General features: G+C 63.8%; 109 protein-coding genes and 1 other RNA gene (1 of these 110 cut by a window edge). 52 read left to right on the top strand and 58 right to left on the bottom strand.

The genetic code is table 11. The annotated features are described in order from the left end of the window. A protein-coding gene (locus tag DOM41_RS02720) for a Bug family tripartite tricarboxylate transporter substrate binding protein (protein ID WP_110685312.1) crosses the window boundary here: on the bottom strand, nucleotides 1-559 show its 5' portion. The gene continues 428 nt to the left of window position 1, outside the view; 559 of the gene's 987 nt are visible here — the first part of the coding sequence; it begins with the start codon at nucleotides 557-559; its stop codon lies off the left edge, out of view. Between the two features lie 297 nt (nucleotides 560-856). Between DOM41_RS02720 and DOM41_RS02715 the strand changes: the two genes are divergently transcribed. The 4 genes from DOM41_RS02715 to DOM41_RS02700 are packed head-to-tail and all read left to right on the top strand — an operon-like array spanning nucleotide 857 to nucleotide 4831. Further along, on the top strand, nucleotides 857-1528 hold the full coding sequence (locus DOM41_RS02715; RefSeq protein WP_342588140.1) for a response regulator transcription factor: 672 nt from the start codon (nucleotides 857-859) through the stop codon (nucleotides 1526-1528). Further along, nucleotides 1525-2919: a sensor histidine kinase gene (locus DOM41_RS02710; RefSeq protein ID WP_245391710.1), complete on the top strand. Its 1395-nt coding sequence runs from the start codon at nucleotides 1525-1527 to the stop codon at nucleotides 2917-2919. Before DOM41_RS02715 ends, DOM41_RS02710 begins: the two co-directional genes overlap by 4 nt. A gap of 41 nt (nucleotides 2920-2960) precedes the next feature. Beyond that, nucleotides 2961-4079, top strand: coding sequence for an ABC transporter substrate-binding protein (locus DOM41_RS02705; protein ID WP_245391709.1), 1119 nt, complete (start codon nucleotides 2961-2963; stop codon nucleotides 4077-4079). Then, a complete protein-coding gene (locus tag DOM41_RS02700; protein WP_110685311.1) occupies nucleotides 4076-4831 on the top strand; it encodes a TlyA family RNA methyltransferase in 756 nt (251 codons plus the stop codon). The genes DOM41_RS02705 and DOM41_RS02700 overlap by 4 nt, the downstream gene beginning before the upstream one ends. Before the next feature lie 81 nt (nucleotides 4832-4912). Here the strand turns inward: DOM41_RS02700 and DOM41_RS02695 are convergent, their stop codons facing one another. Both DOM41_RS02695 and mscK read right to left on the bottom strand, forming a co-directional pair. Next, nucleotides 4913-5173, bottom strand: a complete 261-nt coding sequence (locus DOM41_RS02695) for a DUF3072 domain-containing protein (protein ID WP_223160919.1) — start codon at nucleotides 5171-5173, stop codon at nucleotides 4913-4915. A gap of 155 nt (nucleotides 5174-5328) precedes the next feature. Beyond that, on the bottom strand, nucleotides 5329-8748 hold the full coding sequence (gene mscK, locus DOM41_RS02690) for a mechanosensitive channel MscK (RefSeq protein ID WP_425353268.1): 3420 nt from the start codon (nucleotides 8746-8748) through the stop codon (nucleotides 5329-5331). Nucleotides 8749-9161: 413 nt separating this feature from the next. Here mscK and DOM41_RS02685 point away from each other — a divergent pair, with 413 nt between their 5' ends. From DOM41_RS02685 to DOM41_RS02670, 4 genes are all read left to right on the top strand, one after another. Further along, nucleotides 9162-10088: a phospholipase A gene (locus tag DOM41_RS02685; RefSeq protein ID WP_110685308.1), complete on the top strand. Its 927-nt coding sequence runs from the start codon at nucleotides 9162-9164 to the stop codon at nucleotides 10086-10088. 90 nt (nucleotides 10089-10178) lie between these two features. After that, entirely contained in the window at nucleotides 10179-10538 is a 360-nt protein-coding gene (locus tag DOM41_RS02680; RefSeq protein WP_110685307.1) for an ElaB/YgaM/YqjD family protein, read from the top strand. Beyond that, a complete protein-coding gene (locus DOM41_RS02675) occupies nucleotides 10538-10918 on the top strand; it encodes a phage holin family protein (protein WP_110685306.1) in 381 nt (126 codons plus the stop codon). Before DOM41_RS02680 ends, DOM41_RS02675 begins: the two co-directional genes overlap by 1 nt. Continuing rightward, on the top strand, nucleotides 10911-11210 hold the full coding sequence (locus DOM41_RS02670) for a YqjK-like family protein (protein ID WP_110685305.1): 300 nt from the start codon (nucleotides 10911-10913) through the stop codon (nucleotides 11208-11210). The genes DOM41_RS02675 and DOM41_RS02670 overlap by 8 nt, the downstream gene beginning before the upstream one ends. Nucleotides 11211-11292: 82 nt before the next feature. Here the strand turns inward: DOM41_RS02670 and DOM41_RS02665 are convergent, their stop codons facing one another. Continuing rightward, nucleotides 11293-12474 (bottom strand): BaiN/RdsA family NAD(P)/FAD-dependent oxidoreductase, encoded by a 1182-nt coding sequence (locus tag DOM41_RS02665; protein WP_110685304.1) that lies wholly within the window; start codon nucleotides 12472-12474, stop codon nucleotides 11293-11295. Nucleotides 12475-12752: 278 nt separating this feature from the next. On the opposite strand from DOM41_RS02665, the gene DOM41_RS02660 reads away from it, so the two are divergent. The 4 genes from DOM41_RS02660 to DOM41_RS02645 all read left to right on the top strand — a co-directional run bounded on the left by DOM41_RS02660 (nucleotide 12753) and on the right by DOM41_RS02645 (nucleotide 17780). Further along, entirely contained in the window at nucleotides 12753-13925 is a 1173-nt protein-coding gene (locus DOM41_RS02660) for an efflux RND transporter periplasmic adaptor subunit (protein WP_110685352.1), read from the top strand. Continuing rightward, nucleotides 13925-17053: an efflux RND transporter permease subunit gene (locus DOM41_RS02655; RefSeq protein WP_110685303.1), complete on the top strand. Its 3129-nt coding sequence runs from the start codon at nucleotides 13925-13927 to the stop codon at nucleotides 17051-17053. The genes DOM41_RS02660 and DOM41_RS02655 overlap by 1 nt, the downstream gene beginning before the upstream one ends. Before the next feature lie 74 nt (nucleotides 17054-17127). Next, nucleotides 17128-17490, top strand: coding sequence for a glycine zipper domain-containing protein (locus DOM41_RS02650; RefSeq protein ID WP_110685302.1), 363 nt, complete (start codon nucleotides 17128-17130; stop codon nucleotides 17488-17490). A 53-nt stretch (nucleotides 17491-17543) separates the two neighbouring features. After that, nucleotides 17544-17780 (top strand): ElaB/YgaM/YqjD family protein, encoded by a 237-nt coding sequence (locus DOM41_RS02645; protein ID WP_110685301.1) that lies wholly within the window; start codon nucleotides 17544-17546, stop codon nucleotides 17778-17780. A 514-nt stretch (nucleotides 17781-18294) separates the two neighbouring features. On the opposite strand, the gene DOM41_RS02640 is transcribed toward DOM41_RS02645, so the two are convergent. After that, nucleotides 18295-18579: an FAD assembly factor SdhE gene (locus tag DOM41_RS02640; protein WP_110685300.1), complete on the bottom strand. Its 285-nt coding sequence runs from the start codon at nucleotides 18577-18579 to the stop codon at nucleotides 18295-18297. A gap of 281 nt (nucleotides 18580-18860) precedes the next feature. On the opposite strand from DOM41_RS02640, the gene DOM41_RS02635 reads away from it, so the two are divergent. From DOM41_RS02635 to lapB, 3 genes are all read left to right on the top strand, one after another. Further along, complete coding sequence (locus DOM41_RS02635; RefSeq protein ID WP_110685299.1) at nucleotides 18861-19157, top strand: integration host factor subunit beta; 297 nt, start codon at nucleotides 18861-18863, stop codon at nucleotides 19155-19157. A gap of 86 nt (nucleotides 19158-19243) precedes the next feature. Further along, the gene (locus DOM41_RS02630) at nucleotides 19244-19549 is read left to right on the top strand and encodes a LapA family protein (protein ID WP_110685298.1); all 306 of its coding nucleotides are present in this window, start codon (nucleotides 19244-19246) and stop codon (nucleotides 19547-19549) included. Nucleotide 19550: 1 nt separating this feature from the next. Beyond that, on the top strand, nucleotides 19551-20735 hold the full coding sequence (lapB, locus tag DOM41_RS02625; protein ID WP_110685297.1) for a lipopolysaccharide assembly protein LapB: 1185 nt from the start codon (nucleotides 19551-19553) through the stop codon (nucleotides 20733-20735). 4 nt (nucleotides 20736-20739) lie between these two features. Here the strand turns inward: lapB and pyrF are convergent, their stop codons facing one another. Further along, on the bottom strand, nucleotides 20740-21438 hold the full coding sequence (gene pyrF / locus DOM41_RS02620) for an orotidine-5'-phosphate decarboxylase (RefSeq protein ID WP_110685296.1): 699 nt from the start codon (nucleotides 21436-21438) through the stop codon (nucleotides 20740-20742). A gap of 177 nt (nucleotides 21439-21615) precedes the next feature. Here pyrF and DOM41_RS02615 point away from each other — a divergent pair, with 177 nt between their 5' ends. From DOM41_RS02615 to DOM41_RS02590, 6 genes are all read left to right on the top strand, one after another. Beyond that, nucleotides 21616-21876, top strand: a complete 261-nt coding sequence (locus DOM41_RS02615; RefSeq protein WP_110685295.1) for a ComEA family DNA-binding protein — start codon at nucleotides 21616-21618, stop codon at nucleotides 21874-21876. 112 nt (nucleotides 21877-21988) lie between these two features. Continuing rightward, nucleotides 21989-22489, top strand: coding sequence for an FxsA family protein (locus tag DOM41_RS02610; protein ID WP_110685294.1), 501 nt, complete (start codon nucleotides 21989-21991; stop codon nucleotides 22487-22489). Between the two features lie 208 nt (nucleotides 22490-22697). Further along, nucleotides 22698-22991 (top strand): co-chaperone GroES, encoded by a 294-nt coding sequence (locus DOM41_RS02605; RefSeq protein ID WP_110685293.1) that lies wholly within the window; start codon nucleotides 22698-22700, stop codon nucleotides 22989-22991. 60 nt (nucleotides 22992-23051) lie between these two features. Beyond that, a complete protein-coding gene (gene groL / locus DOM41_RS02600) occupies nucleotides 23052-24698 on the top strand; it encodes a chaperonin GroEL (protein WP_110685292.1) in 1647 nt (548 codons plus the stop codon). Nucleotides 24699-24826: 128 nt separating this feature from the next. Continuing rightward, a complete protein-coding gene (locus tag DOM41_RS02595) occupies nucleotides 24827-25555 on the top strand; it encodes an RNA methyltransferase (protein WP_110685291.1) in 729 nt (242 codons plus the stop codon). A gap of 117 nt (nucleotides 25556-25672) precedes the next feature. Continuing rightward, the gene (locus DOM41_RS02590) at nucleotides 25673-26065 is read left to right on the top strand and encodes a hypothetical protein (RefSeq protein ID WP_110685290.1); all 393 of its coding nucleotides are present in this window, start codon (nucleotides 25673-25675) and stop codon (nucleotides 26063-26065) included. A gap of 304 nt (nucleotides 26066-26369) precedes the next feature. On the opposite strand, the gene rpsA is transcribed toward DOM41_RS02590, so the two are convergent. The 7 genes from rpsA to DOM41_RS02555 form a co-directional block, all read right to left on the bottom strand. Further along, nucleotides 26370-28049: a 30S ribosomal protein S1 gene (gene rpsA / locus DOM41_RS02585; RefSeq protein WP_110685289.1), complete on the bottom strand. Its 1680-nt coding sequence runs from the start codon at nucleotides 28047-28049 to the stop codon at nucleotides 26370-26372. A gap of 210 nt (nucleotides 28050-28259) precedes the next feature. After that, on the bottom strand, nucleotides 28260-28940 hold the full coding sequence (gene cmk / locus DOM41_RS02580) for a (d)CMP kinase (protein WP_110685288.1): 681 nt from the start codon (nucleotides 28938-28940) through the stop codon (nucleotides 28260-28262). Beyond that, on the bottom strand, nucleotides 28937-31192 hold the full coding sequence (locus DOM41_RS02575) for a bifunctional prephenate dehydrogenase/3-phosphoshikimate 1-carboxyvinyltransferase (RefSeq protein ID WP_110685287.1): 2256 nt from the start codon (nucleotides 31190-31192) through the stop codon (nucleotides 28937-28939). Before DOM41_RS02575 ends, cmk begins: the two co-directional genes overlap by 4 nt. Before the next feature lies 1 nt (nucleotide 31193). Next, a complete protein-coding gene (pheA, locus tag DOM41_RS02570; protein WP_110685286.1) occupies nucleotides 31194-32291 on the bottom strand; it encodes a prephenate dehydratase in 1098 nt (365 codons plus the stop codon). Nucleotides 32292-32330: 39 nt separating this feature from the next. Continuing rightward, nucleotides 32331-33428: a 3-phosphoserine/phosphohydroxythreonine transaminase gene (gene serC / locus DOM41_RS02565; protein WP_110685285.1), complete on the bottom strand. Its 1098-nt coding sequence runs from the start codon at nucleotides 33426-33428 to the stop codon at nucleotides 32331-32333. Between the two features lie 57 nt (nucleotides 33429-33485). Further along, nucleotides 33486-36257 (bottom strand): DNA gyrase subunit A, encoded by a 2772-nt coding sequence (gyrA, locus tag DOM41_RS02560; RefSeq protein ID WP_110685284.1) that lies wholly within the window; start codon nucleotides 36255-36257, stop codon nucleotides 33486-33488. 172 nt (nucleotides 36258-36429) lie between these two features. Next, a complete protein-coding gene (locus tag DOM41_RS02555) occupies nucleotides 36430-36870 on the bottom strand; it encodes an acyl-CoA thioesterase (protein WP_110685283.1) in 441 nt (146 codons plus the stop codon). A gap of 160 nt (nucleotides 36871-37030) precedes the next feature. Between DOM41_RS02555 and DOM41_RS02550 the strand changes: the two genes are divergently transcribed. The 3 genes from DOM41_RS02550 (at nucleotide 37031) to DOM41_RS02540 (ending at nucleotide 40163) form a co-directional block, all read left to right on the top strand. Next, the gene (locus tag DOM41_RS02550) at nucleotides 37031-37957 is read left to right on the top strand and encodes a recombination-associated protein RdgC (protein ID WP_110685282.1); all 927 of its coding nucleotides are present in this window, start codon (nucleotides 37031-37033) and stop codon (nucleotides 37955-37957) included. Beyond that, complete coding sequence (locus DOM41_RS02545) at nucleotides 37954-39150, top strand: 1-acyl-sn-glycerol-3-phosphate acyltransferase (RefSeq protein WP_425353267.1); 1197 nt, start codon at nucleotides 37954-37956, stop codon at nucleotides 39148-39150. Before DOM41_RS02550 ends, DOM41_RS02545 begins: the two co-directional genes overlap by 4 nt. Before the next feature lie 290 nt (nucleotides 39151-39440). Further along, complete coding sequence (locus tag DOM41_RS02540) at nucleotides 39441-40163, top strand: RIO1 family regulatory kinase/ATPase domain-containing protein (protein ID WP_157956823.1); 723 nt, start codon at nucleotides 39441-39443, stop codon at nucleotides 40161-40163. An 18-nt stretch (nucleotides 40164-40181) separates the two neighbouring features. Here the strand turns inward: DOM41_RS02540 and DOM41_RS02535 are convergent, their stop codons facing one another. Further along, a complete protein-coding gene (locus DOM41_RS02535; protein ID WP_245391707.1) occupies nucleotides 40182-41633 on the bottom strand; it encodes a TrkH family potassium uptake protein in 1452 nt (483 codons plus the stop codon). A gap of 252 nt (nucleotides 41634-41885) precedes the next feature. Between DOM41_RS02535 and DOM41_RS02530 the strand changes: the two genes are divergently transcribed. Next, on the top strand, nucleotides 41886-42170 hold the full coding sequence (locus DOM41_RS02530; RefSeq protein WP_110685280.1) for a hypothetical protein: 285 nt from the start codon (nucleotides 41886-41888) through the stop codon (nucleotides 42168-42170). A 62-nt stretch (nucleotides 42171-42232) separates the two neighbouring features. Here DOM41_RS02530 and DOM41_RS02525 read toward each other — a convergent pair whose 3' ends face one another. Next, entirely contained in the window at nucleotides 42233-42733 is a 501-nt protein-coding gene (locus DOM41_RS02525; RefSeq protein WP_110685279.1) for a pilin, read from the bottom strand. Nucleotides 42734-43033: 300 nt separating this feature from the next. Between DOM41_RS02525 and pilB the strand changes: the two genes are divergently transcribed. The 5 genes from pilB to yacG all read left to right on the top strand — a co-directional run bounded on the left by pilB (nucleotide 43034) and on the right by yacG (nucleotide 47972). Continuing rightward, the gene (gene pilB / locus DOM41_RS02520; protein ID WP_110685278.1) at nucleotides 43034-44758 is read left to right on the top strand and encodes a type IV-A pilus assembly ATPase PilB; all 1725 of its coding nucleotides are present in this window, start codon (nucleotides 43034-43036) and stop codon (nucleotides 44756-44758) included. A 50-nt stretch (nucleotides 44759-44808) separates the two neighbouring features. Further along, nucleotides 44809-46035 (top strand): type II secretion system F family protein, encoded by a 1227-nt coding sequence (locus DOM41_RS02515; protein WP_110685277.1) that lies wholly within the window; start codon nucleotides 44809-44811, stop codon nucleotides 46033-46035. Between the two features lie 134 nt (nucleotides 46036-46169). Continuing rightward, nucleotides 46170-47024, top strand: coding sequence for a prepilin peptidase (locus DOM41_RS02510; RefSeq protein WP_245391706.1), 855 nt, complete (start codon nucleotides 46170-46172; stop codon nucleotides 47022-47024). Between the two features lie 31 nt (nucleotides 47025-47055). Further along, the gene (gene coaE, locus DOM41_RS02505) at nucleotides 47056-47733 is read left to right on the top strand and encodes a dephospho-CoA kinase (RefSeq protein WP_110685276.1); all 678 of its coding nucleotides are present in this window, start codon (nucleotides 47056-47058) and stop codon (nucleotides 47731-47733) included. Next, on the top strand, nucleotides 47730-47972 hold the full coding sequence (gene yacG, locus DOM41_RS02500) for a DNA gyrase inhibitor YacG (RefSeq protein WP_110685275.1): 243 nt from the start codon (nucleotides 47730-47732) through the stop codon (nucleotides 47970-47972). The genes coaE and yacG overlap by 4 nt, the downstream gene beginning before the upstream one ends. Before the next feature lie 149 nt (nucleotides 47973-48121). Here yacG and DOM41_RS02495 read toward each other — a convergent pair whose 3' ends face one another. From DOM41_RS02495 to DOM41_RS17725, 4 genes are all read right to left on the bottom strand, one after another. After that, on the bottom strand, nucleotides 48122-49075 hold the full coding sequence (locus tag DOM41_RS02495) for a Nudix family hydrolase (RefSeq protein WP_110685274.1): 954 nt from the start codon (nucleotides 49073-49075) through the stop codon (nucleotides 48122-48124). An 83-nt stretch (nucleotides 49076-49158) separates the two neighbouring features. Continuing rightward, the gene (argJ, locus tag DOM41_RS02490; RefSeq protein WP_110685273.1) at nucleotides 49159-50367 is read right to left on the bottom strand and encodes a bifunctional glutamate N-acetyltransferase/amino-acid acetyltransferase ArgJ; all 1209 of its coding nucleotides are present in this window, start codon (nucleotides 50365-50367) and stop codon (nucleotides 49159-49161) included. 24 nt (nucleotides 50368-50391) lie between these two features. Next, nucleotides 50392-53139, bottom strand: coding sequence for a preprotein translocase subunit SecA (gene secA, locus DOM41_RS02485; protein WP_110685272.1), 2748 nt, complete (start codon nucleotides 53137-53139; stop codon nucleotides 50392-50394). A 73-nt stretch (nucleotides 53140-53212) separates the two neighbouring features. Further along, nucleotides 53213-53554: a hypothetical protein gene (locus DOM41_RS17725; RefSeq protein ID WP_245391705.1), complete on the bottom strand. Its 342-nt coding sequence runs from the start codon at nucleotides 53552-53554 to the stop codon at nucleotides 53213-53215. 146 nt (nucleotides 53555-53700) lie between these two features. Between DOM41_RS17725 and DOM41_RS02475 the strand changes: the two genes are divergently transcribed. After that, the gene (locus tag DOM41_RS02475; protein ID WP_342588139.1) at nucleotides 53701-54087 is read left to right on the top strand and encodes a DUF721 domain-containing protein; all 387 of its coding nucleotides are present in this window, start codon (nucleotides 53701-53703) and stop codon (nucleotides 54085-54087) included. A gap of 127 nt (nucleotides 54088-54214) precedes the next feature. On the opposite strand, the gene lpxC is transcribed toward DOM41_RS02475, so the two are convergent. The 16 genes from lpxC to rsmI all read right to left on the bottom strand — a co-directional run bounded on the left by lpxC (nucleotide 54215) and on the right by rsmI (nucleotide 72312). Further along, nucleotides 54215-55126 (bottom strand): UDP-3-O-acyl-N-acetylglucosamine deacetylase, encoded by a 912-nt coding sequence (gene lpxC, locus DOM41_RS02470; protein WP_110685348.1) that lies wholly within the window; start codon nucleotides 55124-55126, stop codon nucleotides 54215-54217. A 115-nt stretch (nucleotides 55127-55241) separates the two neighbouring features. After that, nucleotides 55242-56411: a cell division protein FtsZ gene (ftsZ, locus tag DOM41_RS02465; RefSeq protein ID WP_110685270.1), complete on the bottom strand. Its 1170-nt coding sequence runs from the start codon at nucleotides 56409-56411 to the stop codon at nucleotides 55242-55244. A gap of 31 nt (nucleotides 56412-56442) precedes the next feature. Then, nucleotides 56443-57714 carry a cell division protein FtsA gene (gene ftsA / locus DOM41_RS02460; RefSeq protein ID WP_110685269.1) on the bottom strand — a complete coding sequence of 424 codons (1272 nt, stop codon included), beginning with the start codon at nucleotides 57712-57714 and terminating at the stop codon, nucleotides 56443-56445. Nucleotides 57715-58059: 345 nt separating this feature from the next. Beyond that, nucleotides 58060-58782 carry a cell division protein FtsQ/DivIB gene (locus DOM41_RS02455; RefSeq protein WP_110685268.1) on the bottom strand — a complete coding sequence of 241 codons (723 nt, stop codon included), beginning with the start codon at nucleotides 58780-58782 and terminating at the stop codon, nucleotides 58060-58062. A gap of 34 nt (nucleotides 58783-58816) precedes the next feature. Beyond that, entirely contained in the window at nucleotides 58817-60226 is a 1410-nt protein-coding gene (gene murC, locus DOM41_RS02450) for a UDP-N-acetylmuramate--L-alanine ligase (protein ID WP_110685347.1), read from the bottom strand. Between the two features lie 34 nt (nucleotides 60227-60260). Then, entirely contained in the window at nucleotides 60261-61346 is a 1086-nt protein-coding gene (gene murG / locus DOM41_RS02445) for an undecaprenyldiphospho-muramoylpentapeptide beta-N-acetylglucosaminyltransferase (RefSeq protein WP_110685267.1), read from the bottom strand. Beyond that, nucleotides 61343-62533 (bottom strand): putative lipid II flippase FtsW, encoded by a 1191-nt coding sequence (gene ftsW / locus DOM41_RS02440; protein ID WP_110685266.1) that lies wholly within the window; start codon nucleotides 62531-62533, stop codon nucleotides 61343-61345. The genes murG and ftsW overlap by 4 nt, the downstream gene beginning before the upstream one ends. Continuing rightward, a complete protein-coding gene (murD, locus tag DOM41_RS02435; RefSeq protein ID WP_110685265.1) occupies nucleotides 62527-63939 on the bottom strand; it encodes a UDP-N-acetylmuramoyl-L-alanine--D-glutamate ligase in 1413 nt (470 codons plus the stop codon). The genes ftsW and murD overlap by 7 nt, the downstream gene beginning before the upstream one ends. A 4-nt stretch (nucleotides 63940-63943) precedes the next feature. Continuing rightward, complete coding sequence (mraY, locus tag DOM41_RS02430) at nucleotides 63944-65026, bottom strand: phospho-N-acetylmuramoyl-pentapeptide-transferase (RefSeq protein WP_110685264.1); 1083 nt, start codon at nucleotides 65024-65026, stop codon at nucleotides 63944-63946. A 9-nt stretch (nucleotides 65027-65035) separates the two neighbouring features. Next, nucleotides 65036-66391: a UDP-N-acetylmuramoyl-tripeptide--D-alanyl-D-alanine ligase gene (locus DOM41_RS02425; protein WP_110685263.1), complete on the bottom strand. Its 1356-nt coding sequence runs from the start codon at nucleotides 66389-66391 to the stop codon at nucleotides 65036-65038. Next, complete coding sequence (locus DOM41_RS02420) at nucleotides 66388-67929, bottom strand: UDP-N-acetylmuramoyl-L-alanyl-D-glutamate--2,6-diaminopimelate ligase (RefSeq protein ID WP_110685262.1); 1542 nt, start codon at nucleotides 67927-67929, stop codon at nucleotides 66388-66390. The genes DOM41_RS02425 and DOM41_RS02420 overlap by 4 nt, the downstream gene beginning before the upstream one ends. Continuing rightward, the gene (locus DOM41_RS02415) at nucleotides 67926-69644 is read right to left on the bottom strand and encodes a peptidoglycan D,D-transpeptidase FtsI family protein (protein WP_110685261.1); all 1719 of its coding nucleotides are present in this window, start codon (nucleotides 69642-69644) and stop codon (nucleotides 67926-67928) included. The genes DOM41_RS02420 and DOM41_RS02415 overlap by 4 nt, the downstream gene beginning before the upstream one ends. Further along, nucleotides 69641-69970 (bottom strand): cell division protein FtsL, encoded by a 330-nt coding sequence (gene ftsL / locus DOM41_RS02410; RefSeq protein WP_110685260.1) that lies wholly within the window; start codon nucleotides 69968-69970, stop codon nucleotides 69641-69643. Before ftsL ends, DOM41_RS02415 begins: the two co-directional genes overlap by 4 nt. 8 nt (nucleotides 69971-69978) lie before the next feature. After that, nucleotides 69979-70959, bottom strand: coding sequence for a 16S rRNA (cytosine(1402)-N(4))-methyltransferase RsmH (gene rsmH / locus DOM41_RS02405; RefSeq protein WP_110685346.1), 981 nt, complete (start codon nucleotides 70957-70959; stop codon nucleotides 69979-69981). Nucleotides 70960-70989: 30 nt separating this feature from the next. Then, nucleotides 70990-71340: RNase P RNA component class A (gene rnpB, locus DOM41_RS02400), an RNA gene on the bottom strand. 105 nt (nucleotides 71341-71445) lie between these two features. Continuing rightward, nucleotides 71446-72312 carry a 16S rRNA (cytidine(1402)-2'-O)-methyltransferase gene (gene rsmI, locus DOM41_RS02395; protein ID WP_110685259.1) on the bottom strand — a complete coding sequence of 289 codons (867 nt, stop codon included), beginning with the start codon at nucleotides 72310-72312 and terminating at the stop codon, nucleotides 71446-71448. A gap of 192 nt (nucleotides 72313-72504) precedes the next feature. Here rsmI and DOM41_RS02390 point away from each other — a divergent pair, with 192 nt between their 5' ends. From DOM41_RS02390 to DOM41_RS02375, 4 genes are read left to right on the top strand one after another with little or no spacing between them, the layout of a single operon-like run. After that, nucleotides 72505-74412 (top strand): penicillin-binding protein activator, encoded by a 1908-nt coding sequence (locus tag DOM41_RS02390; RefSeq protein WP_110685258.1) that lies wholly within the window; start codon nucleotides 72505-72507, stop codon nucleotides 74410-74412. Next, nucleotides 74399-74764: a YraN family protein gene (locus DOM41_RS02385; protein ID WP_110685257.1), complete on the top strand. Its 366-nt coding sequence runs from the start codon at nucleotides 74399-74401 to the stop codon at nucleotides 74762-74764. Before DOM41_RS02390 ends, DOM41_RS02385 begins: the two co-directional genes overlap by 14 nt. 18 nt (nucleotides 74765-74782) lie before the next feature. Then, complete coding sequence (locus DOM41_RS02380; protein ID WP_110685256.1) at nucleotides 74783-75376, top strand: phosphoheptose isomerase; 594 nt, start codon at nucleotides 74783-74785, stop codon at nucleotides 75374-75376. Between the two features lie 5 nt (nucleotides 75377-75381). Further along, a complete protein-coding gene (locus tag DOM41_RS02375) occupies nucleotides 75382-75936 on the top strand; it encodes a BON domain-containing protein (protein ID WP_110685255.1) in 555 nt (184 codons plus the stop codon). An 89-nt stretch (nucleotides 75937-76025) separates the two neighbouring features. Here the strand turns inward: DOM41_RS02375 and DOM41_RS02370 are convergent, their stop codons facing one another. From DOM41_RS02370 to zapE, 5 genes are all read right to left on the bottom strand, one after another. Beyond that, nucleotides 76026-76514 carry a ClpXP protease specificity-enhancing factor gene (locus DOM41_RS02370; protein WP_110685254.1) on the bottom strand — a complete coding sequence of 163 codons (489 nt, stop codon included), beginning with the start codon at nucleotides 76512-76514 and terminating at the stop codon, nucleotides 76026-76028. A 36-nt stretch (nucleotides 76515-76550) separates the two neighbouring features. After that, complete coding sequence (gene sspA, locus DOM41_RS02365) at nucleotides 76551-77177, bottom strand: stringent starvation protein SspA (protein WP_110685253.1); 627 nt, start codon at nucleotides 77175-77177, stop codon at nucleotides 76551-76553. A 157-nt stretch (nucleotides 77178-77334) separates the two neighbouring features. Then, nucleotides 77335-77724 carry a 30S ribosomal protein S9 gene (gene rpsI, locus DOM41_RS02360; RefSeq protein ID WP_110668370.1) on the bottom strand — a complete coding sequence of 130 codons (390 nt, stop codon included), beginning with the start codon at nucleotides 77722-77724 and terminating at the stop codon, nucleotides 77335-77337. Between the two features lie 12 nt (nucleotides 77725-77736). After that, nucleotides 77737-78165 (bottom strand): 50S ribosomal protein L13, encoded by a 429-nt coding sequence (gene rplM / locus DOM41_RS02355; protein ID WP_110668369.1) that lies wholly within the window; start codon nucleotides 78163-78165, stop codon nucleotides 77737-77739. 257 nt (nucleotides 78166-78422) lie between these two features. Next, nucleotides 78423-79616: a cell division protein ZapE gene (gene zapE / locus DOM41_RS02350; protein ID WP_245391704.1), complete on the bottom strand. Its 1194-nt coding sequence runs from the start codon at nucleotides 79614-79616 to the stop codon at nucleotides 78423-78425. A 254-nt stretch (nucleotides 79617-79870) separates the two neighbouring features. Here zapE and DOM41_RS02345 point away from each other — a divergent pair, with 254 nt between their 5' ends. Then, nucleotides 79871-80317, top strand: coding sequence for a Z-ring associated ZapG family protein (locus tag DOM41_RS02345; protein ID WP_157956822.1), 447 nt, complete (start codon nucleotides 79871-79873; stop codon nucleotides 80315-80317). Between the two features lie 78 nt (nucleotides 80318-80395). On the opposite strand, the gene DOM41_RS02340 is transcribed toward DOM41_RS02345, so the two are convergent. Beyond that, complete coding sequence (locus tag DOM41_RS02340) at nucleotides 80396-81154, bottom strand: Nif3-like dinuclear metal center hexameric protein (protein WP_110685250.1); 759 nt, start codon at nucleotides 81152-81154, stop codon at nucleotides 80396-80398. A 348-nt stretch (nucleotides 81155-81502) separates the two neighbouring features. Here DOM41_RS02340 and DOM41_RS02335 point away from each other — a divergent pair, with 348 nt between their 5' ends. Continuing rightward, the gene (locus DOM41_RS02335) at nucleotides 81503-82756 is read left to right on the top strand and encodes a Do family serine endopeptidase (RefSeq protein WP_110685345.1); all 1254 of its coding nucleotides are present in this window, start codon (nucleotides 81503-81505) and stop codon (nucleotides 82754-82756) included. Between the two features lie 230 nt (nucleotides 82757-82986). Here DOM41_RS02335 and hisD read toward each other — a convergent pair whose 3' ends face one another. From hisD to DOM41_RS02290, 9 genes are all read right to left on the bottom strand, one after another. Further along, nucleotides 82987-84297, bottom strand: a complete 1311-nt coding sequence (gene hisD / locus DOM41_RS02330) for a histidinol dehydrogenase (protein WP_110685249.1) — start codon at nucleotides 84295-84297, stop codon at nucleotides 82987-82989. 109 nt (nucleotides 84298-84406) lie between these two features. After that, nucleotides 84407-85054, bottom strand: a complete 648-nt coding sequence (gene hisG / locus DOM41_RS02325) for an ATP phosphoribosyltransferase (protein ID WP_110685344.1) — start codon at nucleotides 85052-85054, stop codon at nucleotides 84407-84409. Nucleotides 85055-85121: 67 nt separating this feature from the next. After that, a complete protein-coding gene (gene murA / locus DOM41_RS02320) occupies nucleotides 85122-86384 on the bottom strand; it encodes a UDP-N-acetylglucosamine 1-carboxyvinyltransferase (protein WP_110685248.1) in 1263 nt (420 codons plus the stop codon). Between the two features lie 56 nt (nucleotides 86385-86440). Beyond that, entirely contained in the window at nucleotides 86441-86695 is a 255-nt protein-coding gene (locus DOM41_RS02315) for a BolA family protein (protein ID WP_110685247.1), read from the bottom strand. Between the two features lie 222 nt (nucleotides 86696-86917). Then, a complete protein-coding gene (locus DOM41_RS02310; RefSeq protein WP_110685246.1) occupies nucleotides 86918-87259 on the bottom strand; it encodes an STAS domain-containing protein in 342 nt (113 codons plus the stop codon). Further along, complete coding sequence (locus DOM41_RS02305; RefSeq protein ID WP_110685245.1) at nucleotides 87256-87927, bottom strand: MlaC/ttg2D family ABC transporter substrate-binding protein; 672 nt, start codon at nucleotides 87925-87927, stop codon at nucleotides 87256-87258. Before DOM41_RS02305 ends, DOM41_RS02310 begins: the two co-directional genes overlap by 4 nt. A gap of 19 nt (nucleotides 87928-87946) precedes the next feature. Further along, nucleotides 87947-88408, bottom strand: coding sequence for an outer membrane lipid asymmetry maintenance protein MlaD (gene mlaD / locus DOM41_RS02300; protein WP_110685244.1), 462 nt, complete (start codon nucleotides 88406-88408; stop codon nucleotides 87947-87949). Further along, nucleotides 88405-89187, bottom strand: a complete 783-nt coding sequence (mlaE, locus tag DOM41_RS02295; protein ID WP_110685243.1) for a lipid asymmetry maintenance ABC transporter permease subunit MlaE — start codon at nucleotides 89185-89187, stop codon at nucleotides 88405-88407. The genes mlaD and mlaE overlap by 4 nt, the downstream gene beginning before the upstream one ends. Next, nucleotides 89184-89999 carry an ABC transporter ATP-binding protein gene (locus tag DOM41_RS02290; protein ID WP_110685242.1) on the bottom strand — a complete coding sequence of 272 codons (816 nt, stop codon included), beginning with the start codon at nucleotides 89997-89999 and terminating at the stop codon, nucleotides 89184-89186. The genes mlaE and DOM41_RS02290 overlap by 4 nt, the downstream gene beginning before the upstream one ends. Before the next feature lie 227 nt (nucleotides 90000-90226). Between DOM41_RS02290 and DOM41_RS02285 the strand changes: the two genes are divergently transcribed. The 11 genes from DOM41_RS02285 to DOM41_RS02235 all read left to right on the top strand — a co-directional run bounded on the left by DOM41_RS02285 (nucleotide 90227) and on the right by DOM41_RS02235 (nucleotide 98758). Beyond that, a complete protein-coding gene (locus DOM41_RS02285) occupies nucleotides 90227-91201 on the top strand; it encodes a KpsF/GutQ family sugar-phosphate isomerase (protein WP_110685241.1) in 975 nt (324 codons plus the stop codon). Nucleotides 91202-91226: 25 nt separating this feature from the next. Beyond that, nucleotides 91227-91817 carry an LPS export ABC transporter periplasmic protein LptC gene (gene lptC / locus DOM41_RS02280; RefSeq protein ID WP_110685240.1) on the top strand — a complete coding sequence of 197 codons (591 nt, stop codon included), beginning with the start codon at nucleotides 91227-91229 and terminating at the stop codon, nucleotides 91815-91817. Between the two features lie 2 nt (nucleotides 91818-91819). Continuing rightward, complete coding sequence (gene lptA / locus DOM41_RS02275; RefSeq protein ID WP_110685239.1) at nucleotides 91820-92347, top strand: lipopolysaccharide transport periplasmic protein LptA; 528 nt, start codon at nucleotides 91820-91822, stop codon at nucleotides 92345-92347. Between the two features lie 31 nt (nucleotides 92348-92378). Beyond that, entirely contained in the window at nucleotides 92379-93104 is a 726-nt protein-coding gene (gene lptB, locus DOM41_RS02270) for an LPS export ABC transporter ATP-binding protein (RefSeq protein ID WP_110685238.1), read from the top strand. Nucleotides 93105-93373: 269 nt separating this feature from the next. Next, entirely contained in the window at nucleotides 93374-94789 is a 1416-nt protein-coding gene (locus DOM41_RS02265) for an RNA polymerase factor sigma-54 (RefSeq protein ID WP_110685237.1), read from the top strand. Between the two features lie 124 nt (nucleotides 94790-94913). Beyond that, nucleotides 94914-95222 carry a ribosome hibernation-promoting factor, HPF/YfiA family gene (hpf, locus tag DOM41_RS02260; RefSeq protein WP_110685236.1) on the top strand — a complete coding sequence of 103 codons (309 nt, stop codon included), beginning with the start codon at nucleotides 94914-94916 and terminating at the stop codon, nucleotides 95220-95222. A 9-nt stretch (nucleotides 95223-95231) separates the two neighbouring features. Next, complete coding sequence (gene ptsN / locus DOM41_RS02255) at nucleotides 95232-95711, top strand: PTS IIA-like nitrogen regulatory protein PtsN (protein ID WP_110685343.1); 480 nt, start codon at nucleotides 95232-95234, stop codon at nucleotides 95709-95711. 2 nt (nucleotides 95712-95713) lie between these two features. Next, nucleotides 95714-96625 (top strand): RNase adapter RapZ, encoded by a 912-nt coding sequence (rapZ, locus tag DOM41_RS02250; RefSeq protein WP_110685235.1) that lies wholly within the window; start codon nucleotides 95714-95716, stop codon nucleotides 96623-96625. Continuing rightward, nucleotides 96612-96881 carry an HPr family phosphocarrier protein gene (locus DOM41_RS02245; RefSeq protein ID WP_110685234.1) on the top strand — a complete coding sequence of 90 codons (270 nt, stop codon included), beginning with the start codon at nucleotides 96612-96614 and terminating at the stop codon, nucleotides 96879-96881. Before rapZ ends, DOM41_RS02245 begins: the two co-directional genes overlap by 14 nt. A gap of 98 nt (nucleotides 96882-96979) precedes the next feature. Beyond that, a complete protein-coding gene (gene mgtE / locus DOM41_RS02240) occupies nucleotides 96980-98335 on the top strand; it encodes a magnesium transporter (protein WP_110685233.1) in 1356 nt (451 codons plus the stop codon). 45 nt (nucleotides 98336-98380) lie between these two features. Continuing rightward, nucleotides 98381-98758 carry an acyl-CoA thioesterase gene (locus DOM41_RS02235; RefSeq protein ID WP_110685232.1) on the top strand — a complete coding sequence of 126 codons (378 nt, stop codon included), beginning with the start codon at nucleotides 98381-98383 and terminating at the stop codon, nucleotides 98756-98758. Between the two features lie 122 nt (nucleotides 98759-98880). Here the strand turns inward: DOM41_RS02235 and pmbA are convergent, their stop codons facing one another. Continuing rightward, nucleotides 98881-100221: a metalloprotease PmbA gene (gene pmbA, locus DOM41_RS02230; RefSeq protein WP_110685231.1), complete on the bottom strand. Its 1341-nt coding sequence runs from the start codon at nucleotides 100219-100221 to the stop codon at nucleotides 98881-98883. Nucleotides 100222-100335: 114 nt separating this feature from the next. On the opposite strand from pmbA, the gene yjgA reads away from it, so the two are divergent. Next, nucleotides 100336-100830, top strand: a complete 495-nt coding sequence (yjgA, locus tag DOM41_RS02225) for a ribosome biogenesis factor YjgA (protein WP_110685230.1) — start codon at nucleotides 100336-100338, stop codon at nucleotides 100828-100830. Nucleotides 100831-100929: 99 nt separating this feature from the next. Here yjgA and tldD read toward each other — a convergent pair whose 3' ends face one another. From tldD to DOM41_RS02190, 7 genes are all read right to left on the bottom strand, one after another. Continuing rightward, a complete protein-coding gene (gene tldD / locus DOM41_RS02220) occupies nucleotides 100930-102384 on the bottom strand; it encodes a metalloprotease TldD (protein ID WP_110685229.1) in 1455 nt (484 codons plus the stop codon). Nucleotides 102385-102447: 63 nt separating this feature from the next. Continuing rightward, nucleotides 102448-106368: a YhdP family phospholipid transporter gene (locus tag DOM41_RS02215; protein WP_110685228.1), complete on the bottom strand. Its 3921-nt coding sequence runs from the start codon at nucleotides 106366-106368 to the stop codon at nucleotides 102448-102450. Nucleotides 106369-106372: 4 nt separating this feature from the next. After that, the gene (gene rng / locus DOM41_RS02210) at nucleotides 106373-107836 is read right to left on the bottom strand and encodes a ribonuclease G (protein WP_110685227.1); all 1464 of its coding nucleotides are present in this window, start codon (nucleotides 107834-107836) and stop codon (nucleotides 106373-106375) included. Nucleotides 107837-107960: 124 nt separating this feature from the next. Then, nucleotides 107961-108548 (bottom strand): Maf family protein, encoded by a 588-nt coding sequence (locus tag DOM41_RS02205; protein WP_110685226.1) that lies wholly within the window; start codon nucleotides 108546-108548, stop codon nucleotides 107961-107963. Between the two features lie 30 nt (nucleotides 108549-108578). Continuing rightward, nucleotides 108579-109058, bottom strand: coding sequence for a rod shape-determining protein MreD (gene mreD, locus DOM41_RS02200; RefSeq protein ID WP_110685225.1), 480 nt, complete (start codon nucleotides 109056-109058; stop codon nucleotides 108579-108581). Further along, entirely contained in the window at nucleotides 109055-110032 is a 978-nt protein-coding gene (mreC, locus tag DOM41_RS02195; protein ID WP_280951202.1) for a rod shape-determining protein MreC, read from the bottom strand. Before mreC ends, mreD begins: the two co-directional genes overlap by 4 nt. A 53-nt stretch (nucleotides 110033-110085) precedes the next feature. Beyond that, on the bottom strand, nucleotides 110086-111123 hold the full coding sequence (locus tag DOM41_RS02190; protein ID WP_110668224.1) for a rod shape-determining protein: 1038 nt from the start codon (nucleotides 111121-111123) through the stop codon (nucleotides 110086-110088). A gap of 233 nt (nucleotides 111124-111356) precedes the next feature. Between DOM41_RS02190 and gatC the strand changes: the two genes are divergently transcribed. The 3 genes from gatC to gatB form a co-directional block, all read left to right on the top strand. Beyond that, on the top strand, nucleotides 111357-111647 hold the full coding sequence (gatC, locus tag DOM41_RS02185) for an Asp-tRNA(Asn)/Glu-tRNA(Gln) amidotransferase subunit GatC (protein WP_110685223.1): 291 nt from the start codon (nucleotides 111357-111359) through the stop codon (nucleotides 111645-111647). Between the two features lie 126 nt (nucleotides 111648-111773). Next, nucleotides 111774-113231, top strand: coding sequence for an Asp-tRNA(Asn)/Glu-tRNA(Gln) amidotransferase subunit GatA (gene gatA, locus DOM41_RS02180; RefSeq protein ID WP_110685222.1), 1458 nt, complete (start codon nucleotides 111774-111776; stop codon nucleotides 113229-113231). Then, on the top strand, nucleotides 113231-113878 hold a 648-nt coding region (gene gatB, locus DOM41_RS02175), incomplete at its 3' end, for an Asp-tRNA(Asn)/Glu-tRNA(Gln) amidotransferase subunit GatB (protein WP_425353266.1). The genes gatA and gatB, both read left to right, overlap by 1 nt.

The raw sequence follows: 113878 nt of genomic DNA, 5'->3' as shown, positions 1-113878 counted from the left end.
AAGGGATGCGCGGCAGGTTCTCGACCCCGGCTGCCTTGGCGGCGATCAGCACTTTCAGGTGATCCCAGCCGCCATTGGCGCTCCCTCCGGCAAACTTCACCGCTCGCGGGTCCTCTTTCATGGCATCCATCAGCTCGGTCAGCGTGTGGTAGGGCGACGCCTGCGAGACCGCGATGACGCCGTAGTCCGCACCGACCGCGCCGATCCAGTTGACCATGTCGGCGTCCATGCCCGGGAACTGCTGTTGCGCCAGTCGCGTGGTGGTCGCGGTCGATGCCGCCACCAGTAGCTGGTCATCGCCGGCGCGCTTGCTCACGGTATGCGCGAAAGCGACACCGCCGCCGGCCCCCGCCATGTTGATGGTCTGGACGCTCGCCGGTACCAGATCGAGCGCCTCGAGCACGTTACCCACGCTGCGGCAGGTGAAGTCCCAACCGCCGCCCGGGTCGGAGGGCGCGATGCACTCGACCTTGCCCGTCGGTTCGAAGGCAAACGCACTGGTCGCAGTCAGCGCGACAGCGGCCGTGGCGACCCAGCGTATGGATTTGGCTACAAACATGGTGATCTCCTCGCCCGTGAGCGGCGTTGTTATCGGCGCGGTAACCGGTCGGGTACCGTCGGCATCTCGAACCTTACAGTTTTGTAAGGTAGAACTTTGTTTCCCTCTGCGGAAATTAGGGCGGGGCTGAGACCCGGTCAACGGGCATCACGCAAATGCCGACTAAAGTTCAATGCGCCGATTGTCACTTCGTTTACAATTTCGCCACCGCCCAGCGTCCGCCCCCATCGACGGCCATACGTCCGTCGCTCATGACCCCGAGCCAAGCCGCTGGCCCCGACCGACTGGAGTTCGCCGATGCCCGTGACACTGCTGCTGGTCGAAGACGACCCGTTGCTGGCCGACACCCTGGCCGAGACGCTGACGACGTCGTCCCAGCAGGTCACCTGCCTCGACGACGGTGCGGCCGCCCTCGCGCAGCTCAGCGCCGGCCACGCTTACGACCTCGTGCTACTCGATCTGAACATTCCCACTCTCAGCGGTCTCGAGGTGCTGGCAGCGCTGCGCCGTCACGACCGCAGCACGCCGGTACTCATCTTGACGGCGCGCGGAGCGATCGAGGACCGCGTCACGGGTCTCGATCTCGGCGCTGACGACTATCTCGCCAAGCCCTTTGCACTCGATGAGCTGGAAGCCAGGGTTCGCGCTCTGCTCCGCCGCCGCGACGGTCGTGAGCAGGGTCCGCTGGTGCTGGGCCCGCTGCAGCTCGATCGCCAACACCAGCGATTCCAGCTCGGCGACGCCCCCCTCGCGCTACCGCCGCGGGAGCACCGCTTGCTCGCTTGCCTGCTGCAGCACGCCGGCGAGCCGGTAGAGAAAACGCGGTTGCTGGACGAGGCCTTCGTCGGCGAGCCTCTCGGCGACAACGCCATCGAGGTCTACGTGCATCGGCTTCGTCGGCGCCTCGCCGACACCGATATCGGGCTGCGCACGGTGCGCGGACTCGGGTATGTACTGGAGCTTTCTTGAGCCTCGCGCCCCCCATTCGCCTGTCGCACCTGAGCCTCTACCGTCGGCTGGCGATCTGGCTGCTACTGCCGCTGGCACTACTCGCGGCGATCATGCTGGTCGAGGCCTGGCTGACCTCTCGGCAGGCCGCCGATCGTGCCTACGATCGGCTGCTGGACGCCGCCTCGCTCTCCATCGCCGAGCAGGTCCGCTGGCAGCAGAGTGGGCTGTGGCTGAATCTGCCGGCTTCGGCACTGGAAATGCTCGCCACCGATGCCGAGGAGCGTGTCTTCTACGCGCTTTATGATGTCCACGGGCACTACGTCACCGGCAATAGACCGCTGCCGGCGCTGCCGGCCGGCGATGGCGAGCCCCGCATGAGCTACGCCGATGTCACCTCGGATGACATGGCGCTTCGGCTCGGGGTGCTGCGAGCCCGACTCGAGGGATGGGATCGAAGCGACCGCTTCGAGGTTCGCGTGGCGCAGACGCTCGAGGGTCGCGAGGCGCTGGCCAGTCAGCTGTTCCGTGCCAGCCTGGTCAACGTGCTGGTCATCGCGGGCCTGGCGATGATCATCGTGCTGCTGTCGGCGCGCATTGCCCTCGAACCGCTGACGCGCCTGCGGCGGGCGATTCGGGAGCGTGATCCGCGAACGCTCTCACCGCTGACGCTCGAGATGCCCCGCGAGCTGGCCGAGCTTCGCGAAGCACTCAACGAACTCCTGGCGCGCATGCGCCGCGTGCGGGCGAACCAGGAGCGCTTCATCGGCGACGCCTCTCACCAGCTACGCACCCCGCTGGCGGGACTCTCCGCCCGCGCGGAACTGGCGCTGCGTCAGTCCGACCCGGCACGCTGGCGTGAGGCGCTGGTGACGATGGACGACACCGCCAATCGCGCCTCTCGCCTCGCCGGTCAGTTGCTTTCGCTGACCCGGCTCAACAACCCTGAAGCGGCTCTCGACCGTGAACGGGTCGATTTGGTCGCTCTCGCCCGCGGTTGCGTGCGAAACACGTTTTCGCGCTTGCATCGTCGCGGCGTCGATCTCGGCATCGAGGCGGCGCCGCGCACCGTCGTCGTCGACGCGACGCCCTGGCAGCTGGAGGAGGCCCTCATCAATCTGGTCGACAACGCCTCGGTTTACGGCGCGACGCTGGTGACGGTACGCATCGAAACGGCGCCGCCTCGGCTGATCGTCGAAGATAACGGCCCCGGCATTCCCGAGTCGGAACGCCTGCTGGCGTTGCGCCCCTTTCATCGGGGCCAGGAAAGCGGAAGCGGCACCGGCCTCGGGCTCGCTATCGTCGACAGCGTCGCCCGCGCCCACGGAGCCCGCCTCACACTGCATGACGCCTACCCCGAGCACTCGGAGCGCCCCGGACTATGCATCGTCATCACCTTCTGCGACGCCTGATGCGCTGCGCGCCTCGGCAAGCTATCCCACGTCGTCTTACGATGCCGGTTGCCTCACTGCTCACCGTGTGGCTGCTTGCGCCCGTGCCGGCGCCAGCGGACACCCTGCATCTAGTGAACGACGCCGCCGACGCCCGCCCGCTGGTGATCTACGGCGTGCTGGACATGCCGCAGATGCGACCGCTGCTCGCGGATTTCCACCGCCGCAATCCGGATGTCGATATCGTCTACCACAACCTTCAGAGCATCGAGCTTCATGCCCGGGTAAGACAGCAGCACGCCAGGCCGGAGGCCGATGTGCTGATCTCGCCGGCGATGCCGTGGCAGTTTCAGCTCGCCAACGACGGGTTGTCCGCCCCCCTCGAGACGGCGATGGCCAGCGCCTGGCCCGCCTGGGCGCGCTGGCGTCAAGAGCTCTTCGGCGTCACCTTCGAACCCATCGTGATGGTCTATCGCCGCGACCTCGCCGCGCGCATGGCCCCGCCGCGTAGCCACGCCGAGCTCCTCGAGCGACTGGAGGAGATGCCCGAGCCGCTGCGTGGCCGCGTGGTCACCTACGACCCTCGACTCAGCGGCGCGGGCTATACCTACGCCGTCGAGGACGCCCGAATCTCGGCCCGCTACTGGGCGCTGGTGGAGGCGCTCGGGCGCAGCGAGGCGGCGCTGGAAACGACGACCTCCGCGATGCTGGAAGGATTGAGCGACGGACGCTACTGGATCGGCTACAACCTGATTGGCTCCTACGCGCAGTCCTACGTCAACGCGCATCCGGAACTCGAAATCGTGGTGCCCCGTGACTATGCGCTGGTGTTGCAGCGGATGGTGATGACCCTGCGCGACGCCCCGCACCCACGGACGGCCGAGCGCTTCGTCGACTACCTGCTCGGCGAGCCGGCCCAGCGCCTGATCGCGACCGAAACGTCCCTGGGCGCGGTGCATCCTGGCATCACCGGCCTGGGAACTGCCAATGCCCTGCGCGATACGCTAGGTGATGCAATCCGCCCGGTGCGCATCGGTCCCGGACTGCTGGCGCCTCTGGATACACTCAAGCGCCAGGCGCTGCTCGAGCAGTGGCGACAGGCCTTCGACAACCATCCGCCAGAGCCATCCGCCTCACTCACCTCGACTCTCGAACCGACTCAGGAGCCTGCCTCGCCTTGAAACGTCTTGATCAACTTGTCACCGCCCACGTCCGTTCGCGCACCCGCGCGCAGCGGCTGATTCGCGACGGCTACGTGAGCCTTCGTGTCCATGAGGGCGAGCGCTGGCGCGTCGCGACCAAACCGGGCGAGAAGCTCCCGGAGAGCACGGAAGTCGCAATCGTCGACTCTCCCGAGGAGCGCTACGTCTCGCGTGCCGGGCTCAAGCTGGAAGCGCTGCTCGAGGCCCGGCAGCGTCGACTCGACGGTCTCACGGTGCTGGATATCGGTCAGTCCACCGGTGGCTTCACCGACTGCGCCCTGCGTTACGGAGCACGCCACGTGATCGGCATTGAGGTCGGCCATGGTCAGCTGGTGGAGACGCTGCGTGACGATCCCCGGGTGAGCTGCCTAGAGGGAACCAACGCACGGGACCTGCCGCACGCGCGGATCGCCGAGCTGGCCCCCGAAGGGATCGATGCGGTCGTCATGGACGTCTCGTTCATCTCGCAGACATTGATACTGCCCGGGATCGCCGAGGTATTGCGCCACGGCGGCGAACTCTATTCGCTGGTGAAGCCGCAGTTCGAGGTAGGTCCGGGAAAAGTGGACGACCGCGGCATCGTTCGCGACGCGGCCCTCTTTGACCAGGTACGCCAGACGCTAGAAAGCCAATGCAACGGGCTGGGACTTACCGTCGGGGGCTGGCAGGAGAGCCCAATTCAGGGCGGCGACGGCAATCGCGAGTTCCTGCTTCACGCCGTCAAGCGCTGAACGCCCGGCATCCCATGAAAAAAGCCCACCGATCTCGGTGGGCTAGAGGGCTGGGACTCGGCATCCGGCGAGCCGCGCGATTCAATGATCCTCGCCGCGCCCGGTCTTCTGTTGGAGCTCGTCGATCTGCTGAGAGGCCTGGGCCTTGGTGATGTTCTCGTCGAAGTCGACGCCCGCCTCTTCACACAGCGTCTTGAGATACGAGTGCTGAGCCCCGGTCATGCTCTCCTCGCCGGTGACCCAGTCTTCCGGATCCTTTTCGACGTTGCCGGTCGGCGAACCACTGCTCGGCGGCTGATTGTCTGCGGACTGCGGGTCGTTACCATCTTTGCTGTCGCTCATGTCATCTCCTTGCGTCATCGCTCGGCTGAGCGAAGAGTACGGCGTCAATCGATACTGTATGAAAATATAGTTGTCATATCGAAAAACGCCACCCCATCGCGATCGATCGACGGCGTCACGCCACGCCGTGCGAGCGCTTATCCGGCAAGCGCGATTTAGCGGCCGCCGTCACCTCCACCCTCGCCCCCGCCATCACCTACGCCATCACCGGCCGTGGGAGCATCCAGGTTGCCGTCGTCGCCGCTGCGCGCCGTTCGCGGCCCCGGCGCGGGCTGGGTCGCTTCCTCCGTCGCGCCAAGCTCTCGCGCCGCCGTCTGGCGCTGCACCCAGGCCGACTGACCTTCATCATTGTGTAGCCAGACATCCATCTGGTTGAACGCGACGCGGACACCGTGCTCCTTGAAGAGCTGGTCGAGTCGGCGATTGATCTCATCGCTGGCGTAGAGGCGGTCGAGCAGGTCGTTGACGAAGATTCGCAGCTCGAAGTTGAACGCCGTCGGCCCATAGCTGATACAGAACACCTGTGGCTCCGGATCGCGCAGCACTCGGCGATTGTCGTCGGCAACCTGGCGCAGCAGGCGATGGACTTCGTCGAGATCGGAGCCATGGGCGACTCCGTAGGTCAGCACCACGCGAGTGACGTTGTCGGAAAGCGACCAGTTGATGAGCTGATCGGTGACGAACGTCTTGTTGGGGATGATGATCTCCTTGCGATCGAAATCGGTGACCGTGGTCGCGCGAATCCGAATCCGGCTCACCGACCCGTGAAGCTGGCCGAGGGTAATGGTGTCTCCGATCCGCATGGGCCGCTCGAACAGAATGATCAGACCCGAGATGAAGTTGGCGAAGATCTCCTGCAGCCCGAAACCCAACCCGACGCCGAGCGCGGCGACAAGCCACTGCAGCTTGTCCCAGGAGACCCCGAGCGTCCCCAGCGAGGCAACCACCCCCGTGCCGACGATGGTGTAGGAGAGCAACGACGAGATCGCATAGGCGCTGCCCTGCTTGAGCGATAGCCGCGAGAGCACCATGACTTCCAGAAGCCCCGGTAGATTGCGCGCCATTATCATCGTCAGCGCCACGGTCACCAGGGCGATCAGAACGTCGGCGACGGTGATCGGATTCAGGGTCAGTGCATCGCCCTGCCCATGCTGAATTTCCCAGACAGTGACGCCGTCGAGATAGGTGAAGACCGCGAGCAGATCCGACCAGATCAGATAGAAGACGAACGTGAACGCGATGAACAGAATCAGTTTGGAGAGTCGCAACGACTGCTGGTTGATCTGTTCCATATCCAGCGGCGGCTCCTCGACGACCTCGAGGCCGCCCTCGGCGCCTTCCTGGATCTGCGCGCGACGTCGCGCCACCGCCCGGCGATAGGCAAGACGCCGCTGTGCCACCGCCAGGCCGCGCACCACGGTCGCCTCGACCAGGATCCAGAGCCCGAAGACATAGACCGAGGTCACGAAGCGACCGATCAGCTTGAGCGTTGCATATTCATAGCCGAGAGCGACGAGGCCGGCGAGGATCAGGGGCACCAGCGCCAGCGCCAGACCGAGCAGCAGTCGGAAGAGCTTGAGGCCGAAATAGGGGACGTGGGCAAGGATCAGCCGTACCAGTACCCAGCTCATCGCCAGAAGGCCACTCAGCAGCAGTAGCAGCGACACCGGGCGGTTGGAGAGATCGGCCTGACTCCCCGGCGAGGTCCCGCTGATCAGAATGATCGGGATCAACGTAATGCCCAGCCAGAACACCAGCCGACGCAGCTGGCCGACGTAGCCGCTCGACCAGTGAAAATGCCGAGTCGCGACGCCGTCGGCGACCAGCAGCCGCCGTGCCCACCCCAATACGCCCCAGGCAAGCGCGAGCTGCAGGACGGCGCTACCCAAGCGCAGAGCGAAGGGATCATCGCCGAAGCGCAAAAGCCCGCCGAGTGCCGACAGCAGCAGCGGACCGTGCGCGGCCAGCAGCAGGTTCAAGAGAATCGCCCGCGGGGTATGCATCTGCGTGTCCCGCTTGAGCCGGCCGATCTGATCATGCAGCGTCAGCAGCCGCGCCTTGATTCGTCGGCGCAGAAGCAGAAGCCCCGCCGCCAGCAGCAACAGTGGCGTTACCGCCAGTGCGTGCAGCCCCGGCCACTGCCATAGGCTCGCCACGGCGCCCTGCCACTCGCCGCGACTCACCTGCGCGGCGAGATTGCCCGGCGCCTCGCGCCACCAGCCGAGCGTGAGCGGGCGCCCGCTGGCGACCCAGAAAAGCTGTTCCTCGATCACCGCACGTAGCGAGCGTGTGATGTCAGCGAGCTGCTCTTGATTGAGCTGAACGTCGATCGCCACCGTCAGCAAATTGCCGTACTCACGATCGAGCTGCTCCAGAATGTCACTCCGCGAGCGGTAGAGCTCGGTCAGCGCGCTCTCCATCGAGGGGGTGACGTCAATATCCGCGTTTTCGAGACTCTGCTCGGCGAGTGAGCGCGGGTCATTCAACGACTCACGGCGATTCACCAGATCGAACTGACTCAGCCGAGTCTCGGCGATCTCCTCCTGAAGTCCGCCGAGCGTATCGACCTCCGGCAGCGCCCGGCGCTGCTCATTGAGAATCCGCGACAGCAATGGACTACCGCGCACCGCATCGATCTGCTGGTTGAGCGTGCGCTTTACCTGGCGGACACGATCCAGCCCCGAACGCGCGCTGATCGCCTCTCGGATCAGCTCATTGGTGCGATCGGTCACCTCGAGCAGCCGGTCGCTGAGCGAGCGGTTGGTTTTCTGGATATCGCTGAGCACCGGATGGTTGGCGATCGCCTCGGCATCCTCCGCGCTGATGTCGGCAACCGCCTGCTCGGACTGCTCGCGCCGAGCCCGGTCCAGCGCCGCCTGCAGGGATTCCAGTCGCGCCTGCTCCAGCGCGATACGCCGCTCGATCAGATCCCGTCGGGCGGCATCGAGCTCGCGCATCTGGGTGTTATTGGATAGCTCCCGGCTGTGGTAGTCAGCCTGGAGCTCGGCGAGGGCGAGCTGCAGTTGATAGCGGGCCTGTTTCGGCTCGAAGGTACCGGCCTCTTCGTCATCGCTGGGGGTTTGGAGCTCCGACCGTGCCGCCTCGGCCTGGCGCATGGCCTGCGCCATCTGGGCCTGGGCGCGCTCGGGAAGCGTCTCGGCGCTGATCAGCCGCGCCTTGACCGACGCCAACTGGTTCTGGAGCGATTCGAGTCGGTCGAGCGAGTCACGCGTTCGGTTGGCTAGCGCCTCCGCCGAGAGTTCGTCGAGCGCATCGGCCGTGGGCGCGGAGCTGTCGCCCAGCTCGGCGAGCTGGCGCTTGAGTTCACGCACCTGCTCGGGCGCCTGCTGGACATTCTTCTCGAGCGTCGCCAACTCATCACGCGCGGCTTCGAGCTGATCGAGCGTTTCGAGCGCCGCGCGCGTGGCTTCCTTGTCCTCCTGCTGCGACTCGCTGGGCGCCTCAATCGCGGCGAGCCGATCCCGCGTCTTTTCGAGGGTCTGACGCGACGGCAGATCACTCGTGGACTGCGCCTGCACGCCCGCGCATGCAAGGAGTATGCACAATGCCAGCAAAGCGAACGTGATACGCTTTGCCGTCAGCCATTTGCCCGGGTCGGCGCGACGCTCGGCGTTCGCTCCCTCCCCAGAACGTACGACGCCAACTCTCGCAGGCCGCGCCGCCGAATGATCCACCATGCCGACTCCTTCATCGCTGTTATGCCGGAGGTCTCAACGCCCGACACCGCATTCTGGTGGCGGAGTTTAGCGCCAGCATTGCAGGATGCCGAGCCGTATCGTTGGCGACTTTCAACGATGCACGGCTCGGCCGATATACCGGTGAGCGCTCGGCCTTGACGAGAAAGTTGCTTTCCCTAGCCGAAATGTTAGAAATCGTCGCTAAACCGGCGCCCCGGCCGCCCGATAAAGGCTGCAGGCGCCGAACCCGCGGCCGAAAACACTACTTGGATCATCAGACAGGATCGCCCATGACACTCCGCCGTTACCTGCCCACTCCCGCCCTCGTTCTACTCGGGGCGCTCGCGGCGCCGACAGTGCAAGCTCAGACCGCGACCTCAGCCCCTGAAGATCCGGTTCAGCAGGCCAATGATCTGGCCGACACACGGCGCACGCTCGAAGCAGAAACGGCGGAGAACCCACTGGCGATCACGACCTATCGCCGAAACTACATCATGCCGTGGACCTACAACACCAATCCGGACTACTCGGATTTCGAGGAGATCTCGACAGACGGCGATGTCGACAAGACGGAGATCAAGTTCCAGTTGAGCTTCAAGGTCAAGCTGCTCGACGACATCTTCAACTCCAGCGGTGACCTGTTCTTTGCCTATACCCAACGCAGCTGGTGGCAGGCCTATAACTCGGAGGCATCAGCGCCCTTCCGGGAGACCAACTACGAGCCCGAGGCGTTTATCAGCTTCGACAACAGAGCCACCCTCTTTGGCTGGACCAACACGATCAATCGTCTAGGGTTCGCGCATCAGTCGAACGGCCGGTCCGACCCGCTGTCACGTAGCTGGAACCGGTTCTATGCAGAGGCCATCTTCGAGCGTGGGGACTGGGCCGTGAGCGTGATGCCGCACTGGCGGGTGCCCGAGAAAGACGACAATGACGACAATCCGGATCTCGAGAATTACATCGGCTACGGGGACATCACCGTCGTGAAAGCGATTGGCGAACAAGAGCTGTCGCTGATGGTTCGAGGGAACCCCGGCAAGAACAACTACGGCGGTCAGATCGACTACTCGTTCCCGCTGTTCGGCAAGGTACGCGGTTACGTTCAGTACTACCGTGGCTACGGTGAAAGCCTGATCGACTACAGTAACGACGTTCAGCGCATCGGTCTGGGGTTCAGCATCAACACCTTTCTCGCCGGGATTCCCGGCACGCGTTGATGCGGCCGTACCATCTGACTATGCTGAACCGTGCCATGCGCAACCCTGCCAACCGGCACTGCGCCAATCGACTGTCAGAGGACGACACACATGACCATGCAACCCGTCGGCGGTAACGCTTCCGAATATGGACAAAATGCCGGGCGCGAACGAGAAGCGTCGACCCAGCAGCTCAAGGAAGACCTGCGCAATCTCTCCCATACGGTGGAAGAGCTGATTCACGCGACGGCCGACGACTCCCGCGGCAACCTCGCAGAGCTTCGCGACCGCGCGCAGCAGCGCCTGCAGGAGACTCGCGCCAGCCTCGAAGCACGGGGAGAGGCGATCTCTTCATCGGCGCGTGATCAGATGGACGCCACCGACCGCTACGTGCACGAAAAGCCGTGGACCAGCATCGGTATTGGCGCTGCAGCCGGCGTCGTACTGGGGCTGCTGCTGGGGCGTAGCTAATGGCGGGGCCGGCGGAGAGCGTGGTCGCTGCCGCCCGGCGGCTGATCACCAACTTGATCGCCAGCGGCGAGACGCGATTGCGTCTCGCCGTGGTCGAATGGGAAGCCGAGCGCGACCGCATGCTGACCATGCTGTTGCTCGCTGGCGCCGGCCTCATCACGCTGTCTTTTGCCCTCGGCATGCTGATTCTGCTGGTCGTGGTGATGTACTGGGAAGATAACCGCCTGCTGGCGATTGCGATCTGCGCTGCGGTGCTCTTCGTGATCTCGGGGGGGTTCATCCTGTCCGCCAAACGCGTGGCGAAGCGACGCAAACTGATGGCCGCAACGCTGAACAATCTGGAGCGGGATCGTCAGGCGCTGGAGCCGTCGCATGACTGAGCGCACCCGTGAACAGCAGATCGAGGCGATCGAGCAGCAGATTCTTCAGCACCGTCTGGAGACCACAGCGGCGATGCGTGAGTGGCGAGACGCCACTGCCCCCATCGATCGTGGTTGGGAAAAACTGACGCAGCTCAAGGTGCCGCTAATGGCAGCGGGCAGCCTCTTTGCGATGCGAACAGCTCGCAAGCCGCGATCGACCGGCCGACTGCTACGCCGCGTCATGACGGGCTTTTTGATGTACAACCGTGGCAAGGCGCTCTACAAGGCCAGTCGAGGCCGTAAACGCTGAATCAGGACGTGGCGGCGGCGTCGGGATTGCGATTAGGGGTGCCTTGATGGCGCCCCTGATTCGTTATGAATGCAGCGTCCTGCTACACGGCTTGGCCGCAGGCGACGCCGGAGGCCCAGGCCCACTGAAAGTTAAAGCCACCCAGCTGACCGGTGACGTCCAGAACCTCACCGATGAAGTAGAGCTGCGGCAGGTCGCGAACGGCAAACGTCTTGGAAGAAATGGCGTTTGTCTCGACACCGCCGAGCGTCACTTCGGCCGTCCGCCAGCCTTCGGTCCCCGCCGGCTTGAACTGCCACGCCTTGAGCCCGGTCCCCAGCGACTCGATATCGCGATTGGAGAGCGTCGCCAGCGCTCGATCCTGCCATCCCAGCCAACGCATCAAGGCCTGCACTAACCGCTTGGGCAGCGTCTCGTTGAGCCAACCGGAAAGCATTCGCCGCGGCGCGATCTGGCGCTGAGCGGCAAGCTGCGCTTCCACGTCCAGTCCCGGCAGCCAATCGACCTCGACCGCCGCTCCCGGGGACCAGTGGCTCGACGCCTGCAGCATGCCGGGGCCCGAGAGGCCGCGGTGGGTGAAAAGCAGTGGCTCGCGATAGCGACCGTCACCGCAGCTGACGGTGACATCACTGGAGAGCCCGGCAAGCGTGCCCAGCTCCTCCTTCCAATGCGACGTTACCGTGAATGGCACGAGCGCTGCCTGAGTCGAGGTCACCGCGAGTCCGAAACGACGCGCCAAGTCGTAGCCGAACCCCGTTGCGCCCAGTGTCGGAATCGAGAGCCCGCCGGTAGCGACCACCACGGCACCCGCTGCAATGCGCTCTCCCCCGGCGACGAGACGCATGCCCTCTCCATGGCGCTCTACCTCATCGACCGGGGTCGACAGCGTCACATCGACGCCGGCCCACTCGCATTCGGTGAGCAGCATGGCGACGATGTCCTTGGCCGACTCGGCGCAGAAAAGCTGTCCCGGGGCTTTTTCGACGTACTCGATCCCATGGCGTTCGACGAGCTCGACGAAGTCCTGCGGGGTGTAGCGTTTGAGTGCCGAGATGGCGAAGTGCGGGTTCTGGGAGAAGAAGTGCTTGGGCGCCGTCGCCAGGTTGGTGAAATTGCAGCGCCCGCCGCCGGACATCAGAATCTTCTTGCCCGCCTTGTTGGCATGATCAATGACCCTGACCCGCTGACCGCGGTAACCCGCCGTGAGCGCGCACATCAGCCCCGCAGCGCCAGCACCGATCACCACGACGTCATAGGTATTCATAAGCTTTCCCGATGCTCGAGGGCGAAGGTTGGATAACTTGGAGCCCCTGGGCGACGCCGTACAAAAATGATCATGATCTCAACCGCATCGCATTACATTGAAGGCGGCAAATGATAGCAAAATCGACCAAGCTACGATCGCTGCATCGCCGTTAGGCACGCGAGTCCAGTGAGGGCGGCCGCCCCGACTTCGGAGCCGCCCCTTGGCGATTCATTTATCGGTCGTCCCTCTCCCCTCAGACGAGGGAGGGAACGTCGCCGCCCTTTCGACGGATGCTCATGCCAACAACTATTCGCCCCTCCCCACTCGCAGTCGCGCTCCCTGAAGGCGTCCAGACCACTCTGACGATACGCCTGACATTGTTGATCGCGGCCGTCTGCGTGATAGCCGTGCTCTGCCTCGGGCTGACCGGGGTAGCCGACGCGCAGCAGGCCCCCACCCCGGTCATGACGGCAACGGCCACGACGCAAAGCTGGCAAGACTCACTGGAAGCCCTGGGAACCCTTCGCGCGGACGAGAGCGTCACGCTCTCCGCCACGGTGACAGGCCGCGTCACGTCGCTCAATTTCGACGATGGCGGCCGGGTCGATGGCGGGCAGTGGCTGGTTCAGCTCGACGACGTCGGGCCCCAGGCGAGACTGCGTGCCGCCGAGGCGTTGCTACAGCAGCGCCGGAACGCCCTCGCCCGGGCTCAGCAGCTCCAGGATCGTAACCTGGGAGTCCGCGCCACCTTCGAGGATAGCGCGGCACTGGTCGCCCAGAGCCAGGCGGAAATCGACGAAATTCGGGCACGCATCGACGATCATCGCATCCGTACGCCCTTCAGCGGCACCGTCGGCCTGCGCAACCTAAGCGAAGGCGCACTGATAACGCCGGGCACCGAACTCGTCACCCTCGACAAGCTCGACGTGATGAAGCTCGACTTCACCGTACCGGCGACGCTGATCTCGGCGGTTCATCCCGGACTGGCCCTCAGCGCCACGACCCCGAGCTATCCCGAACGCACCTTCGAGGCCGATGTCGCAACGCTCGGCACGCGCATCGATTCCGTCACCCGGAGCGCCACCGTGCGTGCGCTGCTGGATAACACCGAGTCACTGCTGCGCCCCGGCATGCTCATGGTCGTCATCCTCAGCCAGCCCCCTCGACAGGCGCTGAGCGTGCCGGAAGGGGCTCTGATCCCCGACGGCGAGCGCCAGACCGTTTGGCGACTCGACGACGCAACACCCGCTCGAGTCTCTCGGCGGGAGGTGACGATCGGCGAGCGGCGCGATGGCAAGGTAGAGATCGTCGCGGGCCTCACCGAAGGTGACCGTGTCGTCACCCACGGCACGCTCAAGGTTCACGCGGGGGATGAAGTCGAGGTGATGGCCGAGAATGTCACCGGCGACGAGATCCGCGGTGTTCTCGAACGTCAGCGCCAGTCGAGCGCGTCGGAATTGGCTGACTGATGCGCCTCTCCGATCTTTCGATTCGTCGCCCCGTCCTCGCTACTGTCGGCTCGCTGCTACTGCTCGCCTTTGGTCTGCTCGCCATGGAGCGCCTTCCGCTGCAGGAGTATCCGGCCATCGACCCGCCCATCGTGAGCATCGAGACACGCTATCCCGGCGGGTCGGCCAGCGTGGTCGAAACCCAGATCACCCAGCTTCTCGAGGACCGTATTGCCGGCCTCGAGGGGATCGTATCGATCGAATCGCAAAGCGCCGACGGCGAGTCGGAGATCGACGTCGAGTTCTCGCTGACGCGCGACATCGACGGCGCCGCCAACGATATTCGCGATCGCATCTCGGCGGTGGCCGACGACCTCCCGGCTCAGGCGGAATCTCCCGAAATCGAGAAGAGCGACAGCAGCGACGACGTCATCGTCTGGCTGTCGCTTTTCGGCGAGGGCTACACCATTCCCGAGCTCACCGACTACGCCAATCGCTATCTGGTGGACCGGTTCTCGACTCAGGATGGCGTCGCCCGGGTGCGACTGAGTGGCGGCAAGGAGTACGCCATGCGGGTCTGGCTTGACCGCAACGCGCTCGCCTCCCGCCAGTTGACGGTCGACGACGTGGCCGCGGCACTCCAGACAGAGAACGTGGAGCTGCCGGCGGGCTTTCTGGAGTCCCGGGAGCGCCAGTTCACGCTGCGCATTCCCCGCAACTTCGTGACGGCCGAGGATTTCCGCGACCTGGCCATCGCCCGGGGGAGCGACGGCTATCTGGTGAGACTGGCAGACGTGGCGCGGGTCGAAGTGGGCTCGATCGAGGAGCGCTCGATCTATCGCGGCAATACCGTACCGAGGGTCGGTCTGGGAGTGATCAAGCAGTCGACGGCAAGCGTGCTGGAAGTTGCCGAGGCCACTCGGGCAGAAATGGCACGCCTCCAGGAGAGCCTGCCCGCCGGCATGGCGCTCGCGCTCAACTTCGACTCATCGATTTTCGTCTCCGGCGCCCTTCGGGAGGTGGTGATCACACTGTTCATTGCCATGGCGATGGTAGTGATGGTGATCTTTCTGTTTCTGGGCAACCTGCGCACGACCCTGGTGCCAGCGATCACTGTTCCCATCTCCCTGATCGGCACCTTCGTCTTCCTCGCCGCGTTCGGCTTCACTCTCAATCTGCTGACGCTACTGGCACTGGTGCTCGCCATCGGTCTGGTGGTCGATGACGCCATCGTGGTCATCGAGAACGTGCATCGGCGCATGGTGGTCCTCAGTGAGACGCCATTGGTCGCCGCCCTGCGCGGCACGCGCCAAATCGGCTTTGCGGTGGTCGCGACCACGCTGGTGCTGGTCGCGGTCTTCGTACCACTGAGCTTGCTCGAGGGAGATATCGGCCGACTGTTCTCCGAATTCGCGCTGACGCTGGCCGCCGCCGTCGCGATATCCTGCGGGGTGGCGCTGTCGCTGACCCCGATGCTCTGTTCGAAACTGCTCCACCCGGGACTTCATGACAACCGCATCAGCCGCGGCGTCCACACCGTGCTGGGGCGCGTGCAGGCGGGCTACCGTCGCGCGCTACGCGGGACGCTTCGCCGACGCTGGACGGTGGTCGTCACGTTCTCTCTCCTGCTCGCCGGGACCGGCTGGCTCTCTCAACAGTTGCCGAGTGAGTACACGCCGCGAGAGGACCGCGGCAACTTTTTCGTGCTGATCGAAGGGCCGCCAGGCGCGACGTTTCGCTACATGCAGGATTACTTCGATGAGATCGAAGCGCGCTTGATGTCGCTGGTAGCGCGTGGCGACATCATGCAGCTCTCGATACGCGGGCCGCGCGGCTTCGGCAGCCTCGAGAACTTCAATGACGGCCTTGCGATCGTTTCGCTCAGTGACTGGGGCGAGCGGCGCTCGGCATGGGCCATCATGGACGAGATCCGCCAAAAGCTTGGCGATCTGCCGGGCGTGACGGCCACGCCGGTCATGCGGCAGGGCTTTGGCGGCCGGGTCGAGAAGCCGATCCAGTTCGTCATCGGCGGCGGCACCTACGACGCACTGGCTGAGTGGCGCGACCGCATGCTCACTCGCCTGCGCAGCGACGGCGGCCACGACATGGAAGCCATCGACAGCGACTACGAGGAGACCCAGCCGCAGCTTCGCATCGATATCGATTACGATCGCGCCGCATCGCTCGGCGTCACGGTATCGACCATCGGCAGAACACTCGAAACCCTCTTCGGCGGGCGCAGTGTCACGACTTACGTGGACGATGGCGAGGAGTACGACGTGATCCTCGAAGGGGAACGCGACCGTCAGCGAAACCCCAGCGTTCTCGACAACGTCCAGGTGCGCAGCGCAACCGGCGACGCGCTAATCCCGTTGGCAAGCCTGGTCGAGGTTTCATCATTCGCGGGTGCCAGCGAGCTCAACCGCTTCAATCGCATGCGTGCCATCACGCTGGAGGCCAATCTCGCCGAGGGGACGACGCTGGGCGAGGCCCTTCGCACACTGCGGACTCTGGCCTCGGAGGAACTTCCCGCCGAGGCGGTCATCGACTACAAGGGCCCCTCGCGCGACTATCAGCAGGCCAGCGGCGCCACGACGTTTCTCCTCGTGATCGGCATTCTGGTGGTCTTCCTCGTGCTCGCGGCGCAGTTCGAGAGCTTCATCCATCCGCTGATCATCATGCTCACGGTGCCGATGGCCATCGGTGGCGCGCTTCTTGGGCTTTGGGCTGGCGGCCAATCGCTCAACATCTACAGCCAAGTCGGGCTGGTCATGCTCGTGGGGCTTGCCACCAAGAACGGCATTCTCATCGTCGAGTTCGCCAATCAGCTGCGCGACCAGGGGCGGCCTTTCGAGACCGCACTGATAGAGGCATCGGTGACGCGGCTCAGACCGATACTGATGACGACCATTACCACCATGGCCGGCGCCGTACCGCTACTGCTCGCATTCGGGCCAGGGGCGGAGTCGCGCATTGTCATGGGTACCGTGATCTTCTGGGGCGTCGCGATTGCTACCTTGCTGACACTCTTCATCGTCCCGGTTGCCTACGCACTCTTGGCCCAACGCAGCGGCTCCCCGGGGCGTGTCGGGCGCCGGCTCGATGCAGAGCTTGCCGCCGAGATCGCAAAGGACGAGCGTGATCGATGACGTGAGAAACGGGGCGCATCGGGCAAAGCTGTCTACACTGATAGCGAGCTTTCACCGATACCGAGGGACGTGATGTGAGCCTTTTTCATCGTGCAGATAAAGACCCGCAGGTCCAGCGTCTCGACGACGACATCGCGGCGGCCGCGGAGACCGGCAGCCAGTTGAGCGATGCGTCGAGTACCGGCGAGCCGATGAGCGCCCGAGATGATTTCGGGGCTGAACCGCTCGAGGAGAGCATCGATGAGCCGCCCCGTTACGTGGCCGCCTATCTTGCCGGCCACGACGGCTGGGCGGAGCGATCGCGACGGCGCGTCAACGCGCAGGTCGCGGATACGTGCGAAAGCTGCGATGCTTTCGTGCAGGCCAAACCCTGGCAAAGCGTGGGTATAGCTGCCTTCGCCGGGGCCTTTGTCGCGCTGCTGATTCGCAAGCGTTGAGTAGCGACGGCACCAACTGCCTACGAACCCCATCCATAGATTAAGGACGATCCATGAGCCGCAAATACCGTGAAGATGCGCGTTACTACTACGAAGATGCCAAGCGCCGCGGTCGCAAGGGCATCGATCATGCCCGCCATCGCGCCGACGATCTCGGCACTGACCTCGTCGAGCACGCCGAAGAGGCCTGGCGTGAGACCGATGACTATGTCCATCGCAATGCCTGGAGCAGCATGGGTGTCGCGGCTCTCGCCGGCTTCGCGATCGGCTTTCTGGTCGGACGCCGCTGAGCCACGTCGACTCGGCAGTCACCCGCCGAGTTGTCGAACGGCAACGGCCCCGCCTAGTGGCGGGGCCGTTTGCGTTGTATCGACGGCATTCGGCGATGCCCGACTTGTGCCTGGTCATCATCGCCAATGACCGCGTGAACCTCACCGCCTCGATGCTTGCCCCTCGTGAATCAGTAAAGTCTCTCGAAGACTTCGGAAATCGTTGACGCTGAGACTATCGGGATAGAGCCAGTGCGTTCTGCCGTCGAGCTTGAGCCCGGACAGCCAAGGCCCGATACGCACCGGTTGGCAACGAATCTCTTGCCAGTCTCGCCCATCCACTGAACATTCCCAGATCGCGCGGCTCTCTCCCCATCGCCAGCGCAAGCGGCGGTGTCCAGCGGCGCGACGCCAACTCGACGCCAGATAGCCGACGCCTGCGACCAGCCAGACGACGGCCAGCGGTCGTGACGCGAAGCTCGCCGTGTACACGACGAGCAACACAAGCGAGAGACCTTGAGCCGTCAGCGCTAGCCTAGAGCGTTTGATGTCGACGGCGATCGAGGGCTTCGGCATGTTCAACGATCATCTGAACGATTCGACGTAGATCCTCATCCTCCGGCCACTCACGACGCATCAGCCAGGTGAAGAGATCCTGGTCCTCTGCCGCGATGAGCTCGCGGTAACGGACCTGATCCTCCGGCGAGAGCGCGTCATAGCAATCTTCGAGAAATGGCACGAGGAGCAGGTCGAGTTCCCACATGCCGCGGCGGGAGTGCCAGTAAAGACGCTTTCTTACGGTATCTTCGTTATCGGACACGGGGTCTCCTGGAGGCTGGAACGACAGCCCATTGTAGACCAACGCGAGACACTCCCACTATTGATGTCGCCGTGAGGGGAAATGCCAGTCCCTACATGCGACTTGGCGAGAGCCGGGTCGCCCGACGATAGCCTTGCCATACCGTGGCCCAAGATCGAACCATCGGAACCTAGTGCGTTGTTTTCGCAAAACTTGCGAAGTATGCTGAATCGACAACAATAGAAGTCGGCGTTCCAATTGTGCGCCCCTAACCGCCGGGCCGATGCCCACGGAGAGTGTCGATGACCAAGTCGGAATTGATCGAGCAGATTGCCACCCGTCGCCCCGAGCTCTCGGCGAAGGAAGTCGAAGCCGCGGTCCGGGTCATTCTGGACGATATCACCAGTGCCCTCGCCGATGGCGGGCGGGTCGAAATTCGGGGTTTCGGGAGTTTCTCCCTGCATTTTCGCGAGCCGCGCACGGGTCGCAACCCCAAGACCGGCGACCCGGTTGACCTCAATGGCAAGTTCGTCCCTCATTTCAAACCGGGCAAGGAATTGCGCGAACAGGTCAATGCCAGCCGAGCGCTCGGCTATTGATCACCCAGTCACCGGGCTCTCGCAAGCCCACCGTCGGTCGGCGAGCTCACTGAACTCGCCGCCGAGGCTCGTTATCAGGAATCCTTATGCGCTGGCTCAAGGGCGTCATACTCGCTGTCATTCTCATCGTCGTGCTGCTGCTCGGTATTCTGTTCGCCGTCAATAACCAGCAACCGATGCCGCTGGATTTGATCTGGGTCGAACTGCCTCCCGCCTCACTCTCCCTATGGCTTCTGGTGGCGCTCGCCTGCGGCGTCATACTCGGGATGTTCGCGATGACGGGCATGTATCTGCGGCTACGGACGCTTCTGACTCGCGCCCAGCGCCACAATCAGCAACAGCGCAAGGAACTCGATCGTCTGCGGACGCGGGAGTTCAAGGAAAGCACCTGACATGAGCGATGCTCTGCTACTGGCCATGCTAGTGGCAGCCATCGCCATTGGCTGGTGGTTGGGCCGGCGTGACGGCGGTCGACGAAAGACCGCGTCGCGAGGCGGGGAGTCTTCGCTACCGCGGGACTACTTCGTGGGTCTCAACCACCTGCTCAACGAGCAGCCAGACCGAGCCATCGAGACCTTCACGCAAGCGCTGGAGGTCAACAGCGACACGGTTGAAACGCACATTGCCCTTGGCAATCTCTACCGGTCACGCGGCGAAGCCGATCGCGCCGTGCGCATTCATCAGAACCTGCTGGCGCGCCCCGCGCTAACGGCCGTCCAGAGCGGTCAAGTTCAGCTCGAACTTTCTCGCGACTTCCTCAATCTAGGTCTACTGGACCGCGCCGAACGCCTGTTACAGGGGCTGCAGAAAGCCAACGCCGACGACGAACAGAAACTCGCCGGCAAGCGGTTACTCGTGGATCTCTTCCAGCGGGAGAAAGAGTGGTCGCAAGCACTGGAGGTCGCACAGCCACTGATCCGCACTGATGCCGACATCCGCAGAGCGGCGGCACACTGGCAGTGCGAATTGGCAATGGAGTATCGCCGGGATGCCAGCCCGTCGCTGGCCAGAAAAGCCCTGCGTCAGGCGCTCAACATCGACGACCGCTGTGTCCGCGCCAACTGGATTCTGGGCCAGATCGAATGGGACATCAGCCAGTACCGCAATGCCATTCGCTGCTGGCAGCGGATTTTCGAGCAGGATGCCAGCTTTGCGCCGCTGGTGCTGCTGCCGCTCCGAGACGCCTATCAGCTACTTGACGACGACACGGGCTGGTGGCAATTCCTTGAAGAACAGCTTCAGCATAACCCGCAGACCACGATCGTGATTATGGCCGCTCATGCCCTCAAGAAACGCCAAGGCACTGAGATGGCGTGCGCTTTCGTCAGCGACCAACTGCGTGAGCAACCCAGTCTGCGCGGCGTGGATTTCCTGATGGATCTGTATCTCGAAGATAGCGATCCGGGGGAGAGGGATCGACTGGAGCTACTCAAGCAGCACACCCAACAACTCTTGAGTGTTCGCCCCCGCTATCGTTGCCAGCGCTGTGGCTTCGATGCCGAACAGCTCACCTGGCAGTGCCCTCACTGTCACAGCTGGGGCACGAGCAAGCCCATCACCGGTATCGAGGGCGAATGAGCCACTAGGCGATGGCGCGCTCTATCGCCGTCAGCGCCTCCATGGGGATCGCGGCGCGCGTCACGGCTCGGCCAACGACCAGGTGCGTGCTACCGGCCGCCATGGCCCCTTCCGGCGTCATGATGCGGCGCTGATCGCCACCGTCGGCATCGGCCGGGCGGATCCCGGGTGTCACTTTCAGAAACGCGTCGCCACAGCGCTCGCGCAGCCGAGTGCTCTCTTTCGCTGAACAGACGACACCGTGCATGCCGCTCTGCTGGGCGAGCATCGCCAGTCGCTCGACCTGCTCCGCAGCGCTCCCCACCACTCCGATTTCGCCCAGTTCGTCATCCGACAAGCTCGTCAGCACAGTGACGGCAATCAGCCGCGTCGCATGTCTTTTCTCTGCAAGCCGCGCCGCACACGCCTCCATCATTCGCCGGCCACCGCCGGCATGAACATTGGTCATCCAGACGCCGCGGTCGGCGGCAGCTTCCACGGCGGCGGCGGCCGTGTTGGGAATGTCGTGGAACTTCAAATCCAGGAACACCTCGAACCCGCGCTCATGCAGGGCATCGATCGCTGCCGGCCCCGTTCGGGTAAATAGCTCCTTGCCGATTTTGACTCGGCAGCGGGTGGGATCGAGCGAGTCCGCCATCGCCAGAGCTGAAGGCAGATCGGCGTAGTCGAGCGCGATGATCAGGGGAGTCGAGATAGCGGCCATGAAGCTCTCCGGCAGACGAATTCGCGGGCGAGTATACCCAATCCGGTGGGCCCTCGGGGATGACGGTCAAATTCGAGGGGATGGCGATTCAAGTCTCGCCGAGGTCTGTCGATGGGTTTTATGGGGGCACCGCCCCGCGTGCCTCAATTTGATACCAACACCCCGATGGAGAAGGTAATGACAAAGATAATACGCACCGCACTCCTTGCTGTAGCGCTCGGTTTCAGCATCAGCGTCCTCGCCCAGGATGCCGTCAACGTCAATCAGGCTTCCGTCGAATCGCTGGCCTCGCTACCGGGCATCGGTGAGGTCAAGGCTCAGGCCATCGTCGACGAGCGCGAAACCCACGGCGCGTTCGAAAGCCTCGAAGATCTCACCCGCGTCAGTGGCATCGGACCGAAGACCGTCGACAACCTCGGCGACGATGCGACGCTTTAACCTCCACTTGATCTAGCCCTCCTTTCGCGCGGTCCCCGTCGGCCGCGCGACTTGCATTCCGGCCGATCGTCTCCATCTGAGAGAGTCAGGCAGACTCAATCAGGGAGACGTCATGCCCCTTCTCTTATTGCTCGTGCTCATGGCAATCGCCGACTTCGTGGTGCTGTTCACCCTCGGTGCCAAACTCGGCTTGCTGGTCACGCTGCTCTGGATCGCCCTTAGCGCGGCATTCGGTATTCATCTGATTCGTCGCGAGAGCCTGCTGACCTTCCAGCGCGCTCGCGAACGATTTGCGCGCGGCGAGGTTCCCTCCGACGAACTACTCCACGGCGCCGGGTTTCTGCTGGCTGGCATCCTGCTCATTGCGCCGGGCTTTTTATCCGACATGGCCGGACTGCTCTGCCTGATTCCGGGGAGCGGCCGACTACTCCGACGCTGGACACGGGTAGCACCGAACACGGGACAGCCTTACGGCGCGAGAGTCGATGCCAGTGACGACTGGCAGCGTGGCCCAGACCCGCGGCCTGGCAGAGAACATCGTCGCGACGATACCGGGGAGCCGCTCGAGGGTGAGTTCGTGGAAAAATGCGATAACGATTCGCGACCGCGATGAGCGTCACCGAGACTCGACAAGCTACCGATTCAACGAATTTTTTTTGATCTCAGCCTTGAAAGCGCAACGTCCGGCCCCATCAAGGCAGCAGCGATAGCTTTAGGCCATAAGGCCGATTAACCGGAAGGCGTCAGCCTTCTTCCCCCCTGAGCATCGCTCATGTGGGAACGTGCATTTGCAACATGTAACCATCAGGAGAACGTGAGCAATGAATATCCGTCCCTTGCACGATCGCGTCATCGTACGCCGCAAAGAAGAAGAGCAAAAAACGGCTGGCGGCATCGTGCTTCCGGGCAGCGCCCAGGAAAAGCCGACGCGCGGTGAGATTCTGGCGGTAGGCAATGGCCGCATTCTCGACAGTGGCGATGTTCGCGCCCTGGACGTCAAAGTCGGCGACACGGTCATTTTCAAGGAAGGCTTCGGCGTCGAGAAGCAGAAAATCGACGGCGAAGAAGTGCTGATCATGAGCGAAGGCGACATCCTGGCCGTCGTCGAAGGCTGATCGCCCTCCTCGCTCAACGGTTCGTCACCATTTCACGTTTCAGAGTAGGAATACCGAACAATGGCAGCTAAACAAGTCAAGTTCTCCAGCGATGCTCGTACCCGTATGGCCAAGGGTGTCGACACTCTCGCCAACGCCGTTAAAGCCACGCTGGGTCCGAAGGGCCGCAACGTCGTTCTGGAAAAATCTTTCGGCGCACCGACCGTCACCAAAGACGGCGTCTCGGTAGCCAAAGAGATCGAACTCAAAGACAAGTTCGAGAACATGGGCGCTCAGATGGTCAAGGAAGTCGCTTCCAAGACGTCTGACGTGGCCGGTGACGGCACCACGACCGCGACCGTTCTGGCACAGTCCATTGTCAACGAAGGCCTGAAAGGCGTCATCGCTGGCATGAACCCGATGGATCTCAAGCGCGGTATCGACAAAGCCGTCGCCGCCGCCGTCAAAGAGATCGAGTCGCTCTCCGTGCCGTGCACCGACTCCAACGCCATCGCTCAGGTCGGCACGATCTCCGCGAACGGCGACACCAACATCGGCCGTATCATTGCCGATGCGATGGAGAAAGTCGGCAAGGAAGGCGTGATCACCGTCGACGAAGGCCGTGGCTTCGAAGACGAGCTGGAAGTCGTCGAAGGCATGCAGTTCGATCGCGGCTACCTCTCGCCGTACTTCGTCACCAACCAGGAAACCATGGCGGTCGAGCTTGAAGACCCGTACATCCTGCTGGTCGACAAGAAGATCTCCAACATCCGCGAATTGCTGCCGACGCTGGAAGCCGTCGCCAAGGCAGGCAAGCCGCTGGTGCTGATCGCCGAGGACATCGAAGGTGAAGCGCTGGCGACGCTGGTCGTCAACAACATGCGCGGCATCGTCAAAGTCGCGGCCGCCAAGGCGCCTGGCTTCGGCGACCGTCGCAAGTCCATGCTGCAGGACATCGCCATCCTGACCGGCGGCACCGTGATCTCCGAAGAAGTCGGTCTGGACCTCGAGCAGGTCACTCTTGACCACCTGGGCACCGCCAAGCGCGTGACCATGTCCAAAGAGAACACCACCATCATCGATGGTGCCGGTCAGGATTCCGACATCGAAGCGCGTGTCAGCCAGATCCGCGCCCAGATCGAAGAGACCTCTTCTGACTACGACCGCGAGAAGCTTCAGGAGCGTGTCGCCAAGCTGGCCGGCGGCGTTGCCGTCATCCGCGTGGGTGCCGCGACCGAAGTCGAAATGAAAGAGAAGAAGGCTCGCGTCGAAGACGCACTGCACTCGACTCGCGCTGCCGTTGAAGAAGGCGTCGTGCCTGGCGGTGGTACTGCCTTGGTTCGCATCCTGACCAAGATCAAGGGTCTTACCGGCGACAACGAAGACCAGACGCACGGCATCGCCATCGCGGTCCGCGCCATGGAATCACCGCTTCGCCAGATCGTGACCAACGCCGGCCAAGAAGCTTCCGTGATCCTGAACCGCGTCAAGGACGGTGAAGGCAACTTCGGCTACAACGCCCAGACCGGCGAGTTCGGCGACATGTTCGACATGGGCGTGCTCGATCCGGCCAAGGTCACGCGCTCCGCTCTGCAGTCCGCAGGCTCGGTCGCTGGCCTGATGATCACCACCGAATGCATGATCGCCGACGACCCGGAAGACGCTCCGGCCGGTGGCGGCGGCGCCCCGGACATGGGCGGCATGGGTGGCATGGGCGGCATGATGTAAATGCCCCGCCCCGCCTGACCCGCTCAGGCAGCATGATATTCAGGTATCATGGAGAGCCCCGCCACTCGGCGGGGCTTTTTTTCGTCTCGCGTTTGTCATCTCATTTCCTGCCCCGGAGCCTTCAGCGCATGCTCGATCGCATTCGCATCGTTCTCGTCCAGACGTTCCACCCTGGCAACATTGGTGCCAGCGCCCGTGCCATGAAAACCATGGGCCTCAGCGATCTGGTACTCGTCAACCCGCGCCAGTTTCCCGACGAAGACGCCACCCGACTTGCCGCCGGTGCCAGCGACCTCATCGACGACTGCCGCGTGGTCGGTTCGCTTTCCGAGGCCGTCGGCGACTGCGTTCAGGTGATCGGCGCCAGCGCGCGACTGCGCAGCCTGCCACTGCCCTGCTATGACGGGCCCGATGTCATGATGGAAGACGCCGCCAAGCGCCTCGAGGAAGGGCGTATCGCCATTGTCTTCGGTCGCGAGCGCTACGGCCTCACCAACGAAGAGATCGGTCATTGCACGCATCAACTGACCATCCCCGCCAACCCGGATTACGGCATCCTGAATCTGTCGCAGGCAGTACAGATCGTCGCCTACGAAGCCTTTCGCCAGGCCAACCGTCGCGAGAACGCCAAGCCTGCCCTGTCGGCCGGCGGACCTTACCCGACCGTTGAGCAGCTCGAGCATTTCCACGCCCACCTGCACCAGGCCCTGAGCGCAGCCGGTTTTCTCAATCAACCCCACGCCAAGACAGAAGCTCACTTGCGCGCCCTCTTCGCGCGCGCCGAGCCAAGCCGCAAGGAGCTTTCCATTCTGCGGGGGGTACTGGCAGCCCTAGAGAAGTCCGGTGAGCCCCGGTGATGGCCCTACCGCACGCTGTTACCCAAGCGTGATGACATCCTGAAAGGGATTGGCTTTGACAAGCATCGGCGCCGAATAGAGAATGGGAATCGATCTCATCAATAGCCGGTGCCGACCATGACTTCTGAACGCGCCCAGCTTCACTACACCTGCGTCTTCCTCCAGGTCTCTTTCCAGGCGGTCAAAAAGTCGCTTCCCCAGGGCGATGCAACGGATACGACCCCGTGCTGGCTGGATGCCGAGATGTTGAGGATGTTGCTGCGCGAACTCAAGAACAGCCGGGAAGCGGCAGCCCCCTTTCCCGAGGTGCGTGCCGCGCTGGATGTAGCGACCTATCACTGCGGCCTGCTGATGGCACAGTGCCCGGGCGCGCTGGATCAGGCGCTTTGCCGCTACCATCTCGATGCGGTCATCGCGCCGCTTCAGCAGAGCGTCCACGGGCTTTGCGGGAGTGATGCAACGCGTCAAGCATCGCCACGCCGCCGGCTTCGCGACTGGCTACGCCACTGATCCCACCTCGAGCTGACTCGGCAACGGCTTCACCGGCCACAACGCCTGATTAAACCGACCTGCACCGTCGTGCCTCTCATTCCCAGTGCGATGCGCAAGCGGCGACGCGTTTGTTGTCGCAGGCGCCCTCCTCCGGCCTGCCAAGCCCCCGAACCCTCGAGCACCCGAGCACCCGAGCACCCGAGTACCCGAGCACCCGAGCACCCGAGCACCCGAGCACAGTGAACGACGCAAACGGCAGACATAAAAAAACAGCGCCCGGAGGCGCTGTTTTTGTTAGCCGATCAGATCTCGAATCGCGAGATCAGTCCTGGCTCATCTGCTGCTTGATCAGATCACCGATGGTGGTCGGACCGTTGACGTCGTCTTCCTGCTGATCACGAAGCTTCGTCATGTTGCGGCGAGTATCGACCTGGTCCTTCGCTTTGATGGACAGGTTGATGACGCGGCTCTTGCGATCGACGTTGATGATTTTCGCTTCAACGTTGTCGCCTTCGTTCAGCACGTTGCGCGCGTCTTCGACACGGTCAGCGCTGATTTCCGACGCCTTGAGCACAGCGACGACATCAGTGGCCAGCTCAACATGGGCTTCCTTGGCATCGACTTCGACGATGCGGCCCGTCACGACGGCACCCTTGTCGTTGACGGCCAGGAACTCGGAGACCGGATCGGACTCGAGCTGCTTGATGCCCAGCGAGATGCGCTCACGCTCCGGATCGATCGAGAGGATGACGGCTTCTGCTTCGTCGCCCTTCTTGAACTGACGAACCGCTTCTTCGCCCGCTTCGCTCCAGGAGATGTCGGAGAGGTGCACCAGACCGTCGATGCCGCCTTCCAGACCGATGAAGATACCGAAGTCGGTGATCGACTTGATGGTACCTGCAACGCGGTCGCCCTTGTTGTAACGGCCGCTGAAGTCTTCCCACGGGTTGGTGGTGCACTGCTTGATACCGAGGGAGATACGACGACGCTCTTCGTCGATATCCAGCACCATAACTTCGACGTCATCACCGACCTGAACAACCTTGGACGGGTGGATGTTCTTGTTGGTCCAATCCATTTCGGAGACGTGGACCAGACCTTCGACACCCTCTTCCAGCTCGGCGAAGCAGCCGTAGTCGGTCAGATTGGTCACTGTCGCGTTGACCTTGGTGCCTTCCGGATAGCGGCCGACGATGTTGACCCACGGATCTTCGCCCAGCTGCTTGAGGCCCAGCGAGACGCGGTTGCGCTCACGATCGAACTTCAGCACCTTGACATTGATCTCGTCGCCGACGGCAACGATTTCGCTCGGATGCTTGATACGCTTCCAAGCCATGTCGGTGATGTGCAGCAGGCCGTCGACGCCACCGAGGTCGACGAAAGCGCCGTAGTCGGTGAGGTTCTTGACGATACCGTTGATCTGCTGGCCTTCCTGAAGCGTGGCGAGCAGCGCTTCACGCTCGGCGCTGTTCTCGGCTTCGAGAACGGCACGACGGGAAACGACAACGTTGTTGCGCTTCGGGTCGAGCTTGATGACCTTGAAGTCGAGCTCTTTGTGCTCGAGGTGCGCGGTGTCGCGGACCGGACGCACGTCGACCAGCGAACCCGGCAGGAACGCGCGAATGGAGGAGACGTCGACGGTAAAGCCGCCCTTGACCTTCCCGTTGATCACGCCCTTGACGATCTCGTCCTTCTCGAAGGCCGCTTCCAGCTCTTTCCACGCTTCGGCACGCTTGGCCTTCTCGCGGGACAGGCGGGTTTCACCGAACCCGTCTTCGACGGCTTCCAGTGCAACCTTGACTTCATCACCGACCGAAATGGTCATTTCACCATTGTCGTCGCGGAATTGCGCGACCGGGATCTGGCCTTCGGACTTCAGGCCAGCATTGACGGTGATCCAGTCGCCTTCGATGTCGACCACGGTTGCCATGACAATGGCACCGGGCTCCATGTTGATGTCCTGGAGAGATTGTTCAAACAGTTCAGCAAAGCTTTCGCTCATGTGATTCCTACGTAATCAACGTTAATGACGGCCAAGACCGCCTTCCTCCGTACCACCAGCGAGCACGGGCCTTATCGACATATCCCTGGGGACGTTGGCGCTGGTTGGATATGCCGCGACTTGGCATGCGTGGTCGCTGCACATCTTGACATCTTGCCAGGGGCCCCGGAACGGAAGTGTGTCATCGGCTGCTGCCTAGCGCTGTCGACCTCAGGTCAGTTCGCGCTCGACGATCAGCGTTTCGATACGCTTCACGACTTCCGGTATATCCAGCTGCGTGGTGTCGAGCTCGACGGCATCGATTGCCGGCTTGAGCGGCGCCACCGCACGCTGCATATCACGCGCATCGCGCGCTTTGATTTCTTCCAAAAGGGTCGAAAGTCTAGCATTCTCCCCCGCCTCGTGCAATTGACGCTGGCGCCGCTTGGCACGCTCCTCGGCGGAGGCGGTGAGGTAGATCTTGAGCGGCGCGTCGGGGAAAACCACCGTCCCCATGTCGCGCCCATCGGCAACCAGCCCCGGAGGCTTACGGAAATCGCGCTGACGCTGGAGCAGTGCCTCGCGAACCACCGGGAGGGCCGCCACGCGCGATGCCGCGCCACCCACCTCTTCCCGGCGAATCTCGCGGGTGACGTCGTCGCCCTCGAGCAGAATCGTCGCTCGACCGTCATCGACAGCAAAGACGACATCGAGATCGCGGGCCTGCTCGGCCAGGCCGGCAGGGTCGTCGGTGGCTACGCCTTTGCGCAGCGCGGCGAGCGCCGTCAGCCGGTAGAGTGCGCCGGAATCGAGCAGATGCCAGCCGAATCGCTCGGCGATCATACGGCTGATCGTGCCCTTGCCGGCCCCACCCGGACCATCGATGGTCACGATCGACGTCGTATCGCTCATGCCGTCACCTCCTCGAGCTGCAGACCGACCCGGTTCGCCAGGGTAACGAAGCCGGGGAACGAGGTCGCAACGTTGGCACAATCGTCGATCAAGATCGGCTCGTTTGCGCGCAGGGCGGCCACGGTGAACGCCATCGCAATGCGGTGATCGCCAAGGCTGTCGACCTGGCCGCCACCATAGTTGGCGCCCTCCCCGCCCTTGCCGACGATGTCGATACCGTCTTCATAGACGACGGCGTCGACGCCGAGCACCGCGAGGCCGTCGGCCATCGCCTGAATCCGATCGGACTCCTTGACGCGCAGCTCCTCGGCACCGCGCAGACGAGTCGTGCCCTCGGCGTTGGCCGCGGCCACGAACAGCGCCGGGAATTCGTCGATCGCCAGCGGTACCTGCTCGACAGGGATGTCGATCCCCGTCAGCGGCGCATAGCGAATGTAGAGGTCGGCGACCGGCTCGCCGCCGACTTCCCGCGGGTTTTCCAGCCGAAGGTCGGCGCCCATCTGCTTGAGAATATTGATCACGCCGATGCGTGTCGGGTTGATACCCACATGCTCGAGCACCAGATCCGACCCCGGGGTGATCGCCGCGGCGACCAGAAAGAAGGTGGCGGAAGAGATGTCCGACGGTACGTCGATCGGCGCGCTGGTCAGCGACCCGCCGCCCTCGAGACGCGCGACATCGCCTTCACGGCTGACCGCGTAGCCGAAGCCATTGAGCATGCGCTCGGTATGATCCCGTGTCGGAGCGGGCTCGCGCACGCGTGTCTCGCCCTTGGCATAGAGACCGGCCAGCAGCAGACAGGATTTGACCTGCGCGCTCGCCATCGGCATGTCGTAATCGATGCCCTTGAGCGGCTGGCCGCCGTGGATCCTGAGAGGCGGTCGGCCGCCCTCGGCGGTGTCGATCACCGCACCCATGGTACGAAGCGGGTCGGCGACCCGGGCCATGGGCCGCTTGGTCAGCGAGGCGTCGCCGGTCAGTTCGGTATCGAACGCCTGTCCAGCAAGCAGCCCGGCGAAGAGCCGCATCGCCGTGCCGGAGTTACCCACGTAGATGGGCCCGGCGGGGCGCTCGAGACCCTGAAGCCCGACCCCGTGAATGGTGACGCGGCCCTGATGGGGGCCTTCGATCGCCACGCCCATGTCGCGAAACGCCTGCAGCGTCGCCAGGCTATCCTCGCCCTCGAGAAACCCCTTGACCTCGGTGACGCCGTCAGCGAGCGCACCAAGCATGATCGAGCGATGCGAAATCGACTTGTCGCCGGGCACGCGAATTCGCCCCGCGACCGAACCGCCGGGCGAGACCCGGTACTGAACCTGTCGTGCTTCCATGGTCTGATAACTCGTCTGATTCAACAGCGTTTCGAAATAGTGTCGCGCGTGGCTGGCGCGATCGAAGGTGCCCAACATGGCGTCGCTATCGCCCTGTTCCACCGCCACCCGCAGACGGGCAAGCCCCGCCTCGAAATCGTCCAGCGCCCCGAGCACCGCATCCCGGTTGGCGGTAAAGACATCGCGCCACATCACCGGATCGCTGCCGGCAATGCGCGTGAAGTCACGGAATCCGCCCGCCGCGTAGCGAAAGATATCGAGTCGCGCATCCTGCCGAGCCAGCGTATCCACGAGCGAGAAAGCCAGCAGGTGCGGGAGATGACTGGTGCGCGCCAATACCTGGTCGTGCTCTGCCATCGACATCTCCAGTACCTGCGCGCCGCAGCACTGCCAGAGCCCGCGCACGGCGCCCACCGCGTCAGTGGCGGTCTCCGGGGTCGGGGTCAGAATCACCTTGTGCTGACGGAACAGCGCCGGGTTGGCGGCGGCAACGCCGCTCTTCTCCGAACCCGCAATGGGATGGCCGAGTACGAAACGCGGGGGGAAGTACCCCAGCGCTCCCACGACCGCCTCATGCACCGCGCGCTTGGTGCTACCCACGTCGGTCAGAATCCGCTCACCTACCAGCGGCGCCATCTCGCGCAGCACCGGCCCCATTGCCAGCACCGGCACCGCGAGACAGACGATGTCGCTTCTCTCGACCAGCGGGGAGAGCTGCGTTCCTCCGTCATCGATGACTCCCAGCCGCAGACCGGTCTCGATCTCGTCGGCATTGAGGTCGTAACCGAGGATTTCGCCGCCGAACCCATTGGCCTTGAGCGCAGCGGCGAAGGAACCGCCGATCATTCCCAGCCCGACGATGAGCAGAACGGGGGGCCCGCCTGTCGCCCTACCCGCCTCTCGCGCGCTTGCGTCGTGCATCCTAGAGAACACCGACCGGATAGGACCCGAGTATCTTCATGTCAGAGGCGTGGCCGCGCACCTCCTCGAGGACGTCGAGAATGCCGTCATCGTCGACGTGCCCCTTGAAGTCGATGAAAAAGACATAGTTCCAAGCGCCATGACGCGAGGGCCGCGTCTCCAACCGTGTCAGGTCGACGTGATGACGATGAAACGGTTCCAGCAGGTCATGCAGCACGCCTGGCTGGTTGCGCATGGCGACCACGATCGACGTCTTGTCGGTACCGGAGGGCGGCACGGATTCGTTACCGATGATCAGAAAGCGCGTCGAGTTGTCCGGACTATCTTCGATCTTCTCGGCGACGTGCTCCAACCCATAGAGCTGGGCCGCCATATCCCCGGCGATCGCCGCGCTGTGCCACTCGGTCTTGACCAGGCGCGCGGCCTCCGCGTTGGAGGAGACCGCCACTCGCTCGGCGTGGGGATAGTGCGCGTCGAGCCATTTGCGACACTGTGCCAGCGACTGTGGATGCGAATAGATCCGCGAGATCTTGTCCTTGCGCGTGACACTCGACACCAGCAGGTGATGGTGAATGCGCAGCACCACCTCGCCACTGATGTGCAGACCCGAATCCATGAACGAGTCCAGAGTGTGATTGACCACCCCCTCGGTGGAGTTCTCGACCGGCACCACCCCGTAGTTGACCGCGCCGGCCTCCACTTCCCGAAAGACTTCGTCGATGGCGGCCATCGGCAGGCTGTTCGCACTGTGTCCGAAGTGCTTGAGCGCCGCCTGCTGGGTAAAGGTTCCCTCGGGACCGAGATAGGCGACCTTGATCGGCTTTTCCAGCGCCAGGCAAGCCGACATGATCTCGCGGAACAGCCGCGCCATCTCCTCCGCGTGGAGTGGCCCCGGGTTGTTATCCATCACACGGCGCAAGACCTGGGCTTCACGCTCGGGTCGATAAAAGACCGCGTCCGGATCATCCGCGGTCTTGACGTGCGCGACCCTGGCGGCGCACTCGGCGCGCTCGCTGATGAGCCGCAGGAGTTCGGCATCCAGGGCATCGATGCGCTGGCGCAGCGCGGCGAGGTCCTGCGGCTGGGAGGTATCGCTCATGAGCGTTTCCTGACTGACTGCAGTGATGTAACCATCCGCTCAACCACAACGGCGCTCGAAGTCCTGCATGAACGTGATCAGCGCGCTGACGTCCGCTTCGCTGACCGCATTATAGAGGCTCGCACGCATGCCGCCGACGCTGCGATGTCCCTTCAGGTTGAGCAGCCCATTGCTCTGCGCCTCCTCCAGGAAGCGCGCATTGAGCGCCTCATCCGCCAGCGTGAACGGCACGTTCATCAGCGAGCGGTTGGCCGGCGCGATCGGGTTGGCGTAGAAATCGCTGGTGTCGATAGTGTCGTAGAGTGCCTGGCTCTTGCGGCGGTTGATCGCCTCCATGGCCTCCAGACCGCCGACATCCTCTTTCAACCACTCGAAGACCAGCCCCGCCAGATACCAGGCATAAGTGGGCGGCGTGTTGATCATGGAGTCGTTGTCGGCGTAGACCTTCCAGCCAAGCAGCGAAGGCGTGCTCGCGACGGCACGATCGAGCAGATCCTCGCGCACGATCACCACGGTGATGCCGGCAGGCCCGATATTTTTCTGGGCGCCGGCGTAGATGACACCGTACTGACTGACATCCAGCGGCGTCGAGAGAATCGACGACGACATGTCACAGACTAGCGGCACCGTTTCCCGGCCGCTGCCAACGTCGGGGACGTAATCGAAGGCGAGGCCTCCGATGGTCTCGTTGTGGCAGTAGTGCAGATAGGCGGCATCGGACGACAGCGCAATCTCGTCGGCGCGCGGCACCCGGTCGTAGCCCGACTCACGCGTCGAGGCCGCCACATGAGCGCCGCCGAGATGTCCGGCCTCCTTGATCGCCTTGGTCGACCAGATGCCAGTATCGAGATAGTTGGGCGAGCCGCCGCCGCCCAGCAGGTTGAGCGGCACACAGGCGAACTGCATCGTTGCGCCCCCCTGCATGAACAGCACCCGATAGTTGTCGGGGATCGCGAGCAGATCGCGGAAGTCTCGCTCCGCCTTGGCAGCAATCGCCTCGAAGGTCGGGCTGCGATGACTCATCTCCATGACCGACAGCCCCTGGCCGCGGTAATCGAGCATCTCTTCGCGAGCCCGGTTCAGTACTGCCGAGGGCATTGCAGCCGGCCCGGCGCAGAAGTTATGCAGACGTGTCATTGTCGATGTTCCTAAAACCACACCAAGTCGGCGCCGGGCGGCCGGCGCCGACGCTCTTCAGTCGTCGCTGTCGCGCGGGGTGTCGTCACCGCTGGACGGTGCCGCGTCGTCAACCTCGTCATCGGTCTCGTCGGAGATTGCAGACGCTGCCGACGCATCGACCGCCGTCTCGCCATCCACCGCCTCACCTTCGACGGCCTCGTCTTCCGGAACCGGTACTTCCTGCGGCTCGTCGACGCGCACCGTCTTGACCAGGCACTCGCCTTCACTGGTCCGGATCAGCGTGACGCCCTGAGTATTACGCGCGCTGATCGAGACTTCGGAGACGCGCGTTCTCACCAGCGTCCCGCGGTCGGTGATCAGCATCATCTCGTCGCTGGAGCGAACCTGCATCGCCGCCACCAGCGCGCCGTTACGCTCGGTGGTCTGCATCGCGATGACGCCTTGGCCGCCGCGCCCGCGGATCGGGAACTCTTCGAGCCGAGTCCGCTTGCCGTAGCCGTTTTCGGAGCCGGTGAGGATATAGATCTGCTCGTCGTTGCCACTCTCTGCGCTGGCTTCATCGGCCTCGACCTCAGCGTCGGCGTTGACGTCGATGGTCTGGCTCTGCGGAATGATCAGGCTGATGACCTCGGCACCGTCGGCGAGACGCATGCCGCGGACACCGCGGGCGGTGCGGCCCATGGCGCGCACGTTGCTTTCTTCGAAGCGGATCGCCTTGCCATTTGAGGAGAGCAGCATGACGTGATCAGCCCCGGAGGTGATCGCCGCGCCCACCAGCCGATCGCCCTCGTCGAGATCCAGCGCGATCAGACCGACGCTACGCGGTCGCGAGAACTGATCCAGCGAGGTGCGCTTGACGGTGCCGTGGGCGGTGGCGAAGAAGATGTAGCTCTCCGGGTTGTAATCCCGCACCGGCAGGATGGCGTTGATCGCCTCGCCTTCGTCGAGCGGCAGCAGATTGACCAACGGCTTGCCGCGGGAGCCACGGCTGGCGTTGGGCATCTCGTAGGTCTTGAGCCAGTAGACTTTGCCGCGGTTGGAGAAGAGCAGCATGGTGTCGTGGGTCGAGGCGACGATCAGATGCTCGATCACGTCCTCGTCCTTCATGCTGGTCGCTGACTTGCCGCGACCGCCGCGCTTCTGCGCCTGGTAATCGGTGATCGGCTGCGTCTTGGCGTAGCCGCCGCGGGAGAGCGTGACCACCATGTCCTCTTCGGCGATCAGGTCTTCCATGCGCAGATCGAGACGACTGGTGTGAATCTCGGTACGCCGCGCATTGCCGTACTGATCGCGAATCGACTCCAGCTCCTCGCGAATCACCTCGAGCAGGCGGTCGGGCGAGGCGAGGATATGATTCAGCTCGGCGATGCGCTGAAGAATGCCCAGATATTCGTCGAGCAGCTTTTCGGTCTCGAGACCGGTCAGACGGTGCAGACGCAGTTCGAGGATGGCCTGGGCCTGCGCCGGAGAGAGCCGGTAGAGGCTGCGATCGTCGGAGAGACCGAAGCCCTCCTCGAGATCCTCAGGCTTGCACGAGTTGGCGCCCGCGCGGTCCAGCATGCCGGTCACCTGCCCCGGCTGCCAGTCACGGCCGAGGAGCTTCTCCTTGGCCTCTGCCGCATTCGGCGAGGCCTTGATCAGCTCGATCACCTCGTCGATGTTGGAGATCGCAACCGTCAGACCCTCGAGAAGGTGGCCACGTTCACGGGCCTTCTTGAGTTCGAACAGCGTACGGCGAGTCACCACCTCACGGCGGTGGCGGATGAATGCCTCGAGCAGCTGCTTGAGATTGAGCGTCTTCGGCTGGCCGTCGTCGAGCGCCACCATGTTGATACCGAAAACGGTCTCGAGCTGGGTGTGCGCGAACAGGTTGTTGACGACGACATCGCCGGACTCGCCGCGCTTGACCTCGATCACCACCCGGAGTCCTTCCTTGTCGGACTCGTCGCGAAGCTCGGCGATGCCTTCGATGCGCTTCTCTTTGACCAGCTCGGCGATCTTCTCGATCAGCCGCGCCTTGTTCACCTGATACGGAAGCTCGGTGACGATGATGTGATCACGCCCGCTCTTCTTGTCGAACTCCACCGTGTGCTTGGCGCGCACGTAGATACGCCCGCGCCCGGTGCGGTAGGCCTCGAGGATTCCGGCGCGGCCGTTGATAATGCCGGAGGTCGGGAAGTCAGGCCCCGGGATGTACTCCATCAGATCGTCGATGGTAAGCGTGTAATCGTTGATCAGCGCCAGACAGCCGTCGATCACTTCGACCATGTTGTGCGGCGGAATGTTGGTCGCCATGCCGACGGCAATACCCGAAGCGCCGTTGATCAACAGGTTCGGCACTTTCGTCGGCAGCACTTCCGGAATGCGTTCGGTGCCGTCGTAGTTGTCGACCCAGTCGACCGTGTCTTTCTCGAGATCGGCGAGCAGCTCGTGGGAGAGGCGCGCCATGCGCACTTCGGTATAACGCATCGCCGCGGCGTTATCGCCGTCGATGGAACCGAAGTTGCCCTGACCGTCGACGAGCACGTGGCGCATCGAGAAACTCTGCGCCATGCGCACGATGGTGTCGTAGACCGCGCTATCGCCGTGGGGGTGATACTTACCGATCACGTCGCCGACCACACGCGCCGACTTCTTGTAGGGTTTGTTCCAGTCGTTGTTGAGCTCGTGCATCGCGTAAAGCACGCGCCGATGCACCGGCTTCAAACCATCGCGGACGTCCGGCAGTGCACGTCCGATGATGACGCTCATCGCATAGTCCAGATAGGACTGCTTGAGCTCATCCTCGATGTTGACCGGCAAAATTTCTCTGGCGATATCACCCATGGGTCGTCAAATCCTTTGCGCCACCGCCGCGAACGAGGTCCGTCCGCGGCAGCGTTAATGAAGCCCCGACAAGGCAGCTGAACGAGTCAGCCGTACAATCTCGGGATCATACCATTTCAGGGGCTTCAAAGGCAGGCATGTACCCGTGTACGCCGGGTTTTCTCGCAAGGCGTCAGTGTGCCTCCGGCGTCGAATCCAGGGTCGTCACCAACGGCGTCAGTCGCTGGCGCCAGTCGCCGTCGAGTGCGATGACCTCATGACTGCGCTGATCGAGCAGCACGAAGGTGAGAGAGGCCGCCACCACGACCTCGCCGCTGCGGCGATGCACGATCTCATGGCTCACGCGACCGCTGCGCCCGCCGAGGCGAGAGAGACAGGTTCGCACGTCGAGATCGTCGTGCATCACCGCCGCCCGGCGGTAATCGATGTTGAGGTTGACCGCCACCAGCGCCACCCCGGCGGCCAGTGCCTCGGCGAATTCGGGGTGGTCATCGACAAAGGCCCAGCGCCCCTCCTCGAGAAACTCCAGGTAGCGGGCATGATTGACGTGGCCGTAGCCGTCCAGATGAAAGCCGCGCACGCGGACGTGCGTCACGGTGATGCGTGAATCCATGAGTCTCTCCCTGATCATTGGCGTTGCTCGAAGCTCGAAGCTCGAAGCTAAAAAACATACGCGCGTTTGAAACAGGCCGCCAAACGACGATGGTCTGCCTCGGTGGTAAGCACGGGGTCGTTTCGCCATAATGTGCCCCCTTTCAAACGGGAACGGGCGCATGTGGTTCAAGCATTGTCATCTGTATCGCTGCCATGATCTCGAAGTCCTCTCGCTGGAGGATCTGGAGAATGCACTGGCGGCATCGGCGTTTCGCCCCGTCTCGGATCGCGAGGCACGACGCGTCGGCTGGACCGCGCCGGCCGGCCGCACCAGCGAACAGCGCGTACACGAAATTCAGGGCCACCGGCTCATGGCGATGCTCCGTCAGGAGCGTCTGCTGCCCGCCGCGGTGGTCAACGAAGAGGTCAACGAGCGCCGGGAAGCGCGCGAGCACGCCGAAGGCCAGCCGCTGTCGCGTCGCGAGCGTCAGCTGCTCAAGGAGCAGGTACTCGAGGAGCTGCTGCCGCAGGCCTTTACGCGGACACAGCGGGTCGAGCTGTGGTGGGATACCCAGCGTCGCCTGATCGGCATCAATGCCGCCAGCCGAAAGCGCGCCGAGGAGGTGCTCGATCTGCTACGTCAAACCCTCGGGTCACTGAAAGTGACGCCGTTGGCAACCAAGACACCGCCTGCTCGCGGTATGACGCAGTGGCTGAGTGATGCCGGCAGTCGCCCGGAGAGTCTCGTTCTCGGCGACCAGGTCGAGCTGCGCGCCGCCGAGGATGATGGCGTACTGCGGGCCCGCCAGGTGGACCTGGATAGCGAAGAGATCCAGTCGCTGCTGGAGAACGGCCGCCAGGCGAGCCAGCTCAGTCTCGGCAGCGAAGGCGTGCTGCGCACCGTGCTGCACGACGATCTGGCGCTCAAGTCGCTGGCGTTCGACGACAGCGTGCTCGACGAGGCCAGTCAGAGCGAGGACGACGATGATCCTGCCGTGCGCCTGGAAACCGATTTCGCGCTGATGTCCCAGGCGCTTTCGACCTTCATCGAACAACTCATCGACTGGCTCGGCGGCGAAGCCGACCCATCGACACCGACTCCATGATGCCAACCGACGCACCCAACAGCGCCGAAGCAGCGATCGACCTGGATCGCTTCGCCGATATTCGCCCTTACCACGACGACGAAGTCGCCGACGTGCTAGGGCGCCTGGCGCACGACAGCGAACTGCTCAACGCCATTACCCGCTACCGTCTGCCGCGGCTGGCCAAGCTGACGCCACCGCTGGCGCGGGCCATTGCCAGCTTCCGGCTGCAACGGGAGATGCGCGGCGTCAGCACGATTCGCGAATTCCAGCAGCGCATCGCCAACTACATGGCGCATATGATCAGCCGGACCACCCGCGGCTTCAGCGTCGAAGGCCTCGACAAGCTCTCTGCCGACGAGGCGTACTTGTTCATCGGTAACCACCGGGACATCGCCCTCGATCCGGCGTTCGTCAACTACGCCCTTCACGCCGGCGGCCACGACACCGTGCGTATCGCTATCGGCGACAACCTGCTGCAGAAGCCTTTCGTCACCGACCTGATGCGGCTCAACAAGAGCTTCATCGTGCCGCGCTCGGCGAAGGGTAAACGGGCGATGCTGGCAGCCTATCAGTCGCTCTCCGGCTATATTCGCCACTCGATCACTGACGACAACCACTCGGTATGGCTCGCTCAGCGCGAGGGCCGCGCCAAGGACGGGATCGACTGCACTGACACGGCCATCGTCAAGATGCTCTGCATGGCACGCCGAGCGGAAGAGAAGGATGCCGTGGTCGGCAATGCGATTCGTGAGCTCAAGATCGTGCCGGTCTCGATCAGCTACGAGTTCGATCCCTGCGACATCAACAAGGCCCGAGAACTCGAAGCCAAGCGCACCGCCGGGCACTACGACAAGGTGGAATTCGAGGACATTCGCTCCATCGTGACCGGGATCACCGGTGACAAGGGCCGGGTCAAACTGGCGTTTGGCGAGCCGCTCTCGGCGGATTTCGACACCCCCGACGCGGTCGCGGCGGAGATCGACCGCCAGGTACTCGAGCACTATCCGCTGTTCCCGACCCATCAGCTCGCGCTGGCCGAAACCGGACTCGCCCCGGATCTCGTGGACCTCTCTGGGGTGACCCAAGAAGATCGCGACCGCTTTCGCACGCGAATGGCCACGGTGCCACCGGCGCTGCGACCCTGGTGGCTACGCCAGTACGCCAACCCGATCCTCAACCGCGCCGGACGGATCACACCAGAAGGCGACTGACGAATCCGCACCCTTTGACACCGCGACGCCACCGTAAACCGGTGGCGTCGTCGTTTCCGACGATGACTCATCGGCCGGGCCCAGCCAGCCCCTTTCTCCCCTCGTTCCCTGGCCAGAATCGACCTTGTCGCCGATAGGCGACATTTCCTCTGGCATCAGCTCCGGTCATTTCTTAAAATGAGATTAAGTTTAGCAATCTAATTAGTTCACATCTCATTATGTCATGCCCCGACTCTCCCACTGATATCACCGCAGCCACTCGCGGAGCGACTGACCCGAACGCCATCGAGATGGTGGCGACCCAGGCGTCGCCCGAGAACGAAGGGACCGATGACCAACCCGAACTGTCTCGCACCCTGCAACGTGGCAAGGGACTGCTCAAAGCTGACGTTCTGCTGACGCACCACCACGGCGAGCCGGTGATCTGCAAGGACTACACCCGCTATGCCGATAGCTGGCTGGCGCTTCCGGCGCGCCTGCTGGTTCGTCGCGAGCGGCGCCTGCTTGAGCGTCTTGATGACTGGCCCCATGCGCCCCGCGTCGTCGCCCAGCTCGGCAAGCTCTCGTTGCTGATCGAATATGTCCCCGGTGAACTCTTGAGCGAGATCGATACCGGCAACCCGGCCTACTTCATCCAGTTGATGACCGTGCTCGCCTCCCTGCATCACGCCTCGATGGTCCACAACGATGTGCGCGGCTCCAACGTGATCGTGAGCCGCGGGCGTGTGGTGCTGATCGATTTCGCGTCCGCCCTCTACCTGCCCGGGGGACGGGCTCTGCGCTTTCTACTCAAGCCGCTGCGACGCAGCGACCTGGCGAGCGGAATCAAGCTCAAGGCGCGCTTGAGCGGCGAGACGCTGACCGCCCAGGAGAACGCCCTACGCCAAAAGCCGCGCTGGCAGCGCACGCTTCAGCGGCGCTGGAAGAAGCAGTGGCTGCCGCGCCTGAAACGTCAATTTGGCGACTCAAAGCGCAACGACGTGGCCGACGACTCCAATGCTCATCGGCAGTAAGGCGCTATCGTCGGGACCTCACCGTCGCCAGAAGAAGGGCATCAGCAGGACCAGGACCGTCAGAATCTCGAGGCGTCCCATCAGCATGCCAAGGCAGAGTATCCACTTCGCGGCATCCGGCAGCGGCGCAAAATTGCCTGCCGGTCCGATGGTATCGCCCAGCCCCGGGCCGACATTGGCCAGCGCCGTCGCCGCCCCGGTCACCGCCGTCACGATGTCGAGCCCCAGCGCCGACAGCGCCAGCGCAAAGACCGCGAAGGTAAGAAAGAAGAAGAATGAAAAGGCGATAACCGCCCGGACCACCTCTTCGTGCAGTGGCCGGCCGTTGTAGCGCTGGGCGAAAACCCCGTTGGGATGCACCAGATAACGCAGCTGATTGAGCAGCATCAACCCACCGACCTGAAAGCGGAAGATCTTCATGCCGCCGCTGGTCGAGCCACTGCAGCCGCCGACAAAGGTGATGAAGAAGAACGCCGTTACCGCGAACGGCCCCCAGAGGCTGTAGTCCGTGCTGGCGTACCCCGTCGTCGACACTACCGAAATCACGTTGAAGGTAACCGCCGTCAGCGCGGCGAACGGCGCCTCACCGAACGCCGCCACGCGATAGAGCGTCAGCGCCGCGATCACCACGACCAACAGCCGCAGCAGGCCGCGCACCTGCTGATCGCGCCAGAGTGCACCGCGACTATCCCGGATGAGGCGGATGTAGAGCACGAACGGTAGCGCTCCCGCCAGCATGAACAGCGAGCCGAGCCAGAGGATCACCGGGCGATCGCCATAGATACCGAAAGAGGCATCGTAGTTGGCGAACCCGCCGGTGGAGACGGAGCTCATGGCGTGAACTACCGCATCCAACGTTCCCATCCCCGCCAGGTGATAACTGAGTACCGCGACGAGCGTGAAGACGAGGTAAATGAGAGCGGAAGCCTTGGCGATTCCCCCGGCTCGCGGCAGCACCTTGTCCGACCAGTCGGAGGATTCGGTCTGAAACAACCGCATGCCGCCCACCTTGAGAAACGGCAGAATGGCGATCGCCATGACGATGATGCCGATACCGCCCATCCACTGCATGAGCCCGCGCCAGAGCTTGAGCCCGTCGGAAAGATTCTCGATGCCACTCAGAATGGTGGAGCCGGTCGTGGTAATCGCGGAGATGGACTCGAAGACGGCGTTGGTGAAGGAGAGCTGCGGCGCGCCCAGTACCAGCGGCAGGCTCGCGAACGCGCTGATCGCCACCCAGCTCGAGGTGGTCAGAATGAACATGTGTCGCGTCTTGAGCGACACCGGGGTGCGCCAGGTCCATACCAGCAGCAGGACGACGGTGGCCACGACCAGTCCAATCGACTTCAGGAATGCCCATAGATCCGGATCGTTCTCCAGCCCCAGCAGCACGATCGGCGGCAGCATGAACGCCGCCAGCACCGCCAGCAGCAGTGCCAGCACTTTGAATATGGGTTTGGCGCCTTCCACGGGGGCTCCTTCGTCCGCATCGCACGTTGAAACGCCTGGCGATCATAGGCGAAAGCCGACCGCGGCGACAGTTGAAGACGCCAGCGCCTCCCGGCGAGCGCAACACCGATCGGGGCGACTCCGTCGCGCTTGGCGCCTGTGCTATCGTGGCGCCATTCAGCCCCACGCCGATGCCTGTTGCCGCTATCGCAGCCGGCAAGGCGTCGGCGGCGCTGCGAGACCCGACAATTCAGATCACAACAGGAGAGAGCGATGAGTTCGGCATCGGAAATGCAGAAGGTTCGCGTCATTCACGAGCTTCGTGCCTTCATCAAAAAACTGCTGCAGGACCCCGCGATCCTCGAAAGCTCGCTGACCATCGCCAAGCGCCGCTCCGACGGCGGCCGCGACCCCGAGGCGTGGGCGCAGATCGCCAACGAGATCTCGGAGACCACCAGTATTCATATTCCCGAAGATCCCGAAGAGCACTCGGAGGCAGACAAGCTGTTTCTGGAAGTGTTGCGGGAAGTCGTGGGGGAGGAGAAAGGGCTTTATTGAAGCGAGAAACTTCAATCGACAGGAAGATAGTAAAGGCCGGCGGGGCCGGCCTAGCACCATGTTTAGGAACTCGCACCACTTCCTGTTTCGCAGTTTTGCGGGAGGAACTCAGTAGGTATCGTGCCTTGGCAGGTCCATCTTCCATTGACATCCCGGTAGAGACCTAACGTGTTTGCGTCGCTTACGCTGAGCCTTGGATTAGCCTCACCATCAAATGTCATAACTAATTGATAAGCGCCATTAACGTCCCCTTCACGTTCTAGTGAAATCGTTCCTAGATCGAGCGAGTCAGAGCCAATCCCCACGTCCACTTCGTCGGTGGCGCCTTCAGTAACTTCCCCTGTCAACTTTGGGGTCTTACCACGCAAGATTGCCTCTTCCGCTCCAGTTTGCACGCCCCGAATGCTTGCCAGTGCACTAGTCGCCTGGGAGCGTGCCACATAGTCCTGATACTGCGGAATCGCGATGGCCGCGAGAATGCCAATAATCGCCACGACGATCATCAGTTCGATCAGGGTAAAACCGCCCTGCCGGTGTGCTTGCTGACTGGAGTTCTGCTGCATCGACGTTCCCTGCCCTGTCTTGTTTTGCTGATTCGATGGTTGACGCCGCCGGTCACGGCCGGCGTCGCGTGGCGATCGGGTGGGTCCGCGTGACGCCACGCTCGGCACCGGACCCGGAGCCCGAACACCGAATAGATACGTTGCATTACGCAAACTCACACGGTCACGCTTATCGGCGACCCGTCGCGAAACTTAAAGAAATTTCCTGCCCCGCCGATAGCCGGTGCACTCCTGCCGGCCTGACGATCCTCGGTGCCGTCGATCGTTCATCCCGGTTCACTGACCCTGAGAGGCGTCGTTATGCCGGACTCCATTCCCCTGCGTGCGCAGCAGCACCTTGCCCAGCGCTTCGTCGATCGGGGATTGATCGAGGCCGCGGCACTGGAGATGGCCAACCATGCCGCCCGCGAGGCATCGCAGACGCTGCTCGAGTATCTGGTGCGCAACGGCCGTGTCGACCCCACCGTCGCGGGCGAGCTGGCAGCACGAGAGTACGGGCTGCCGTTTCTCGATCTGACCCACGTCGACTGGGAGCAGCTGCCGATTGTCGAGCCTGTCGCCGACAAGGTGGTGCGCCATTTTCAGGTGCTCCCACTCGCGCGTGATGACCGCCGGCTGACGGTCGCCATCGCCTTTCCGGCGACACTCGCCAAGCTCGACGAACTGCAGTTCACCACCGGACTCGCGATCGAGGGCGTGCTGGTGCCTTTCGATCAGCTCGAGCGGGCCCTCGCCAGGCGATACCGTAGCCACGAGACCTCCGGGATGCTGGAAGCGCTCGATCAGGCAAGCGAGTCGCTCACGCTCGACAGCAGCGAAGACGATCTCGACAACGACGCCAAGGCATTCGATGGCGGCGAGGACGACCAGCCGATTGTCCGCTTCGTCAACAAGATCCTGCGTGACGCCATCAACCGGGGTGCCTCCGATGTCCACTTCGAACCTTACGAGGCGAGCTACCGCGTGCGCTTTCGCATCGACGGCATGCTTCATGAGATCGCTAGACCGCCACTGACGCTGCGCTCGCGTCTGTCGGCGCGGCTGAAGGTGATGGCGCGACTCGATATTTCCGAGCGCCGGCTACCGCAGGACGGGGCCATGAAGATTCGACTCGACGCTACTCGGGCGATCGATTTTCGCGTCAATACGCTACCCACCGTCTTCGGCGAGAAGATCGTACTGCGCCTTCTCGATGCCCAGACCGCGAACTGGGGCATCGACGCCCTCGGCTTCGCCCCATCGCAGCGCGAACTCTTCGAAGCCGCGCTGGCCGAGCCCCAGGGGATGATTCTGGTCACGGGGCCGACCGGCAGCGGCAAGACGGTGACGCTCTATACCGGCATCAACCGGCTCAATACGGAGGAGCGCAATATCTCCACGGCGGAGGACCCGGTCGAGCTCAAGGTGCCCGGTGTCAACCAGGTCAACGTTCAGCCGCGTATCGGGCTCGATTTCGCCAGTGCCCTGCGCGCATTTCTGCGGCAGGACCCCGACGTGGTGATGGTGGGCGAGATTCGCGACCTCGAGACCGCGGAGATCGCGATCAAGGCCGCGCAGACCGGGCACCTGGTGCTCTCGACGCTGCACACCAACTCCGCCGCGGAAACCCTGACCCGCCTCCGCAATATGGGGGTGCCCAGCTTCAACATCGCAAGCTCCGTCTCGCTGATCATCGCCCAGCGCCTGGCACGCAAGCTCTGCCCCCGCTGTAAGCGCCCGGCGGAAGTGACCGAAGAGGTCCTGGGTGCCGAAGGCATCGACCGCGCCCGGCTCGCAGGCGCCACGCTGTATCGTGCCGTGGGATGCGACCACTGCACGCTCGGCTACAAGGGGCGTATCGGCATCTACGAGGTCGTGCCGGTTAAAGACGCGATGAATCAGATGATCATGAGCGACAGCAACGCGCTCGAGCTAGCCCGACTGGCACGTCAGGAGGGCTATCCAGGGCTGCGCCAAAGCGGCATCGAGACGGTACTCGCGGGCGTCACCAGTCTCGAAGAGATCAATCGCGTCACCACCGACTGAACGCGCCACCGCCTTGAACGCTGCCACGCTTACCGCCTCAGGAGCCCTCGATGGCCAAGTCATTCAAGCCACCCAAGCGCCTCGTCATGCACCGCTGGCAGTGGCGGGGCAAGAACCTGCGCGGCGAGACGATCAGCGGCGAACTCATCGCCAGCGAAATCGACGAGGTCCGCCAGGAGCTCGCCCGCCAAAAGGTGATCGTCCGGCGCATCACGCGCAAGACCAGCGTTTTCGGCCTGGGGCGCATCAAGTCCCGGGATATCACACTCTTCTCCCGCCAGCTGGCGACGATGCTCCGTGCCGGCGTACCGCTGCTGCAGGGCTGCAAGGTGGTGGCAGAGACGCTCAAGAATCCAGCGATGCGCAACCTGGTCGAAACGCTTGCCAACGACATCAGCGCCGGCGCGAGTCTCTCCGAGGCGCTGGCCAAGCATCCCGCTCGCTTCGATCGAATGTTCGTCAACATGGCGGCCGCCGGCGAACAGGCCGGCGCACTGGACCAGATGCTCGAACGCGTCGCGAGCTACCGCGAGAAGATCGAAACGCTCAAGGAGCGCGTCAAGAAGGCACTCTATTATCCGGTGGCGGTCATTGGTGTCGGCATTGGCGTTACGGCGCTGCTGTTGATCAAAGTCGTGCCGCAGTTCGAAAGTCTCTTCGCGGGCTTCGGCGCGGAGCTGCCGATGTTCACACGAATGACCATCCAGCTTTCGGCGCTAGCCCAGGCGCACTGGTGGCAGGCTATCCTCGCCGTCATTGCAGGCCTCTTCGGCTTGCGATCCATGATGAAGCGCTCGCCGAGCTTCGCCTTTCGAATGCATGGCGTGATGCTCAAGCTGCCGGTGCTCGGCAACATCGTCGACAAGAGCTCCATCGCGCGCTTTTCGCGCACGCTGGCGACCACCTTCAACGCCGGCATCCCGCTGGTAGAAGCACTGGAAACCGCCGCCGGCGCGGCCGGCAATCAAGTGCATCAGCGCGCCATCGACAAGGTTCGCGAGGACGTAGGCGGTGGCCAACAGCTCAACTTCGCGATGCGCCGCGCCAGGGTCTTCCCGGTCATGGCCGTGCAGATGGTCAGTATCGGCGAGGAGTCCGGCGAGCTCGATGCCATGCTCAACAAGGTGGCGGACTTCTATGAGGAGGAGGTCGACAATCAGGTCGATGCCCTGACTTCCCTGCTCGAACCACTGATCATCGTGGTGCTCGGCGTGCTGGTGGGCGGACTGGTCGCGTCGATGTATCTTCCGATCTTTCAGATGGGCTCTGCCATCTAGCCGTTCTCGACCGCCTCCGGTGCTCGCCACCCTCGACAGGTCTCTAAGCACGGGGCGGAATACGTTACCCTAGGCACGCTCGTGGCCACTCGTGTCGCCATTCGTCTCAATCCAAGCTCGACCCGGAGTGTCTCTTGTTCGATTTGCCCTCTCTGCTGCTCTGGCCGCTCGTCTTTCTCTTCGGCGCCGTCTTCGGCAGTTTCCTCAACGTCGTGATCGTGCGCCTGCCGGTGATGCTGATGCGCCGCTGGCGTGCCGAGGCTCAGTTGGCACTGTCGCTGGAGACCGATGCCGAGAGCCGCTACGACCTGGCCACGCCACGCTCGCACTGCCCGAACTGCGGCAACTTCATCGCCTGGCACGACAACCTACCGATCGTCGGCTGGCTCAAGCGCCGCGGCCGCTGTGCCAGCTGCAAGGCCACGATCAGCGTGCAGTATCCGCTGGTGGAACTGCTCGGCGGTCTTCTCGCCGTCAGCCTGGTTGGGGTACAGGGCCTGGCGTGGCCCACCCTCTGGCTGCTGGGGGCCTGTCTGACGCTGCTGGCGCTCGCCGTGATCGACTGGCGCACGCAGCTACTGCCGGATGCGCTCACCCTGCCGCTGCTCTGGGCCGGGCTGCTGTACCAGCTGCTGCTGCAACCGCTGATGCTGGCGAGCGGCGTACTCGGCGCCGTGGCGGGCTATCTGATTCTCTGGAGTGTCTACTGGGTGTTCAAACTGACCACCGGCAAGGAGGGGATGGGCTACGGGGATTTCAAGCTGATGGCGGCGCTCGGCGCCTGGCTCGGCTGGCAGAGCCTGCCGCTGCTACTGCTGCTTTCGGCCGGGCTCGGCGCCATCGTCGGCGTTGTCATGGTGGCTACTCAACGTCATCAACGTGACCAGCCGCTACCGTTCGGCCCGTTTATCGCCCTGGCGGGCTGGGTGGTCCTGCTCATCGGCGAGCCGCTGATCGGCGCTTATCAGACACTGCTGCTCGGCGCATGAGCCCGCGGCCAGTGCCAAGGGAGAAAGGCAAATGACGACACCCACTGTGGATGAAGAGTCTCAGTCAGCGCCGGGACCGATCATCGGCGTCACCGGCGGCATCGGTTCAGGCAAGAGTGCCGTCGCTCACGCCTTCGGCGAGCTCGGCATCGGCTGGGTCGATGCCGACCACGTCGCCCGAGAGGTCGTCATGCCAGGCGAGCCGGCGCTGGACGCGATCATCGGGCGCTATGGCAAAGCGATCCTCAACGAAGACGGCACCCTTGATCGCCGCGGGCTTCGGCAGCGCATCTTCGACGACCCGACCGAGCGCGCCTGGCTCGAGAACGAGACCCACCCCCGCATCCGCGGGCGGCTCCAGGAGCATCTGGCGCGGTTGCGACGAGAAGGCCCCTACTGCCTGCTGGTCTCTCCGCTGCTACTGGAGTCGGGACAGCGGGAGATGACCGATCGCCTACTGGTCGTGGACGTGCCTACCCACGTGCAAATCGAGCGTACGCTGGCGCGGGACGGCGTTGACCAACAGCAGGTGGAAGCGATCATCGCCGCCCAGATCGCCCGCGACGAGCGCCTTGCAGCGGCGGATGACGTCATCGACAATAGCGCCTCGCTCGCTGACCTGCGCGAGAAGGTCGTCACGCTCGATGCCTGCTATCGCACGCTTCATCGGCGGCCAACATCCCTTTCGACCTCAAACGGTGCTTCATGACTTCCGGCAAAGACTCCCGCGACTCCAACGGCAAAAGCCCGCTCACGGTGCCCTGCCCACAGTGTCGAACTGCCGTCGAGTGGACATCGGAGAACACCTACCGCCCCTTCTGCTCCAAACGCTGCAAGCTGCTAGACCTCGGCGCATGGGCGGATGGCTCGCACCGGATCGCCGGTGAGCCGCACATGGACGAAAGCCAACTCGACGAGCTGATCGACAAACTCGAACGTGGTGAGTGACCGACGGGCTGCACCGTCGTGCAGCCCCCCCCATCGCTCGGCGCGGTTGTCGTCGCCCAGGGCTGACTGATCACTGATATCGCGAATGCCCAACGAAAGACGCCGCTCTCGAGGAGCGGCGTCTTTCATTCCGGGATGGCGCTCGTCACTCAGCGATCATCGCGCCAGAAATCACGGATCGAGGCGATACCCTGGGCACCGACCGCTCGCGCCTGATTGGCGTGATGACGGGTCATCCCCCCGAGGGCGAAAACCGGCATCGCTGCGGTTTCGGTCATCTGCTGGAAGTCGTGCCAGCCGAGCGTCACCGCATCCGGGTGTGACGGCGTCGGCGCCAGCGGCGACAGCGTCACGAAGTCGCAATCGAGTTCTGCGGCCTGACCGAGCTGAGCGTCGTTGTGCGTCGAGGCAGAAAGCCATTTGTGACTGGGAATCGGCCGGCGCGACAACGACATCAGACGATGACTGGTCAAATGAACGCCATCGGCGTCGACTCGCTCGAGCCACTCCGGGTCGGCGTTGAGCAGCAGTCGTGCCGAATATTGCCGGCACAGCGCAAGCGTCTTCTCCGCTCTTGCCTGATAGGCGTCATCGTCCAGCGACTTGGCGCGCAGCTGCACCAGCTTGATGTGATCTTCCTTGAGCGCGCGCTCCAGACGTTGGAGGAAAATCTCGTCGTCCGGCGTCTCGGCGGTGATCAGATACTCCTGCGGCAGCGCCACGGCACGCAGAATCGGCAGATTCGCGGCCGGGAAGGCATAGTTCTGCAGATCATCGACGTCGACCCAGCGGACCGGCTGGCCTTCGCGACCGTAGGGCTCGCCTTCATACTCGCGCACCTGCCAGACATCGAGCAGGATGTGCTTGTCAGCGTACTCGTGGTGCACCCGTATCAGCGGCTGGGCACGGTGAATCTGGACGCCAAGCTCTTCGCCGAGCTCGCGTTTGAGTGCCTCGAAGCCGGTTTCGTAAGGTGCGAGCTTCCCGCCGGGAAACTCCCACAGACCGCCCTGATCGGCAGTGGCCGGACGGCGGGCGATCAGCACGCGGCCGTCGTCGCGAATGATGGCCGCAGCCGCTACATGGACCCGTCTCTTGATCATCTTGCTAAATCTCGCACCTTGGCTCGCTTGGTGGGTGATGCTAGTCGTCGATCGACTCAGGGCGCGGTGGAGTAGTCGCGCCGTCAGCTGCGGTAGTCCGCATTGATCGAGACATAGTCGTGGGACAGATCCGATGTCCAGACCGTGGCGACGGCGTCGCCACGGCCAAGCTGAATGCGGATGACGATCTCTTCCTGCGCCATCACGCGGCTGCCGGCCTCTTCCGTGTAGCTATCGGCGCGGCCGCCGTTCTCGACGAGACGCACGTCGCCGAGATCGATACCAATCTTGTCGACGTCGAGCGCCTCGACCGGCGCCCGGCCAACGGCGGCGAGGATTCGCCCCCAGTTGGCATCGCTGGCATAGAGCGCGGTCTTCACCAGCGGCGAGTGCGCGACGGTAAAGGCGACCTCTCGCGCCTCTTCGACGCTCGTCGCCTGCTCGACATCGATGGTTACGAACTTGGTGGCGCCTTCGGCATCACGGATGATCGCCTGGGCCAGTTCGGTCAAAAGCGTCGTCAACGCCGTCCGGAAGCGCTGCTCGTCCTCGGCCGTCTGAACCGCGGGCCCGCGCCCGGTTGCGATCAACGTGCAGGCGTCGTTGGTGGAGGTGTCGGAATCCACGGTAATGGCATTGAACGACACCTTCACCGCTTCCTGCAGCCACTCGGTAAGCGTCTCGGCATCGACCGCGGCATCGCAGGCGACGAAGCCAAGCATCGTCGCCATGTTGGGACAGATCATCCCTGACCCTTTGCTGATGCCGTTGAGAGTCACCGTTCCGCCGCTCAACTCGACCTGACGCGTTGCGCCCTTGGTGCGCGTGTCCGTCGTCAGGATCCCCTCGGCGGCCGCAGCCCACTGGTCTTCGGCGAGCGCTGCGAGGGCCGGCTCGAGGCCGGCGACGATTCGTTCGACCGGCAGCGGCTCCCCGATCACGCCGGTCGAGAACGGCAGAACCGTCTCTGGCTCGACGCCGGCGAGTTCGCCAAGTGCCGCACAGCAGCGCTCGGCGTCCCGCAGACCGGCAGCCCCCGTCCCCGCGTTGGCGTTACCGGTATTGATCAACAGATAGCGCGCCGATTGCTGCGACAGATGCGCCTTCGCCACATGCACCGGAGCGGCGCAGAAAGCGTTGCGAGTGAACGTTGCCGCAACACTTGCCGACTCGGGAATCTCGATCACGACAAGATCCCGCCGCCCCGGTTTCTTGATCCCCGCGGCGGCGGTACCGAGGCGCACGCCGCCAATCGACGGCATGCTGGGAAAACTTGCTTCACCTACTGCCATTACTTGACTCCTCGAGAACCGGGATCAGTTCAGCTTGCCGTGACACTGCTTGTATTTCTTGCCCGAGCCGCAGGGGCAGAGATCGTTACGCCCGACCTTGGGCGTCTCTCGCCGAACAGGCTGGCCGGCGTCGTCCCCGGCAGGCGCTTCGCTCACAGACTCACCGGCCTGCGCAGTCTGCTCCGCAGCGGCAATCGCGTCCTCGTGCACCGGCTGGCTGGCGGCTTTTTCCCGCTCGAGGGTCTCACGGCGCTGACGTTCGAGGTCGTCGATCTCTTCCTGCCGGCGAACCTGAACGTGACTCAGCACCCGGGTCACGTCGTGCTTGATGTTGTAGAGCAGCGACTGGAACAGTTCGAAGGCTTCGCGCTTGTACTCCTGCTTCGGATTCTTCTGCGCATAACCGCGCAGATGAATGCCACGACGCAGGTGATCCATCGACTGCAGGTGCTCTTTCCAGCGCGTGTCCAGCACCTGGAGCATCACCTGCTTTTCGAAACGGCGCATCATCGGCGCACCGATCGCTTCGACCTTGCTGCTGTAGAGGCCGCGATGCCGATCCAGCAGGCGCTGGCGAAGGGTCTCTTCGTTGAAGTTCTCGTCCTCCTCGGCCCACTGCACCAGTGGCAGATCGAGGTTGAACTCCTGTCTGAGCTGATCCTGAAGCCCGGCCAGATCCCACTGCTCCGGCAGACTCTGCGGCGGCACGTAGTCGGCCAGCGTCTGCTCCAGCACTTCGTCGCGAATCTGGAGAATATTGTCGGAGATCTCGTCGGCGGAGAGGATATCGTCACGCTGGTCATAGATGACCCGACGCTGATCGTTGGCGACGTCGTCATACTCGAGCAGCTGCTTGCGAATGTCGAAGTTGCGCCCTTCGACCTTCTTCTGCGCCCGTTCGACGGCGTTGGAGACCATCTTGTGCTCGATCGCCTCGCCTCGTTCGAGACCCAGCGCTCCCATGAGACGCTGAACGCGGTCGGAGCCGAACAGGCGCATCAGGCTGTCTTCGAGCGACAGGAAAAAGCGTGTCGAGCCCGGGTCGCCCTGACGGCCGGCGCGTCCACGCAGCTGATTGTCGATACGCCGAGATTCGTGGCGCTCGGAGCCGACCACATGCAGACCGCCGGCGGCGAGCACGGCATCGTGGCGCTTCTGCCACTCGGCCTTGATCTCGGCGATCTGGGCGTCAGTGGGGGCGTCGAGCTTGGAGACATCGCTCTCCCAGCTACCGCCGAGCATGATGTCGGTGCCGCGCCCGGCCATATTGGTAGCGATGGTGATGGCACCGGGGCGGCCCGCCTGAGCAATGATCTCGGCTTCGCTCTGATGCTGCTTGGCATTGAGCACGCTGTGCTGGATGTTCTGCTCGCGCATCAGCTTGGCGAGATACTCGGATGTCTCGATCGACGCCGTACCCACCAGGACCGGGCGCCCGGCCTCACGCTGAGTTTTCACATCCTCGATGATCGCCTCGAACTTCTCCTCGGCGCTCAGATAGACAAGATCGTTGAGATCCTGTCGCGCCAACGGACGGTTGGTGGGAATCACCAGCACGTCGAGGCCATAGATGTGATTGAACTCGAACGCTTCGGTATCGGCAGTGCCGGTCATACCGGAGAGCTTGTCGTAGAGGCGGAAATAGTTCTGGAAGGTAGTGGATGCCAGCGTCTGGCTTTCACGCTGGATCGGCACACCCTCTTTGGCTTCCACCGCCTGGTGCAGCCCTTCGGACCAGCGGCGACCCGCCATGGTTCGCCCGGTATGCTCATCGACGATGACGACGCTGCCGTCGGAGACGATGTAGTCGACGTCGCGGTGATAAAGGCTACGCGCACGCAGCGCGGAGTGAATGTGCTGCAAAAGCCCCAGGTTCTGCACCGCGTAGAGCGAGTCGTCCTGCTTGAGCAGTTCGGCATCTCGTAGCAGCTGCTCGAGCTTCTGGTGGCCCTCCTCGGTCAGCTCGACCTGCTTTTGCTTTTCGTCGACGAGATAGTCCCCGGACTCGGGGTCTTCTTCGTCAGTGCACTTGTCGAGCTGCTTGGAGAGCGTCTGCATCGTGCGGTAGAGCTCGACGTTCTCCTCGACCGGACCGGAAATGATCAGTGGCGTCCGCGCTTCGTCGATCAGGATCGAGTCGACCTCGTCGATGATCGCGAAGAACAGCGGGCGCTGAACCTTGTCCTGCAGCGAGAACGCCATGTTGTCGCGCAGGTAGTCGAAGCCGAATTCGTTATTCGTGCCATAGGTGATGTCGCAGGCGTATGCCTGGCGCTTGGCATCCGTTGGCTGGCCGGAGGCAATGACGCCGACACTCAGGCCAAGAAATTCATAAAGCGGGCGCATCCAGTTGGCGTCGCGGCTGGCCAGATAGTCGTTGACCGTAACCACATGGACGCCCTTGGCGAGCAGCGCATTGAAATAGACCGCTAGGGTGCCGACCAGCGTCTTGCCTTCACCGGTCTTCATCTCGGCAATGCGCCCCTCGTGCAGCGCCATGCCGCCGATGAGCTGGACATCAAAGTGGCGCATGCCCAGCACGCGCTTACTGGCTTCACGGACGACGGCGAAGGCTTCCGGGAGCAGGGCTTCATGCTTTTCGCCCTGCGCCAGCCGCTGTCGAAATTCGGCAGTCTTGGCGACGAGGGCCGTATCGTCGAGTTCGGCGACTGTCGTCTCGAACGCGTTGACCGACGCGATCTGCTTCTGCATGCGTTTGACGTCACGGTCGTTCTTGGAGCCGACCAGTTTGCGTACCAATACGTTGAACATTATCTCTACCTGGATGATTCCGGGGTGCACCGAATGGCAACGCCAAGACAGCGCAAATGAAAAAGTACGGAAGTCAGGCAGGCTCTGGCGGGCCGCGACGCAGGAACGCGGTGAGGGCAATCGCCGGCACGCCAAGCGGCGACGTATAGAAATTGGCAGCGGGCGCCGAGCGCGCAAGCTGCGGCCAGGGATCGGTAGCGGGCTTGCGCAGCACACGCCGGGATTCGGCCCGGATGGCCTCTGGCGCCATCAGGTAGATCTGCGTCAGGCGCTCGGCAAGGCGAAGCGCATCCGCATGAGACAGGCTCGCGGGCAGTAGGCAGCCCACCAGAACACTGGCCAGCCACCAATGGGCTCGCTGCCGGGGGCGCCATGCCTTGGCGCAGGGACCGGTCTGCGATCGGGCCAATGTCATACTGTCGACGAACCCCGCGTCGTGATAGGTTGAGTGGGTCTTCCCCCACCGCGTGCAAGCCGATGAGTATAAAGGCTAAGCGTTTTCGCGCCCAGCCCGTTTCCCGTCTCCTGGGTCAGCCCGGCGAATTGGGCGACGTCATGCGAATGGCAACGCTGATTGATCGCGCCCAATCCCACCTGCGCAAGCATCTGCCGACCGACATTGCCGAGCATGTCCACGTGGGCGGCTACCGCGATGGCGTGCTCACACTGATTACCGATCGCGCTGCCTGGCTGACGTGGCTTCGCTACGAGCAGCCGCGGCTTCTCAAGCTGCTGCACCAGCTTCCCGGCTTCGAAGCCGTGCTGAAATTCTCCCTCAAGGTTCGCCCCGTACGCCCCATCAAGGCTGCACCGCGCCAACCGCGCCGATTGAGCCCGGCCGGTGCCGATGCGCTCACTCACTGCGCCGAGGGGCTCGAAGACTCACCGCTGAAACAAGCGCTGTCTCGCCTTGCCTCGCACGCCTCCTCACCTGCAGACGAGCAGTAACCCCGCCTAGGCGCTTGCAGACCCGTGGTCACCATTCCGGCGGACTCACGACAACCAATGCAAAACGCCGACCCGCTGGGGGTCGGCGTCTTCGATCAGGAACGCGGCAATAGGCCGCGAATCAAGATCAGGCCATTGCAGGTGCCGCGTAGGAGATAGGCGCTGACTGGGTCGTCTCCTCGAATGTCACGACTTCGTAGGCTTCCGGGTGTGCCAGCAGTTCGCGGCAGAGCTGATTGTTCAAGCCATGCCCGGATTTATAACCCTGGAATTCGCCGATGAGACTGTAGCCCAGCTGGTAAAGGTCACCGATGGCATCCAGCATCTTGTGCTTAACGAACTCGTCTTCGTAGCGAAGTCCGTCCTGGTTCATGATGCGGTAGTCATCAACCACAATGGCGTTGTCGAGACTGCCGCCCAGCGCCAGGTTCTGAGAGCGCAGAAACTCGAGGTCACGCATGAAGCCAAAGGTGCGAGCACGCGACACTTCCTTGACGAAAGACGTCGTGGAAAAATCGACGGTCGCCGTCTGCTTCTGTTGCTCGAAGACCGGGTGATCGAAGTCGATAGCGAAGCTGACCTTGAATCCGCTGTGAGGCAAGAAGGTCGCCTGCTTGCCGTTATCGCTGACGGTGATCTGCTGCTTGATGCGGATGAACTTCTTGGGAGCCGCCTGTTCAGCGATGCCCGCGGACTGAATCAAGAAAACGAAGGGGCCCGCGCTGCCGTCCATGATCGGCACTTCGGGTGCGCTCAGCTCGACATAGGCGTTATCGATGCCCAGTCCGGCGAATGCCGACATGAGGTGCTCAACGGTCGCCACCTTGACGCCATCCTGGGACAGCGCCGTGCAGAGATTCGTGTCGGTCACACGCTCTGCATGGGCCGGAATATGAACGACCGGATCCAGATCGGTGCGCACGAAGACGATGCCCGTGTTGGGCGCTGCAGGACGCAGCGTCAGATACACTTTTTCTCCGGAGTGGAGACCGACGCCGGTGGCGCGGATGGTGTTCTGCAACGTTCGTTGTTTGATCATGAGCATCGACCTGGCAGTCAAATGGTTTGGAAACGGTGTTCACTATAACATCGAACACCTACTTCAACAAACTGTTCGACGTGACAGAGTGATGTCACTGGGGTGACAAATCGTATCAATCCGCCTGTCGACGCAGAAAGGCCGGGATGTCGAGATAGTCATCCATATCGGCGTTCTTGCGCTTCTCCGCCTGCGGCTTCTTGGCCGACTCCTGCTGTTCGGCCCGCGCTGCCTGCTGGCGCATCACCGCTGGCTGCTGCAGCTTGCGATAGTCTGTCGTCTCCGGGCGAGAGGCGGCAGTTTCACGCGGGATTGCCTTCTCTTTCTGGGCATCCAGGCCGGCAGCGACCACGGTGACGCGCAGCTCGTCGGACATCTCCATGTCGATGGAGGTCCCCACGACGATGGTGGCGTCCTGAGAAGCGAATTCCTGAACCGTGGCACCCACATCGTTAAACTCACCGATGGAAAGATCCGGGCCAGCGGTGATATTGACGAGAATACCCCGGGCACCATGCAGATCGATGTCTTCGAGCAGCGGGCTGCGAATGGCCTTCTCCGCCGCTTCGCGAGCGCGGTTTTCGCCCGTTGCTGAACCGGTACCCATCATCGCCATGCCCATCTCCGACATGACGGTGCGGACGTCGGCAAAGTCGACGTTGATGATGCCGGGGCTGGTGATGAGCTCAGCAATCCCCTGAACGGCACCGAGCAGCACATCGTTGGCCGCGCTGAAAGCCGTCAGCAGGCTGGCATTCTTGCCCAGCACCGAGAGCAGCTTTTCGTTGGGAATCGTGATCAGCGAGTCGACATATTCAGAGAGCGCTTTCATGCCCTCCTCGGCCGCGCGCATCCGCTTGGGGCCTTCGAACGGGAACGGGCGCGTCACGACAGCGACGGTGAGAATACCGAGTTCCTTGGCGACTTGCGCGACGACGGGCGCGCCGCCGGTGCCGGTACCACCGCCCATGCCGGCAGTGATGAAGACCATATCGGCGCCGTGCAGCATCTCGGCGATGCGCTCGCGATCTTCCATCGCCGCCTGACGCCCGACCTCCGGATTGGCACCGGCTCCCAGGCCCTTGGTGATTTCACCGCCGAGCTGGAGAACGGTTTTGGCCGCCACGCGCTTGAGCGCTTGCGCATCGGTGTTGGCGCAGATGAACTCGACGCCTTCGATGTTACTCTCGACCATATGGTTGACGGCGTTGCCGCCGCCACCGCCAACACCGATGACTTTGATGACCGCACTGCTTGAGGGTGCGTTATCTACTAGTTCGAACATTGCCCCGTCTCCAAGACCGCTTGGCGGCCTGTCAGAAATTTCCTTTAAACCAGCCTTTGATTCGCTCTAACGCGGGCACCGGGTCCTTGGTTCCGCGCCGGGGAAGATGCTCTTCCCGTTGAGGCTGGGCTGATACTGCGCGAGAGTGCTTGGCGTCTTGCATGCCGTAGAATAACAAACCTACGCCAGTCGAATAAATTGGGTTGCGTACCACGTCCGCCAAACCTTTGACGTTGTACGGACAGGCGATGCGTACCGGCATGTGAAATATCTCCTCGGCCAGCTCCACCACCCCTTCCATGCGTGAGGTGCCGCCGGTGAGGACGATACCCGCCGCGATCAGATCCTCGTAGCCGCTACGACGAAGCTCTTCGCGAACCAGCGTGAAGAGCTCCTCGTAACGCGGCTCGACCACCTCCGCCAGCGCCTGTCGCGAGAGGTCGCGAGCAGGCCGTTCGCCAACGCTCGGGACCTTGATCATTTCATCGCTGCTTGCGAGCTGGGTCAGCGCGCAGGCGTACTTGACCTTGATCTCCTCGGCGTACTGGGTCGGCGTTCGCAGCGCCATGGCGATGTCGTTGGTCACTTGGTCGCCCGCGATCGGAATGACTGCCGTATGCCGGATCGCGCCTTCGGTAAAGACAGCGATATCCGTCGTGCCGCCGCCGATATCCACCATGCAGACGCCGAGCTCACGTTCATCTTCGGTCAGCACGGCATGGCTGGAAGCCAGCTGCTCGAGAATGATGTCGTCGACTTCGAGCCCGCAGCGCCGCACACACTTCTCGATGTTCTGCACCGCATTGAGTGCGGCCGTCACCAGATGCACTCTCGCCTCGAGCCTCACCCCAGACATCCCCAGGGGCTCGCGGATGCCTTCCTGCGTGTCGATGGCGAACTCCTGAGGGATAACGTGCAACACACGCTGGCCTTCAGAGATCGCGCGAGCCCGGGCAGAGTCGATGACCCGGTCGATATCGGTCTGAGCCACTTCTCGCTCTTTGATCGCGACCACGCCGTCGGAGTTCATCGAACTGATGTGGCTGCCGGCGATGCCCACGTAAACCGAATGAATATCGCAGCCGGCCATGAGCTCGGCTTCTTCCACCGCGCGCTGAATCGACTGCACGGTCGACTCGATGTTGATGACCACCCCCTTCTTCATCCCGCGAGAGGGGTGGGAACCTATTCCGGCGATTTCGAGACCACCATCATCGGTGGGTTGCCCAACAATGGCGACCACCTTGGATGTTCCGATATCCAGCCCGACCACCATGTTGGAAGCGTTGGATTGTCCTGCCATAGGTCGGGGTCGCTCCTCAAACTCTACCGATAAATCCGATAAAAATGGTCCAATAAAGAATCGCACTTATTATAAGAACAAGACGACCTTTTCCACCAGCCCGTGCTGGGAATAGTGGCTACGTTAAGCTCTTTTTCGGTAAAAGTGAAATGTGCACTCCTTGAGGAGAAAAGCCACTTCTATGTGTTGCCGAATGGCTACGCAAAAAGTTGACCTATACAGGGTGCTGGTGACGGCCCAGATTGACACTGCTTTCCGGTAACGATTCCGAGAAACCGACCCTCGCCAGGCCCCTCGACGGCGCCCTTCCCCCCTCGCCCGCGGCGATTCTGGCAGGCACCAGCGCTAGTTGAGCTGGTCCTCGGTCAATGTCTCGCCGTGCCATGCAACGGCGACGCCGTTTGGATAACGCAAATCGATGTAGCGCATTCGTGACGCCTGCTCGCCCAGCTGACGTTGCCATGCTGCAATGAAACGAGACAGTCGCGCGTCGAGATGGTTCCTTCCCAGAATGACCCAGACGCCGTCATTGACCTGAAAACGCCAGGCGCCGCGAGGCTCCAATCTGAGCTGCGTGATGTTTAAACCGAGACCGGAAAGTGTCTGTCGCAGGGAGTCGTAGTAAGAGAGGACTTCACGACCGCTGTCACGCGGCCCGCCCAGATCGGGCAGGCGCGATCCGTACTCATCGATCGGCCCCGGCTGGAACGGCTGCCCACGGCTATTGAGCAGTTCATCGTCGTTCCAGCGCGCGACCGGGTCCTGCTCGAAGAGCTCGAATTGAAGCGCGTTGGGCCACTTGCGTGACACCGTCACTTCCCGCAGCCACTCGATGTCGCGGGCCTGTTCGCGCAGCGAGGCCAGATCCAGCGATAGCCAGGTACGCCCACGCACCAAGGGCGCGAGCTGCTGCTGCAGATAGCTCGCCGTGACATGGTCGAGATCGCCGCTGACAGACACGCGGGCGATGGGCCTATCCAGCCACAGCCACAGCGCCTTGCCCCCCGCACCCACGAGCACGACGATCAGCAGAACGCCCATCAGCGTGGCGCGCGCACCGGAATTCATGAAATCAGCACCTGACCCGGACCGCCTGCAACGCTCACAGCTCGACCTCGTCCAGATGCAAGTGGCTCGCCGCCAGTCGCTGGGCGATACCGCCGACATCGCCCGCCCCCTGGGTAATCACGATGTCGCCCGGACGCAATACGCGTTGCAGTAACGACGGCAGAGCGGCTTTCTCCTCGACGAAGATGGGATCGACCTGCCCCCGCTGTCGAATCGAGCCAGCCAGCGTCTTGCCCTCGGCACCCACGATCGGCGTCTCCCCCGCGCCGTAGACATCCAGCAGCAGCAGCGTATCCACGCCCGACAGCACGCGCACGAAATCCTCGTAGAGATCCCGCGTCCGGCTGTACCGATGCGGCTGGTAAACCATCACCAGACGCCGCTCCGGCCAACCGCCGCGAATGGCGCGAATCACCATCTCCACTTCCCGGGGGTGGTGACCATAGTCGTCGACCAGCATCACTTCCCCGCCGCCCGGCAGCGGATAATCGCCATGGACCTGAAAGCGCCGGCCCACGCCCCCGAAGGATGCCAGCCCTTTGACGATATCGGCGTCGCTGACGCCGGCATCTGTCGCCACGGCAATCGCGGCCAGCGCGTTGAGCGCGTTGTGCTCGCCCGGCATCGCAAGCTCTATCGAGAGCGGTGCCGCGGTGTCGGGACGTTCGGCCACGAATCGAACCACGCCGCCCTGCTGGGTAAAGTCACGAACGCGATAGTCCGCATCCTCGCTGAACCCGTAGGTGACGAAGTGACGTTGCACTCTCGGCAGCAATTCACGCACGTTGTCGTCATCAAGGCAGAGCACGGCGCGCCCGTAGAAAGGCAGGTTGTGCAAAAACTCGATGAACGTCGTTTTCAGGCGAGTGAAATCACCGTCGTAGGTCGCCATATGATCGGCGTCGATGTTGGTGACGATCGACGTCATCGGCTGTAGATGAAGAAACGAGGCGTCCGACTCGTCCGCTTCGGCAACGAGATAGTCACCCGCGCCGAGACGTGCATTGGTCCCGGCGCTCGTCAGCTTGCCCCCGATGACGAAGGTCGGATCCAGGCCCGCTTCGGCCAGCAGTGTCGACAGTAAACTGGTGGTCGTGGTCTTGCCATGAGTCCCGGCCACCGCGATGCCGTGACGAAACCGCATCAACTCGGCCAGCATCTCCGCACGGCGCACCACCGGCACGCGGTGGGTTCGCGCCCACTGAATTTCGGGATTGGTGGTATCGACCGCAGTGGAAACCACCACCACGTCGGCGCCAGCCGCGTTGACCTCGGCGTGACCAATCGCCACTCGAATCCCGCACTCGCGCAGGTGTTGCGTGACCGGCGACTCCCGCAGGTCACTCCCGCTGACCGTGTAGCCCTCGTTGGCGAGCACCTCGGCGATGCCGCACATGCCAACGCCACCAATCCCCACGAAATGAATGCCCCCGATGCGTCGCATCCCGAGATGCGATCGCGCCGGACGGGTCTGAATGCTATCGCTCACAGCCGATCTCCATGCAGCCGTCGACCATCCGATCGACGGCGTCCAGGTGTGCCACCCGACGCGACGCTAACGCCATACGCGCCAGCACATCGGGGTCAAGCAGCGCCTCTAGCGCTGCTGTCAGACGCTCGACGCCAAGTGCCTTTTGTTGAATCAGTTCCGCGCCGCCCGCCTCGACGAGAAAGCGCGCATTATGGGTCTGATGATCGTCGACGGCGTGCGGGAACGGCACCAACAGCGACGGCTTGGCCGCCGCGGTAAGCTCGGCGATGGTCAGCGCCCCGGCCCGACAGACGATCAGGTCCGCCCAGTCGTAGGCCGCGGCCATGTCGTCGATGAAGTCACTGACCTCAGCCTTGACCCCCGCGTCGCGGTAGTTGTCGCGGGTCGGTGCCTCCTTGTCGCGACCGGCCTGATGGCGAACCTCGGGCCGCCGCGCTTCAGGCAGCCCGGCCAGCGACGCCGGCAACTTGTCATTCAACGACTGCGCCCCGAGCGAGCCCCCGAGCACCAGAAGGCGAAGCCGGCGGCCGCGCAGCGATGCCGCCGCCCGCGGATGCTCACCGAGGGCGATGATCTCCTGACGCACCGGGTTACCCACCACGACCGCGTTACGTCCCGGAAACGCTTCCGGAAACGCCGCATACACGCGGGTGGCCAGGCGAGAGAGTGTTCGATTGGTCAGTCCGGCGATGGCGTTCTGCTCGTGCACCACCAGCGGCCGGTTGTCGAGCTTCGCCGCCAGTCCGCCAGGACCGCTGGCGAACCCGCCGAGCCCCACGACGAGCTGGGGATCGAATCGCCGAATGATGCGCCTCGCCTGCCACACCGCGCGACTCAGCCGCCACGGCACGGCCAGCCAGCCGGCAAGGCCATTGCCGCGAAGGCCGGCAACGTCGATCCGATTGAGCGCGATTCCTGCGGCCGGCACCAGCCGATTCTCGATGCCTCGGGGGCTTCCCAGCCACTCGACACTGACCCCACGAGCCATCAGCGCGCGGGCCAGAGAGAGCGCGGGCACCACGTGCCCGCCGGTCCCCCCTGCCATGATCAGAACACGTTGTGGCGCACTCATGTCGCGGCCTCCTCGGTCGATTTGGGCGCCTTGGGCGCGGGGAGAGGTCGCCGACGACGAACTTCGGCGTCGGTCCGAAACAGCAGCGCAACCATGATGCCGCTCACGATGAGGCTCGAGCCGCCGTAGCTCAGTAGCGGCAGGGTCAGACCTTTCGTCGGCAACATTCCCGAACTCACCGAGATATTGATGAATGCCTGCGCGCCGATCACCAGTGCAATTCCGTAGCAGAGATAGGCGGCAAAGGGCATGCCCGCGAGCTCCGCCTTGCGGCCGATGCGAAACGCCCGGAAGACCAGGAGTGCGAAGAGCAGAATGACGCCAACGGCGCCGAGCAACCCGAGTTCTTCTGCCAGCACCGCGAACACGAAGTCGGTATGCGCTTCCGGCAGATAGAACAGCTTCTGCACGCTGTTGCCGAGGCCGAGACCCGTCCAGTGGCCACGACCGAAGGCGATGAGCGCCTGGGTCAACTGGTAGCCGCTGTTGTACTGGTCCGCCCAGGGATTGGCAAAGCTGGTGATACGCTGCAGGCGATACGGCTCGGCAACAGCCAGCATCACCGCACCGCTGCCCACCACCGCCATGATCAGCAGAAAGCGCCAGAGTGGCGCACCGGACAGCAGCAGCATCCCCATCACGCAGCCCGTGAGTACCACGACCGCACCGTAGTCCGGCTCGAGAATCAGCAGGAAGCCGACCAGCGCCATGACCGCGAGCGGTCGCAGGAAGGCGCCCCAGGTTCGACGCACCTCGGGCAGGTATCGCTGCAGATAGCCGGCGACATAAACGATCATGCAGAGTTTCGCGACTTCCGAGGCCTGCACGTTGATCAGTCCCAGCGGAATCCAGCGCCGACTGCCATTGATCTCACGACCGACGAAGAGCACCGCGAGTAGCAGCAACAGGGCGACAATCAGCAGGAGTGGCCCTCGCTCACGCCACCACGCCAGCGGCAAGCGAACGGCCACCAGTCCCACGGCCATCGCGCCGAGCACGAAGATGCCGTGACGAATGCTGAAGTACCACGGATTGCCGGTGAGGCTGGTGGCGATTTCCGACGAAGCGGAGGTGACCATGACCCAGCCGATCAGCATCAGCGACAGCGACGACAGCAGCAGCCAGCCGTCGAAGGTCTGGCGCCGTGTGGTGAAGCGCTCCTCCAGCCCTTTCAGACGGCTCAGCATGCGCTCTCCTCCCCCCGCTCGAGCACGTCGCGAAACGCATCGCCTCGCGCCATGTAATTGGGAAATTGGTCGAGGCTCGCACAGGCCGGCGACAGCAGCACGCAGTCGCCAGGCTCGGCGATCGAGGCGGCCCTTCGCATGGCCTCCTGCAGCGTGGCGACTCGGCGCGTCGCGACTCGCTCACCGACGGCAGACGCCAGGCGCGCGGCATCCTCTCCGAAGAGAATCGCCTCCCGCGCGTAACGGCCGAGCGGCTCGGCAAGCGGTGCGAAATCCGCCCCCTTGCCGACGCCACCGCCGAGCCAGATCAAGCGCCCGGTGAGCGAGCCGCCGACGCCGTCGATGGCCGCGAGCGTGGCGCCCACGTTGGTTCCTTTGGAGTCATTGATCCAGCGCACGCCGGCACGCTCGACGATCAGCTCACCGCGATGGGCCAAGCCGCGAAAGCGAGCCAGAACCCGACGCATGGCGGCCCAGGGAACGTCGAGGGTCTCCGCGATCGCGGCCGCCGCCAGCGCGTTGGCAAAATGGTGTCGGCCGACCAGCGCGAGTTCGTCGACCGGCATCAGACGCGCGTCGCCGCGGGCGAGCCAGGCCGGTACTCCCGACGTGGCCGGTACGACACCCCATTGCCCGGGAGCCGGCACACCGACGCTAAAGGTCACGACATCAGACACGTGAGTCCCGACGCCGCGCGTCTCGGGCCAGGTTGCCGCATCGTCGGCATTGACCACGGCATGGCGAGCCCCGCCAAAGATCCGCGCCTTGGCCGCACGATAGCCATCGATATCGCCGTGGCGATCGAGATGATCTGGAGACAGATTGAGAAAAGCGGCGCAGAACGCGCCGAGACGCCGGAGGCTCTCGAGCTGAAAGCTGGAGAGTTCGAGCACGAAGCACTCGGCATCGGGTCGATCGAGCAGCAGATCCAGCGCCGGTTCGCCTAGATTGCCGCCGACAGCAACGCGAATGCCTGCCTCGTCGAGCATCTCGCCGACCAGCGTGGTCACGGTCGACTTGGCATTGGAACCGGTGATCGCCACGATCGGCACCCGGCATTCGCGCACGAAGAGTTCGATCTCGCCCATCAACCGCGATCGCACGCGGTCGAATCCTGCCTGCGCCGTGTCGACGCCGGGGCTGACGACGATCTCGTCAAAGGCATCAAGATCGAGCCCCTCCAGCCCGCCGAGGTGAACGTCGACCTGCGGATACGCTGCGCGAAACGCGTCGAGGCCCGGCGGGGCGTCGCGGGTATCCGCCAGCGAGAACGGCGCGCCTCGCTGGTGAAGGTAGCGGGCGATGGCACGCCCGGAGAGACCGAGCCCCACCACCAGACGCCGACGGGATTCGACCGACTCACCGGGCAGGGGCTGCGGCGCACCGCTTTGGCGACGATCGCTCATGGCGTCAACGCAGTTTCAGTGTCGCCAGTCCCAGCAGGACCAGCATGACGGTAACGATCCAGAAACGGACGATGACACGCGGCTCCGGCCACCCCTTGAGTTCGAAGTGGTGATGCAGCGGTGCCATCCGAAAGATACGTCGGCCGGTCAGCTTGTAGGAGCCCACCTGAAGAATGACGGAGACCGTCTCCATCACGAATACGCCGCCCATGATGAACAGCACGATCTCCTGACGCACGATGACCGCGACTACGCCCAGTGCGGCGCCCAGCGCCAGCGCGCCCACGTCACCCATGAAGACCTGCGCCGGGTAGGTGTTGAACCAGAGAAAGCCGAGCCCGGCACCGGCGATCGTGCCGCAGAATACCGCCAGTTCACCGGCCCCCGGCACTTCCGGGATGTGCAGGTAGTTGGCGAACACCGCGTTACCGCTGGCGTAGGCGAAAACGGCCAGGCCCATCGAGACGAGCACCGTGGGCATGATCGCCAGACCATCGAGACCATCGGTCAGGTTGACCGCGTTGGAACTGCCGACGATCACCAGATAGCTCAACAGGATGTAGAAGATGCCGAGCGGCATCACCACATCCTTGAACAACGGCACGATCAGGCTGGTCTCCACCGGGCTCGCCGCGGTGAAATAAAGCACCGTCGACACGCCCAGACCGATCACCGACTGCCAGAAGTACTTCCAGCGCGCCGGCAGGCCACGGGGATTCTTCTCCACCACCTTGCGAAAGTCATCGACCCAGCCGATCGCGCCAAAGCCCAGCGTCACCACCAGCACCAGCCAGACGTAGTGGTTGCTCAGATCCCCCCACAGCAGCGTGCTCACGGCGATCGAAATCAGGATCAGGGCGCCGCCCATGGTCGGCGTCCCCGCTTTGGAGAGATGCGACTGCGGTCCATCGTCACGAACCGCCTGGCCGATCTGGCGCTCGACCAGGCGCTTGATCACCTGCGGCCCCATCCACAGGCTCAAGAAGAGTGCGGTCAGCGTGCCCAGAATGATGCGCAGGGTGAGGTACCCGAAAACGTTGAAAGCGCTTTGAAAATGCGTCAGCAGTTCAGCCAGAAAAAGCAGCATGAGTCAGATTCACCTTGAAGCGTCGGTGCGCAGTGCGGCAACGAGTCGTTCCATGCCCGCGCTGCGCGACCCCTTGACCAACACACTGGCCCGCGGGGGAAGCCGGTCATGGGCGAAGCGGCAAAGCGCCGCCCAGTCGTCGAAATGGTGACCTTCGTTACCGAAGGCCGCGGCGGCGGCGCGCGCGGCGTCGCCGTAAGTCCCTAGAACCTCGATGCCGAGGTCGCGGGCGAGTTGCCCGATCTCGGCGTGATAGCGTTCACTCTCGTCGCCAAGCTCCCCCATGGCGCCGAGAAAGCACCATCGTGGCGCCGGCAGCGTCGACAGCGTCTCGAGGGCCGCCCGCATGGCCCCCGGATTGGCGTTGTAGCTGTCATCGATCACGCAGGCGTCGCGAATCCCCGCGACAACCTGCATCCGACCGGGCATTGCCGCGACCGACTCCAGCCCAGCGACGATCTCGCTGACGCCAAGGCCAGCGGCGTGAGCCGCTCCCGCCGCGGCCAGCGCGTTACGCACGTTATGCCGGCCAATCAGGCCAAGCGACACCCGCGCCGGCGCTTCGCCCGTAATCGAAAGCGTGAAAGCATAGCGCCCGGCGGCGTCGCAGACTAGGTCGCGGGCGGCAACGCTCGCTTCGGCATCGATGGCGAAGTCGACGACCTTCGCTCGGCCGGCAAGCGATCGCCAGAGCGCAAAGAAGGGTTGCTGACGGTCCAGCACCGCGGCCCCCGTCTCGCCAAGGCCGGCGAGAATCTCGCTTTTGGCCTGGGCGATCTGACCGGTGCCACCGAACTCACCCACATGGGCATCGGTGACATTGGTGATGACAGCAATCGACGGACGCGCCAACGCCGTGGTCCAGGCGATCTCACCGAGGTGGTTGGCGCCCAGCTCGACGACGGCGTAGCGATGCGCCGGCTCCAGGCGCAACAGCGTCAGCGGTGCGCCGATGTCATTGTTCAGATTGCCCTCGGTGGCAAGCGTCGTCCCGCGGCGTGAGAAAATTGCCGCTGTCAGCGCTTTCACCGTGGTCTTGCCGCTGTTACCGGTAATCGCCACCAGTTCACCGTCCCACGCCTGTCGGTGCACATGGGCGAGCTGGCCCAGCGCCACGCGCGTATCGGGGACGAGGATTTGAGGCAACGGATCATCGACCGGCCGCGAGACGACAGCGCCGGCGGCTCCGCCTTCTCGCGCCTGGGCGACAAACGCATGCGCGTCGAAGTGCTCACCCACCAGGGCGACGAGCAGATCGCCGGGCGCCAGTCGGCGAGAGTCAGTGACGATATCGGCAAGCGGGGCGTCTTCCCCCTCGAGCCGGGCCCCCAGGCTCGCCGCCGCATCGCTCAGCCGCGCACTCACGTCAATGCCCCGCGGCGTTGCAGGGCCGAGCGGGCCACCTCGCGATCGTCGAACGGCTGGCGCACCCCGGCGATCTCCTGGTAGTCCTCGTGACCCTTGCCTGCGATCAGGACGATATCGTGGTCATTCGCCTCGGCAATCACCCGTTCGATCGCGTCTCGACGACCGCCGATCGACCACGCCGACGCCGGCGACTGGAGCCCGCCCGACACGGCATCACGAATCGCCTCGGCTGACTCGCCGCGCGGATTGTCATCGGTGATCACGACGCGATCGGCATGCCGCTCGACCGCCTCGGCCATGGGCACGCGCTTACCGGGATCGCGGTCGCCACCGCAGCCAAAGATGCACCAGAGCGCGCTTCCGTCACCGCCCGGCAGGTGCTCGCGCAGTGCCGCCAGGGCGTTATCGAGCGCCGCTGGCGTGTGGGCGTAGTCGACGATCACCGCGGGGCCACTCGCCTCGTCGATGGCCGTCACCCGCTGCATCCGCCCAGGGACCGGCGTGAGCTCGGCGGCCGCGGGCCAGATCGACTCGAGGGAGTGACCGAGCCCGTAGAGCGTGGTCATCGCCAGCAGCGCGTTGTCGAGATTGAACCGACCCATCAGCGGTAGCTCGAGGACATGCTCATCCTCCGGCGAGGCGACCACGGCCCGCAGCCCTTCCGGCAGCGCTTCACAGCCGGCAACGCGCAGCGTGGTGGCATCATTGCTGCCGGTGGCGAGAACGCGCACCCCCGCGGGCAACCCGGCGAGCATCAGCCGAGCAAGGGGGTCGTCGCCGTTGACCACGGCGAGTCGAAGTCCGTCGCGCTGGAAGAGCTTGGCTTTCGCCGCCGCATAGGCCGCCATGCTGACGTGATAGTCGAGATGGTCCCGACTCAGATTGGTAAACACAGCGGTGTCGACCCGCGTGTCACCCAGTCGGTCCTGGGCCAGTGCATGGGAGGAGACCTCCATCGCGACCGTTTCGACTCCCTCGGCGGCCATTTCACCCAGCATCTGCTGAAGGGCGAGCGGCCCTGGCGTGGTCTGGAGCGCCGGGCGAAGTGCGTCAGGCCGACCGTAGCCCAGGGTGCCGACGACGGCTGCGGGGTGGCCCAGACGCTCCAGCAGCGCGGCAATGTAGTGCGTCACTGAGCTCTTGCCGTTGGTCCCGGTGACACCGATGACTCGCAGTGTCTCGGGCACGTCGAACAGGACCCGGCCCAATGCTGCCAACTGCTGAGTGATCCCTGGCAGCGACACCACGCGCGCCTCGTTCTGCCAGCGTGCCGCGAGCTCATCACCCTCGGCGAGCACGCCGACGGCGCCGGCGGAGAGCGCCGCCTCTATATGTTCTCGCCCATCCGTCGCGACACCCGGGGTCGCAAGAAAGAGCACGGGAAGCGCTCCAGACGCCTCGACAGCCACTTCGCGGCTGTCCTGAATCAGCGCTAGCTCGGCGTGGCCGTCACACCAGTTCGCTACCTGGTTCGCCGCCTCTGGGTATTCCAGAGCCTCGAGCGCCGCAACGAGTCGTGTCGTTTGAACTCTCATGGCGCCGTCTCCTCTTCGGATTGATCCGGGGGTACGTCGAGTAGACGCAATGCGCTGCCCACCACGCGGCTGAACACCGGCGCAGCGACCAGACCGCCGTAGTAATCGCCCTTCTTGGGATTGTCGATCATTACGACCGTGACGATGCGGGGATTGGTCGCCGGCGCAATACCGGCGAAGAGCCCGCGATATTCGGTTTCCTGATAGCCCTGGCTGGTCACCTTGCGCACCGTGCCCGTCTTACCTGCGATCTGATAGCCCGGCACCATCGCCAGATGTCCACCGGCATTGGGCCGCACGATCTTCTCGAGCATACCCAGCAGCTGATGCGCCACCGTCGGCGACATCACCTGGTCGCTCTCCGGCTCACCGCTGAGCTTGAGTAACGACGGATGCAGGCGTCGACCGTCATTGGCAATGGCGGTATAGGCACTCGCCAGCTGCATCGGTGTCACCGCCACGCCGTAGCCGTAGGCCATCGCCGCCTGGGCGCTGCGCGCCAGATTGTTCGGCGCCGGCAGGCTACCGCTGTTCTCGCCCGGAAACCCGGTCCCCGGGCTCTGGCCGAAACCCAGCGCGCGATAGCGGTTCCAGATCGTATCCTGATCGAGCGACAGCGCGATGTGCGCCATGCCGATGTTGGAGGAGTGAAACAGAATACCGGCCGGGTCGAGCTCGCCGTAGTTTCGGAAATCCTTGATCGTAAAACCATCGACGACCATCCAGCCGGGGCTGGTATCAATGATCGAATCGGGTGTGAACTGATCGCTGGCCAGCGCAGCCGACATCGCCAGCGGCTTCATGACCGATCCCGGTTCGATGGCGTCCGTGATCGCCTGGTTGCGCAGGCCGCGCACGTCGACGTCGGCGCGATTATTCGGGTTGTAGGACGGCAGGTTGGCCATCGCCAGCACTTCACCGGTGTGCGCATCGAGCATTACCAGCGAGCCACCGTCGGCGTCGTTGTCACGGATGCCGGCAGCGAGTTCACGGTAGGCCATGTACTGCAGGCGCAGGTCGATCGAGAGGTCGAGGTCTCCGCCGGGCTTGGCGTCTTCGATCAAATGCAGGTCGCGCACCAGCCGACCCTTGCGATCCTTCAACACGCGACGCTTGCCAGGCTCGCCGGTGAGATACCCGTTATAGGCAAGCTCCAGTCCCTCCTGCCCCTCATCGTCGATATTGGTCACACCAACGAGCTGGGCGGCGACCTCACCGGCCGGGTAGTAGCGCTTGTAATCATCGCGGGCGTAGACGCCCGCCATCTGCAGATCGAGCACGGGCTTGGCCTGCGCCGGCGTCAACTGACGGCGCAGGTACATGAATTCATGGTCGGCGTAGCGGTCGATGCGATCCTGAAGCTTCTGCGGCTCGAGATTGAGCGCCTGGGCGAGCACTGCCTGCTGGATCGGATCCTGAGTCAGTTCCTGCGGGTTGGCCCAGAGCGTCACGACCGGCGTCGAGATCGCCAGCGGATCGCCGTTGCGGTCCCTGATCATTCCGCGGTGGGCGCCAATGGACTCCACGCGTAGCGTGCGCGCATCGCCCTGATTCTGCAGGAAGCCCCGATCGATCACCTGCAGGTAGACGACGCGCCCAATCAGTGCCGACAGGGCCAGCAGGATGACAAACAGCATGAACCAGTAGCGCCCGGCGCGCAGTGGTGCATCCGGGGCGCGGCTTTTGGGGGATGCGGAACGACGCGGGCCGCTCATGGGTGAATCACCTTGACTTCATCAACGCCAGGGACGCGCATCTCCAGACGCTGAGTGGATAGCGACTCGATGCGCGCCGGCGATGACCAGGTACTCTCCTCGAGTAGCAGGCGCCCCCACTCCGTCTGCAGCGCATCACGCTGGCCTTCGAGTTTCTGCAGCCGAGCGTATTGAACGCGCGTGAGATGGGATGTGCTGATGATGGCCAACGCGCTTACCAGAATGGCGGCGATGAGCACCGAAAGAACCAACGAACGTGCGCTGACCCGACGCGAGAAGGGCCAATCACCCCATTTCGAGGGCGTACGCCTTCCTTGAGCGGCCATGGAACTCCTCACGCCAACTTTTCGGCGATACGCATAACGGCGCTGCGCGCACGGGGGTTGAGTTCGACTTCGTGCTCGTCTGCACGCAGCGCCTTGCCCACCGGCTTGAGCCGTTTGTTGAGTTGATCCTCACGTATCGGCATGCCGCGCGGCAGATGGGTGTCGCCGCGGGATTGGTCACGAATGAACCGCTTCACCAACCGGTCTTCGAGAGAGTGAAAGCTGATCACGACCAGCCGGCCACCTGGCGCCAGTGCTTCGAGTGCGGCATCGAGTGCGCGTTCGAGCTGGCCGAGTTCATCATTCAGGTGAATGCGGATTGCCTGAAATACCCGAGTCGCCGGGTGCTTGTGCTTCTCCCAGGCGGGGTGCGCGGCCTTGACGATCTCGGCGAGCTGGTGCGTCCGTTCGATCGGGGTTTCCTGACGCGCGGTGACCAGGGCTCGGGCGATGCGCTTGGCAAAGCGCTCCTCGCCGTAGGTCTTGAACACTCGGGCCATTTCATCGACGCCGGTGCGAGCGAGCCACTGCGCCGCGCCAATACCCGACTCCGGATCCATGCGCATATCGAGCGGGCCATCGCGCAAAAAGCTGAAGCCGCGCTCGGGATCGTCGAGCTGCGGGGAGGAGACACCGACGTCCAGCAGTATACCGTCGAGCTTGCCCAGCAGGCCGGCGGCGTCGGCATGCTGGTCGAGCTCGGCAAAGACACCGCGCTGGAGGCTCAATCGCGCATCCGCGATGTCAGCACCGGCGGCGAGCGCTTGAGGGTCGCGATCGAGGGCAAGAAGACGCCCTTCGGCATCGAGACGTTCAAGAATCGCTCGAGTATGCCCCCCGCGGCCGAAGGTGCCATCGAGATAGTTACCCGAGGGGCAACGCACCAGCGAGTCCACGGCGCCATCAAGCAGGACACTGGTGTGGCGAAATTCGCGGGAAGTGGCGGCACCGTCGTCGGCGAGTGAAGAATCGTTGTCGCGGTGCAGCATGAAGGTCTCGGTCGCGTTGGCGATAAAACAGGAGGGAGTCGGCCGATAAGCCGGGTTCTGTCGAGGACAGTCATTCATCTAGGGGTCGCGTCGCCACGACCCTCGAGCAACCTACCCGGATCCAGCGCGGGCCGCGCCTAAGGATCCCTATTTGGTCTTGCTCCAGGTGGGGTTTACCGTGCCACGCTCTGTTGCCAGGCGCGCGGTGCGCTCTTACCGCACCCTTTCACCCTTACCGGCAGCGAATCGCTGCTTAGGCGGTCTACTCTCTGCTGCACTAGCCGTCGGCTTGCGCCGCCCAGGCGTTACCTGGCACCTCGCCCTATGGAGCCCGGACTTTCCTCCCCCGGATTAACCGGCGGCGACTGTCTGGCCGACTCCCAAGCGCGCAAGAATACCAGCCCCCCGACCCCCTCTCAAGGCCGCAGTGGCGCGGCATTCCGCGGACTCCGGCGTCGCCGAAAACCGACACTCACCTTCTAGGCGTCATTCCGCGGGACTTTCGCGCTCCTTGAGCGCCAGCGCCAGCTGATACCACTGCTTGCGCCGCCCACCCAGCAGCCGCGTGGTAACGGCAGCCGCGCTCTTGACGCCCACCCCTTCGGTCAGCATCGCCGCGAGCATCGTCTCGCCTTCAGCATCATCAACGGCGGTGTCGGCGGCAGGCGCCCCGGCCACCATCACCACGAACTCCCCGCGGGTTTGCTGGCTATCGTCGGCCATCGTCTCCAGCAGCGAATTGGCGCTACCGTCCAGCAGCGTCTCGAACGTCTTGGTCAGCTCCCGAGCCAGTACCACGCGACGCTCGCCGAGGGTGGTGACGACATCCGCCAGCAGATCACGAATCCGATGCGGGGATTCGTAAAAGACACGCGTCTCTTCGCGATCCGCCCCCGCTTCGAGCTGGCGTTGACGGGCGGCGGACTTCGCCGGAAGAAAACCCTCGAACGTGAAGCGATCGGTGGGCAGCCCGGCGACGCTCAAGGCGGCAATCAGCGCGCAGGGACCGGGGATCGGCACCACGCGACAGCCGGCCGACCGTAGCTCGCGCACCAGCAAGAAACCGGGGTCGGAGATCAGCGGGGTGCCGGCATCGCTTACCAGGGCCAGCTGCTCGCCGGCGAGCAGTCGTGCCTGGAGCTGTTGAACCCTTCCCGACTCGTTGTGCTCGTGCAGCGACAATAGAGGCCGCTCGATTCCCAGGTGCTTCAGCAGGCGCTGGGTATGCCGAGTGTCCTCGGCGGCGATCGCGTCCACTTCCGCAAGGGTTCGCACGGCACGCGCACTCAGGTCCTCGAGATTCCCAATCGGCGTGGCGACCACGTACAATACGCCTTCTTTTCTCTCGCTCATTCGATACCATCCGGGTTGATAGGCGATAGCCATGGGGTCGAAGTGCACGCGCCTCGAGCGCCGCCATGACGGCCCCGACGCCGAGCGCCGGCGTCACAGGGAGTGAACGTCGAGTCGTCGACTCGACAGCAGCGATCGCGCCTTCGCCTTGAGAACGGTGCGCGCCTCGAACATGTAATAGGGAAAGACACTATGGGTTATCCGCTGCGGCGACTTCTTCTGCCATTGTTGGCGACACTGGCGCTGGCCGGCTGTGCCGGTCAAAGCATGATCCCGGGCAGCAGCGGCCCGGATGCGCAGACGCTGCTCGAGCAGGCGAACCAGCAGAGCGGCGGGGAGGCGGCCTCGACCCGGCTCGAAGCGGCCGACATCCTAGCACGCCAGGGAGATTCGACGCAGGCGCTGGCCATCGCCGGCCAGATCGACCCGCAATCCCTCGCCCCGGCCGAACGGGTACGCTGGGCCCTGGTGCTGTCGGACGCCGGGCTCGCCGAAAAGGATGGCTGGAATACCGTTCGTGCGACCGACATTCTCGACAGCGGCATCGAGATCTCGGAGAGCAATACCCAGACGCTTCGCTATCGCCGCGGCATTGCGCTTGGCCTGATCAACGAGCCCGAAGCCGCCGCGAAGCTATTGATTCAGTTACAGCGCAGCGATGCGCCCTACGAACTGACAGACGACATTTGGGCGCCGCTTTCCCAGCTCAGCCCGACGGCGCTCGACAGACTCGCCGCCGGCAGCAGCGACTCGCTCACCCTGGGCTGGGTCGAACTGGCCAGACTCTATCGCGCCAGCGGTGGCGACGTCAGCGGCCTGTTCGAGCGTCTGGATCAGTGGCGCAGCCGCTATCCCGACCATCCGGCCAATCGTCGCATGCCGCAGGACCTCAGTGCCCTGCGCCAATTAGAGGGCCAGGAAATCAGCCGTCTCGCGATCCTCCTGCCCGAGAGCGGCCCCCTTGCCAACATTGCCTCGGCTATCCGTCATGGCATCGAAGCCCGCGCCGACGACGCCCGCGCCCAGGGAGAGAGTGTCCCGGCCCTCACCTTTATCGATTCGAGCCAGCAAAACATCGACGCACTGTACGCGCAGGCAACGATGAGCGGCGCCCAGGCCGTGCTCGGACCGCTCAACAAGGACACTGTCAGCGAACTCGAGACGCGCGGTAGCGTGCCGCTTCCCACGCTGGCCCTCAATTACGGCGAACATCCGCGTAATCAGGCCACCGAGCTCTTTCAATACGGCCTTTCCGCTGAAGACGAGGCACGCCAGGCTGCGCAGCGCGCCTATCAGGACGGCAGCCGGCGTGCCGGGATTCTGGTCCCGAGCAACGACTGGGGCTCGCGCATCCTCTCCGCTTTCCGACAGCGCTGGGAGAGCGAGGGAGGCCAGCTCGCCTCCGTCGTGAGCTACGACCCGTCCGGCTCCGCAGCCACCGCCGTGCGCAATCTTCTCGATAACAAGCGCACCGACATGGACATGCTCTTCTTGCTGGCACTGCCCAGTTACGCGCGCCAGATACCGCCGACGCTGGACTTCTACTACGCCAGCTCACTGCCGATCTACGCGACGTCACACCTCTACGAGGGCACACCGCAGCCGCGCGCCGATCACGATCTCAACGACGTACAGTTCGTGGACATTCCATGGATGATTCCGGACGCGGCGGTGGGCGGAACCGAAGCGCTACCCTTCGTCTCGACCTACCGCCGCCTGTCGAGCGAGAGTGATCCGGGCCTGCTCAAGCTCAATGCCATGGGCGTCGACGCCTTCGAGCTGGCGCGTCGCCTGCCGGTCTTCCGCGCGCTGCCACACACTCAGCTGTTCGGCGCCACGGGCAATCTGGAAGCCCGTGATGACGGTCGCATTCAGCGCACGCTGCCCTGGGCGGTCTTCCAGTCCGGCGCGCCGCAGCCGCTGCTGACGGCACCCAACCCGGCGCTCACCCCCGGCCCCGTCCTCGATTCCGAATCCGATGCGGGAAACGACACCAGCGGCGTTAACGGCGACGGCCAGCGCCGCGGCGCCGTCTCACCGTCGGGGGAGTCGCTCAACGGTCTCGACGACGAGAGCTTCGGTAGCGATGCCTCGCGCTGACCCCCGCTATCGCGGCGAACAGATCGAGCAGCGCGTCGCGAGCTGGCTCGCCGAACGGGGGCTTGAGTGGGTGGCGAGCAACCAGCATGCCAAGGGCGGCGAGATCGACCTGATCGTCAGAGACGGCGAAACACTGGTGTTCGTGGAGGTCCGTCATCGACGCAACACGCGCTATGGCCACCCGCTCGAGACGGTCACCGCCGCCAAGCAGCGCCGCATCATTAAAGCGGCGCGTTTTTATCTTCAGACGCAGCGGCTATCATGCCCATGCCGCTTCGATGTCGTAGGCGTGACGGGCCAGGCGCCCACACTGGAATTCGAGTGGATTCAAGCCGCCTTCGACGCATATTGATCGCCCAATAGGCTTCTCATGGATTTTCAATCGCGCATCCTCGACCATTTCAACGCCAGCATCGACACGAAGACCTACGCCAGCGAGGTTCTTCCGCCCTTCATCGAAGTTGCCAGCCAGATGATGGTTCAATGCCTGGTCAGCGAAGGCAAGATCCTGGCCTGCGGTAACGGCGGGAGCGCCGGCGACAGCCAGCACTTCTCCTCGGAACTGCTCAACCGCTTCGAGCGCGAGCGCCCGAGCCTGCCGGCACTGGCGCTGACCACGGACACCTCGACGCTGACGTCCATCGCCAATGACTACAGCTACAACGATGTCTTCTCCAAGCAGATTCGGGCACTGGGTCAGCCGGGTGACGTCCTGCTAGCCATCTCGACGAGCGGCAATTCGGCCAACATCGTTCAGGCAATCCAGGCCGCGCACGACCGCGAAATGAGCATTGTCGCCCTGACCGGCCGCGACGGCGGCGACATGGCATCACTGCTGGGTCAGGAGGACTGCGAGATCAGAATTCCCGCCACCTCCACGGCCCGGATTCAAGAAGTGCATCTCTTGGTGATCCACTGTTTATGTGATCTGATCGACCAACAGCTTTTTGGCAGCAACGAGTAAGCCTTATGAAAAAGACCCTGATCGTCACTTCCTGCCTCATCGCCCTTCTCTCGCTTGGCGGGTGCGCCACCGAGGGCGCGAAAGAGAATTACAGCGAGCGCACCCCCGGTGCGAAAGCCGAAGACAGCACCATTCAGAGCAAGATCTTCGACAGCCTGGAAGCCACGGATGCGCGCTTTGGCGACACGCATATCAACGTCGACAGCTATAACAGCAACGTCCTGCTCACCGGACAAGTGCCCAGTGACGAACTCAAAGAGAAAGCCGGCGATATTGCACGCAACGTGCGCAGCGTCCGCCAGATTCATAACGAGCTGATGGTCTCCGCCAACACGCCTGTCAGCCAGCGAGTGAACGACACCTGGATCACGGGACGGATCAAGGCCAACCTCGTCGCCAACGACCAGGTCGATGCCAACCTCATCCGCGTGATCACCGAGAACGGTACGGTCTACCTCATGGGCATGGTGACCCAGGCACAGGCCGGCCAGGTCGTGAGCGCCGCCTCAGGCGTCGGCGGCGTACAACGCATCGTCAAGGTGTTCGAGTACCTCAACTGAGCCCAGCGCCGCGATAGAGACAAAAAAAACCACCCTCGGGCTACCGGGGGTGGTTTTTTTGATACCGGGACAGGCTCGGCTTCGCGGCGTTATTTGACGATACGTAGCGACGGCTTACCGCGCTCTGCCTTGCTCTCGCCATCGTCCTCAGGGGTGTCGACGGCTGCGGCGGCGTCATCGCTGCGCCCTTCGACACTTTCGAGAGTCGGCCGCTCCCACTCCTGCTCTTCCAGCTCCACGTCAGCTTCGCTCGCGTGATCGGGCATAACCGGCTCCTGCCCGAACACCATGCCCACGCCGTTTTCACGCGCGTAGATCGCGATCAGCGCGTCGGTCGGCACGATCACCTGCATTGGCTGACCGCTGAAACGCGCACCGAAGGTCACGGCGGCATTATCGATCGATAGATCCCGCACTGCGGCCGGCGCGACATTTAGCACGATTTGCCCGTTCTGGACGAACTGCTGCGGCACACGTACGCCAGGCTTGCCGGCGTCAACGACGATATAGGGTGTCTGGTCGTTGTCGAGCAACCATTCATACAGGGCTCTGGCCAGATAAGGACGGCTCGTCAGCATGGGATCTCCTTTCGAGCGGCTAGCGAAGATCGCCTATCAGCTGCGCATTTCACGTTCGGACTCGGACAGGGCCACCTTGAAGGTGTCACGCGCAAACACGCGCTCCATGTACTCCATCAGCGGCTTGACCTGCTTCTCGGGCAATTCTACGCCAAGCGCCGGAAGGCGCCAGAGAATCGGTGCGATGCAGCAGTCCACGAGCGTGAATTCATCGCTCATGAAATAGGGCATGTCTTCAAAAATCGGGGAAATACCGGTCAGGCTCTCTCGCAATTCCTTGCGCGCCTTCTCGGACTCTTTCTTGGGTCCGCGCTGAATCTGCTCGACCAGCGGGCACCATTCACGCTCGATGCGATGCATCCAGAGGCGGCTCTGGGCACGAGCAACCGGATAGACCGGCAGCAGCGGCGGATGCGGGAAACGTTCATCCAGATACTCCATCATGACCTTGGACTCGTAGAGCACCAGGTCGCGATCGAGCAGCGTCGGTACGCTGTTATACGGATTCAGGTCGGCCAGCTCGGCATTGTGCTCTTCCGCCGAGACATCCAGGATATCGACGGCCACGCCCTTCTCGGCCAGCACGATTCTCACGCGGTGACTGAAATGGTCATCGCTGCCGGAATAGAAGGTCATCGACGATCGCTTGGCCACTACACCCATGAAACTTTCCTCGCATTAATTAAGCTGTGCATGATAACACGACACGCCGTTGGCCACGGTGAGCGACCGAGAAGCGGACGCACAGAGCCTAACGTCAAACGACAAAACGCCCGACTGTAACAGCCGGGCGTCGAGCGCGAAGAACGATTCCGAAGAATCAGCGCTTGGAGAACTGCGGACGACGACGCGCCTTGCGCAGACCGACCTTCTTACGCTCGACTTCACGCGCGTCGCGCGTGACGTAGCCAGCAGCGCGCAGCGGCTTGCGGAGTTCTTCGTTGTATTCCATCAGGGCACGCGTAATGCCGTGACGAATGGCGCCGGCTTGAGCGGAACCCCCACCACCCTTGACGGTGATGAACGCGTCGAACTGACCAGTGGTCTCGGTCAGCTCGAGCGGCTGACGCACGACCATCTGCGCGGTGACGCGGCCAAAGAAATCGCCGAGTTCACGATCATTGACAGTGATCTTGCCGGTGCCCGGCTTCAGGAACACGCGAGCGGTGGAGGTCTTGCGACGTCCGGTGCCGTAATACTGTTGTGCCATGGTGGTCTACCCTCAGATGTTCAGTTCTTGCGGCTGCTGCGCGGCGTGGGGATGTTCGGTACCGGCGTACACCTTGAGCTTGGCGTACATGGCACGACCCAGCGGCCCTTTGGGCAGCATGCCCTTGACGGCGGATTCGATGACGCGCTCAGGCGCGTGATCGATCAGCTTCTCGAACGACATGGAGCGCAGGCCACCCGGGTAACCGGTATGACGATAGTAATTCTTGGCTTGCGCCTTGTTGCCGGTAACCTTCACCTTCTCGGCGTTGACGACGACGATGTAATCGCCGGTGTCGACGTGAGGGGTGTATTCCGGCTTATGCTTGCCACGCAGGCGGCGAGCGATTTCCGTCGACAGACGACCGAGCGTCTTGCCCGCTGCATCGACGACATACCAGTCGCGCTGCACTGTCTGCGGCTTGGCACTAAACGTCTTCATGAGTGTTTCACCAGATAAGCATGTTTGGGCTGGAGACGAATCTCTAGCCATCCCTATTTTTCTTGGGTTACCCAAGGGCGGTGCTTGCCGATAAAGCCGTCCGCCAGTCCCGGCACTATCACCGAGACTCTCTTCGCTAAGGGCCAGGGCCCAGGGGCAACGTAACGAAGAGCGCGCATTGTACACGAGCGGATGACGCCAAGAAAGCGGTTCGTGGGCACGTGATGGCCTGACCGGCAACCGGCCAGCACTTACTTTCAGGGTTTGTGCGCCAGCGCCAGATACTCCTGCGACTGCATCTCCTGAAGGCGCGACAGCGTGCGCTCGAACTCGAAGCTCAGATTGCCGCCGGTATAGAGGGATTCGACGTCGGTTTCCGCGGAAAGCAGTAGCTTCACGGCACGGTCGTAGAATTCGTCAACCATGCTGATGAAGCGCCGTGCCTGATCATCGCTGGCCGCGCCCATCGTCGGGACGTTGGAGACCAGCACGGTGTGAAACTCCCGAGAGAGTTCGATGTAGTCATTCTGACTGCGCGGACCATCGCAGAGCATCTTGAAGTCGAACCAGACGACGCCCTCGTGCTGGCGCCGCGCGGTGAGTTCACGATGATTGATCGTCAACGCGACATCACGCTCCCCGTCATGACCAGCCACCGAGCGAAAACTCTTCTCCAGCAGCGCCTCGGCCTGCTCATCGAGCGGCGAGTGAAAGATCTCCACCTGCTCGAGCGCGCGCAATCGGTAGTCGACGCCCGAATCGACATTGACCACCTCGCAGTGGCGCTTGAGCAGGTCGATCGCCGGCAGGAACCGCGCCCGCTGCAGCCCATCCTTGTAGAGGTCGTCCGGCACAATATTGGAGGTCGCCACCAAGACGACGCCCTGGGCGAACAGCGCCTCCATCAGGTTGCCAAGAATCATCGCATCGGTAATGTCCTTGACGTAGAACTCGTCGAAGCAGATGACGCGCGCCTCACTCGCGAATTGCGCGGCAATCTGTGTCAGCGGGTTCTTCTCGCCCTTATGGGCATCGAGCTCGCGATGGACACGCTGCATGAAGCGGTTGAAGTGCGTTCGCATCTTGCGATCGAACGGCAGCGACTCGAAAAACACGTCGACCAGGTAGGTTTTGCCTCGGCCCACGCCACCCCAGAAATAGAGGCCGGTGATAGCGGGCACCGTCGGCGGTGCATCTTCCCCCTTGCTGCCCTTGCCCCGCTTGCCGAAGAGGCCCGCCATCTTGGTCAGCGTCGACTCTCCGCTTGCGCCGTTGGCGGACGGCTTGGGCGCCGGCGTGTTGACGAGGTCGTCGAAGAGCCTCTGGAGGTGCTTGACCGCATTCTCCTGAGCGTCATCGTGGCTAAACCCCTCGCGCTCGAGATCGGCACGGTAGCGTCCCATGGGGGTTGAGGGATGAGAGTGAGACGTCGCGGAACTCGAAGAACTCATGTCAGGGCCGTGCCTCGGATCGGAAAGTGTGGGGAGAAATTATAACGGCCGACGGCGGGCTTAACAGTGCCGTCCCGGCGTGGGATAGTCGCATCGACCGGCCTGTCGTCGCCAGCGCTCACTGCCAAGGGCGCCAGGTCGCGATTCGATGCGTCGCCGGCGCACGAGGTTTGACCCAAGCAACGAACGACTCGATATACTACGCGATACCGATCATGCGGACGGCCGTTTCAAACGGCAATGAGGAGCGCACTGTGAACGAAAGCAACATCGACTGGATTCTGGCGATCGCCTGTTTCTTGGCAGGCATCGGTATTGGCGCCCTCTGCTATCACTTGCTCAATGCCAACGTGGCCCGCAACCAGAAGGTTCGTCAGCGCCTGGCCCAGACCGAACTCGAGCTCAACCAGGTCAAGGATGCGCTCAACGATCACTTCACCAAGGTCGCCGACCTCGCCGGAAGCATTCAGCGCCAGAGCCAGGAGCTGGAGCATCATCTCGCCCATGGCGCCGACAAACTCGTCGACGATCTCAAACTCAAGCGTCGCCTTCACGGCAGTGAGGAGACCGAGGATGAGGAGACCGATTCGCTGCAGGTCCCGCGAGATTACGCGGACGGCGCGAAAGGCACGCTATCGGAAGATTTCGGCGTTCGCCGGCGCAAAGAAGAGAATGAACCCACCTCGCCGCCGCGCTACTGATCGCCTCCCCTTCCTCGGTAGCCGACGCCGCGTGAGGGGAGGTGTCGTCAATCCCGACACGGCGATGCGAAACCCGCGCTACGCCGGATTGTCGATATCCACGAACCGATGCTCTACGCCGAAGCGCGCCGCGATCCACTCGCCAAGCTCGCGCACACCGTCTCGCTCGGTGGCGTGGTGCCCCGCCGAGATGTAGGTCACGCCCATCTCCCGCGCCATGTGTGTCGTGCGCTCCGAAATCTCGCCGGAAATGAAAGCCTGGGCGCCCGCCTCGGCGGCGCTCGCCAGCATGTCCTGCGCCCCGCCGGTGCACCAGGCAATACGCTCGATCTCGCCCGTATGACCTTGAACCACGGTCGGCCGCCGCCCCAGCGTCGATTCGACGCGGCTGGCCAGCATGTCGCTATCCAGCGGCTCCTCGGGGCGACCGAACCATAAAAGCCCCTTTCCGAGCTCACCATCAAGACAGCGCTCCGCCTGCAGGCCCAGCCGCCGCCCGAGACAGGCGTTATTCCCCATGGTCACGTGCGCGTCTAGCGGCAGATGGTAAGCCCAGAGATTGATGCCGTTCTTCAGCAGCGTCGAGACGCGACGCTGCTTCATACCGGTGATCGCGACAGGCTCGTTCTTCCAGAAGTACCCGTGGTGCACCAGCACCGCATCCGCTTGCCAGGCGACCGCTTCGTCGAGCAGCGCCTGGCAAGCCGTCACACCGCTGAGCACGCGAGTCACGGTCTCGCTGCCCTCGATCTGCAGGCCGTTAACGGTGTAATCCTTGAACGCCGAGACATTCAACTCGGCGTCGATTGCCTCGGTCAGCGTCTCTCGGGAAATCATGGCGACTCCAGCGTCGGATGGTGATGAATGCTAGAATTCTGCGTTTCGCCTGCCGATGGGGGCCGACTGGGTTGCGCCGCAGCGAGCCCATTGTGTCAGCGCCACCCCGGGGCGAAAACCGCTATCCTCGTTTCTACCGTCAAACCCTAAGGAAAGCACCGAACCCACTGCCGGCCGAGAGACAACGTCAGTGCGCGGGACTCCATACCACGTCGGCCAGACGAGAGCCCCCCGGGCCTGACGTCTGCGTCCCCCGCCATGCCGCCTTTCACTCGTGCAGACAGTGAGCCGGGGCTTCCCAACAACGGACTGGCCAGCGTCGCCAGACCGTCATTCAAGGATCCGCGCATGCGCCGCCATTTCCTGGCCTATTTCTGGCCCGCGCTCTGCGGCATCGGCGTCGCCGTTGCACTGCTCTACGCCTTCCCGAGCCTACTGGGTCACGGCACCACGACCTCCGCTGGCGCGCCGCAACTACTCGATGCGCCCGCCCTCAACCGCCAGCAAGGGCCGGTCAGCTATTCGCAGGCCGTCAATCACGCCGCCCCGGCGGTGGTGAACGTCTACTCCTCTCGAGAAGTCGACGTCAGCCAGCACCCGCTGATGTCCGACCCGTTCTTTCGTCAGTTCTATGGCGATGACATGCCCCAGCGACAGCGCATGCTGTCGAGCCTTGGATCGGGCGTCATCGTGAGCGAGAGCGGCTATATCCTGACCAACAATCACGTCATCAACGACGCCGACCAGATTCAAATCGCGCTGCGCGACGGCCGTGAAGCCATTGCCCAGGTCATCGGGACCGACCCGGAGAGTGACCTCGCGGTACTCAAGATCGACCTGGACGACCTGCCGGTGATCACGCTCAGCGATTCTGAAAACGTGGCGATCGGGGATGTGAGTCTCGCCATCGGCAACCCGTTCGGCGTGGGACAAACGGTGACCATGGGCATCATCAGCGCAACCGGGCGTGATCACCTCGGTCTGAATGCCTACGAGGATTTCATCCAGACCGACGCCGCCATCAACCCCGGCAACTCGGGGGGCGCGCTGGTAGATGCCAGCGGCGCGCTGATCGGAATCAACACCGCGATTTTCTCCCGGTCGGGCGGTTCTCAGGGGATCGGCTTTGCCATCCCGGCCAATGTCGCCCGCAGCATTCTCGACGATATCGTCACTCACGGCCGAGTCATTCGCGGCTGGCTGGGCGTCGATGCCCAGCAGATGACACCCGACCTTGCGACCTCTTTCGGTCTCAAAACGCTGAGCGGCGTGATCATCGCCAACGTCATCAATGGTGGGCCGGGGGATCAGGCAGGCCTGCAGCCGGGAGACATCCTGATCTCGATCGGTGACAAACCGATTCGCGACCCCCGCGACACCATGGCCGATATCGCGGAGATAGCGCCTGGTGCTCGGCTCCCCATCACGCTGATCAGAGGGGGGAAGAAACAGGAAGTGATGGTGATGGTGGGTGAACGTCCAGAGCCTGAAGATTCAAAGCCAGGCTCGTCCCGCCAGGCCCCGCCGCGGACGGACGACGGTCAGACCCCCGACGCCAACCCACCCGCGACAGAAGACGGGTCGCCCCCCGGCAGGCGATGAGACGCCCTCGGGGGAGAGCGAAAGATTGCCGGATTCCGGGCAATCTGAGAAAACCGCCTGGCAGGACGGGCCGCCCTCCTCGGCCAAATCCACGTCGCAGTCAGGCGTGAGAGCGCTGCCGCTCTGAGGCCGAGCATCGCGTCTGATGCGGCGCTTCCCAGATACCGCGCCGATTGACCCTAGTCGAGGCGGGACACTGCCGGCCGACACCAGGGGCGACCGGCAATGCGCTAGCGCTTGAAGCGATTCTCGGCGGAACGGGCATGGGCGGTAAGCGATTCGCCTCTTGCCAGCACGGAGGCCGTGCGACCCAGGCTATCCGCGCCGTCGGGAGAGCACTGGATCAGCGACGAGCGTTTCTGGAAGTCATACACGCCGAGCGGCGAGGAGAAGCGCGCCGTTCCCGACGTCGGCAGGACGTGGTTCGGGCCCGCGCAGTAGTCGCCGAGGGCCTCCGCCGTATAGCGCCCCATGAAGATGGCGCCGGCGTGACGCACGCGATCGGCCATCGCCTGCGGCGCTTCCACGGAGAGCTCGAGATGCTCCGGGGCCACACGGTCGACGATGGTGACCGACTCGTCGACACTCTGACAGTGGATCAGCGCGCCTCGTCGGGAGAGTGATTCGCGAATGATCGCCTCGCGCTCCATGGTGGGCAGCAAACGTTCGATGGCCGCCTCCACCGCGTCGAGATGGTCCTTGTCCCACCCGATCAGAATCGCCTGCGCGTCTTCGTCGTGCTCGGCCTGCGAGAAGAGATCCATCGCCAGCCACTCGGGGTCGGTGCCGCCGTCGGAGACAATCAGAATCTCCGAGGGGCCGGCGATCATGTCGATGCCGACCTGGCCAAATACCGCACGCTTGGCGGTCGCCACGTAGATGTTGCCGGGGCCGACGATCTTGTCGACCCGCGGTACGCTCTCGGTGCCGTAAGCGAGTGCCGCCACGGCCTGAGCGCCGCCTACCGTAAAGACCCGCTCGACGCCGGCGAGATGCGCTGCCGCCAGCACCAAATCGTTGAGCACACCGTCCGGCGTTGGCACCACCATCACGATCTCGGAGACACCAGCGACCGCGGCCGGAATGGCGTTCATCAGCACCGAGGAGGGATAAGCCGCCTTGCCGCCTGGCACGTACAGGCCGACGCGATCGATCGGCGTGACTTTCTGCCCCAGGCGCGTCCCGTCCGCCTCCTCGTATTGCCATGAACCGGGCTTCTGGTGCTCGTGATAGCGGCGAATTCGCTCGGCCGCATGCTCGAGCGCCTGGCGCTGCTCATCGGGGAGCGCATCGAAAGCGCGCTTCAGCCGCTCCGCGGTGAGCGTCAGCGCCTCGACGTCGGTGGCATTGAGGCGATCGAAGCGGTTGGTGTATTCGATCAGCGCGGCGTCGCCCCGCGAGCGAATGCCACCGATGATGTCATCGACACGGCTGACGACCTCACGGTCGGAGACACCCTCCCACGCCAGCAGCGCATCGAGGCGAGAGTCGAAGTCGGCATCCTGGGTGGTCAGACGAGCAAGGGGTCGCGATTGGCTCATGGAATTGTCTCGTTGGCGAGGGCGCAGGGTCGCGCCCTGTTGCGGTATCGGATCGGTCGCGAGCGAGCCGGCGCCGAGTGCCTGACCCGGCGTCGGCACCCGGCGGACTTCAGGCGTTCTGCTCTCGCTCGGTGACCGCTGTTCGCAGTCGCTCGATCAGCGGCTTGAGCTCGGCGTGCTTCATCGTCATCGAGGCCTTGTTGACCACCAGCCGCGTACTGATGTTCTCGATCAGCTCGCGCGGCTCCATCCCATTGGCCCGCAGGGTATTGCCGGTATCGACGATATCGACGATCTCGTCGGCGAGATTCATCAGCGGGGCAAGCTCCATCGCCCCGTAGAGCTTGATCACCTCGGCCTGAATGCCGAGGTCGGCATAGTAGCGTCGGGCCACGTTGACGAACTTGGTCGCCACCCGTCGACGCGCTCGCGTCGGGGTGGCCCCGACGATACCGGCGGTCATCAGGCGACAGCGGGAAATACCGAGATCGAGCGGCTCATAGAGGCCGTCGGCACCGTGTTCGAGCAGAACGTCCTTGCCTGCGACACCGAGATCCGCCGCCCCCAGCTGGACGTAGGTCGGCACGTCGACGGCGCGTATCACCACCAGTTTGACGTTGTCGAGATTGGTGTCGAAGAGCAGCTTGCGGCTCTTGCCGAAATCTTCGGCCGGTACAATGCCGGCGTCCGCCAGCAGCGGGAGCGTCTCCTCGAGAATTCTTCCCTTGGAGAGCGCGACTATCAATTGATCGCTCATGTCATCCATCTACGTTCGTTCGGTTCGATCCTCGCGGCGGGACTTGGCGATCCCGCCACGCGGCTCGCTAGCCCGGCACACGGCGGATCTTCGCGCCCAGCAGCTGCAGTTTCTCTTCGATGCACTCATAGCCGCGGTCGATGTGATAGATACGATCCACCAGCGTCTCACCGGTGGCGACCATCGCTGCGATCACCAGGCTCGCCGAGGCGCGCAGATCCGTCGCCATTACCGGTGCACCGGAGAGTCGCTCGACCCCGCTCACCACCGCTGTATTGCCCTCGAGCGCAATTTGCGCGCCCATGCGGTTGAGCTCCTGCACGTGCATGAAGCGATTCTCGAAGATGGTCTCTACGACCGTTCCCGTGCCCTCGGCGACGGCATTGAGCGCCACGAACTGCGCCTGCATGTCGGTCGGAAAAGCCGGGTAAGGCGCGGTGCGCACATTGACGGCCTTGGCCTTGCGCCCCTCCATGTCGAGCTCGATCCACCCTTCGCCGGAGGTCACGGTCGCCCCGGCCTCTTCGAGCTTGCTGATCACGGCTTCCATGATGTCGGCGCGGGCGTTACGCACACGAACGCGCCCCCCCGTCGCGGCGCCGGCCACCAGAAAAGTGCCTGTTTCGATGCGATCGGGCATCACGTCGTAGTGGCAACCGTGCAGTCGCTCGACGCCCTCGACCGTGATCGTGTCCGTGCCGTGGCCGCGGATGTTCGCCCCCATCGCGATCAAACACTCGGCGAGATCGACCACTTCGGGCTCACGCGCCGCGTTTTCGAGCACCGTTGTGCCCTCGGCAAGGGTTGCCGCCATCAACAGGTTTTCAGTGCCGGTCACCGTCACGGTGTCGAAGAAGATGGTCGCCCCCTTCAGACGACCGTCCACCCGGGCGCGGATGTAGCCCGCCTCGACGCGGATGTCGGCGCCCATCGCCTCGAGCCCACGGATGTGCAGGTCAACCGGTCGCGAACCGATAGCACAGCCGCCGGGCAAGGAGACGTCCGCGGTGCCAAAGTGGGCCAGCAGCGGTCCGAGCACGAGGATGGACGCGCGCATCTTCTTGACCAGCTCGTAGGGCGCATGACAGTCGCGAACCTGCGAGCCGTCGATCTGGATGCTCATCTTCTCGCCCATGACGGGCTCGATGCCCATCCGACCCAGAAGCTCGAGCGTGGTGGTGATGTCCTGCAGATGCGGCAGATTGCCGATGGTGACCGGCTCGTCGGCGAGCAGCGTCGCGGTCAGAATGGGCAGTGCCGAATTCTTGGCACCGCTGGCCCAGACTTCACCGTTCAGCGGGCCGTTACCGGTGATGATCAACTTATCCATGAAAGTTCGCTATGCACTCGAACGAGAGGCGACCCCGCAGGGTCGCGGGGTGGCGGTCAGAGGCCGGTGTTTTCCGGGGCACTCTGCCACTGGGCCGGCGTAAAGGTCTTGATGGTGATGGCGTGCAGCGCCCCCGAGGCGATCTCGTCGGAGAGCGCGCCGTAAATCAGCTGCTGACTCTTGACCTTGCTCATGCCGTCGAAGACATCGCCGACGGCGGTCACCTGAAAGTTGCAGCCTTCACCCTGAATATGGAATTCGCAGCCGTCGATTCGCTCTTCGAGTCGGCTTTTGACGTCGCTGGGTTGCATGGCAACTCCCTCCCTGATGACGGCTGAATCACACGCGATGGTAAAGCGGCACATGGTAGCGGAAAGCGCCCCGGGTTGGCGACGCCGGGTCATGCAAAAACGTGACATGTCGATCACGGGTCGCGAACGCACGCCACGCCGTTCCCGGCCCTTAACGACGACGCGGCGACTGACCTTCGTCAGCCGCCGCGTCGACGCGACCCGGTTGGCGACCCTGGCCAATCAGGCGCAGGTCGTCTCCTGCGCCGGCATCAGCGCCGTGAGTTCGGTAATATCCATCAGCCGCTGCAGCGGCGTCGATAACACCACACGCTCCAGGCGCAGCGAGTGGTGCTGGACGCTTCGAACCCATACCAGCAGGACGCTCAGCACGGCGCTGCTGGCCACTTCAACGCCGGTGAGATCGAAGCGGACCGAGCTCTCTGCGGCCTGTTCGGCCAGCCATTGGCGCCCCGCCTTGGCCAGCGCTCCGGCGCTATCGAAGTCGGCTTCGCCGCGAATGGTCAGGACGCAGCCGTCGACCACGTCGAGCGTCGCGTCCTTTCGTTCGAGAAGCCGACTCAAGAGTCGCCGCCCTGCTCAAGCTCGTCGGTGCCGACTTCCGGCGCCCAACCGTTGATGACGGCGTCGATGTCGCGGTTGTTGTCGCGCATGGCCTGATCGAACTGGTTGCGGAATGTCAGCCCGAGATTAATGCCGTTGACGATTACGTTGATCACCTTCCACTCGCCATTGCTCTCCCGCAGCGTGAAGCTGACCGGGTAGGTCTCGCCACTGGTCGAGACCACGTCCATCGCGACGGACTCCTGATCCTCGTAGCGACCGGCATCGTCATTCGCTTTGACGTTCAGCGTCTGGTAATCGAACGTCACCAGACCCTTGGCGTACGTGTCGATCAGCGTCTTGCGAAAGACGTTGACGAAACGCGACCGCTGCTCCGGCGTGGCGGCGCGGAAATAGCGCCCCATGACGCTGGCGCCGATATAGCGGAAATCGGCAACGTCGGCCATGTTGTCGTCGACGAGCGCCGCCAGCTCGTCCTCATGGTTGGCGTAATAATCCTTCTTGCCGTCGAGCTCGCCCATCAGCGAGTCGACGCTCTGGCGAATGACCGTTTCCGGTGACGGCTGCTGCGCCTGCGCCGTGGTGGCGAAGACCGCCAGCAGCGCCGACAGCAGCATGGCGGCAAGCGCGACACCGCCACGGCGGGACTGAGCAGATGAGAGGTTCATAGATCGACTCCTTGTCGTGTCAATTGGCCATATTGGATACGAACTGCTGGATCAACTCCTCCAGCACCAGCGCTTGCTGGGTATCGCGTATGACGTCTCCATCGTGAAGCGTATCCGGTGCACCGCCGACTGTCAGACCGATGTACTGCTCACCGAGCAGGCCCGAGGTCAGAATCGCAGCGGTGGTATCTTCCGAGAGCTTGCCGTCGTACTGCGAGTCGAGCTCCATCACCACTTTGGCATCGAACCACTTCTGATCGAGCTCGATGTCGGTGACCTTGCCGATACGCACACCGGACATGGTGACCTTGGCATCCGGCCGCAAGCCGCCGATGTTGGAGAAATTGGCGTTCAGCGTGAATGTGTCGCTGGGCATCCCTACGCCGAGGCCGCTGACGCGCAGCCCCAGAAACACCAGCCCCAGAATGCCCGCCAGCATGAAAATGCCGACCCCCAGCTCGAGTACGCTATTGCGCTTCATCCCAAATCTCCAAACATCAAGGCGGTAAGTATGAAATCGAGTCCCAGTACCGCCAGCGAGGCGTACACGACCGTGCGGGTGGTCGCGCGTGAAATCCCTTCGGAGGTCGGTATCAAGTCGTAGCCCTGAAACACCGCGATCCAGGTCACAACCAGTCCGAACACCAGACTTTTGATGATGCCGTTGAGCACGTCACCGACGAAGCTGACGCTGTCCTGCATGTTGCTCCAGTAGGAGCCGTCGTAGACACCGAGCCATTTCACGCCAACCAGATACCCGCCCCAGATACCCACCACGCCAAAGATGACGGTCAGGATCGGCAGCGAGACGAAACCGGCCCAGAGTCTCGGGGCCACGATGCGCCGCAGCGGATCGACGCCGATCATCTCCATGCTGGTGAGCTGCTCGGTCGCTTTCATCAACCCGATCTCGGCGGTGAGCGCCGAGCCGGCACGCCCGGCGAAGAGCAACGCCGCGACGACCGGCGCCAGCTCGCGGACCAGCGACAGCGCCACCATCTGCCCCAGCGCCTCGTCGGCACCGAAACCGACCAGAATCGTGAAGCCCTGAAGCGCCAACACCATCCCGATGAACAGCCCCGACACCACCACGATGGCCATCGACATCACGCCGACGAAATGCATCTGGCGAATCCAGAGGTAGATCCCTTCCCGGGACGGTAGACAGACGATGGAGTGGAAAAGAAAGAGTCCGGCGCGACCGATGGCGGCGAGCACGTCCAGCGTGGCGCGCCCGAGTGAGGCGATGCGATCGATCATGAAAACTGCCCCGCCGGTGCCAGAATATCGTCATAAAAATCCGGCGCCGGATAGTGGAACGGTACCGGGCCGTCGGGCTCACCGTGCACGAACTGACGCACGTGAGCATCGTCGTTGACGTCCAGCGTGCTGGGCGTGCCGTGGGACATCACCTGACCGTCGGCGATAATGTAGACATAGTCGGCGATCGACAGCGTCTCCTTGATATCGTGCGAGACCATGATCGCCGTCAGCCCTAGCGCCTGGTTGACCTTCTTGATCAGCTGGACCAGTACGCCCATCGAGATCGGGTCCTGCCCCACGAAAGGTTCGTCATACAGCACCAGCTCAGGGTCCAACGCCACCGCACGCGCCAGGGCCACGCGGCGCGCCATACCACCGGAGAGCTCGGACGGCATCAGGTGACGCGCGCCCCGAAGCCCCACCGCCTGAAGCTTCATCAGCACGATGTCGCGAATCATGGCGTTGGGCAGATCGGTATGGATGCGCAGCGGGAACGCCACGTTTTCGAAAACGTCGAGATCGGAAAACAGCGCGCCACTCTGGAACAGCATGCCCATGCGTCGACGCAGCCCGAACAAGGCTCGCCGGGAGAGTTTGTGGACATCCTGACCGTCGATGAGCACCTGCCCACGATCCGGCGTCAACTGGCCGCCGATGAGCTTGAGCAGCGTCGTCTTGCCGGTGCCGCTCGGGCCCATGATGGCCGTAATTTTACCGAGAGGAATCTGAAGGTCGACGCCGCGAAAGATCTGGGTCTTGCCGCGGGTGAAATGCAGATCCTTGACCTCGATCATGATCGGGTCATTCATGCATGGTCCACCATTCCGGATCTTTAATATTATCGAACATTGTATCCTAACCTGGGTGAAATCGACCAGCCAGCGCGTCGCGAATCCGTCAAATGCATCGACAGGCGAGGACGAATCCCGACGCGATCGTAGGTATACTCCCCCGCCACACTCTTGCTTTCGACTGATCTCGTCCGACGTCGGCGCGTTGCGCGCCAGGCAACCCGACGAGACCGCGGACTACCGTGATGACACAATCCCAATTCGATTTTCGCGCCAGCGCCCGCCACACGCTGACGCTCGAGCAGCAGGCCATCGGTGAACTCGTCGACAAGCTCGACAATGCTTTCGATAGTGCCTGCGAGACGATGATGCGCTGCCGGGGACGCTTGATCGTGACCGGCATGGGCAAGTCCGGGCACATCGCGCGCAAAATGGCCGCCACCTTCGCCAGTACCGGCTCACCGGCGTTCTATGTCCATCCCGGTGAAGCGAGCCACGGCGATCTCGGCATGATCACCGGCGATGACGTGGTCGTCGCCCTCTCCAACTCCGGCGAGACTCAGGAGATCACGGGGCTGCTGCCGCTGTTCAAGCGCCTCGGCACCCCGCTGGTGAGCCTCACCGGGCGTAAGCACTCGACGCTTGCCCGCTACAGCGACGTCCACATCGATGTCGGCGTCTCTCGCGAGGCGTGCCCCCACGACCTCGCCCCGACCTCATCGACCACCGCGGCGCTTGCCATGGGTGACGCCCTCGCGCTTGCGCTGCTGGAAGCCCGTGGCTTCAGCGCCGAGGACTTCGCGCTGTCCCATCCCGGCGGCACGCTCGGCAAACGACTCCTGCTTCGCGTGCGCGATCTGATGCACAGCGATAACCGGCTGCCCTGCGTGCCGGCCGGCAGCCCGCTGCGTGAAGCGCTGCTGGAGATGACGCACAAGGGAATGGGCTTCACCTGCGTGGTGGATGAACACGGCCAGCTCGCCGGTGTCTACACCGATGGGGATCTGCGCCGCACGCTGGATCAGCGCGGCGACTTTGCAACGCTCTGCGTCGATGACGTCATGACCCGCGGCGGCAAGACCGCGTCCCCCGACATGCTGGCCGCCGAGGCGGTGCGCATCATGGAGGACAACCGCATCACGGCGCTTGCCGTCATCGAGGATGGCTACCCCGTCGGCGCCCTGCACATGCATGACCTGCTGAGAAGCGGCGTGATTTGAACGCGTCGGACCGCAAGGAGATTTCGTGAAACAGACCGCCAGACTCCCATCGCCATGGTGGCGACGACTCGGCCTCGTCGCGCTCCTGCTGCTGCTCGGTGGCGGCCTGGCCTGGCTGGATCAGCGCGGCGAACCGGAGAGCGAACCGCTACCCGGCAACGAGGCAGGCGAACCCGACTACTATCTGGAAGATGCCAACCTGACTCGATTCGATGCCGATGGACGCCCCTACCAGCGCCTCGAAACGCCACGCATGGCTCACACCCCGATCGATGACGTCATCCGCGCCGAGACTCCCCACGGCTACCTCATCGACGCCGAGGAGCGTCAGTGGCAGATCACCGCCGATAGCGCACGACTGATGCGCGGCGGCGAGCAGCTCACCCTGGAGGGCAATGCGCAACTGGTCCAGCCCGATGAAGGCTGGCAACTCGAGACCCAGACGCTGCACTACGACAACCCGCAAGCGCACGCCTGGAGTGACACACCGTCGGTCTTGAGCCAGCATGATCAACGCATGAGCGGTGAGCGCTTCGACGCCTGGATCGATGACAATCGCATGCGCCTGACGAACGACGTCAAAGGCTACCTGCCCCAGCAACCTGAGGATCAATGATCATGAGGCGAGAACTCGGCCAACTGCTGATGCTGACGGCGCTTTGCGTGCCCGGCACGCCCGCCTTCGCCCTGGATGGCGACGCCAGCGCGCCCATTCATATTGCCGCCGACCAGCTGGAGATCGATGACAGCGAGGGCACCGCGGTCTACTCCGGCGGTGTCGATATGCAGCAGGGCAGCATGCAGCTCAACGCCGCGCGAGTCGATATCCAACGCGGCAACAATGGTCAGGTCAGCGTGGTCACGGCCAAGGGCGGCAGCCGCCGCGCGCATCTCGCCCAGACGCCAGCGCCCGACCAGGAACAGGTCGAGGGCTGGGGCGACACCGTCATCTACCATGCTGCCGAGCGCCGGGTCGAGCTGGTCGGGAATGCCGAACTGCATCAGGGTGGCGATACCTTCGATGGCGCTTATGTCGAGTACTATCTCGATTCGCGTCGCGTCAGTGCTCGCTCCAGCCGTAGCGGCGAAGACGAGAGCGGCGGTCGCGTCCGCATGACGCTGACGCCGCAGCAGACACAGCAGTAGCGCCGCCAAGCGTGAACGAGGTTCAGTACCCATGAGAACGTTAACGGCCGCCAACCTGGCCAAGAGCTACAAGGGACGCCGCGTCGTCCACGATTTCAGCCTGACGCTGCGCCAGGGCAGCATCGTCGGACTGCTAGGCCCCAACGGGGCCGGCAAGACGACCTCCTTCTACATGATCGTGGGCCTGGTCAAGGCTGACGCCGGCAGCGTGCATATCGATGATCGCGATCTCAGCCGTGCGCCGATGCACGACCGCGCTCGCGCCGGTATCGGCTATCTCCCCCAGGAGGCCTCGATCTTCCGCAAGCTCAGCGTTGCCGACAACATCATGGCGATTCTCGAGACCCGTCGAGATCTGGACCGCCCCGGGCGACGTCAACGACTCGAAGAGCTACTCGGCGACTTTCATATCGAGCACATTCGCAACAACCTCGGCATGTCACTCTCCGGCGGCGAGCGACGGCGCGTCGAGATCGCCCGCGCCCTGGCGACCGAGCCGGCGTTCATTCTGCTCGACGAGCCCTTCGCCGGGGTCGACCCCATCTCAGTCGGCGATATCAAGAGCATCATTCGCCAGCTTCGCGACCGAGAGATCGGCGTGCTGATCACCGACCACAACGTGCGCGAAACGCTCGACATCTGCGACAACGCCTACATTGTGGGTGACGGACAGATCATCGCCGAAGGTCGACCCGAGGCGATTCTCGACAACCAGCGCGTCCGCGAGGTCTACCTCGGACACGAATTTCGTCTCTGACCGCCGCGCTCGGCTGTCGCCACTGACCCGGCAAGCGGACCGTCGCTTTTCGCGATGCGTCGGTTCGCGAGACCGCCCCATCGGTTCCGTACCCCATCGGCGCCCGGCAATGGGGATCTTGGCTCGCGCTCTCCCCAGCACGCACGTCGGCCGACAACCCGGCCAGGCAGCGCACCCCCATGGCATACTTGTTGCATGTCAAGCGTTGAAAGTCGCTAACTTCAGGATTACCGTAACCCTTCACCGTTGCGACAGACGACGTTAGCGCCATGTCCATGAAAGCCTCTCTGCAACTCAAGGTCGGCACACAGCTGACGATGACGCCTCAGCTGCAGCAGGCAATTCAGCTACTGCAACTCTCCACGCTGGATCTCCGCCTGGAGATACAGCAGGCACTCGACAGTAACCCCCTGCTCGAGCTCGAAGATGAGTTTGGCGAGCAGGCCGTCGACGACACCGGCGAGGATGACTGGTCCAGCGAGATACCCGATGAGCTCAGCGTCGACAGCGACTGGAGCGATACCTATCAGGACGCCGGCGTGGCCGGTTCGATCGGCGAGGCGCCCGATCTCGACCGGAACACGAATGTGGTCGGGCTCAAGGACCACCTTCTGTGGCAACTGGCGATGGGGGATTTCGAGCCCGGCGACACACCGCTGGCGAGCTACCTGATCGACGCCATCAACCCAAACGGCCACCTCGAGGATTCCCTCGACGCACTCACTCAGGGCTGGCAGAACGACGATCCATCGACGACCCTCGCCGACGTCGAAGGCATACTGGCCCGAATTCAGCAGTTCGACCCCACCGGCGTGGGCGCTCGCGACCTGCGCGAGTGCCTGCTGCTGCAGCTCGAGGCGCTGGACACCCATACCCCGCTATTGATTCAGGCCAAACGGCTGGTGCGTCAGTTCCTCGACGCACTGGCCGCCGACGACCGGCGCCTGCTCAAGCGTCGTTTGCGCCTCGACGACGACGAGCTCGATGCCGTCATCGCCCTGATTCGCACCCTCGACCCTCGGCCCGGCCAGCGCTTTTCGAGCGCCGACAACAGCTATGTCATCCCGGATCTCGTCGCCCGAGTGACGCCCGAGGGGTGGCGCATCGAACTCAACGCCGATGCGCTGCCGCGCCTGCGCATTCAGCCGGACTACGCGGCCTTGATCCGACGAGCGGACAAAAGCGATGACAACGTGTTTCTGCGCCAGCACCTGCAGGAAGCCCGCTGGCTGATGAAGAGTCTCTCGAGTCGCAACGACACGCTGCTGCGGGTGGGCCGCGAGATCATGGAACGCCAGATCGCCTTTCTGGAGCGTGGTGAGGAGGCGATGAAACCGCTGATCCTCGCCGACATCGCCGAACGCGTCGAGCTGCATGAATCGACCATTTCGCGGGTGACGACACAGAAGTTCATCCAAACCCCGCGCGGCGTCTTCGAACTCAAGTACTTCTTTTCGAGCCAGGTCGGCGGCCAGAGCGGCGACGCCGATAGCGTCTCCAGCACCGCCATTCGTGCCCGGCTGAAGAAGCTGATCAGCGAGGAACCGGCACGCAAGCCACTCTCCGACAGCAAATTGGTGGCCCTGCTCGCCGAGGCGGATATCAACGTTGCCCGGCGCACTGTGGCAAAGTACCGCGAGGCAATGGGCATCCCCTCTTCGAGCGAACGCAAGCGTCTGTCCTGAGGGCGAATATGACGATCAGGACTGCGCCGAAAGCGACGTCGACGATCAAACTTCGCCCATGCCTTTGCACCAGTCGGAAAAGGGTTACAATCAGTAGGGCCAACTGCCGCAACAGGAGCGTGCCATGCAAGTGAACGTTACCGGCCACCACGTCGATCTGACCGATGCTCTCCGAGACTACGTCGGGGAAAAACTCGAACGTCTCGAACGTCACTACGACAACATCACCAATGTCCAGGTCACGCTCAGTATCGAGAAGGAGCGACAGCAGGCTGCCTGCACACTGCACGCGGCAGGCAAGGATCTACACGCCGACGCCAGTGACGTCGATATGTATGCCGCTATCGATGCGCTGGCCGACAAGCTCGACCGCCAACTGGTCAAACACAAAGAGAAGGCACAAGCCCGCGCCCAAGGCGCTGGCGCCCGCTAAGGCCTGATGATCACACTGGAAACGATTCTGCCCCCCGAACGCACCTTGTTCGAGGTCACGGGGGGCAGCAAGAAAAGGGTGCTGGAGTTCTTCAGCACCTTCATCGCACAGAACACGCCCAGCCTGGACAGCCAGGAAGTCTTCAGCCGCTTGATCGGTCGCGAGCGGCTGGGGAGTACCGGCATCGGCAACGGCGTGGCCATTCCTCATGCCCGCAGTCCGCACTGCAAATCGCCCCTGGCGGGATTCATGCGCCTGGAGGACGCCATCGACTTCGATGCCATCGACGGCGAGGCGGTCGATCTGGTCTTCGTGCTGCTGGTCCCCGAAGAGGCGGACGATGCGCATCTGTCGCTGCTCGCCGAAGTCGCCGGCATCATGAGTCAAGCGAGCGTACGCCAGGCCCTGCGTCAGGCCGAATCGCAGCGCGCGCTCTACCAGGCCTTGATCGAGGCCATTCGCCATCATCGAGACGTCGAAGACGGATAGCCATGCAACTCGTCATCATCAGCGGTCGCTCTGGCTCGGGGAAGTCCATCGCCCTTCAGGCACTGGAGGATCTCGGCTACTACGCCATCGACAATCTCCCGGCCAATCTGTTGGCTCCGCTAATCGACGAGCTTCGAACCGCCCCCCCGTCGCGCCCCAACGTCGCGGTCAGTATCGACGCCCGCAATCTGCCGGAATCGCTGGAGCGCTTCCCCGTGCTGCTGGAAGCCGTTCGCCAGCGCGATATCGACTCGCAGGTCGTCTACCTGACCGCCGATGCCAAGGTACTGCTCGAACGTTATTCGGCAACGCGGCGGCGACATCCGCTGACCCGCGGTAACGACATGACGCTGGCCGAGGCGATCGACAGCGAGCAGGACTATCTCGCGCCCATTCGCCGCGTCGCCGACCTGGTCATCGATACCCAGGGACTTTCGGTGCATGATCTGCGCGGCCGAATTTCGGAGCAGGTGGCCAAGCATGCCGGGGGGCGACTGACGCTGACTTTCGAGTCCTTCGGCTTCAAGCGCGGTGTGCCGCTGGACGCCGACATGGTGTTCGATGTGCGCTGCCTGCCCAATCCCTTCTGGGACCCGAGCCTGCGCCCTTACGACGGGCGCGACGTGCAGATCGTCGAGTTTCTCGAGGGCTACCCGGACGTCCACGCCATGGCCGAAGATATCAACGCCTGGTTGACGCGCTGGCTCCCCTCCTACCTCGCCAGTCATCGTAGCTATCTCACGGTTGCCATCGGCTGCACCGGGGGCCACCACCGTTCGGTCTATCTCATTGAGCGCCTGGCCCGTCACTTCGAGCATACCGGCGTGGACATTCGCCTGCGTCACCGCGAACTCGGTATCCACACCGCTCTCGACCATTCCGTAGCCCCCCGGACGCGCGATGCCGACGCGTGAACTTTGCCTGACCAATCGCCGCGGCCTTCATGCCCGCGCCGCCACCAAACTCGTGCAGTGCTGTCAGCCTTTTGATGCCAGTGTCGCCGTGTATCACGGTGAGCGAATGGCAGATGCCGCCAACATCATGTCGCTGCTGATGCTCGCGGCCCCCTGCGGCACACCGCTGACCATCGTCACCGAGGGCAACGATGCCAACGACGCGATGCGGGCGATCGAATCGCTTTTCGAGGCGCGTTTCCACGAAGACGAGTGATCCCTAGCGGCATTTTTGAACACTGTTTTTGATCCTCGTCATTTATCCCGGCGATGGTAGAATGCAGGCCCAGCCAGCCGTTCAAGGATGACGACAGGATGAGCCGCAACCCGCAAAAGCTGAAGCCACGGCTGGCCAAGCTCAATGAAGCCTTGGAGAGCGGTGCCCTGGACCAGGCCCGGCGCCTGCTCAACCGGGGCCTCGCGCCGGTGGACGTCGCCCATCTGCTCGAATCGTCGCCGCCCAAGGAGCGCGAGATTCTCTGGGGCCTCTTGGACCCCGAGCTGCACGGCGACGTGCTGCAGTACCTCAACGACGACGTCCAGATCGAGTTCCTCAACCGGATGGACGCCGAGCAGCTGCTCACCGCCACCGAAGGACTCGACGTCGACGATCTCGCCGACCTCCTCCAGCAGCTACCGAACACCGTGATTCAGGAAGTGCTTCAGTCGATGGAGGCGCAGGAGCGCCACCGTGTCGAGGAAGTTCTCTCCTACCCCGAGGATACCGCCGGCGGACTCATGAACCCGGACGCCGTCACCATCCGTCCGGACATCACCCTCGATGTCGTGATGCGCTATCTCCGCCGTCACGAGCGCCTCCCGGATGCCACCGACAACCTGCTGGTAGTGACCCGCCGCGACGAGCTGATCGGCACTCTCTCACTCAATCGTCTGCTGGTGTCGGATCTCTCGATGCTGGTGCGCGAAGTGATGGAGACCGACTTCCACGCCATACAGGCCACTGCCACCGATACCGATGTGGCAACGCTGTTCCAGAAGCACGATCTGATTTCGGCGCCCGTGGTGGGTCTGGACAGCAAACTGCTGGGCCGCATCACCATCGATGATGTGGTCGACGTCATCCGCGAGGATGCCGAGCACCAGGTCATGAGTCGGGCCGGTCTCGACGAAGACGAAGACACCTTCGCCCCGGCACTGCGCACCAGCCGCCGCCGTGCCGTATGGCTGGGCATCAATCTGGTGGCCGCCACCATTGTCTCGATCGCCATCGGCTTCTTCGAAGACACCATCCAGCAGATCGCGGCGCTCGCCGTACTGATGCCGATTGTCTCCAGCATGGGCGGTATCGCGGGCTCGCAGACACTGACGGTGCTCATTCGCGGCATCGCACTAGGCCACGTCTCCGGCGCCAATGTCCGCTGGCTGCTGGTCAGAGAGCTACTCGTCGGCCTGACCAACGGCATGATCTGGGCGGTCGTGGTGGGCGCGATGTCGGTCTTCCGGTTCGACGACATTCGGCTTGGCCAGATCATCGCCATGGCGATGGTGATCAATCTGACCGTCGCGACACTCGCCGGCACGCTGATCCCCGTCCTGCTCAAGCGGCTCAAGATCGATCCCGCACTCTCCGGCGGCGTTCTGCTGACGACCATTACCGACGTGGTCGGCTTCGTCGCCTTTCTGGGACTGGCGACCGTGTTCTACCTGTAGCCGCTGATCAAGCGATGCTCACGACCCGCGCTGACGGAGGCCAGCATGAATTTTCATACTCGCAAATGGATCAAGCCCGAGGATCTCAACCCCAACGGGTCGCTCTTCGGCGGGAGTCTGCTGCGCTGGATCGACGAAGAAGCGGCGATCTATGCCATCGTTCAGCTCGGCAACGCTCGCGTGGTAACCAAGTACATTTCGGAGATCAACTTCGTCTCCAGCGCGGTTCAGGGCGACATCATAGAGCTCGGGATCACCGCGACGCACTTCGGCACGACCTCGATCTCGCTCGAATGTCACGTTCGCAACAAGATCACCCGCAAGAGCATTCTCACCATCGACCGCATGGTCTTCGTCAATATTGGCGACGACGGCCAGCCCGCCCCGCACGGCAAGACCGAGATCACCTACGCCAAACGCTAACCGCGTGACGTTGGCCGCTGGATCCGCCTGACGCCCAAACGACAAGAACCGCGACGCTGTCGCGGTTCTCTGTCTCGACGCGGCTGGCCGCCCCGCCTCAATGACGGCGCGGTGCCGGCAGTCTACTGCCCGGCGATCGTCATCGAGTCGATCAACCAGCTACCGGTCTGGGTGCTGCTGCGACGATCGATGTCGTCGCCGACGCCCACCAACCCCGAGAAGAGACTCTCGAGATTGCCGGCAACGGTAAACTCCTCGACCGGATGCGAGATTTCTCCATTCTCGACCCAGAAGCCCGCCGCGCCACGCGAGTAGTCGCCCGTCACCGGGTTGAGCCCCTGCCCCATCATCTCCGTCACCAGCACGCCGGTACCCATCTGGCGCATCAGCGCATCGAGCGGCGTCGTCGGCGCCTGAATACGCAGGTTGCGCGCGCCGCCGGCGTTGCCGGTCGTCGACAACCCCAGCCGCCGGGCGCTGTAGGCGGAGAGCATGTAGCTCGCCAGCCGGCCCTGATCGATGAACACATTGTCGCGGGTGGCGACACCGTCGCCGTCGAAGGCTGAGCTCGCGAGGCCGCCGCGCTCCTGGGGTCGCTCGCCCAGCGAAAACCACTCGGGGAAGAGCGTGTCGCCCAGCCGGTCGCAGAGGAATGATGACTCCCGGTAGAGCGCACCTCCCGCAATGCTCGACAGCAGGTTGCCCACCAGAGAGCGCGCCATCTCCGGCGAGAACAGCACCGGGAAGCGGCCGGTCTTGGGGCACTCGCCGCCGAGGCGCTTCAGGGTACGCTCGGCGGCACGGCGGCCAATCGTCTCCGGGCTCTCCAGCGCATCGGCGCGGCGCGCCGTGGTGTAGTCGTGGTCACGCTGCATGTGGTCGCCGCTGCCGGCGATCAACAGGCACGACAGCGAGTGGCGGGTGCCGCGTTTACTACCGAGAAAGCCATGGCTGTTGGCATAGACGCTCACCACCTCGGAAGAGGAGAGATTGGCCCCCTCACTATTGGTGATGCCTTCACAGTCGCGTCCCGCCGCTTCGCAACGGAGCGCCAGCTCGACCGCCTCGTCGGTGGAAAGCGCCCAGGGGTGATGCAGATCGAGATCCGGTAGCGCCGTCGCCATCTCGGCGGCGTCGGCAAGCCCCGCGGCTGCATCCTCGCCGGTATAGCGGGCGATCGATACGGCCTTCTCCACCGCTGCGCGAATCGACGCATCGCTCTCGTCGGAGGTCGAGGCACTGCCCTTGCGCTGGCCCACGTAGACCGTCACGCCGATTCCCTGATCGCGGGAGAGCTCGATCGACTCGGTCTCGCCGAGACGAACGCCGACCCCGATTCCCTGATCTACGCTGGCGCCCACTTCGCAGGCGTCGGCGCCCAGGCGCTTGGCCAGCGCCAGTGCGGCCGTTGCCCGCTCTTCCAGGCGCGTCTGCTGCTCCACGGCATCAAAGGTTTGACTCATCAAAGACTCCCAGAAAGATCCGGTGACATCGCGAGGGCCTTTCGACCTCCAAGGCTGGGTGGCACGGCGCAGGCTGATATACTGCCGGCCTCACTCGCGGTGAATGGTAAAGAGATGAATTTCGAAGACGACGACGCGCCTCTCAGCAAGACCCAGCGCAAGCAGGAAATGCAGGAGCTCCAGGCGCTGGGCGAGCGGATCATCGCGCTCGATCCCGCAGTCCGCGCGCGCCTGCCGCTATCGGACGACATGATCGACGCGGTCGAAGAGACGTCGCGCATCCGCTCCCACGAGGGCCGCCGACGCCACATGCAGTACGTCGGCAAGGTAATGCGCAAGGAGGATCGCGCCGCGATCCGTGCCGCCTTCGAGGCGATGGACCAGGAACAGAACCACCGCAACGCGGCCTTCCAACGACTCGAGAAGACTCGCGATGCCCTGATCGATGACGACGACGCGCTGGAGCCGTTCATCGATGCCCATCCTGACGTCGACCGCCAGACGCTCCGCCAGCTGATCCGCAATGCGCGCAGCGAGCGCCAGCGCGGCAAACCCCCGGCCAGCGCGCGCAAACTGTTCCAGCTCATTCGGGACACCGTCGGGCTCTGATACCGGCGCTGTCCCGTGTCGAGAGGCGGCCGCTACCGGCGGGATCGTCGATGCTGGCGTCCCCCGCGGCTTGCCCCTCGGTCAGGCGACGCTCGTCGTTCAAGACGCCGTGCCACCCACGGTGATCTCGTCGAGCTTGAGCGTCGGCTGGCCGACACCCACCGGCACGCCCTGCCCCTCCTTGCCGCAGATACCGATGCCGGTATCCAGCGCCATGTCGTTCCCGATCATCGACACACGCGACATCGCCTCGGGGCCGTTCCCGATCAGCGTCGCGCCTTTCACCGGCGCTGTGATCTTGCCGTCCTCGATCAGATACGCTTCCGAGGCGGAGAAAACGAACTTGCCCGAGGTGATGTCGACCTGCCCGCCGCCAAAGCTGACGGCATAGATGCCGCGCTTGACGCTCGCGACGATCTCGCCGGGGTCGTCGTTACCCGCCAGCATGCAGGTATTGGTCATGCGCGGCATGGTGACGTGGGCGTAGGATTCGCGGCGCGCGTTACCGGTCGGCTGCATGCCCATCAGTCGCGCGTTGAGCTTGTCCTGCATGTACCCGGTGAGAATGCCGTCTTCGATCAGCGGCGTGCACTGCCCCGGCGTACCTTCATCGTCGACGCTGAGCGAGCCGCGACAGTCCGTGAGCGTGGCATCATCGACCACGGTCACGCCACGGGAGGCGACCTGCTCGCCAAGGCGTCCCGCAAAGGACGAGCTTCCCTTGCGATTGAAATCTCCCTCGAGGCCATGACCGACCGCCTCGTGAAGCAGGATGCCGGGCCAGCCGTTGCCCAGCACGATCGGCATCTGCCCCGCCGGCGCATCGACCGCCTTGAGGTTGACCAGCGCCTGGCGCACGGCGTCGCGAGCATAGTGCTCGGCCACACCCTCATCCCGCAGTCGGCTCATGGCATAGCGACCGCCACCGCCGGCGCTGCCCCGCTCACGCTTGCCGTCGCGGGCCACGATGACGCTGACGTTCAGCCGCACCAGGGGGCGAACGTCGGTCGCCAGCGTTCCGTCGGTCGCGCAGACCAGCACCACCTCATGCACGCCGGTCAACGACGCGCTGACCTGAACCACCGCCGGGTCCGCCGCGCGTGCGACACGGTCGGCCTGCTTGAGCATCGCGATCTTCTCTTCGGCGGAGAGCCCGCTCAGCGGATCGATCCCCGCATAGCGTGTCGCCGCCGTGACCGGCTGGATCTTCGCCGGCTGATGCCGCTCGCCGCTGCGCGCGATCGCGCACGCCGTGCGTCCGGTTTCCACCAGCGCCTCGGGGTTGATCTGATTGGAGTAGGCGAAGCCGGTCTTCTCGCCGGAGAGTGAGCGCACACCCACGCCGCCGTCGATGCTGTAGCTGGCATCCTTGACCTCGCCATCCTCCAGCACCCACATCTCGTGCCAGGTGCGCTGGAAGAAGAGATCGGCGTAATCGATACCCGCTCCCATGGCGTGGCTAAGGCCCGTCTCGAGCGAAGCCATGTCCAGCCCGCCCGGCGCCAGCAGCTGTGCCGACGCCTGTTCGAAGGAGTTGCTCTGCACGACTGTCATTGCGCACATTCCCGATGTTTGAAGACGTTGCGAACGCCAAGTGAGATCGCCGTCACGGCTGGCTCACTCGGCGCTCTCCAGATAAATGTTCGGCTCGGCCAGCGGCCCTTCGACGCGGTAATAGATCTGCGTGGCGCTATCGACCCACTGGCCGAACAGCTGATGAAAGAGAAACAGTCCCGCGCCGATTTGCGGGGCGCCCGCCAGGACCGCAACCAGCGGCAGGTTCTGACTGACGGGAACCGTGATACCCAGCCGCTGATCGATTCGCTGGCGATTGAGATCGACGCTGCCCGCCAGCGTGAATCGGGTCGACGCGCCGTCGATGACCAGCGGCCCCTGGGTTTCGAGCACGCCGTTGTACAGCGTAGCGCTCCCGTGCAACCGATTGAAAGCCGTACCCCCGTCGGTCACGTCGGAAAAATCGAGCTGCAGCCGACGCAGGATGTTGTCGAGATTGAAAAGCCCTACCAGCTTGGCCGACGGCGAGTGGAGCTGGCGCAGCCGACCGTCGCCGAGATCGACCCGAGCGCGACCACTCGCTCGCGGGAGTGCAAATTGCCATGGCGCCCCCGGCCAGGAGAGCTGAGCACTCGACTGGGCACTGTCACTCGTGATCGGCGCCGGCGCCCCGAGCGCGCGGAACGCCGTCGCGAGGTTACCCCCCGATGCCTCCACGTCTGCCCGGGTCAGGCTCGCCTCACCGGCACCCTCCCAGGCGAGCGACCCCCGGGCCTCGATCTCACCAAGCTGCAGGCTAAAGGGCGATAACGTCAGCTGATCCCCCTCGACTCGCCACCGCGCTTCCAGCGGCCCGAACCGTTCTCCCTGGCGCGCGAACTCATTGATGCGCACATGGCCGGCGGGCACCTGATCGAGCCCATCGGGCATCGCAAGGGGGCGGGGAGCCACCTCGATTCGGTCCAATAGCGTCGCCCCCGCCGCTTCGCCCTCGGCCTCGCCGGTGTCGGGGGTCAGCGCATCGAGATTGAGTCGCGCCAGGTCGATGTCCACCGGCACCGCGGCCTTGGGTTGCCAGCTCGCCCGCCCTTCAACGATGCCGCCGCCGAGCGACAGCTGCCAGCCATCGGCGAGCGGCGAGGCGTCGGCCTGCAGTCCGCCAAGGCAGCGATCGTCTACCAGCACGCAGGGGGTGGCGATAGCCACGCGCTTCAGCCCGCCACCGTCATCCACGGGCTTGGGTACCTCGGTCTCCAGCGCCTCGTCGATCGAGGTCGGCACGCCGCCCTCGGTCGACGTCGTCTCTGACGCACTCAGCTCGGTCAGCGCGTTGACCCAGCGCTGGGTATCCAGTCGGTCGGGCCGCCACAGCACGTACCAACCCGGCTCACTCGGCCAGGCGGCGCGCTCCCCGGGCCAGCCCTCGAGCCACACCTGACCCTGCACCTGATCGCCAAGCGTCCGCCAGCGCGCCCGGCCGGCATCGTCGAGCGTCACCTGCCCAGTGCCGGCCGCGATGTCGGCATCAATGGCGAGTGGTGCCTCGTGATCGGCGCTCTTGCCGAACGGCGGCGGCAGCTGAATCGCCAATCCCGCCAGATCGCTGCGCAAGCGGAAACTCGCGTTGTCGTCGGCGTCGAAGGCAATCTGCCCGTGATAGGGAAATGCACCCTCTATGAGACCACCGATACCCGAGACTCCGGCCCAGTCGAGCAGGCCGGCACCTCGGGCACGGCCACTCAGCGAGATGCCCGCCGGCCCCTGAACCGCACCGCCGATATTGAAGTCGGCGAGCAGCGGCCCCTCGAACGCCCGAGCGCCGAGCTTGCCATCGATGAAGTCGTTACCGTCCAGGCGTCGGTAGCGCAGCGCGCCATCGATATCGCTGAGCGTCAGCAGCACTTCCGGAAAGGTCAGTGTCTGGATGTCCGCATCGGCTTCGACCGTCACCTGCAGGTCGGTTTCCGGGTCGCTCTCATCGTCCATCGGCAGGCTAAGCTGCAGTCGGGCATCGACCTCCCCCTCGCTTTGCCACAGGCCGAAGGTGTCGGCGGCGCCTTCGATTGGCGCGTTGCCGAGAAACTCCAGCAGCCCACGACTGCTGCCCTGGATGTCGCCCTCGACGGCGAGCCGCTCGTTCTCGAGGGTCACGCTGGCGTTACGCGTGGTCAGACCGTGACTGGTGGCGTGCGTGACGCGCCCCTCAAGGTTCATGTCATGCATGTCGAGATGGCCATAGACCCGCTCGAGCGCCGGCCATTCGGGGTCGTACTGCAGCCGGCCGTCGGCAACGTCGAGCGACAGCGACAGGCTATCCTCCGGATTGACGAACATCTGCCCATCCGGCGCCTCCTTGTCCGTCAGCGTCAGCGAAAGCCGCAGCGCCCCCCGTTCGACAATGCCGCCGATGTCGCCGCCTAGCCACTCGCGCAGGTCGGGATCATCGATGACCCGGGTGGGCAGCCACGAGAGGAGTCGAGAGCCGCGGGCGTCAGCGCCGCCGAAATCGAGTTCGAGCCGCAGGTGACCGGGTTTCTTCTCCTGATCGTAAGTCGTGAGGCCGAACCGGCCGGAGGCGGTGGCCCCCCGCCACTTCGCCTTCAGTCGCTCGCCGCTGAGCACCGCACCACGGGCAGTGAGCGCCCAGTCGATGGTGCCGCTGGCCGCGGTCAGATCGAGCGGGTCGGCGTAGACAGAGGGGATCGCGAAGTTGGCGTCTTCCCCGGCGGCAAAGGTGACGCTGCCGCTACGTCCGCGGACGGTCGCCCAGGCATCGACCGGCCCGCCACCGGGAATGTCATCCCACGGCGAAACGGATACGCCCTCGAGCGCGCTCTGGGCATACCACTCGCCCTGGCTGCGCCCGACCTCGAGGCCAGCGACGTGTCCCGTCGGCGCCAGCCCCACCAGCGTCTCGGACAGCTCCGCCGACATCGGCAGCAGCGCGAGATACCCCGTCAGGCCATCGAGCGCGAACGGGGGCGTGCGCAGACGCCAACCATCCGCCGTCGACCGCGCCTGCAAATGCCGAGGCCACGCGACCGACGCCAGACCGGGACTCGAAAGCCCGACATTGTCGACGGCGAGCTGCCACGCGCCGTCGGCGTCGCGGTCGAGCTGCGCGTCGAGGTGCAGATCAGTGAGAGTGCGCGAGAGATCGCGCGGGCGGTCGATCAACGCGAGTCGAGCCAAATCCACCGAAGCGAGGGCCTGCTGCAGTCCCCCGCTTGCCCAGGTCCCGGAGACCTCGACCCGGCCCTCGGCCGCCGTCACTGCCGTGGGATAGACCGAGCTCAGGGCCGCGAGTGAGTGCGATAGTGGTCCGAGTGCGGCTTCTGCCGCGAAACGCGCCGTCGGCTCGAGCGTATCCGCATTTTCGACGGCGAGCCGAAGGCTGCCCGCATCGTCGGCAAGCGCCGCCTGAAGCGAGACTCGCCCGCCCGCGCTCGCAAGCTGCAGGCGGTCGAGCCGAAGACGTTGGGTGCTGTCGCCGGAATGCAGCGCGAGCGTAACCCCCGCCACCTCTGCATGCTGATGCGCCAACCGGCGCAGCCAGGCGTCGACATCGGGGGCCCCTTCGTCGGACGGGGTTTCATCAGCCCCGAACCACGCAGCGCCGGCGCCATCAGGCCAGCGCCAGCCGCCCTTCGGATCAGCGTAGAGATGGAGCGTGAGGTCCTGGAGCCTGGCATGTGCCAACACCGGCGAGCGCTGACGCCAACTCTCCATGCCATCGAGTCGCGCGTCGAGGTGTCCAATCTCCAGCAGCGGGCGGCCCTGTCGGCTCGTCAGCGTGAGATCGTCAATGTCAAGTGAAGGATTGAACCGAACGAGATCGAGCGACAGGCCGCCGAGCTGTCCCTCGGCATCCAGCGTCTCGGCCAGCCGGGAGACGGCCCAGGGGGCGAGGCGATCGCTCTGCCAGGCCACCAGACGAACCGCGGACACCAGACAGGCGGCAACGACCAGCACCACGGCCAGCGGCGTCAGAATCCAGCGGACAAACGCGCGCGAACGGCTCATCGGATCACATCAGCACGATGTCGTACTGTTCCTGCGAGTAGTGCGCTTCGACCTGAAAGCGAATGGTCTTGCCGATGAAGGACTCCAGGTCGGCCACGGCGGCCGACTCCTCGTCGAGCAGGCGGTCGACCACCGATTGCGAGGCCAGCACCATGTAGGTCTCCGGCGAGTAGGCCCGCTCTTCCCGCAGGATCTCGCGAAAGATCTCGTAGCAGACGGTTTCCGGCGTGCGCATGGCACCCCGCCCGTGACAGGTCGGGCACGGCTCGCAGAGCGTCTGTTCCAGGCTTTCGCGGGTGCGCTTGCGGGTGAGCTGAACCAGGCCGAGTTCGGTCACACCGGTGAGCTTGTTCTTGGCGTGATCGCGCTCCAGCGCCTTTTCGAGCACGCGCAGCACCTGGCGCTGATGCTCGAGCTCTTCCATGTCGATGAAGTCGATGATGATGATGCCGCCGAGATTGCGCAGCCGGAGCTGACGGGCGATCGCCGTGGCGGCTTCGAGATTGGTCTTGAAGATGGTCTCTTCGAGGTTGCGATGGCCGACGTAGCCGCCGGTATTGACGTCGATGGTGGTCATCGCCTCGGTCTGATCGATCACCAGATAGCCGCCGGACTTGAGCTGCACCTTGCGACTCAGCGCCTTCTGCAACTCGTCCTCGACGCTGTAGAGATCAAAGATCGGCCGCTCGCCGGGATAGTACTCGATGCACGACTCGAGGGTCGGCATGAATTCGCGGGCGAACTCCTTGAGCCGGAAATAGTTCTCCCGCGAGTCGATGCGCACCTTCTCGATCTGATCACGCATCACGTCGCGCAGCGTACGAATAAATAGCGGCAGATCGTCGTAGATCGGACTCGGCGCGGCCGCGGTGAGCTTCTGCTCGGCGATCTTCTGCCACAGCCGCTGCAGAAAGACCATGTCGGCGAAAAGCTCCTCCCGCCCCACGCCTTCGGCGGCAGTGCGCACGATGAAGCCGCCGGGGTTATCGTCGCCGATCTCGGCCTGACCGCTCTCGACCAGCGTCCGCAGACGCTCGCGCTCACTGGCGTCCTCGATACGCTGCGAGACCCCCACGTGGGGCGAATCCGGCATGTAGACCAGATAGCGCGACGGGATCGACAGATGCGTCGTGAGCCGGGCGCCCTTGGAGCCGATGGGGTCCTTGGTGACCTGTACCACCAGCGACTGGCCGGCATGCAGCAGATGACCGATGGAACCGGCGTCATCGGCGTGGGTGCCGGGGGCGATCACCTCGTTGACATGAATGAACGCCGCCCGCTCCAGCCCGATGTCGATGAAGGCCGCCTGCATGCCGGGAAGCACGCGGGCGACCTTGCCCTTGTAGATATTGCCCACGATGCCGCGGCGCCGGCTGCGCTCGATGAACGCCTCCTGAAGCACGCCATTCTCGACCACGGCAACCCGCGTCTCCATTGGCGTCAGATTGATCAGTACCTCACCGCTCATGCAGACATCCTTATCGCGGGTGGTTGGGCGCGCAGCGCTATCGCGGGAGTATGGCACAGGCCTGCGGGCGCCTCACCAGCCGCACGACGCCACCTCGATCGGGACGACTGACAACGTGAGGTTGTCACCGTGGCCACAGCGAGACGCCCTGAGCGCTCAGCAGCTCGGCGGTCTCGTGAAGCGGCAGTCCGACCACCGCGGAGTAGCTCCCCTCCAGACGCTCGACGAAGATCGCCGCCCGACCCTGAATGGCGTAACCGGCGGCCTTGTCGGCCGGTTCGCCGGTTGCCCAGTAGGCGACAATCTCCGACTCACCGATCTCGCGCAGATGAACCGTGGTCGCGACACGACACTCGGTCACTCCCCGGGGGCCGACCACCGCCACTGCGCTGAGCACCCGGTGGGCACGCCCCGAGAGCGCCTCGAGCATCCGGCGGGCATCGGCGGCATCGATCGGCTTGCCGAACACCTGATCGTCGCAGACCACCAGCGTATCCGCCCCCAGAGTGACGAGGCCGTCGTCTCGGTGGCCGGCTTCGGCTTTCTCGCGCGCCAGGCGAGAGACGAATTGAGCCGGTGGCTCGTCATTCAGGCGGGACTCATCGATATCGGCCGGCGCGACCTCGACGCTCAGCCCGATGGAGGCGAGCAGCTCGCGCCGGCGAGGCGAGGCGGAAGCCAGACGCAGTGCAGCGATCGTGGGCGATGACATGGAAGACCTCTGAGAGTCGAGCGCTGGTCGCTAGCCGATGCCCAGCCGGCGGCGCAGCACCTGCATCATGGTAAAGAGCCAGGGCCAAAGTGCCGCGCCGATCAACGCCGGAATCAGGAACTCGAGACTGACCGAGACCGGGCCGAAGATCGTGCGTAGCCACTGCTCGAGCAGCTGGGCGATACCCAGCAGCACGAAGACCAGCACGGCCTGTTGCCAGATCGAATAGACCCGAAAGCGTTGATAGAGCAGGAGAAAGAGATAGGCGAGCAGCGACAGGGTCAGCGCGTTCTGTCCCAGCGGCGCGCCTTCGATGAGGTCCAGCATGAGCCCCAGCACGAAACCGTGGATCACGCCCACTCGCTGCGGTATGGCCACACACCAGTAGGCCAGCAGAATGCCCAGCCAGTCCGGTCGCCAGACCAGCCAGGCATCCGGCAGTGGCATGACCTGCAGACACAGCGCCAACAGCAGCGTGAACCAGACGAACAGATAGCCAAAGATCGTCATGGCGACTCGCTCCCTTCCTGGACCTTGAGGGCAGCCGTCAGACCGGCTTCGCTGATCTGTCCCTTGTTCGGATGGGCGGGATCGCCCGGCCAGACGACCTGACGCGCGATCCGTTCGGCCCCGTCGAGCCCTTCGGTGCTCGGCGGCGTCGGCGGAAACAGCAGCAGGAAGTAGCGCGACCGCTCGGGCTGGGCGACCGGTTCGGCGGCGACCTCCATGAAAGCCTGACTGGACTCGCGCTGAACGGTGGTGACACGAGCCACCGGATAGCCGCGGGGAAAACGTCCGCCGAGACCGGAGGTCACCAGCAGGTCCCCCTCGCGGATGTCCGCCGTCGCCGGCACGCTGGTCACGTCGAGGGTGTCGAGCTGGCCGGTGCCCTGGACAATGAAGCGTAATCCGTTGCGATTGATCTCGACTGGCACGGCATGATTGGCATCGGCGACCATCAGTACCCGGCTGGTATAGGCCGACACCGACACCACCTGACCGATCAACCCGGAGGCATCCATCACCGGCTGACCGATATAGGCGCCGTCGCGGCGTCCCCGGTTGATCACGATCTGCTGGGTAAAAGGATCCGAATCCAGCGACAGGAGTTCCGCCGTGATGTAGGGGACGTCATCCGGGTTGGGCGCATTGAGCAGCTCGCGCAGGTGCACGTTCTCGGCGGTGAGGCTCGCCATGCGCTGCACGCGGTTGGAGAGCGTCAGCAACTGCTCGCGCAGACGCTGGTTCTCGTCGATCAGACTCTGCTTGTCGGAGACCGCCATGGCGCCCCAGCGCATGCCTTCACTGGGCAGGCTGACCAGCCATTGAATGGGCGCGACGACACTCGTCAGATGCGAACGGGCCGCTTCCACCGCACTGAAGCGGTGTTCGGCAAACATCAGGCCGAACGCCAATACCGCACACAACAGAATGCGGTACGTCGGCATGGGCCCGTAGGAAAACAGCGGTTTGATAGGCCTCACCCCCACCTACCGGCGACCGCCACCGCTAATAGGCGGCAGCGGCGCGGATGGCCTCAATCGCTGGAGAGCAGTTCGAAGGTATGCTGATCGATCATTTCCAGCGCCTTGCCACCGCCGCGGGCAACGCAGGTCAGCGGGTCTTCGGCGATGATGACCGGCAGGCCGGTCTCTTCGGCGATGAGCTTGTCGATGTCGCGAAGCATCGCGCCGCCGCCGGTGAGCACCAGGCCCCGCTCGGCGATGTCGGAGGCGAGTTCGGGCGGCGACTGCTCAAGCGCGCTCTTGACCGCAGCGACGATCGCCGCGAGCGGCTCCTGCAGCGCGTCGAGAATCTCATGCGAGTTGAGCGTGAAGCTGCGCGGAATGCCCTCCGCCAGGTTGCGGCCGCGCACATCGATCTCGCGCAGCTCACCACCGGGATAGGCACACCCGATCTCTTCCTTGATTCGCTCGGCCGTGGCCTCGCCGATCAGGCTGCCGTAGTGACGGCGAACGTAGGAAGTGATCGCTTCGTCAAAGCGGTCGCCGCCGATGCGAACGGACTCGGAGTAGACGACACCGTTGAGCGAGATGATCGCGATCTCGGTGGTTCCCCCACCGATGTCGACCACCATCGAGCCCTGTGCCTCTTCCACCGGCAGCCCGGCGCCGATCGCAGCCGCCATCGGCTCCTCGATCAGATAGACATCGCGGGCGCCTGCACCTTCGGCGGACTCCTTGATCGCGCGGCGCTCGACCTGCGTGGACATGCAGGGAACGCAGACCAGAACACGCGGACTCGGCGTGAGGAAAGTGCTCTGATGCACCTTGCGGATGAAGTGCTGGAGCATCTGCTCGGTAACGGTAAAATCGGCAATCACGCCATCCTTCATCGGACGGATGGCGGTAATGTTACCGGGCGTGCGCCCGAGCATCCGCTTGGCATCCAGGCCCACGGCAGCAACGCTGCGCATGTTGCCGGATTGGCGAATGGCCACAACGGAAGGCTCGTCCAGGACGATACCCCGGCCGCGGACGTAAATCAGCGTGTTGGCGGTTCCCAGATCGATCGACAGATCGCTGGAGAACAGCCCCCGTAAACGTTTAAACATGGAAACTTTTACCTAGTCCAGACCGGAACCCTGTGCGGAGGCAAACGGTATCACCGCGGGGGGTAACCAGCAAGCTCGCGCCTGCCAGCAGCGGCGAGATTATGGTAGTCTTGCCGCCATTTTACGAGGTCCCGGTTCGACATTTCATCGCGCTTTCCGGTGAACGTATCGACCCCTGTTTTTCAGTAGACGCGCTTTTCGAATGGATGCGCTTTTCGAATGAGGAATCCCTGATGGCAATCGAACACGCGGATGTGCTGCGCGCGGCCCATCTTGCCCGCCTGGGCTTGAAGGACGACGCCGAAGCTCACGGCTACGTGGATGATCTGACGCACATTCTGGAGATGGTGGATCGGCTCCAGGCGGTCGATACCGACGGCGTAGCGCCGCTGTCGCATCCGCTGGACACCACGCAGCGCCTGCGTCCGGACGAAGTGACCGAGTCCAACCAGCGCGAGACGTTCCAGGCCTGCGCGCCGGCGACCACCGACGGCCTCTATCTGGTGCCTCGCGTCGTCGAGTGACGACCTTTATTAGATGACGCGCGTTGTCGCATTCCCGCCGAGGCGTGGCGCGACGACTTCGTTAATCCCGATGCGTACTGCACCGCCGCGTGCGATCAGGACCACCCAATAGGGAACTTCGACCCCATGCACCACAAGACGCTCACGGAGCTCGCGAAGGGGCTCAAGGCCGGCGAATTTTCCAGCCGAGAGCTGACGACCCATCTGTTCGAGCGCATCGAGCGCTTCGACGGCGACATCAATAGCTTCATCACCGTCACGCGAGACCAGGCGCTGACGGCCGCCGACGCGGCCGACGCCGCGCGTGCCAAGGGTGACAGCCGCCCGCTGGCCGGCCTGCCGCTGGCAATCAAGGATATCTTCTGCACCCAGGGTGTGCGCACCAGCTGCGGCTCGAAGATGCTCGACAACTTCGAGGCGCCCTATAACGCGACCGTGGTCGAGAAGCTCGAAGCCGCCGGCATGATCAGCCTTGGCAAGACCAACATGGACGAGTTCGCCATGGGCTCGTCGAACGAGACGAGCTACTACGGCGCGGTGAAGAACCCGTGGGATCGCAGCGCCATTCCCGGTGGCTCCTCCGGCGGTAGCGCCGCTGCCGTCGCTGCAGGACTGGCCCCGGCCGCCATGGGTACCGACACCGGCGGCTCGATCCGTCAGCCGGCGGCTTTCTGCGGCATCACCGGTCTCAAGCCGACCTACGGCCGCGTCTCCCGCTACGGCATGATCGCCTTCGCCTCCAGTCTCGACCAGGGCGGCCCGATGGCGCGCAGCGCCGAGGACTGCGCCCACCTGCTCGGCGCCATGGCGGGTCACGACCTGCGCGACTCCACCAGCGTCTCCCGGGTGGTGCCGGACTACGTCGGCGAGCTCGACACGCCGCTGGCCGGGCTCAAGATCGGCCTGCCCCGGGAGTACTTCGGTGACGGTCTCGACAGCGACGTTGAGAGCGCGATCCAGGAAGCGATTCGCGTCTACGAATCCCTCGGCGCGACGGTGTGCGAGGTCAGCCTGCCGCACACGCACCTGGCCGTGCCGGCCTACTACGTCATTGCCCCGGCAGAAGCGTCGTCCAACCTCTCGCGCTATGACGGCGTGCGGTTCGGCCACCGCTGCCACAATCCCGCCGATCTCGAGGATCTCTACAAGCGCACCCGCGCCGAGGGCTTCGGCGACGAGGTCAAGCGCCGCATCCTGATCGGCACGCACACGCTGTCGGAAGGCTTCTTCGACGCCTACTACCGCAAGGCACAGCAGGTTCGCCGCCTGATCCGTCAGGACTTCCTCGACGCCTTCGATCAGGTCGATGTGCTGATGGGCCCCGCCGCCCCGACGCCCGCCTTTGATCTGGGCGCCAAGAAAGACCCGGTGTCGATGTACCTGCAGGACATCTACACCATCGCCGTCAATCTGGCCGGCATCCCGGGAATCAGCGTGCCTGCCGGTTTCGCCGGCAAGCGCCCGGTGGGGCTGCAGATTCTCGGCCAGCACTTCGCTGAGGGACAGCTTCTCAACGTGGCGCATCAGTTCCAGCAGGCGACGGACTGGCACCGCCGCCACCCGGCCGATCAGGAGACAACCTAATGCAGTGGGAAACCGTCATCGGGCTGGAAGTCCACGTTCAGCTCGCGACCCAGTCGAAAATCTTCTCCGGGGCCTCCACCGCTTTCGGCGCCGAGCCCAACACGCAGGCGTGTGCCGTCGATCTCGGCCTGCCGGGCGTGCTGCCGGTGCTCAACGAGGGCGCGGTCGCCATGGCGGTGCAGTTCGGCCTCGCCATCGACGCCGAGATTCCCGAGACCTCGCTGTTCGAACGCAAGAACTACTTCTACCCCGATCTGCCCAAGGGCTATCAGACCAGCCAGATGGACCAACCCATCATCGGCAAGGGTGAGGTGGAGCTGGTACTCGATGAGACCGAGCGCAAGACCGTGCGCATTCACCACGCGCATCTGGAAGAGGACGCCGGCAAGTCACTGCACGAAGACTTTCACGGCATGAGCGGGATCGACCTCAACCGCGCCGGCACGCCGCTTTTGGAGATCGTCTCCGAACCCGACATGCGCTCAGCCAGAGAAGCGGTCGCCTACATCCGCGCGATCCACGCTATCGTCACCTATCTGGGGATTTCCGACGGCAACATGGCCGAAGGCTCGATGCGTTGCGACGTCAACGTCTCCGTTCGCCCCAAGGGTCAGGAAGCCTTCGGCACCCGAGCCGAGATCAAGAAC

Source organism: Salinicola aestuarinus, from assembly GCF_003206645.1.
Taxonomy (GTDB): Bacteria; Pseudomonadota; Gammaproteobacteria; order Pseudomonadales; family Halomonadaceae; genus Salinicola; species Salinicola aestuarinus.
Note: the sequence above shows the minus strand (reverse complement) of the source record. Positions and strands in the feature narration are given on the sequence as shown.

Bases quoted from the DNA above. Each gene is read 5' to 3' on its own strand.
- rng (WP_110685227.1), bottom strand. From the start codon at position 107,836: ATGAGCGGTGAGGTACTGATCAATCTGACGCCAATGGAGACGCGGGTT.
- murG (WP_110685267.1), bottom strand. From the start codon at position 61,346: ATGAGTGCGCCACAACGTGTTCTGATCATGGCAGGGGGGACCGGCGGG.
- DOM41_RS02190 (WP_110668224.1), bottom strand. From the start codon at position 111,123: ATGTTTAAACGTTTACGGGGGCTGTTCTCCAGCGATCTGTCGATCGAT.
- DOM41_RS02675 (WP_110685306.1), top strand. From the start codon at position 10,538: ATGGCGGGGCCGGCGGAGAGCGTGGTCGCTGCCGCCCGGCGGCTGATC.
- DOM41_RS02385 (WP_110685257.1), top strand. From the start codon at position 74,399: ATGCCTCGCGCTGACCCCCGCTATCGCGGCGAACAGATCGAGCAGCGC.
- mgtE (WP_110685233.1), top strand. From the start codon at position 96,980: ATGAGCCGCAACCCGCAAAAGCTGAAGCCACGGCTGGCCAAGCTCAAT.
- DOM41_RS02540 (WP_157956823.1), top strand. From the start codon at position 39,441: ATGGTGGCGACCCAGGCGTCGCCCGAGAACGAAGGGACCGATGACCAA.
- secA (WP_110685272.1), bottom strand. From the start codon at position 53,139: ATGTTCAACGTATTGGTACGCAAACTGGTCGGCTCCAAGAACGACCGT.
- DOM41_RS02615 (WP_110685295.1), top strand. From the start codon at position 21,616: ATGACAAAGATAATACGCACCGCACTCCTTGCTGTAGCGCTCGGTTTC.
- murA (WP_110685248.1), bottom strand. From the start codon at position 86,384: ATGGATAAGTTGATCATCACCGGTAACGGCCCGCTGAACGGTGAAGTC.
- DOM41_RS02715 (WP_342588140.1), top strand. From the start codon at position 857: ATGCCCGTGACACTGCTGCTGGTCGAAGACGACCCGTTGCTGGCCGAC.
- DOM41_RS02610 (WP_110685294.1), top strand. From the start codon at position 21,989: ATGCCCCTTCTCTTATTGCTCGTGCTCATGGCAATCGCCGACTTCGTG.
- DOM41_RS02555 (WP_110685283.1), bottom strand. From the start codon at position 36,870: ATGGATTCACGCATCACCGTGACGCACGTCCGCGTGCGCGGCTTTCAT.
- gatC (WP_110685223.1), top strand. From the start codon at position 111,357: ATGGCAATCGAACACGCGGATGTGCTGCGCGCGGCCCATCTTGCCCGC.
- rsmH (WP_110685346.1), bottom strand. From the start codon at position 70,959: ATGCTGCACCGCGACAACGATTCTTCACTCGCCGACGACGGTGCCGCC.
- DOM41_RS02420 (WP_110685262.1), bottom strand. From the start codon at position 67,929: ATGAGAGTTCAAACGACACGACTCGTTGCGGCGCTCGAGGCTCTGGAA.
- rsmI (WP_110685259.1), bottom strand. From the start codon at position 72,312: ATGAGCGAGAGAAAAGAAGGCGTATTGTACGTGGTCGCCACGCCGATT.
- DOM41_RS02575 (WP_110685287.1), bottom strand. From the start codon at position 31,192: ATGCACGACGCAAGCGCGCGAGAGGCGGGTAGGGCGACAGGCGGGCCC.
- DOM41_RS02285 (WP_110685241.1), top strand. From the start codon at position 90,227: ATGACACAATCCCAATTCGATTTTCGCGCCAGCGCCCGCCACACGCTG.
- zapE (WP_245391704.1), bottom strand. From the start codon at position 79,616: ATGAGTTCTTCGAGTTCCGCGACGTCTCACTCTCATCCCTCAACCCCC.
- DOM41_RS02495 (WP_110685274.1), bottom strand. From the start codon at position 49,075: ATGATCAAGAGACGGGTCCATGTAGCGGCTGCGGCCATCATTCGCGAC.
- ftsZ (WP_110685270.1), bottom strand. From the start codon at position 56,411: ATGTTCGAACTAGTAGATAACGCACCCTCAAGCAGTGCGGTCATCAAA.
- DOM41_RS17725 (WP_245391705.1), bottom strand. From the start codon at position 53,554: ATGACATTGGCCCGATCGCAGACCGGTCCCTGCGCCAAGGCATGGCGC.
- mreD (WP_110685225.1), bottom strand. From the start codon at position 109,058: ATGACGATCTTTGGCTATCTGTTCGTCTGGTTCACGCTGCTGTTGGCG.
- yacG (WP_110685275.1), top strand. From the start codon at position 47,730: ATGACTTCCGGCAAAGACTCCCGCGACTCCAACGGCAAAAGCCCGCTC.
- ftsA (WP_110685269.1), bottom strand. From the start codon at position 57,714: ATGGCAGGACAATCCAACGCTTCCAACATGGTGGTCGGGCTGGATATC.
- yjgA (WP_110685230.1), top strand. From the start codon at position 100,336: ATGAATTTCGAAGACGACGACGCGCCTCTCAGCAAGACCCAGCGCAAG.
- sspA (WP_110685253.1), bottom strand. From the start codon at position 77,177: ATGGGTGTAGTGGCCAAGCGATCGTCGATGACCTTCTATTCCGGCAGC.
- pilB (WP_110685278.1), top strand. From the start codon at position 43,034: ATGCCGGACTCCATTCCCCTGCGTGCGCAGCAGCACCTTGCCCAGCGC.
- mlaE (WP_110685243.1), bottom strand. From the start codon at position 89,187: ATGATCGATCGCATCGCCTCACTCGGGCGCGCCACGCTGGACGTGCTC.
- DOM41_RS02290 (WP_110685242.1), bottom strand. From the start codon at position 89,999: ATGAATGACCCGATCATGATCGAGGTCAAGGATCTGCATTTCACCCGC.
- mraY (WP_110685264.1), bottom strand. From the start codon at position 65,026: ATGCTGCTTTTTCTGGCTGAACTGCTGACGCATTTTCAAAGCGCTTTC.
- DOM41_RS02205 (WP_110685226.1), bottom strand. From the start codon at position 108,548: ATGTCATCGCCCACGATCGCTGCACTGCGTCTGGCTTCCGCCTCGCCT.
- DOM41_RS02685 (WP_110685308.1), top strand. From the start codon at position 9,162: ATGACACTCCGCCGTTACCTGCCCACTCCCGCCCTCGTTCTACTCGGG.
- ftsW (WP_110685266.1), bottom strand. From the start codon at position 62,533: ATGCTGAGCCGTCTGAAAGGGCTGGAGGAGCGCTTCACCACACGGCGC.
- hisG (WP_110685344.1), bottom strand. From the start codon at position 85,054: ATGAGCGATCAATTGATAGTCGCGCTCTCCAAGGGAAGAATTCTCGAG.
- lptB (WP_110685238.1), top strand. From the start codon at position 92,379: ATGAGAACGTTAACGGCCGCCAACCTGGCCAAGAGCTACAAGGGACGC.
- DOM41_RS02630 (WP_110685298.1), top strand. From the start codon at position 19,244: ATGCGCTGGCTCAAGGGCGTCATACTCGCTGTCATTCTCATCGTCGTG.
- DOM41_RS02655 (WP_110685303.1), top strand. From the start codon at position 13,925: ATGCGCCTCTCCGATCTTTCGATTCGTCGCCCCGTCCTCGCTACTGTC.
- DOM41_RS02475 (WP_342588139.1), top strand. From the start codon at position 53,701: ATGGCAACGCTGATTGATCGCGCCCAATCCCACCTGCGCAAGCATCTG.
- rplM (WP_110668369.1), bottom strand. From the start codon at position 78,165: ATGAAGACGTTTAGTGCCAAGCCGCAGACAGTGCAGCGCGACTGGTAT.
- DOM41_RS02380 (WP_110685256.1), top strand. From the start codon at position 74,783: ATGGATTTTCAATCGCGCATCCTCGACCATTTCAACGCCAGCATCGAC.
- DOM41_RS02415 (WP_110685261.1), bottom strand. From the start codon at position 69,644: ATGAGCGGCCCGCGTCGTTCCGCATCCCCCAAAAGCCGCGCCCCGGAT.
- DOM41_RS02245 (WP_110685234.1), top strand. From the start codon at position 96,612: ATGCCGACGCGTGAACTTTGCCTGACCAATCGCCGCGGCCTTCATGCC.
- DOM41_RS02370 (WP_110685254.1), bottom strand. From the start codon at position 76,514: ATGCTGACGAGCCGTCCTTATCTGGCCAGAGCCCTGTATGAATGGTTG.
- lpxC (WP_110685348.1), bottom strand. From the start codon at position 55,126: ATGATCAAACAACGAACGTTGCAGAACACCATCCGCGCCACCGGCGTC.
- DOM41_RS02590 (WP_110685290.1), top strand. From the start codon at position 25,673: ATGACTTCTGAACGCGCCCAGCTTCACTACACCTGCGTCTTCCTCCAG.
- DOM41_RS02215 (WP_110685228.1), bottom strand. From the start codon at position 106,368: ATGAGCCGTTCGCGCGCGTTTGTCCGCTGGATTCTGACGCCGCTGGCC.
- ftsL (WP_110685260.1), bottom strand. From the start codon at position 69,970: ATGGCCGCTCAAGGAAGGCGTACGCCCTCGAAATGGGGTGATTGGCCC.
- DOM41_RS02665 (WP_110685304.1), bottom strand. From the start codon at position 12,474: ATGAATACCTATGACGTCGTGGTGATCGGTGCTGGCGCTGCGGGGCTG.
- serC (WP_110685285.1), bottom strand. From the start codon at position 33,428: ATGACACGTCTGCATAACTTCTGCGCCGGGCCGGCTGCAATGCCCTCG.
- lapB (WP_110685297.1), top strand. From the start codon at position 19,551: ATGAGCGATGCTCTGCTACTGGCCATGCTAGTGGCAGCCATCGCCATT.
- rpsI (WP_110668370.1), bottom strand. From the start codon at position 77,724: ATGGCACAACAGTATTACGGCACCGGACGTCGCAAGACCTCCACCGCT.
- DOM41_RS02315 (WP_110685247.1), bottom strand. From the start codon at position 86,695: ATGCAACCCAGCGACGTCAAAAGCCGACTCGAAGAGCGAATCGACGGC.
- murC (WP_110685347.1), bottom strand. From the start codon at position 60,226: ATGCGACGCATCGGGGGCATTCATTTCGTGGGGATTGGTGGCGTTGGC.
- gyrA (WP_110685284.1), bottom strand. From the start codon at position 36,257: ATGGGTGATATCGCCAGAGAAATTTTGCCGGTCAACATCGAGGATGAG.
- DOM41_RS02695 (WP_223160919.1), bottom strand. From the start codon at position 5,173: ATGAGCGACAGCAAAGATGGTAACGACCCGCAGTCCGCAGACAATCAG.
- mlaD (WP_110685244.1), bottom strand. From the start codon at position 88,408: ATGAAGCGCAATAGCGTACTCGAGCTGGGGGTCGGCATTTTCATGCTG.
- murD (WP_110685265.1), bottom strand. From the start codon at position 63,939: ATGAGCGATCGTCGCCAAAGCGGTGCGCCGCAGCCCCTGCCCGGTGAG.
- DOM41_RS02235 (WP_110685232.1), top strand. From the start codon at position 98,381: ATGAATTTTCATACTCGCAAATGGATCAAGCCCGAGGATCTCAACCCC.
- DOM41_RS02660 (WP_110685352.1), top strand. From the start codon at position 12,753: ATGCCAACAACTATTCGCCCCTCCCCACTCGCAGTCGCGCTCCCTGAA.
- hpf (WP_110685236.1), top strand. From the start codon at position 94,914: ATGCAAGTGAACGTTACCGGCCACCACGTCGATCTGACCGATGCTCTC.
- pheA (WP_110685286.1), bottom strand. From the start codon at position 32,291: ATGAGCGATACCTCCCAGCCGCAGGACCTCGCCGCGCTGCGCCAGCGC.
- DOM41_RS02525 (WP_110685279.1), bottom strand. From the start codon at position 42,733: ATGCAGCAGAACTCCAGTCAGCAAGCACACCGGCAGGGCGGTTTTACC.
- groL (WP_110685292.1), top strand. From the start codon at position 23,052: ATGGCAGCTAAACAAGTCAAGTTCTCCAGCGATGCTCGTACCCGTATG.
- DOM41_RS02605 (WP_110685293.1), top strand. From the start codon at position 22,698: ATGAATATCCGTCCCTTGCACGATCGCGTCATCGTACGCCGCAAAGAA.
- hisD (WP_110685249.1), bottom strand. From the start codon at position 84,297: ATGAGCCAATCGCGACCCCTTGCTCGTCTGACCACCCAGGATGCCGAC.
- DOM41_RS02340 (WP_110685250.1), bottom strand. From the start codon at position 81,154: ATGATTTCCCGAGAGACGCTGACCGAGGCAATCGACGCCGAGTTGAAT.
- DOM41_RS02705 (WP_245391709.1), top strand. From the start codon at position 2,961: ATGCCGGTTGCCTCACTGCTCACCGTGTGGCTGCTTGCGCCCGTGCCG.
- DOM41_RS02550 (WP_110685282.1), top strand. From the start codon at position 37,031: ATGTGGTTCAAGCATTGTCATCTGTATCGCTGCCATGATCTCGAAGTC.
- DOM41_RS02265 (WP_110685237.1), top strand. From the start codon at position 93,374: ATGTCCATGAAAGCCTCTCTGCAACTCAAGGTCGGCACACAGCTGACG.
- tldD (WP_110685229.1), bottom strand. From the start codon at position 102,384: ATGACAGTCGTGCAGAGCAACTCCTTCGAACAGGCGTCGGCACAGCTG.
- DOM41_RS02635 (WP_110685299.1), top strand. From the start codon at position 18,861: ATGACCAAGTCGGAATTGATCGAGCAGATTGCCACCCGTCGCCCCGAG.
- DOM41_RS02645 (WP_110685301.1), top strand. From the start codon at position 17,544: ATGAGCCGCAAATACCGTGAAGATGCGCGTTACTACTACGAAGATGCC.
- cmk (WP_110685288.1), bottom strand. From the start codon at position 28,940: ATGAGCGATACGACGTCGATCGTGACCATCGATGGTCCGGGTGGGGCC.
- coaE (WP_110685276.1), top strand. From the start codon at position 47,056: ATGACGACACCCACTGTGGATGAAGAGTCTCAGTCAGCGCCGGGACCG.
- DOM41_RS02595 (WP_110685291.1), top strand. From the start codon at position 24,827: ATGCTCGATCGCATTCGCATCGTTCTCGTCCAGACGTTCCACCCTGGC.
- pyrF (WP_110685296.1), bottom strand. From the start codon at position 21,438: ATGGCCGCTATCTCGACTCCCCTGATCATCGCGCTCGACTACGCCGAT.
- gatA (WP_110685222.1), top strand. From the start codon at position 111,774: ATGCACCACAAGACGCTCACGGAGCTCGCGAAGGGGCTCAAGGCCGGC.
- DOM41_RS02530 (WP_110685280.1), top strand. From the start codon at position 41,886: ATGAGTTCGGCATCGGAAATGCAGAAGGTTCGCGTCATTCACGAGCTT.
- pmbA (WP_110685231.1), bottom strand. From the start codon at position 100,221: ATGAGTCAAACCTTTGATGCCGTGGAGCAGCAGACGCGCCTGGAAGAG.
- DOM41_RS02545 (WP_425353267.1), top strand. From the start codon at position 37,954: ATGATGCCAACCGACGCACCCAACAGCGCCGAAGCAGCGATCGACCTG.
- DOM41_RS02455 (WP_110685268.1), bottom strand. From the start codon at position 58,782: ATGAATTCCGGTGCGCGCGCCACGCTGATGGGCGTTCTGCTGATCGTC.
- rpsA (WP_110685289.1), bottom strand. From the start codon at position 28,049: ATGAGCGAAAGCTTTGCTGAACTGTTTGAACAATCTCTCCAGGACATC.
- DOM41_RS02515 (WP_110685277.1), top strand. From the start codon at position 44,809: ATGGCCAAGTCATTCAAGCCACCCAAGCGCCTCGTCATGCACCGCTGG.
- DOM41_RS02680 (WP_110685307.1), top strand. From the start codon at position 10,179: ATGACCATGCAACCCGTCGGCGGTAACGCTTCCGAATATGGACAAAAT.
- DOM41_RS02305 (WP_110685245.1), bottom strand. From the start codon at position 87,927: ATGAACCTCTCATCTGCTCAGTCCCGCCGTGGCGGTGTCGCGCTTGCC.
- rapZ (WP_110685235.1), top strand. From the start codon at position 95,714: ATGCAACTCGTCATCATCAGCGGTCGCTCTGGCTCGGGGAAGTCCATC.
- lptA (WP_110685239.1), top strand. From the start codon at position 91,820: ATGAGGCGAGAACTCGGCCAACTGCTGATGCTGACGGCGCTTTGCGTG.
- DOM41_RS02670 (WP_110685305.1), top strand. From the start codon at position 10,911: ATGACTGAGCGCACCCGTGAACAGCAGATCGAGGCGATCGAGCAGCAG.
- DOM41_RS02375 (WP_110685255.1), top strand. From the start codon at position 75,382: ATGAAAAAGACCCTGATCGTCACTTCCTGCCTCATCGCCCTTCTCTCG.
- argJ (WP_110685273.1), bottom strand. From the start codon at position 50,367: ATGGCAGTAGGTGAAGCAAGTTTTCCCAGCATGCCGTCGATTGGCGGC.
- DOM41_RS02335 (WP_110685345.1), top strand. From the start codon at position 81,503: ATGCGCCGCCATTTCCTGGCCTATTTCTGGCCCGCGCTCTGCGGCATC.
- DOM41_RS02390 (WP_110685258.1), top strand. From the start codon at position 72,505: ATGGGTTATCCGCTGCGGCGACTTCTTCTGCCATTGTTGGCGACACTG.